The following is a 111506-nucleotide window of genomic DNA, read 5'->3' as shown; positions in this document are numbered from 1 at the left end:
CTCGGCGCTTTGCTGCACCGGGTCGAAGCCGCCGTCCTGGCTGAAGCCGGCGCAGCCGGCCAGCAGCAGCGCGGCGCAGAGCAGTACGGCGGGTTTAATGATGGTCATGGCCACCTCCCTCGACGGGCTCGGCGCCCTGCTCGGCCGGCTGCTCCCAGCCTTCCATGCTGTAGGTACGCCAGCCGCCGATACGGCCGACCAGGTCGTTGGCCGCGCGCCAGTCCTGCAACGGCTCGTCGGCCTGGGCACGATAGTCTTGCAGAGGGGAACGGTAATCCTGCGCCGGCACAGCGGCGTTGGCGTCCAGCGGATCGGGCTGGGCCGCCATCAGGATGCCGGGCAGCGCCAGGGCAGCGATGCCCAGCAGCCTTCCGGCAAGGGAATGCAAAGTCATGATGTGTTCTCGCGTACGGCGGCCAGGCGGCCGCGTGAGCTACAGGCGCCGCAGGACGGCGCTACCTAAGGGGCTCAGGCGAGAGAAAGACGCGGGGGGCGTTCGGGCGTGTCGGCCACGCCGACGATAAGGCGGTCGGGCCAGGCTGTAGCCGGCTCGACGGTTTGCAGGGCAGAGTCGTTCAGAAACGGCTGGCTGGGCGCGGCGACACCGACGCAGAAGGCGCACAGGGTGCAGAGGCTGCCATCGCTGGGAGCATTGCTGCTGGCCACCGGGGCGGCGTCCTGATGCGCGCCATGTGCGCTGTCGGCCGCCATGTCGTGGTGCATGCCGTGCTCGACCTGCTGAGTCGAGCTCATCTGCAGAGCGCCGCTGCGATGCACCTGCTCGCACAACTGCATGCCGAGCGTCGCCATGGCCTGTGCCGGCAGGGCCAGCATCAGTATCCAGATCAGGGCGGTACGCAGGGATTTGCGCATAGGGGTCGCGAGGCCAGAGTCAGAGGGCGATGAGGCGGATTATCCGCGCGCTGGCCGCTTTGTCCAGCCCTACAGTGTCAGGTGACCGGCATACAGGCCATAGCCGGCCAGCACGGCGGTCAGCAATACGGCGGCGAAGATCGGCCATTCGTAGCGCGTGAACAGCACCTTCCCCTGCGCGCACTTGGCCTGGCGAAACAGCAACGCGCCCGACGCGCAGAGCAACGCCGACAGCATCAGGTACTTGACCCCGCCGGCATACAGCAGCCAGATCGCGTAGCCCACTGCCAGCAGGCCGATGGCCAGATCCTTGCGGCGCAGCCCGGCCAGGTCTTCATAGGTTTCGCTGCACAGCGCCAGCAACAGTGCATAGACCGCCGACCACAGGTAGGGCACCAGAATCATCGACGATGCCAGATAGATGAGCGACAAGTAGGTGCCCTGGGAAAACAGGGTGATCAGCAGGAACAGCTGGATCATACCGTTGGCCAGCCACAGCGCGTTGACCGGCACCTGATGGGCGCTTTCCCGGCGCAGGAAGGCCGGCATGGTGCCGTCCTTGGCACAGACGAAAAGGATTTCGGCGCACAGCAGCGCCCACTGCAACAGCGCACCGAGCAGCGACACCGCCAGGCCGACAATGACGATAAACAGCAGGATCGGCACCAGCTTGGCCACGGTGGTGATCAGGTTGATCAGCGCCGCCTCCTTGATACCGCGCAGCACCAGGACATGCACGCACCACAGCACCCCCGAGGCGCAGACGATGGCCAGTGGCGTGTTGCCCTGGCCGAAGGCCGGGACGAAATCCCCCTGGGTCGAGAACAGCAAGACGAAGTAGCCGACATTGCCCAGCCAGGCGCTGATCCAGTAACCCCAGGCCGAGGAAAAATCCATGTAATCGCCGAGTCCCGCCTTGGCGTAGACGTACACCCCGCCATCGAGCTGTGGCTTACGATTGGCCAGGTTCTGAAACACGAAGGCCAGCGCCAGCATGCCCACCGCGGTAATACCCCAGCCGATCAGCACGGCGCCGACGTCGGCCCGCGCGGCGATGTTCTACGGCAGCGAGAAGATCCCGCCACCGACCATCGAGCCCACCACCAGCGCGGTCAGCGACCCCAGGCCCAGCTTGCGGCTTCCTTGCGACATGGCGGCGCCCTCTTGCGGTTACCGCCAAACTCTAGTCGAGGCCGGCCGCCCTGCCAGCCTCGAAGGCACTCAACCCAGCATGGTCACATGACGTGGATGACTGGCGACGCGATCAAGCCAGGCGCGCACCGCTGGAAAGGCTTCGAGACTGAAGCCGCCCTCATGAGCCACGTGCGTGTAGGCATACAGGGCGATGTCGGCGATGGAGTAATGCTCGCCAACCAGATAGGGCGTGCGTTCGAGCTGCTTCTCCATCACCTTCAGGGCCTTGTAGCCGAGCTTCAGGCAGCGCGCGTGCTCCTCGCGGCGTTCCTCAGGCATGCCCTGGTAGAGCTGGATGAAACGCGCCACCGCAACGTAGGGCTCGTGACTGTACTGCTCGAAGAACTGCCACTGCAGCACCTGGGTGCGCAAGCGCGGCTCGGTCGGCAGAAACTCGCTGCCATCGGCGAGGAGGTTGAGGATGGCGTTGGACTCCCACAGACAGGTACCGTCTTCCAGTTCCAGCACCGGGATCTTGCCGTTGGGGTTCTTGGCCAGAAAGGCTTCGCTCTGTGTCTCGCCCTTGAGGATATCAATGGGAATCCACTGGTACTCCTTGTCCTGCAGATGCAGCATCAGCTTGACCTTGTAGCAGTTACCCGAGCGGTAATCGCCGTAGACCATGAACATTGCGTTGCCCTCCCCGTATTTCCTTCTTTTACCTGTAGGAGCCGGCTTGCCGGCGATCCGTCTTAGCAAGCGCATTGCCAGCAAGCCGGCTCCTACGCTACAAGCTTCTACTTCGCCTGTGCCTCTTGAATTACCGTCGCCAACCGGCGCAGCCCCTCGCTCAGGCGCTCCGGCGCCACGTGGCTGAAATTCAGTCGCAGGTGGCCTGGGTTGGCGTCCGGATCGATGAAGAACGGCTCGCCCGGCATAAAGGCGACGTTCTGCGCCAGCGCCGCGTCGAGCAGCGTGCGGGTGTCGAGCGGCTGCTTGAGGGTCAGCCAGAAGAACAGGCCACCCTGAGGGATTTCCCACTCGGCCAGGTCGGCGAAGTGCTCCAGCAGCGCGGCCTGCATGGCGTCGCGGCGAATGCGGTAGAAATCGCGCAGCTCGGCCAGGTGGCCGCGGTACTGCTCGCTGCCCAGCCACTGCAGCGCCTGCCACTGACCGATGCGGTTAGTGTGCAGGTCAGCCGACTGCTTCAGACGCAGCAGGTGCGGATACAGGTCCTTGGTGGCGATCAGGTAGCCGACACGCAGGCCCGGCAGTAGCGTCTTGGAAACGGTACCGGTGTAGATCCAGCTGGCCTGCTTGAGGCGGCTGACGATGGGCGTGGCGCTACCGGCATCGAACACCAGCTCGCGGTACGGCTCGTCCTCGATCAGGGTCACGCCGAACTCGTCGAGCAGGGCCGCCACGGCTTCACGCTTGGCTTCGCTGTAACGGGTGCCGGACGGGTTCTGGAAGGTCGGGATCAGGTAGGCGAAAGCCGGCTTGTGATTCTCCAGACGCTGACGCAGAGCCGCCAGTTCGGGGCCGTCGGCCTCCTGCGGTACGCTGATGCAGTCGGCACCGAACAGTTGAAAGGCCTGCAGGGCAGCCAGGTAAGTCGGCGCTTCGAGCAGCACTTCGGCGCCCGGATCGATGAACAGCTTGGAGGCCAGGTCCAGTGTCTGCTGCGAGCCGCTGACGATCAGCACCTGGCTGGCATCGCAAGGCACGCCCAACGCCCGTGCTTCGGCGGCGATGGCTTCACGCAAGGCTGGCTCGCCTTCGCTCATGCCGTACTGACCCATGCTCGCCGGCATCTCGGCCCAGTCCACCTTTGGCAGCATCGGTTCGGCCGGCAGACCGCCAGCGAACGACATCACTTCCGAACGCTGCGCCGCGGCAAGAATTTCACGAATCAGGGAGCTTTTCAGGCGGGCGATGCGTTCGGAGAAGGCCATGGAATGTCCTGGGGTGCAAAAGTTATTGGAATTAAGTCAAACTGCTTGACCGAAACTACGCCTCCAACCAGAGATACGTCAATATGACTGACCTAAAAAATTTCTCCGAGAAATTTTTGACGTCGCCCGCCGAGGGCACGCAGGCCGGCCGTCACGGCGCGCAGCTGATCAAGAACAGCACAGCTCAGCAGGCCGCCATGGAGGCTTTCTTCTTCGGCTATCAGGCTTTCACCGCCAAGCCGGACGAAATGCTGGCCAAGCGCGGGTTGTCACGCGTGCACCACCGCATTCTGTTCTTCATCGCCAAGTACCCGGGCCTGAACATGACCGAGCTGCTGGGTTACCTGGGGGTGAGCAAACAGGCGCTGAACATGCCGTTGCGCCAGTTGATCGAGATGGACCTGGTGCAGAGCGAAGCTGCCGCGGACGACAAGCGCAAGCGTGTGCTGGGTTTCACCGCCGAGGGCGCCAAGCTGGAACAGGCCCTGCGCCGCGAGCAGGCGCGCCTGCTGCAACGCGTGTTCGGCGAGATGGGTGAAGAGGCCGTGCAAGGCTGGCTGGCCGTCAATCACGCCCTGGCACGCAGCCGCCAGGAACGCACCTGAGCATCGTCGTCACGCCCCCGTAGCTCGCGAACCCCTTTGTTCGCGAGCAGAGCTCGCTCCTACCGATTCAGCCTGCCTTTCCACTCCCCCACACCACCGGTCATACCACGCCAACGCGTGATTGCACCCTGACACGACCTCTGCAATCATATGCGAATCATTATCACCTTAACTTAGATCTCGCGAGGTGCGCGTGTCGGTTCAGGATTCCAGCAACCAACAGCTGGTCGGTCTGCTTTATCGCGATCACCGTGATTGGCTGTTCGGCTGGCTGCGCAAAAGCCTGAATTGCGCGCAGCGCGCCGAAGACCTGAGCCAGGACACCTTCGTCCGCCTGCTCGGTCGCGCTGACCTGCATAGCCCACGCGAACCCAGAGCCCTGCTCACCACCATCGCCAAGGGATTGCTTGTCGACCAGTTCCGCCGCAACGCGCTGGAGCGCGCCTACCTGGAAGCGCTCGCGCAAGCTCCAGAAGCAGTGCAGCCCAGCCCGGAAGAACAAACCCTGGCATTGGAGCAACTGGCCGAGATTGACCGCCTGCTCGGCCAGCTGTCGAGCAAGGCACGCGCGGCGTTTCTCTATAACCGCCTGGATGGCCTAGGCCACGCCGAGATCGCCGAGCGGCTTGGTGTGTCGCCGTCCCGCGTGCGCCAGTACCTCGCCCAGGGCCTGCGCCAGTGCTACGTCGCGCTTTACGGAGCGCCGCAATGAGCCATGTCTCGGCTCGCGTGCTCGATGAGGCCATCGCCTGGCAGCTGTGTCTGGACTCTGGCGAAGCCAGCGAGCAGCAACGCCATGACTTCGCCGACTGGCTGGCCGCTCACCCGGAGCATGGCCTGGTCTGGCAACGCCTGGGCGGCATCGACCAGCAGCTTTCTGCCGCCAGCGCGCCGATGGCGCGACGCGCCCTGTTGCAGAGCAGCGTCAGCCGTCGCCGCAGCCTGCGCCGCCTTGGTGGTAGCGCCCTGGGTCTGCTGCTGGCCACGGGCGTAACGCTGGTATTGCTGGCCCAGCAGCGCCCGCTGGGCGATTACCTCGCCGACTACCATACCGCCAGTGGAGAGCAGCGCGACCTGCTGCTCGCCGACCGCAGCCAGGTACGCCTCAACAGCCGCAGTGCGCTGGATATCGAATTCGACGACAACGAACGGCGCCTGCACCTGCGCAGCGGCGAAATTCTGGTTCAGACCGCCAAGGGCGATACCCGCCCGTTCATCGTCGAGACGGAGCAGGGACGACTACGTGCGTTGGGGACGCGCTTTTTGGTCCGGCGCGAAGGGACTGCGACCGAATTGATCGTGCTGCAGTCGGCAGTCGCCGCCAGGCCGCTGGCCAGTTCACAGGAACGCATTATCCACAGCGGCGAACAGGTGCGCATGGACAGCCAGCACCTCAGCGCAAGCCACCCTGCCCCCATCGGCGCCGACGCCTGGAGCCGCGGCATGCTGGTGGCGGACAACCTGCCCCTGCAGCGCCTGATCGATCAGCTCGGCGAATACCGCAGCGGTTACCTGAGCCTCGATCCGAGCCTGGCCGATCTGCGCATCAGCGGCAGCTTCCCATTGCACGACAGCGACAAGGCACTGGCCGCTGTCGCACTGAGCCTGCCGGCGCGCACCGAGCAACTGAGCCCCTGGTGGACCCGCGTGCTACCGGCGGAAAAATAATTTTCCCCGCCCCTGTCACTTTTCCTTCCTGCTTCGGCAAAAGGGCATTGAGATACATTAACTCTTAGGAGACGTTCGCAATGTCCTTCCGCCCTGCCCCGTTCCGCCACACGCTGCTGGCCCTGACCATTGCCTTTGCCGGCCATACCGGGCTGGCCCACGCTGAGGTTTACCAACTGCCCGCCGGCCCTCTGGCGACCACGCTCAACCAGATCGCCAGCCAGGCCGGCGTGACCCTGAGCATCGACCCGGCCCTGACCGCGGGCAAGAACTCGGCACCGGTCAACGGCGACTACGAAGCCATCGAAGCCCTCAATCAGGCGCTGCGTGGCACCGGCCTGCAGCTGCAAGGCGGCAACGGCGGCGCCTACAGCCTGGCCCCTGCGGCAGAAGCAGCGATGGCACTGCCGGATGTGACCGTGACCGCCAGCGAACAGGCCGCCGAGACCGCCTGGGGCCCAACCCGTGGTTACCTGGCCAACCGCACCGCGACCGGCACCAAGACCGACACGCCGCTGCTGGAAACCCCACGCTCGATCTCCGTCGCCACCCGCGAGCAGATGCAGGACCGCAAGGTGCAGAACCTCGATGACGCCGTGCGCTATATGCCGGGTGTCATCGCCAGCAGCTACGGCAGCGACAGCCGCGCCGACTGGATGAAGATCCGCGGTTTCGAACCGATCCAGATGCTCGACGGCCTGCCACTGCCCAAGGGCAGCTACGCCATGCCCAAACTGGAAACCTGGAACTTGGAGCGCGTCGCCGTGCTGCGCGGCCCGGCCTCGGCAGTGTATGGCCAGACCCCGCCCGGCGGCCTGGTGGATGCCGTCAGCCGCCGTCCGCAGGCCGAAAGCAGCCATGAAGTGCAGGTGCAAGTCGGTAACTACAACCACAAGCAGATCAGCTTCGACAGCACCGGCAGGATCGACGATGAAGGTCGCTTTCTCTACCGTTTCAGCGGTACCGGGCGTGACAGTGGCACCGTTATCGAGCATATGGACGACCAGCGTTTCAACCTGGCACCCAGCCTGACCTGGAATATTGCCGACGACAGCAAACTGACCTTCCTCGGCCAGTTCAACCGTGACGATACCGGCGGCACCAGCCAGTTCCTGCCACTGCAAGGCACCAAATTGAGCCCCCCAGCCGGCAAGGTCGACTACAACAAGAACCTTGGCGACCCTGACTGGGAGTTCTACGACAAGACCTTCTATGCACTGGGTTATGCCTTCGAGCACCGCATCAACGATACCTGGCAGTTCAATCAGAATCTGCGCTACAGCAAGCTAGAACTGGATAACCAGATCATCACGGCCGGTGGTACAGCATTCTCTGTAGCGCCCGACGGCACAGTTGATCGTGGCGCTAATATCTATGATGAAAACATCAGCCACTTCGCCGTGGACAACAACTTCCAGGCCGATTTCAACACCGGTGCAATCGGGCACACCCTGCTGCTGGGCCTCGACTACCTACGAGTGAATACTGATTACCGCTGGCAGTTCGGTGGTTCCTACCTTTATGACAATAACTGGAACATCATTGGAATCAACGTTCCTCCGAGCAACATTAACAACCCACGCTACGGCCAAGACTTCAGTGGCGTTACCTATAGCGATCTCCAGAACTACAGCCAGAAACGCAGAAACACCGGCCTCTATCTGCAAGACCAGATGGCACTCGACGCCTGGCGCCTGACCCTGGGCGGCCGATGGGACCGTCTGGACACCGATTCGGTGTTCCACAACGCCAACGATGCCAAGGACAGCCGTCGCGACAGCCAGTTCAGCGGCAATGCGGCGCTGAGCTACGTGTTCGACTCCGGTTTCACGCCCTATGTGTCCTACGCTGAATCCTTCCAGGCCGAAGCGGGCGGCAACGGCGGCGCGGCGTTCAAACCCAGCACCGGCAAGCAGTACGAACTGGGTATCAAGTATCAACCGCCGGGTAGCGACATGCTGTTCACCGCCGCTGTCTATGACCTCACGCGGCAGAACATCGTGACCACCAACATCGCCGGCGCCACCGAGCCGGTCAGCGAGGTAGAAGTCCGCGGCCTGGAGCTGGAAGCCACCGGCAATATCACCGAGAACCTCAGCCTGACCGCCTCCTACAGCTACACCAACAGCAAGATGACCGAGGTCGGTGACACGCGCGACAAGAACCGCGCCCTGCCACTGATCCCCGAGCATCAGGCGTCGATCTGGGCCGACTATGACTGGAGTCAGGGTGTGCTGGCGGGCTTCGGCGTCGGCTTTGGCGCCCGCTTCGTCGGTTCCACCGACAACATCTCTGTCGGTAGCATGGGCTTCGTACGTGATCCTTCCGACGGCCACAGCAGCGCCTATACCGTCTACGACGCGGCAGTGCGCTACGATCTTGGCCAGATCGACGCCAGCCTGCGTGGCGCCAGCGTATCGCTCAACGCCAACAACCTGTTCGACAAGGAATACCTGGCCACCTGCGATGGTTTCTACTGCTACGCCGGCGACCCACGCCGAGTCACGGCCAGCCTCGACTACAAATGGTGACCACCCGAAGGGCTAATGCCTGTCAGTCAATCGTAGAAAAATGACTGTGTAGGAGCCAGCTTGCTGGCGATCAAGCGTCTCGGCGAGCACCAGCCTCACAGAGGCAAAGCATCGCCGGCAAGCCGGCTCCTACAGGTCTGTAGCGCTGCCCGCGCGGTGATGACCAGGCGGCTCTTGCCGTTTGGACGCAGTCACTGCGCAACCCCCTGCAACTCGGCAGCGCCCTTGAAGAACACCAGCATCAGCGCCACGCCGGCCCCAAGCAACGGCAGCAACGCCACCAGCATCAACAGCACGCTGGCCAGCATCAGTCCGCCGACGATATCGAGCCAGGCCATCACTTTCAGCGCCGGATAGGGACTTTGCAGCTTGAGCAACCGTATCCCCAGCCAGGTGGTGCATATGCCCATAAGACACAACAGCGCCACATAGCCGATGGTCTGCCAGTCCAATCCGGCGAACAGTTGGTCACCGAAAAGCATGTCCACTGCCTCCAGCAGCAGCGTCACCGCAAGCAGCAACCAGATCGGTACGCTGAGGTTGCGCGCAAAAAAACGGGCTTCGGCAAAGGCTTTGAAGCGCAGCAGCAGGTAGCAGCCGAGTAACGCCAGCGCCAGGCTAAGCCAACCGGTGTAGGTAAACAGCAGTTCAGCTTCATCCGCCTCCAGCAGGCCCCCGGCAAATGCAAGCCCGACCACCAGCGCGTTGGCTACCACCGAGACCAGCGCCAGCCAGCCCAGCACCTGCAGTTGCCTGGCGCTCCAACCTGGCAACGACTGTACGCCCGCGCTGTCGAGCAACTCCACCTGCGGCGCACTGTAGGGATTGTCTGGTTGCATCACCTTTATCCTTGTTCGGCAAAAAGCCGAGGCTAACCATCCAGGCAGCGCTTGGCCAGACTGTACGGTTCAACCCAGCGGTGGCTGTACCGCGACGCCACGGCAGCCGCGCAATAGGCTTTGCCAGTCACCGGAGAACGATCATGTCCACCGAACTGCTGCTCGCCTTCATCGCCTTCGCTTTCGTCACCTCGGTGACGCCCGGCCCCAACAATATGATGTTGCTCGCCTCCGGGGTGAACTTCGGCGTGCGCCGCAGCATTCCGCACATGCTCGGCATCAGCCTGGGCTTCATGCTGCTGGTGGCTGCCGTGGGCCTGGGCCTAGGCCAGGTGTTCCAACGTCTGCCGGTGCTGCATGACGTACTGCGCTATGTCGGCGCCGCGTATCTGCTTTATCTCGCGTGGAAGATCGCCCAGTCCGGCGCGCCGCAAAGCCGTGAGAATCCCGAGGCCAAGCCGTTTACCTTTCTCCAGGCGGCTGCTTTCCAGTGGGTAAACCCCAAGGCGTGGATCATGGCCATCGGCGCTATCACTACCTATACGCCGCAGGATGGCTTCTTCAGCAACGTGCTGTTGATCGCCGCCCTTTTTGCCCTGGTCAACTGCCCCAGCGTGGGATTGTGGACCGTCGCCGGCAGTATGCTGCGCAAGTGGTTGGACAACCCGCGCGCGCTGCGCGCCTTCAATATCGGCATGGCGCTGCTGCTGGTCGCCTCGCTCTACCCCATCATCGTCGACACTGGAATGTTCTGATGCAAGACGCCGCCCCCACTCGTCTGCGCCCACTGGCGGACACCTCCACCTCGGCCGTGGTCGCCGGCTTCATCGCCATGCTCACCGGCTACACCAGCTCGCTGGTGCTGATGTTCCAGGCCGGCCAGGCCGCCGGCCTGAGCAGCGGGCAGATTTCCTCGTGGATCTGGGCGCTGTCGATCGGCATGGCGCTGTGCTGCATCGTGCTCTCGCTGCGTTATCGCGCGCCGGTGATGATCGCCTGGTCCACCCCTGGCGCTGCGCTGCTGATCACCAGTCTGCCGCAGGTCTCCTATGGCGAGGCTATTGGCGCCTACATCCTGGCCTCAGGGCTGATCGTGCTGATCGGCCTGACCGGCACCTTCGACCGTCTGATACGGCGCATCCCCGCCTCCATCGCCGCCGCGCTGCTGGCCGGTGTGCTGTTCAAGATCGGCCTGGAAATATGCGTGGCAGCCGAGCAACAGCCCTTTCTGGTGATCGCCATGCTGCTTGCCTACCTGCTCGGCAAGCGCCTGTGGCCGCGTTACTCGGTGCTGTCTGCGCTGATCGTCGGCAGCGTGCTGGCAGCGGTCTTAGGCCTGCTGGACTTCAGCGATTTCCAGTTGCAACTGGCCACGCCTGAATGGACCACACCTAGCTTCTCGCTGGCCGCCGCCATCAGCATCGGCATCCCACTGTTCATCGTCGCCATGGCCTCGCAGAACCTGACGGGCATGGCGGTGCTGCGCGCCAATGGCTATGACGTACCAGCCTCGCCGCTGCTGACCAGTACCGGCCTGGTGTCGATCCTGATGGCGCCGTTCGGCAGTCACGGCATTCACATGGCCGCCATCAGCGCCGCCATCTGCGCCGGGCCGGAAGCCCATGAAGACCCGCGCAAGCGCTACACGGCGGCGGTCTGGTGCGGAGTGTTCTACGCCATCGCCGGCATCTTCGGCGCCACCCTGGCCTCGCTGTTCGCGGCGCTGCCAGCGGCGTTGATCCTGTCCATCGCCGCACTGGCCTTGTTCGCCTCGATCATCGGCGGCCTGACCCAGGCCATGAGCGAACCCAATGAACGCGAAGCAGCGCTGATCACCTTCCTGGTCACCGCCTCGGGCATGACCCTGGCCGGCGTAGGCTCGGCGTTCTGGGGCATCGTCGCCGGCCTGCTGACCCTGGCCGTGCTGAACTGGGGCAAGCGCTAACTCCGATGCAATCCGGGCTACGAGCGGCAGGGTGCACCGTGCGCACCACTGGATAACAGCGTGTTCAAGCGGTGCGCATGGCGCACCCTACTGTTCAGCCACCGTTTCGTGAGCCAGCTCGGCGCCGTGCATACGGTTGACCCACAACCCGAACAGCGCTGCGGTGATGAACATGATCAGACTGTAGATGGCTGCCGGAATGGCCATGGTCGGGTTGTTCAGCAGCGCCGGGCTCAGCGCCAGGGCGATGGCCAGGGTGCCGTTGTGGATGCCGATCTCCATGGCGATGGCGATGGCCTGACGCAGATTGAGCTTGAGCAGCCTGGGCACGCAGTAGCCCACCGCCATGCTCAGCAGGTTGAAGGCCAGCGCCGCGCCGCCCACCGCAGGCGCGTAATCGACAAAGGTGCGCCAGTCCTTGGCCACCGCCAGCAGGATGATCAGCAGCAGGAACAGCGCCGAGATGATCTTAACCGGCTTCTGCATGCGCTCGGCAAAGCCCGGAAAACGACTGCGCAGCCACATGCCGATGGCCACCGGACCAAGAACGATCGCGAATACCTGCACCACCTTGGCGAACTGCAGCGGGATAGCCTGATCGGCGGACATGAAGTAGGCCAGCGACAGGTTGACGATCAGCGGCATGGTCAGAATCGCGATCACCGAATTGACCGCGGTGAGGGTGATGTTCAACGCCACGTCGCCATGGGCCAGGTGGCTGTAGAGGTTGGCCGTAGTTCCGCCCGGCGAGGCTGCCAGCAGCATCAGGCCTACGGCCAGCGCCGGCGCCAGGCCGAACGCTTTGGCCAGGAAGAAGCACGCCAGCGGCAGCAACAGCAGTTGGCAAGCCAGACCGATCAATACCGGTTTGGGAAATTTGGCCACGCGGGCGAAATCGCCCAGGCTCAGTGACAGGCCAAGCCCGAGCATGATGATGCCCAGCGCAGCGGGAAGGAAAAACGTCAGCAAGGGATCGGCGGTCATTATTGTTATCGCTCCAGTTGAACCTGGCAGGATTGTGCTGAGTCAGGGCCACTGCTGGCAGTGGCCCTGCGAGCCAACCTTAGCCAACGTGCAGACGACCGGGCTAGGGTCTGTTGCCGTTTCGCGCACGGCCGCGACGGAGCCAGTTTTTGCGTGGGGCTAGGCGCGAGACGCGAAGTTTGGTCGCCCAAATGAGCCGTCGAGTAACGACGTACCACGCAAAAACTGGCCCGTCCCTTCGGGTTGCGCGGCAAATTGCGCCATGCGTCGTTGCGGGATTTGGCAAGGGAACGACCATTACCTGCATCCCGCGCCTCGCGTGGCGCAATTTGGCGCAGCAACGCGGCTCGCGTCGAAACGGCAACAGACCCTAGAGCCTTTATATTGCTGTGGCCCCGCCATCCACGGCCAATGCCTGACCCGTGGTGAATGCCGCGTGGTCGCTGCACAGATAGAGCACGGCAGCCGCGATCTCCTCGACCTTGCCGATGCGCCCGACCGGGTGCATGGCGGCGGCGAACTCCGCCTTCTTCGGATCCGCCTCATAGGCGCGGCGGAACATGTCGGTGTCGATCACCGCCGGGCAAACCGCGTTTACCCGCACCTTCTTCTTGGCGTACTCGATCGCCGCCGATTTGGTCAGGCCGATCACCGCATGCTTGGAGGCAGCGTAGATGCTCATCTTCGGTGCGGCACCCAGCCCGGCCACCGAGGCGGTGTTGACGATGGCACCACCGCCCTGGGCCAGCAGCAAGGGGATCTGGTGCTTCATACACAGCCACACACCCTTGACGTTGACGCCCATGATGGCGTCGAACTCGGCTTCGCTACCGTCGGCCAACTTGCCCTGTTCGATCTCGATACCGGCGTTGTTGAAGGCATAGTCCAGGCGGCCGTACTGCGCCACGGTGGCGTCCATCAGCGCCTTGACTTCGGCATCGCGGGTCACGTCGCAACGCACGAAGCAGGCCTCGCCGCCGGCCGCACGAATCAGCTCGACAGTGCCCTCGCCACCGGCCACGTCGACATCGGAAACCACCACCTTGAGCCCTTCGGCAGCGAAGGCCTGGGCGGTGGCACGGCCAATACCGGCTGCAGCACCGGTGACCAGGGCGACCTGGCCGGAGAACGTCATGCTCATGTCTGCTTCCTCGCAGCGATTCTTGTTGAATTGGCGAGGAGTCTAGCCAGGCGGCCGCGCGCAGAGCAGTACTATCAGACTCTGGAGTGCTGGGTCATGCAGGGCGCTGATGACGACTCCACCAGCGCGGTGCCGCGATCAGCGGGTAGCCCGGATGAAATCCGGGACAGATCGGACGGCATGCCAGACCGCCCCGGATTTCATCCGGGCTACAGGGCTCAGGCGCGCAGCTCGGCTACTACGGCAGCCAGCGCCTGCGCCGGATCGGCAGCCTGGCTGATCGGGCGGCCGATCACCAGATAATCGGAGCCGGCCTCCAGTGCCTGGCGTGGGGTGAGAATGCGCTTCTGGTCATCGGCACTGCTGCCGGCGGGACGAATACCCGGGGTCACCAGTTGCAGGCGCGGCTGCGCGACCTTCAGCGCCTGCGCTTCCTGCGCCGAGCAGACCAGGCCATCGAGCCCGGCATCGGCAGCCAGACCGGCCAGGCGCAGTACCTGCTCCTGTGGCGGTACGTCCAGGCCGATGCCGGCCAGATCCTGCTGCTCCATGCTGGTCAGCACCGTTACGCCGATCAGCAGCGGCTTGGCGCCTGCCAGCTTGTCCAGCTCGTTACGACAGGCCGCCATCATGCCCAGGCCGCCAGAGCAATGCACATTGACCATCCACACGCCCAGTTCCGCAGCGGCCTTGACCGCCATCGCCGTGGTGTTGGGGATGTCGTGGAATTTCAGATCGAGGAACAGCTCGAAACCCTTGGCCCGCAACGCCTCGACCACTTGTGGGCCGCTACGGGTGAACAGCTCCTTGCCGACCTTGACCCGACACAGCGCCGGATCGAGCTGATCGGCCAGCGCCAGAGCAGCATCACGGCAGGGAAAGTCGAGGGCGACGATGATCGGGGTTTGGCAGACAGGCATGGCGGGTCTCGAACAGGATAAAAACGCCGCGCATTGTAGCGCAAAGCATCCTGGCACTGGTCGCGGTTAAAACTCCTCCCACAGGCAGATCGGTAGCCCGAATAAAATCGGTCTAGCGGCCATTCAGCTGCCAATCACCTACTGCCATCGGAAATTCGGCATCCGTATTGCGGTTGCCATCATGTAACAGGCATCGCGCGACTGCGCGCCAGAGCGGTGCACCCACACTGCCACTGCACCTATTTCATTCGTCCGATCCGGTATCCAGGTGCAGACGGTTGGTCAGCGGTCAGGCCTCTGGCATGAGCACTGCACGGTAAGCACATCCTCTCTGCAACGGGTTGCAGCCATGCCCTACCAAACCACCATCGGCAGCCTGTTCTACCGCTTCGCCGACCTCAAGACGCTGTTGGCCAAGGCCAGCCCGGCGCGCTCCGGCGATTATCTGGCAGGGCTGGCCGCCGCTACCTACGGAGAGCGCATGGCGGCCAAGCTGGCCCTGGTCGAGGTGCCGCTCAAACGCTTTCTCGACGAGGCACTGATTCCCTACGAACAGGATGAAGTCACCCGCCTGATCATCGACCGCCACGATGCCACTGCATTTGCCCCGATCAACCACCTCACGGTTGGCGACCTGCGCGACTGGCTGCTGCTGGAGAAGACCGACAGCGCGCGCCTGGCGGCCGTAGCCGCCGGGCTGACGCCGGAGATGGTTGCCGCCGTGAGCAAGCTGATGCGCAATCAGGACCTGATCTGGTGGCGCGCAAATGCCAGGTGATCAGCCGCTTTCGCAACACCCTGGGCCTGCCCGGCCACCTGGTCGTGCGCCTGCAGCCCAATCACCCCACCGACGACGTGCGCGGCATCGCCGCCAGCATGCTCGACGGCCTGCTGTATGGATCCGGCGACGCCACGGTCGGTATCAACCCGGCCAGCGATTCGCTGCCGACGCTGATGCGCCTGTGGCAGATGATGGGCGGCGGCAACACTTCGAAATCCCCCTGCAGAGCTGCGTGCTCCCCCACGTCACCACGCAGATCCAGGCCATCGAGGCCGGCGCGCCGATCGACCTGGTGTTCCACTCCATCGCCGGCACCGAAGCCACCAACGCCGGCTTCGGCGTATCCCTGGCAATCCTTCGCGAAGCCCACGAAGCCACGCTGTCGCTCGGTCGCGGCACCCTCGGCGATAAAACCGGCCAGGGCAGCGCGCTGTCGGCCGTGGCCACCACCTGCTCAAGCAACTGCCGCACATATCGGGAGCCGCGTGATGGCCAATGATCTGATTCAGCAAAATCCCTGGGACGAACTGCCCGCACATACCTCGGCACGCATAGCGCTCGGCCGCGTCGGCTGCAGCCTGCCCACCCGCGAGGTGCTCAAGTTCGGCCTGGCCCATGCCCAGGCGCGCGATGCCGTGCATCGTCCGCTGGACTTCGGCGAACTCAAGCATCAGTTGCATACGGCAGGCTTTCGCACCCTGAAAGTACGCAGCAACGCCGACGACCGGCAAACCTACCTGCTGCGCCCGGATCACGGCCGACACCTGCACGGCGACTGCCGTGTGCAGCTGCAACACGAACTGCCCGCACCGGAAATCGCCATCGTGCTGGCCGATGGCTTGTCGGCCGTCGCCGTGCAGCGCCATGCCCTGCCGCTGTTGCAAGCTTTTCGCGAACGCTTTGACACCGACTGGGCCAACACCCCGGTGGTGCTTGCCGAACAGGGCCGCGTGGCGATTGGCGACGGCATCGGCGAAGCGCTGCGTGCACGCCTGGTGATCGTGATGATCGGCGAGCGCCCTGGTCTGACCTCGTCGGACAGCCTCGGCCTGTATCTGACCTACGCACCGCGGGTGGGCTGCCGGGACAGCGCGCGCAACTGCATCTCCAACGTACGTCCCGAGGGGCTGCCTTACCAGCTGGCAGCACACAGACTCGACTACCTGGCGCGCCAGGCGCTGCGCCTGCAACTGAGTGGCGTGCAGCTCAAGGACGACAGCAACCTGCAGCCGGTGGCGCTACAGGCCGACTGACAAGACCCGGCACGCGGGTTATGGTGATAACTCTATTGCCCCATGAGGAGTCATCATGCCCTGGTACGTCTGGCTGCTACTGGTTCTGGTGTTTGGCTCAGTGATCGGTAGCCTGCTGGTGCTGCGCAGCAGTGCCAAGAAAATGCCCCTGAGCGAAGATCAGCTCGAACGCATGCGTAAACGCGCCATCGAGCAGGAAGCCAAGGACGCGCGCGAGCGTCAGCGCTAAACGCACTCGTCCTGTCAGGTAACGCCAAGACTGCCCGCAACGCAGCCTGCTAGACTGCGCGCCTTCTCCAGGAGAGGTGCCATGCCCCTGCATCTGCGCTTGCTGCTCCCCGCTCTGATCCTGGCCCTGGGCACCGGCCTGGGTTTCATCCAACCCGTCGGCCTGCTGCTGGGCGGCGTATTCGTCATCGTCCTGCTGGCCGGACGATCGCATCTGCCAAGCTGGCTATGGCTACCTCTGATTCTGCTTGGCGCAATCGCCCTGGCGGCGCACCTCCTACCCGGTTTCAGCCCTTGGCAACTGTGGCAGCCACGTCTCATCAGTGCTGATGCGGCGCCCTATGGCCTGCGCCTGTCCTGGGACAAACTGCTGCTGGGCAGCGCCCTGCTCGCCTGGTGGCTGGGGCAGCCACGCAGACCCGTGCTTTCGCTGAAAAATGCCTGGCTGACGTGCATCGCCACCCTGCTGCTGGTGCCGCTGCTGGCCATGGCACTGGGCCTGGTCGCCTGGCAACCCAAATGGCCGCAGGGTCTGCTGTTGTGGCTGGCGGTCAATCTCTGCGTGGCGGTGCTGGCGGAGGAATTGCTCTTTCGCGGCCTGCTACAGACCGCCCTGATCAAGCGCCTGGGCATCTGGCCCGGCTTGCTGTTGACGGCCGGCTTGTTCGGCGCGGCCCATCTGCCTTTCAGCGCGCTATTTGCCGTGGTGGCGACCTGCGCTGGCCTCGGTTATGGCCTGGCCTTTCACTACAGCGGCCGCCTGAGCCTGGCCATCGCGCTGCACACAGCGGTCAATCTGCTGCATATTCTGTTGCTGAGCTATCCGTTACGTCTTGCATGACGGCAATGCGGTAAGGCGAGAAGATGCGCTGCAACTCGCCCTTCTCCCGCAACTGCTCGAGCAAGGCAGCGAAGCGTTCGGGAGTTATCGGCGCGCCGGCACGAATCATCGCATGATGACGATAGATCTGATCGACACGCTCGGAGATCAGTAACTGGCGTGCATAATCGCGATTGCGCTCAAGGAAGTCATAGAGATTGGAGCGAGAGACCAATGCGACATCGGCGCGCCCGCGTATCACCATCAGCAGGTTGCTGTCGTGGGAGTGACCGAGGTTGGCATTGAAGGTGCTGGTCAGGAACTCCGGATCGCTGTTGAACTGGGCAAATCCGTAGTGATAACCGCGATAAAGCGCCAGGCGCTTGCCTTCGAGCTGTTCGAAGTAACTCTGGTCGCGCAGCGCCTCGTTCCTGGCGACGAACAACTCAGCATCTTCCAGCCTCATATCGACAGCTTCAGCGTCGATGTCCTGCCATCCCCATTGCGGATTCTCGAAAATCGCCATGTCGATACGCCCGCGCTGCAGGTCACTGAAACGACGCACGATGGCGGTGGGCAACATGGTGAAGTGGTATTCGCTCTGCTCTCGGTTGAGCGCTTCGAGCAGTTGCGGTAGCAAGCCACTCGAGTCGTGCAGGTTGGACTTGATCACATAGGGGGGGAAGTGCGCGCCACCGACCTTGACCACGTCGGCCGCATAGAGAGAATCCACTAGCAAGAGACACAAGGCACCCAAACATCCATGAACCCTGCACCGCGCATGCCGCATCTCGAGTCCCCAAAAAATTCCTTCTCTCAGTGTGCTGCACACTACTCCAGTCTCTCCTGACCGACCAGATGGATTTTCACCGCACTGACACTTTGTTGCCCAATGTCAGACGATAGCGCCCAAGTAGCTTCGATAGTTCTCCACTGGCCTGCAGCCGGTTCAACAACTCGGCAACTTCAGCCGGGCTCAGCGGCCCCTTGGGCCGCAGCAGCACCTGATGGTGACAGAGTTGATCCAGCCGATCGGAAACCAGCAACTCGGGCAGCATTTCCGGATGCCGATCCAGAAACAGCTCCAGGTACGAGCGCGTCACCACGGCGATATCGACGCGCCGCGCCAGCAGCATGCGCAGGTTGCTATCGTGGGAATAGGTCAACAGCGCATTGAACGCGCGTGCGAGATAATCAGGGTCGGCATCGAAACTGGCAAAACCATAGTGATAGCCGTTGTAGAGCGCCATGCGCTTGTCGTTGAAATCCTCGAAATAGTCTTGCCCACGCCCCGGCTCCGCCGCGGCGACATAGACTTCCGCATCATCGATATCCAGCCCCAAGACCAGGTATGACGTGCCCTGCCAACCCCAGCGAGTGGACTCGAAGAACATCAGATCGAAGCGTCCGCTCTCGAGGTCGCGGTAACGGCGGGTTGCCGAGGTCGGCACCAGAACGAAACGGTATTGCTGCTGCGCCGCATTGAGCGCGCGCAACAACTCGGGCACCAAACCTTGCGGATAAGGTGATTCGGGTTTGTCCAGGTATGGCGGGAAGTGATAACCACCGACACGCACCTCCTGCAGGGCAAGGGCAGCAGGTACATGCAACAGCGCAAGACAGCACAACAGGCAAAAGGCTAGTGCGCGCAAACTCGACCTCTCGTCACGGATCACAATGCGGGAACACCCCAGCGTCCGTGTTCGAGCCGAAAACCGGCAGTTGCTCCTATCCTAGCCGAATTCGCTCAGGCTTCCTTACACACCAATGACAACGCTTCTTCGGCCAGCTGATCCAGCGTCATTGGTCCCTGCGAGCGGAACCAGGTATTGGTCCAGCTCAGCGCACCGGTGAGAAAACGCCGCTGAATGAACGGGTCGCCCTTGAAGTATCCGGCCTCGCGCGCCTCGCCCAGTACCGCCAGCCAGATCTGCTCGTAGGTATCACGCAAGGCCAGTACCTGCGCCTGGCCCTCCTCCGAAAGGGAACGCCACTCGTACACCAATACCGCCATGGCCTCGCCGGTACCGCCCATGATCGACTGCAACTCGCAGCGGATCAGCGCCAGCAGCCTCTCGCGGGTGCCCTGCGCCTCGGCCAGTGCAGCGCGCATCAGGGCGGTGTTGTAGACGATGGTTTCCTCCATCACCGAACGCAGGATCTCTTCCTTGCTCTTGAAGTGGTGAAAGATGCTGCCGGACTGAATACCGATGGCAGCAGCCAGATCGCGCACCGTCGTGCGCTCGTAACCCTTGCTGCGGAACAGGTGGGCAGCCATCTGCAGCAGCTTGCCGCGGGCACTGTCCGGATCGGTCACCTGGCCGCTATCGACCAGTTCCTGCATCACGGCCTGGGCTCTGTGTTCGTCCACGCTGACTTCTCCCCTGATTACCCTGCTCGGCGATTGTTCTGATTAATTCTTCATGCTGCCGGCAAGTGCTTGTCTTGCTTGATGAAATGTATGCGGCGCCAGCTGACCAAGCAAGCGCTTGGGCGCATTCTTGGCCGAATTGTCGTCTTTCGTCACTTTTCAACCAAGCGCTTGCTTGGTAGTGTGAGCTCACCTTCTCAAATGTGTGACGGGCCAATTCCAATGACCAAAACCGTACGCATCGGCTGCGCCTCCGCTTTCTGGGGCGACACCTCCACCGCTGCCGCTCAACTGGTTCGCGGCGCCGAACTGGATTACCTGGTGTTCGACTACCTGGCCGAGATCACCATGTCGATCATGGCCGGCGCGCGCATGAAGAAGCCGGATGACGGCTACGCCCGTGACTTCGTCGAAATACTCACGCCGCTGCTCGGCGAACTGGCAGCGAAGAAAACCCGCGTCATCAGCAATGCCGGCGGAGTCAATCCGATGGCCTGTGCTGCGGCCCTGAGCGCCGCCTGCGAGCAGGCCGGGGTGAACCTGAAGATCGCCGTGCTGCACGGCGACAACCTGCAACCCAAGCTCGGCGAGCTGGTCAAGGCCGGCACTCGCGAGATGTTCACGGGCGCCGCGCTGCCGCCCTTCTGCGTGTCGGTCAACGCCTACCTCGGCGCACCGGGCATCGTCGCCGCTCTGGAACAGGGCGCCGACATTGTCATCACTGGCCGCGTGGTCGACAGCGCGGTGGTCAGCGCCGCCCTGGTGCACGAATTCGGCTGGGCCTGGAGCGACTACGACAAGCTGGCCCAGGCCGCGCTGGCCGGGCACATCATCGAGTGCGGCGCGCAGTGCACCGGTGGCAATTTCACCGACTGGCGCGACGTGCCGGACTACGAGCACATCGGCTTTCCCATCGTCGAAGTCGAGGACGATGGCCGTTTCGTCGTGACCAAGCCGGATGGTTCCGGCGGCTTGGTCACGCCTTTTACCGTTGGCGAGCAGATGCTCTACGAGATCGGCGATCCGCGCGCCTACCTGCTGCCGGATGTGGTCTGCGATTTCACCCAGGTCGCGCTGAGCCAGGTCGGCGACAACCGCGTGCAGGTGCAGGGCGCACGCGGCCTGCCGCCCACCGGGCAATACAAGGTCAGCGCCACCCACCCGGACGGTTTTCGCTGCACCGCCAGCTGCGTGCTCGCCGGTATCGATGCCGTGGCCAAGGCCGAGCGGGTCAGCCAGGCGATCATCAACAAGACCGAAGAGATGTTCGCCGAACGTGGCTGGGGCCGTTACCAGGAGGTCAGCGTCGAGCTGCTGGGTAGCGAGGCCACCTATGGTGCCCACGCTCGGCGCCAGGACAGCCGCGAGCTGGTGATGAAGATCGCCGTGCGTCATGCCAAGAAGGAGGCGCTGATCCTCTTCTCCCGCGAGATCGCCCAGGCTGCCACCGGCATGGCGCCGGGCCTGACCGGCATCGTCGGCGGCCGCCCCACCGTCTACCCGGTGATCCGCCTGTTCAGCTTCCTGGTGGACAAAAGTGCCTGCACCCTGAGCGTCGAAATCGACGGCGAACGCCAGCCGGTCGCCCTGCCCCAGGTCGATGCCTTCGACCCCGGGCGACTGCACGCACCGGCCGCCCTGCCCGTACCGATGGGTGAAGCCGACACTGCCGTGCCGCTGATCCGCCTGGCCGTGGCGCGCTCCGGCGACAAGGGCAATCACAGCAACATCGGCGTGATGGCGCGAAAACCCGAATACCTGGCGTGGATAGCCGCGACGCTGACGCCCGAAGCCGTGGCCAAGTGGATGGCGCATACCCTGGACGCCGAGCACGGCCGCGTCAGCCGCTGGTACCTGCCGGGCAGCCACAGCCTCAACTTCCTGCTGGAAAACGCGCTGGGCGGTGGCGGCGTGGCCAGCCTGCGCATCGACCCGCAAGGCAAGGCCTTCGCCCAGCAGTTGCTGGAATTCCCGGTGCCGGTGCCCAAGGCGCTGGCCGACAGCCTGTAGGAGCGGGCTTGCTCGCGATCAACAACGCAAAAGCATCGCCAGCAAGCTGGCCCCTACATAAACCGATGCAGGTGCAACAAGGAAAACAACAATGGCATACGACTCGGTATTCAAACCTGGCCTGTTCGCTGACCAGACCATCCTGGTCACCGGCGGTGGCAGTGGCATTGGCCGCTGCGTGGCCCACGAGCTGGCCCATCTGGGCGCCCATGTGGTGCTGGTCGGGCGCAAGCAGGAAAAGCTGGAGAAGACCTGCGCCGAGATCACCGAGGACGGCGGCAGCGCCAGCTTCCAGGTTTGCGACATCCGTGACGAAGAAGCCGTGAAGGCCATGGTCGGCGCAGTGGTCAAGGAACGCGGGTGCATCCACCAGCTTGTGAACAATGCTGGCGGCCAGTTCCCCGCGCCGCTGATTGGCATCAACCAGAAAGGCTTCGAGACCGTGGTGCGCACCAATCTGGTGGGCGGCTTTCTGGTGGCCAAGGAAGTCTTCCTGCAGAGCATGAGCAAGCACGGCGGCAGCATCGTCAACATGCTCGCCGATATGTGGGGCGGCATGCCTGGCATGGGCCATTCGGGGGCGGCGCGGGCCGGCATGGAGAACTTCACCAAGACCGCCGCCTACGAGTGGGGCCACGCCGGTGTGCGGGTCAACGCCGTGGCGCCGGGCTGGATCGCCTCCAGCGGCATGGACACCTACCCCGAGTCGATGAAGAACATGATCCGCAACCTCAAGGATCACGTGCCGCTGCAGCGCATCGGCAGCGAGTCCGAGGTGGCCGCGGCCATCGTCTTCCTGCTCAGCCCTGGCGCCAACTTCATCAGCGGCAACACCATCCGTATCGACGGTGCCGCCAGCCAGGGCACCCGCGCCTGGACGCTGGGCAAGGCGAAATACAGCGATTCCTACAACGGTTTCCACCGGGCCTACCTGCCCGACGTACTGAAAGATCAGGAGTAAGGCGATGCCCGTGATCCAATCGGAAATCGATGTCCATGGCGAAGCCTTCGCGCAGAACCGTGAAGCCATGCTGGCAGCCATCGCGACCTTCCGCGACGTCGAACAAAAGGTGCTCGACAAGGCCCAGGAAGCCAAGGCCAAGTTCGAGAAGCGCGGCCAATTGCTGCCGCGCGAACGCATCAACCTGCTGCTCGATGCCGGCGCGCCCTTTCTAGAGCTGTCCTCGCTGGCCGGCTACAAGCTGCACGACGACAAGGACGGCAGCCAGGCCGGCGGTGGCCTGATCGCCGGTATCGGCTACATCGCTGGCGTGCGCTGCCTGGTGATCGCCAACAACAGCGCGATCAAGGGCGGCACCATCTCCCCCACTGGCCTGAAAAAATCGCTGCGCCTGCAGCAGATCGCCTTCGAGAACAAGCTGCCGGTGGTGACCCTGGCCGAGAGCGGCGGCGCCAACCTCAACTACGCCGCCGACATCTTCGTCGAGGGCGCGCGCGGCTTCGCCAACCAGGCGCGCATGTCCGCCATGGGCCTGCCGCAGGTCACCGTGGTGCATGGCTCCAGCACTGCTGGCGGAGCTTACCAGCCGGGCCTGTCGGACTACGTGGTGGTGGTGCGCGGCAAGGCCAAGATGTTCCTCGCCGGCCCGCCCCTGCTCAAGGCCGCCACCGGCGAGATCGCCACCGACGAGCAACTCGGCGGCGCCGAGATGCACGCCCAGGTCGCCGGCACCGCCGAGTACCTGGCCGAGAACGACGCCGACGGCGTACGCCTGGCGCGCGAGATCCTTGGCATGCTGCCGTGGAACCAACAACTGCCCGCTCGTGAGAAACGTACCTGGCGCGAACCGCTGTACCCGGCTGAGGAGCTGCTCGGCCTAGTGCCGGTCGACGCCAAGAAGCCCTACGACGTACGCGAGATCATCGCGCGCATCGCCGATGGCTCGGAGTTCCTCGACTTCAAGAACGAGTTCGACAGCCAGACCGTGTGCGGCCACCTGCAGATCGAAGGCCAGGCCTGCGGTTTCATCGGCAACAACGGCCCGATCACCCCGCAGGGCGCGGCCAAGGCGGCGCAGTTCATCCAGCTGTGTGAGCAGAGCAACACGCCGATCCTGTTCTTCCACAACACCACTGGTTTCATGGTCGGCACGGAGTCCGAGCAGAACGGCGTGATCAAGCATGGCTCGAAGATGATCCAGGCCGTGGCCAACGCCACCGTGCCCAAGCTCACCATCGTCGTCGGCGGCTCCTACGGCGCCGGCAACTACGCCATGTGCGGCCGTGGCCTCGACCCACGCTTCATCTTCGCCTGGCCCAACAGCCGCACCGCCGTGATGGGCGGCGCCCAGGCCGGCAAGGTGCTGCGCATTGTCACCGAGGACAAGCACGCCAAGGAAGGCAAGGAAGCCGATCCGAAAATGCTCGACATGCTGGAAACCGTGACCGCACAGAAGCTCGACAGCCAGTCCACCGCGCTGTACGGCACCGCCAGCCTGTGGGATGACGGCCTGATCGACCCGCGCGACACCCGCAAACTGCTGGGCTTCTTGCTGGACATCTGCGCCGAAGCCAACCTGCGACCGTTGAAGAAAAGCAGCTTCGGCGTCGCGAGATTTTAAACGTAGGGCGGGTGAAACCCGCCAAGCATGTGGCGGGTTTCACCCGCCCTACAGACCCATTCGATACGGAGCACAACAACAATGATCTTCACTCAAGAGCACGAAGAACTCCGCCGTACCGTCCGCAACTTCGTCGACAAGGAAATCAATCCGCATGTCGATGAATGGGAAAAGGAAGGCCGCTTCCCGATCCACGACATCTTCAAGAAGGCTGGCGAGCTGGGTCTGCTGGGCATCTCCAAACCGGAGAAATTCGGCGGTATGGGCCTGGACTACAGCTACTCCATCGTCGCCGCCGAAGAGTTCGGCACCATCCATTGCGGCGGCATCCCGATGTCCATCGGCGTGCAGACCGACATGTGCACCCCGGCCTTAGTGCGCTTCGGCTCCGATGAACTGCGCGAAGAATTCCTGCGCCCGGCCATCACCGGCGAGATGGTCGGCTGCATCGGCGTCTCCGAAGTCGGCGCCGGCTCCGACGTGGCGGGCCTGAAGACCACTGCGCGCAAGGACGGCGACGACTACGTGATCAACGGCAGCAAGATGTGGATCACCAACTCGCCGTCGGCCGACTTCATCTGCCTGCTGGCCAACACCAGCGACGACAAGCCGCACGTCAACAAATCGCTGATCGTGGTGCCGATGAAGACGCCCGGCATCACCGTAAGCCCGCACCTGGACAAGCTCGGTATGCGCAGCTCCGAGACCGCCCAGGTGTTCTTCGACAACGTGCGTGTGCCGCAGCGCTATCGCATCGGCCAAGAAGGCGCCGGTTTCATGATGCAGATGCTGCAGTTCCAGGAAGAGCGCCTGTTCGGCGCGGCCAACATGATCAAGGGTCTGGAACACTGCGTCGACACCACCATCGACTACTGCAAGCAGCGCCACACCTTCGGCCAACCGCTGATCGACAACCAGGTCATCCACTTCCGCATGGCCGAGCTGCAGACCGAGATCGAAGCCCTGCGCGCGCTGGTCTACCAGGCCACCGAGCAGTACGTGAAAGGTCGCGACGTGACCAAGCTGGCGTCGATGGCCAAGCTCAAGGCCGGCCGCCTGGGCCGCGAAGTGTCCGACAGCTGCCTGCAGTACTGGGGTGGCATGGGCTTCATGTGGGACAACCCTGTGTCGCGCGCCTACCGGGACGTACGCCTGGTGAGCATCGGCGGCGGCGCCGACGAAATCATGCTCGGCATCATCTGCAAGCTGATGGGCATCCTGCCAGGGAAAAAGAAAGGCTGACCTCCACTCATACCGTTGCGGCGGGTTTCACCCGCCCTACACCGAGGCTATGCGATGAATGATCTGCCCCACTGCGAAACCCTGCAGCTGAACTCCGTCGGTGGCGTGCTGCACGTCACCCTCAACCGCCCGGACAGCCGCAACGCCATGAGCCTGGCGATGGTCGGCGAACTGCGCGCCACCCTGCAAGCCGTGCGCCATGATCCGAACGTGCGCGCCCTGGTTCTGCGCGGTGCCGCTGGCCACTTCTGCGCCGGCGGCGATATCAAGGACATGGCCGGCGCCCGCGCCAAGGGAGGCGACGCCTACCGTGAGCTGAACCGCGCCTTCGGTGCGTTGCTGGAAGAGGCCCAGGCCGCGCCGCAAGTGCTGGTGGCCGTGCTGGAAGGTGCCGTGCTGGGCGGCGGCTTCGGCCTGGCCTGCGTGTCTGACGTGGCCATCGCTGCCAGCGGCGCCAAGTTCGGTCTGCCGGAAACCACGCTGGGCATCCTCCCGGCGCAGGTCGCCCCCTTCGTCGTGCACCGCATCGGCCTGACCCAGGCGCGCCGCCTGGCCCTGACCGCCGCCCGCTTCGACGGTGCCGAGGCCCTGCGCCTGGGCCTGGTGCATTACTGCGAGGACGATGAAGCTGCCCTGCAGCAGCGTCTGGAGGAAACCCTGGAACAGATTCGCCAATGCGCACCACAGGCCAATGCCCAGACCAAGGCCCTGCTGCTGGCCAGCGAAAGCGAAGCGCTCGGCCCGTTGCTCGACCGCGCAGCCGAACAGTTCGCCGCCGCCGTGACCGGCGCCGAAGGCGTCGAGGGCACCATGGCCTTCGTGCAGAAGCGCAAGCCGAAGTGGGCGCAGTAACCACACCAGCAACGGTAGGAGCGAGCTTGCTCGCGATCAGCTCGAACCAGGATCGCCAGCAAGCTGGCTCCTACAACAAAATCGACAGACCGTAGCCCAATGCAATCCGGAAACGCTCGCCAAAATGATTCCCCGGATTGCATCCGGCTATGCACAGCAGGAGCACAAAGATGCCCGCATTCAACAAGATCCTGATCGCCAACCGCGGCGAGATCGCCTGCCGGGTAATGCGCACCGCCATCGAACTCGGCTATCGCACCGTGGCGGTGTACTCCGAGGCTGATAGCGATGCCCGCCATGTACAGATCGCCGACGAAGCCGTATGCATCGGCCCGGCGCAGGTCAACCAGTCCTACCTGCGTATCGAGGCCATCATCGAGGCCGCGCGCAAGACCGGCGCCGACGCCATCCACCCCGGCTATGGCTTCCTCTCCGAGAACGCCGATTTCGCCCGCGCCTGTGAGGCCGCCGGCATCGTGTTCATCGGCCCGACCGTGGAAGCCATCCACCTGATGGGCAGCAAGCGCCTGTCGAAGATCGCCATGCTCGAAGCTGGTGTGCCCTGCATTCCCGGCTACGAAGGCGCGGCCCAGGACGACGAGACTCTGGTGCGTGAAGCCCAGCGCATCGGCTACCCGCTGATGATCAAGGCCAGCGCCGGTGGCGGCGGCCGTGGCATGCGCCTGGTGCATGAATCATGCGAGCTTCTGGGGCAGATCCGCACCGCCCGCTCGGAGGCACAGAACGCCTTCGGCTCCGGCGAGCTGATTCTCGAACGCGCGGTGATCCGCCCACGCCACGTGGAAATCCAGGTCTTCGGCGACCAGCACGGCACTATCGTCTATCTCGGCGAGCGTGACTGTTCGGTGCAGCGCCGCCACCAGAAGGTAGTCGAGGAGGCGCCCTGCCCGGTCATGACGCCGGAGCTGCGCAAGGCCATGGGTGAAGCGGCGGTCAAGGCTGCCGCCTCGGTCAACTACGTCGGCGCCGGCACCGTGGAATTTTTGCTCGATGCCAGCGGCGAATTCTTCTTCCTGGAAATGAACACCCGCCTGCAGGTCGAGCACCCGGTTACCGAGCTGATCACCGGCCAGGATCTGGTGGCCTGGCAGATTCGCGTCGCCGAAGGCCAGCCCCTGCCGCTGCAGCAGGACGACATTCGCCTCACCGGCCACGCCATGGAAGTGCGCCTGTACGCCGAGGACTCGGCCGCCGGCTTCCTGCCGCAAACCGGTCAGGTTCTGCGCTGGGAGCCCGAACTGCTGGCCGGTGTGCGCATCGACCACGGCCTGGTCGAAGGCCAGGCTGTAACCCCCTTCTACGACCCGATGCTGGCCAAGGTCATCACCTACGGCGAAACCCGCGACGAAGCCCGGCGCAAGCTGGTGCGTGCGGTCGAGCAGTGCGTGCTGCTGGGCGTCAACGGTAACCAGCGCTTCCTCGCCAACCTGCTCAAGAATCCGGAGTTCGCGGCCGGCAATGCCACCACGGCGTTCATCGCCGAGCATTTCGCGGATGACCCCAGCCTGCACCCACACACCGCCAGCCTGGCCGAACTGGCCATGGCCGCCGCCCTGCTCTACCAGATCTCGGCCGACGCCCGTGCACACCAGCCCGGCCTGTCCGGCTGGCGCAGCGCCGGCAGCGCGCCCTGGCGTTTCGTCCTCAAGCAGGGCGAACACAAGCACAGCGTGGAGCTGGACGTGCTCTCCAGCGGCCCGCAAGCGCAGCTTCGCGTACGCCGGGGCGAGGAACAACTGTCCCTGCGCCTGCTGGCCAGCGACGGTCGCTGGCTGACCCTGGAATTGGACGGCGTGCGCCGTCGCCAGGCCTACCACATCGAAGGCGAGCACCTCTGGCTGTATGGTGAGCACGGCAACCTGGAATTGGTTGACGTCACTCACGAGCCGGCTGGCGGGCAGAACGCCGCCAGCAGTGGCGCGGTGAAGGCACCGATGGATGGCGCCATCGTCGACGTACTGGTCGCCGAGGGCGCCAGCGTGAGCAAGGGGCAACTGCTGGTGGTGCTGGAGGCGATGAAGATGGAGCATCCGCTCAAGGCTGGCGTCGATGGCATCGTCCGCCGCGTCGGCGTAAGTCAGGGCGATCAGGTGAAGAATCGCCAGTTGCTGGTGGAAATCGAAGCCGCCGAAGTTTGACCACATCACCGTGGGAGGGGCTTTAGCCGCGATGAACAACGCTCGCGGCTAAAGCGGATCGCCGCCCGGCCCTTCCCACGTCCCATACCAACAAGAAGGAGCACGCCCATGTCACTTTCCGGCAAGACCCTGTTCATCACCGGCGCCAGTCGTGGCATCGGCCGCGAAATCGCCCTCAAGGCCGCCGCCGATGGCGCCAACATCGTCATCGCGGCCAAGAGCGCCGAGCCGCACCCGAAACTCGAAGGCACCATCTTCAGCGTCGCCGCCGAGGTAGAAGCCGCCGGCGGCAAGGCGCTGGCCCTGCAGCTGGACGTGCGCGACGAACAGGCTGTGGCAACCGCCATGGCCCAGGCCGCCGAGCATTTCGGCGGCATCGATGCCCTGGTCAACAACGCCGGCGCAATCAAGCTGGTGGGCGTGGAGAAGCTTGAACCCAAGCGCTTCGACCTGATGTACCAGATCAACACCCGTGCGGTGATGGTCTGTAGCCAGGCGGCACTGCCCTATCTGAAGAAGAGCGCCGGCGGACATATCCTCAACCTCTCCCCGCCGCTGAACCTCGACGCCAAGTGGTTCGCCCAGCACGGCCCCTACACCGTCACCAAGTACGGCATGAGCATGCTTACCCTGGGCATGAGCGAGGAGTTCAAGAAGTACGGCATCAGCGTCAACTCGCTGTGGCCGAAGACCATGATCGCCACCGCCGCCATCGAATTCGAGCTGGGCAGCCGCGACGCCTTCAAGCGGGCACGCACCCCGGCGATCATGGCCGATGCGGCGCATGCGATCCTGAGTAGCGAAGGCCGCAGCCTCACCGGGCGCCTGCTGATCGACGAGGACATCCTGCGCGAACAGGGCGTCAGCGATTTCGAGCAGTACCGTTTCGATCCCGCTGGCGGCAGCCTGGTACCCGACCTGTTCGTTGATTGAAGCCTGGGATGCGTTGGCTTCGTAGCCCAATGAAATCCGGATCAAGAGCTGCGGGCAAGCGTACGAAGCTCTTCCTCAGCCCGCACCAAGATAAGCCGTGATCGCCCCGACAGCCGTCTGGAGATGCTGCTGATGGCTGAAGCCGGATGCCTTCAATGGCTTTAAGTCATGATCGGCAGCCTGCAGCCAGTGCAACTCGATGGCCGCTGACAGCTCGTAACCCGCGACGGTTTCCTTATTGCCCAATGTATCGCGCTCCCCCTGGATGATCAGCGTCGGCGTACGCAGCTCGGCGAGATGGGCCACTCGCGGTTTTTCCGGCTTGCCGGCGGCATAGAAGGGATAGCCCAGACAAATCAGCGCTGAGGCGCCGAACTCGTCAGCCAGCAGACTGGCCATACGCCCGCCCATGGATTTCCCGCCGACGGACAGCGGCCCTGAGACTCGTTGGCGCACCTGCGCATGCACTTCGCGCCATTGCTGCAGTAGTTGCGCCTGCGGATTGGGCGGGCGCTTGCGCCCATCCACCCGTCGCTGCGCCATATAGGCGAACTCGAAGCGCACCACACGCACGCCGCGTGCCGCCAAACCCTGAGCCATGGTCTGCATGAACGGACTGTCCATCGGCGCGCCGGCCCCGTGCGCGAGGATCAGCGTGCTCGATGCCGCCTGCGGCGGTTCGTCCCACAGCCAGGGTAGTCCCTGCTCACATTGACCGGCGTCAATAAACCCAGATGGCCCTTTGCTCATGCTTGCCTCGCGTCGATATCCGTGGTGTCCGTGGCTTGCTCATGCCTGCGTCTACCACAGTTATCGGCCGCTCTGCCATAACCGTGGATGGAAGCCCAGACATGAACACAACAACCCGCTGCGCCTATAACTACAGGGTGGTTCGCCAGTTCGCCATTATGACGGTGGTTTGGGGCATCGTCGGCATGGGACTCGGCGTATTCATCGCTGCCCAGCTGGCCTGGCCCGAACTTAACTTCAACCTGCCGTGGACCAGCTTCGGCCGTCTGCGCCCGCTGCATACCAATGCGGTGATCTTCGCTTTCGGTGGCTGCGCCCTGTTCGCCACCAGTTACTACGCGGTGCAACGCACCAGTCAGACCACGCTGTTCGCTCCGAAGCTGGCGGCCTTCACCTTCTGGGGCTGGCAAGCGGTCATCGTGCTCGCGGTGATCACCCTGCCGATGGGCTACACCAGCAGCAAAGAATACGCCGAGCTTGAGTGGCCAATCGATATCCTCCTGGGCATCGTCTGGATTACCTATGCCGTGGTGTTCTTCGGCACAGTCGCCAAGCGCAAGACCAAGCACATCTATGTGGGCAACTGGTTCTTCGGTGCGTTCATCCTCGTGACCGCCATGCTGCACATCGTCAACAGCGCCGCCATGCCGGTGAGCCTGTTCAAGTCGTACTCGGCTTATGCCGGCGCGACCGACGCGATGATCCAGTGGTGGTACGGCCACAACGCCGTGGGCTTCTTCCTGACCACCGGCTTCCTGGGCATGATGTACTACTTCGTACCCAAGCAGGCCGAGCGTCCGATCTACTCGTATCGCCTGTCCATCGTGCACTTCTGGGCGCTAATCACACTGTACATCTGGGCCGGTCCGCACCACTTGCACTACACGGCCCTGCCGGACTGGGCGCAGTCCCTGGGCATGGTCATGTCGGTGATCCTGCTGGCACCAAGCTGGGGCGGTATGATCAACGGCATGATGAGCCTGTCCGGTGCCTGGCATAAGCTGCGTACCGACCCGATCCTGCGGTTCCTGGTCGTGTCGCTGGCGTTCTACGGCATGTCCACCTTCGAAGGTCCGATGATGGCCATCAAGACGGTCAATGCGCTGTCCCACTACACCGACTGGACCATCGGCCACGTACACGCCGGCGCTCTGGGTTGGGTAGCGATGATCTCCATCGGCTCGCTGTATCACCTGATTCCCAAGGTGTTCGGCCGTGAGCAGATGCACAGCATCGCGCTGATCAACACCCACTTCTGGCTGGCCACCATCGGCACCGTGCTGTACATCGCCTCGATGTGGGTCAACGGCATCACCCAGGGCCTGATGTGGCGTGCAGTCAACGAAGACGGTACCCTCACCTACTCCTTCGTCGAGTCGCTGGAAGCCAGCCATGTCGGATTCGTGGTACGGGTGATCGGTGGTGCAATCTTCTTCGCCGGCATGCTGCTGATGGCCTGGAACGTCTGGCTGACCGTACGTAGCGCGAAATCCACCGAGATGGAAGCCGCTGCGCAGTTCTCGGTAGAAGGAGCCCACTGATGAAACACGAAATTCTCGAGAAGAACATCGGCCTGATGGCCCTGGTGATGATCCTGGCGGTCAGCATCGGCGGCCTGACGCAGATCGTCCCGCTGTTCTTCCAGGACGTCACCAACGAGCCGGTCGATGGCCTCAAGCCCTACACCGCGCTGCAACTGGAAGGCCGCGACATTTACATCCGCGAGGGCTGCGTCGGCTGCCATTCGCAGATGATCCGCCCGTTCCGCGCCGAGACCGAGCGCTACGGCCACTACTCCGTCGCCGGCGAAAGCGTCTGGGATCACCCCTTCCTGTGGGGCTCCAAGCGCACCGGCCCGGACCTGGCCCGCGTCGGCGGTCGCTACTCGGACGAGTGGCATCGCGCCCACCTGTACAACCCGCGCAACGTCGTGCCGGAGTCGATCATGCCCGCCTACCCCTGGCTGGTCGAACAGAGCCTCGATGGCAAGGACACGGCCAAGAAGATGAGCGCCTTGCGCACATTGGGCGTGCCCTACAGCGAAGAAGACATCGCCGGCGCCAGCGACGCGGTCAAGGGCAAGAGCGAGATGGATGCTCTGGTCGCCTACCTGCAGGTGCTTGGCACCGCCGTGAAGAACAAGAGGTGAGCGCCATGTTCGAGCTTATCGATATCGGCACCCTGCGCGGTCTGGGCAGCGCACTGGTTCTGATCGCCTTCACCGCCGTTACCCTCTGGGCTTATAGCGGCAAGCGCCGCGACGCCTTCGTCGAGGCCGCCAACCTGCCCTTCGCCGATGAGTCCAAGCCCGCCGTTTCGAGGACCCAAGCATGACCACCTTCTGGAGTTGGTACATCACCCTGCTGACCGTTGGTTCGCTGGTTGCGCTGTTCTGGCTGATTTTCGCCACCCGCAAGGGCGAAGTTCACAAGAACCCCACCGAGCAGACCATGGGCCACTCTTTCGATGGCATCGAGGAGTACGACAACCCGCTGCCCAAGTGGTGGTTCATGTTGTTCGTCGGCACCCTGGTGTTTTCCGTGGCTTACCTGCTGCTGTATCCGGGCCTGGGTAACTTCAAGGGACTGCTGCCGGGCTATGAGGATGGCTGGACCCAGGTCAACCAGTGGCAGCGCGAAATGGATCGCGCCGATGAGCTGTACGGCCCGATTTTCGCCAAATATGCCGCCATGCCCATCGAGGAAGTGGCCAAGGACGAGCGCGCGCTGAAAATGGGCGGTCGCCTGTTCGCCTCCAACTGCTCGGTGTGCCATGGCTCGGATGCCAAGGGCAGCTACGGCTTCCCCAACCTGACGGACAACAGCTGGCGCTGGGGCGGTGAGCCGGAAACCATCAAAGCCTCCATCATGCATGGCCGCATGGGCGTAATGCCGGCACAAGGCCCGATGATCGGCGAAGATGGCGTGCGTAACGTCGCGGCCTATGTGCTCACCGAACTGGGTGGTCGTGAGCTGCCCGAGGGCACGGAAGCGGACATCGCCGCCGGCAAGCAGATCTTCTCCACCCTCTGCGCCGCCTGCCATACCCCTGCCGGCACCGGCATGCCGATGATGGGCGCACCGGATCTGACTCAACCCAGCGCGTTCATCTACGGCAGCAGCTTCGCCCAACTGCAACAGACCATTCGCTATGGTCGCAGCGGCAACATGCCGGCTCAGGGTGATTTTCTCGGTAACGACAAGGCTCACCTGCTGGCCGCTTACGTGCTCAAGCTGAGCCAGGGCGAAGACAAGTAATCCACGGCTTTACCGGCGACCGCAGCAAGGTCGCCGGCTCCCTCCTTATATAAGTGTGCGACCCAATGTCGCACCTACCGACCAATAGCCCTGCAACCTCCTTGATCTGGGCTAAGCTGCTTTTCAGTCGCCACCTGCCACAACTCCAAGGCGATCCATTCTTAGCGCTGCGCAAAATGATTGCGCCAAAAGCACACAGAGCCGCTCCCCGGGTCGACTCGAACGCCCCGTGAAACGCTCTGAAACCCGGTTCGCGTCGGTATGTTGCGTTGCAATGGCTACCTGCTTTCTCCATACTTGCCGCCGATTTTTGCCCCATAAAACTCCATTAACCGTGGAACCCCTAGCATGAGCACAGCAATCAGTCAGACTGCTTATAACTATAAGGTGGTCCGCCAGTTCGCCATTATGACGGTGATCTGGGGGGTCATTGGGATGGGTCTAGGCGTGTTCATCGCCGCACAACTCGTGTGGCCGGAACTAAACCTTGGCCTGCCGTGGACCAGCTTCGGCCGTCTGCGTCCGCTTCATACCAACGCGGTGATCTTCGCCTTCGGCGGATGCGCACTGTTCGCGACCTCGTACTACGTGGTCCAGCGCACCTGTCAAACGCGCCTGATTTCCGACGGTCTGGCTGCCTTCACCTTCTGGGGCTGGCAAGCGGTCATCGTGCTCGCGGTGATCACCCTGCCGATGGGCTACACCAGCAGCAAAGAATACGCCGAGCTTGAGTGGCCAATCGATATCCTCCTGGGCATCGTCTGGATTACCTATGCCGTGGTGTTCTTCGGCACAGTCGCCAAGCGCAAGACCAAGCACATCTATGTGGGCAACTGGTTCTTCGGTGCGTTCATCCTCGTGACCGCCATGCTGCACATCGTCAACAGCGCCGCCATGCCGGTGAGCCTGTTCAAGTCGTACTCGGCTTATGCCGGCGCGACCGACGCGATGATCCAGTGGTGGTACGGCCACAACGCCGTGGGCTTCTTCCTGACCACCGGCTTCCTGGGCATGATGTACTACTTCGTACCCAAGCAGGCCGAGCGTCCGATCTACTCGTATCGCCTGTCCATCGTGCACTTCTGGGCGCTAATCACACTGTACATCTGGGCCGGTCCGCACCACTTGCACTACACGGCCCTGCCGGACTGGGCGCAGTCCCTGGGCATGGTCATGTCGGTGATCCTGCTGGCACCAAGCTGGGGCGGTATGATCAACGGCATGATGAGCCTGTCCGGTGCCTGGCATAAGCTGCGTACCGACCCGATCCTGCGGTTCCTGGTCGTGTCCCTGGCGTTCTACGGCATGTCCACCTTCGAAGGTCCGATGATGGCCATCAAGACGGTCAATGCGCTGTCCCACTACACCGACTGGACCATCGGCCACGTACACGCCGGCGCTCTGGGTTGGGTAGCGATGATCTCCATCGGCTCGCTGTATCACCTGATTCCCAAGGTGTTCGGCCGTGAGCAGATGCACAGCATCGCGCTGATCAACACCCACTTCTGGCTGGCCACCATCGGCACCGTGCTGTACATCGCCTCGATGTGGGTCAACGGCATCACCCAGGGCCTGATGTGGCGTGCAGTCAACGAAGACGGTACCCTCACCTACTCCTTCGTCGAGTCGCTGGAAGCCAGCCATGCAGGCTATGTCGTACGCATGATCGGCGGCGCCTTCTTCGTCGCCGGCATGCTGCTGATGGCCTACAACACCTACCGCACCGTGCGTGCCGCCAAGCCGGCTGAATACGAAGCGGCTGCGCAGATTCCCGCCGGAGTAGCTCACTGATGAAACACGAAATCATCGAGAAGAATATCGGCCTGATGGCACTGCTGATGGTGATTGCCGTCAGCATCGGTGGCCTGACCCAGATCGTCCCGCTGTTCTTCCAGGACGTCACCAACGAGCCGGTGGAAGGCCTCAAGCCCTACACCGCGATGCAACTGGAAGGTCGCGATATCTACATCCGTGAAGGCTGCGTTGGCTGCCATTCGCAGATGATCCGTCCGTTCCGCGCCGAGACCGAGCGATACGGTCACTATTCGGTTGCCGGTGAGAGCGTCTGGGATCACCCCTTCCTGTGGGGCTCCAAGCGTACCGGCCCGGACCTGGCCCGCGTCGGCGGCCGTTACTCGGACGAGTGGCATCGCGCCCACCTGTACAACCCGCGCAACGTCGTGCCCGAGTCGAAGATGCCCGCCTACCCGTGGCTGGTGGAGAACAAGCTCGACGGTCGCGACACTGCCAAAAAGATGGAAGTCCTGCGTGGCTTAGGCGTCCCGTACACCGACGAGGATATCGCCGGCGCTCGCGATGCCGTGAAAGGCAACACCGAAATGGACGCGCTGATCGCGTACCTGCAGGTTCTCGGCACTTCCATCAAGAACAAACGGTAAGACGCTATGGACATCGAGATGATTCGCGGCATCGGCACGGCGGTGGTGTTCATCGCCTTCATCGGCGTAGTGCTCTGGGCATACAGCAGCAAGCGCAAGTCCAGCTTCGACGAAGCTGCCAACCTGCCCTTCGCCGACGATCCCAAGCCCGAGTCCAAGCGCGATCAGGACTCTTCCAGGAGCAATAACCAATGACCACGTTCTGGAGTTGGTACGTAACCATTCTGTCTCTGGGCACCATCTTCGCCCTGACCTGGCTGATCTTCGGCACCCGCAAGGGCCAGCGCCAGGAGACTACCGAGGAAACCGTCGGGCACAGCTTCGACGGCATCGAGGAGTATGACAACCCGCTGCCGAAGTGGTGGTTCATGCTGTTCGTCGCCACCATCGTCTTCGCCCTCGGCTACCTCGCCCTGTATCCGGGCCTGGGTAACTTCAAAGGTCTGCTGCCGGGCTACGACTACGTCGACAGCAAGAAGCAAACGCCTTTCACTGCTGGCGTGCAGATCGCTGACGGCTCCATGCGCTACTCTGGCTGGACCGGCGTGCACCAGTGGGAGAAGGAAATGGCGCGTGCCGATGAGCAATACGGCCCGCTGTTCGCCAAGTACGCTGCCATGCCGATCGAGGAAGTGGCCAAGGATGAGCAGGCCCTGAAAATGGGTGGCCGCCTGTTCGCTTCCAACTGCTCGGTTTGCCACGGTTCCGATGCCAAGGGCAGCTACGGCTTCCCCAACCTGACCGACAACGAATGGCGCTGGGGTGGCGAGCCGGAAGACATCAAGACCTCGATCCTCAAGGGCCGTCAGGGCGCGATGCCGGCTCAAGGCCCGGCCATCGGCGAAGACGGTGTACGCAACGTCGCCGCCTACGTGCTCACCGAACTGGCCGGTCGTGAACTGCCGGAAGGCGTAGAAGCGGATATCGAAGCGGGCCAGAAGGTTTTCGCCGGCACCTGCTTCGCCTGCCACGGTGCAGACGGCAAGGGCATGGCCGCCATGGGTGCGCCGAACCTGACTAACCCGGCTGCGTTCATCTACGGCAGCAGCTACGCGCAGCTGCAGCAGACCATTCGTTACGGTCGTCACGGCAACATGCCAGCCCAAGAAGAGTTCCTCGGCAACGACAAGGTGCACTTGCTGGCAGCCTACGTGTACAGCCTGTCGCATCAGACTCAAGAGCAGTAAGCGCACAACGACACTTTTGACAAGGGTCAATGAACGCCCGGGTCGCGACTGCTGGTCGCACCCGGGCGTTGTCTTTCAGGCGTACCATATAGCGACCGTGAATTGACCCTGACCGGCACGCATCGGCCCGGGCTGCCACCCACCGCTTTGGTATGCATTGATGAGCGAACAGATACCCGTCCAGGACGTCACCCCTCCTTCCTCTGCCAAGAATGCCGGCGTCGATCTCTACGCCAGCCGCGAGAAGATCTACACTCGAGCGTTCACTGGCCTGTATCGTAATCTGCGACTCGCTGGCGGCGCCCTGCTCTTCCTGCTGTTCTTCGGCACCGTCTGGCTGAACTGGGAAGGCCGCCAGGCGGTGTGGTGGAATCTGCCGGAGCGCAAGTTCCACATCTTCGGCGCCACCTACTGGCCGCAGGACTTCATGCTGCTGTCCTGGCTGCTGATCATCTGCGCCTTCGGCCTGTTCTTCATCACCGTGTTCGCCGGGCGTGTCTGGTGCGGCTACACCTGCCCGCAAAGCGTATTCACCTGGGTCTTCATGTGGGCGGAGAAGGTCACCGAGGGTGACCGCAACCAGCGCATGAAGCTGGACAAGCAGCCCATGAGCGGCGCGAAACTCGGGCGCAAGGCGGCCAAGCACGGTATCTGGGTTGGCGTCTCGCTGCTCACAGCGATCACCTTCGTCGGCTATTTCACGCCCATACGCGAGCTGGTAATCGAGATCTTCACCGGCCAGGCCAGTGGCTGGGCCTATTTCTGGATCGGCTTCTTCACCCTCGCCACCTACGGCAACGCCGGTTACCTGCGCGAGCAGGTGTGTATCTACATGTGCCCCTACGCACGCTTCCAGAGCGTGATGTTCGACCAGGACACCCTGATCGTCTCCTACGACCCACGTCGTGGCGAGTTGCGTGGTCCGCGCAAGAAGGACGCCGATTACAAGGCCCAGGGCCTAGGTGATTGCATCGACTGCAAAATGTGCGTGCAGGTCTGCCCGACCGGCATCGATATCCGCGACGGCCTGCAGATCGAGTGCATCGGCTGCGCCGCCTGCATCGACGCCTGTGACGACATCATGGACAGGATGAACTATCCCAAGGGGCTGATCAGCTACACCACTGAACACAACCTGTCCGGCCAGAAGACCCGTCTGCTGCGCCCGCGCCTGATCGGGTACGCTGTCGCGCTGGTCGCCATGATCGGCCTGTTCGCCTGGGCCGTGGCCAATCGCCCGCTGGTGGAGCTGGATGTACTCAAGGACCGCGTGCTGTTCCGTGAGAACGAGCGCGGTCATATCGAGAACGTCTACACCCTGAAGATCATGAACAAGGCGCAGCGCGACATGACCTACGTGATCACTGCCGACGGCCTCGACGGCCTGGTCTACGAAGGCAAGCGCGAAGTGCGGGCCCTGGCTGGCGAGGTGTATTCCTTCCCGGTCGAGCTGTCCATCGCGCCGGAAAAGCTACCGTCGAGCACCAACAACATCGTCTTCCACGTACAATCCGCGGATGACCCCAGCATCAAGAACGACGCCGACAGCCGCTTCATCGGCCCAAGCCTCCACTAACAACGGAAAACGCATGAGCGAACACACCCCATCGCCAGTCAAACCCTGGTACAAGCAGTTCTGGCCCTGGTTCATCCTGTTCCTGCTGGGCTACTCGGTAGTGCATGGCCTGACCCTGCTGACCATCGCCACGAAGAATCCGCCAGGGCTGATCTCCGACGACTATTACGATGTCGGCAAGGGCATCAACCAGTCGCTGGAGCGCGAAAAATTGGCCGAGCGCCTGCAACTGCATGGCAAGCTGGTGCTGGACAACACCACCGGCGTCGCCACCCTGTCGCTGGAGGGCAACAGCAGACCGCAGCAGATCGTGCTCAACCTGATCTCGCCGACCCAGCCGGAGCGTGACCGCCGGGTGATCCTGCAACCCACTGCTGACGGTCACTACCGTGGGCAGATGGTCGATGAAGTCAGCGGTCGCCGCTTCGTCGAATTGCTCGGCCAGGAAGGCAGCCAGAACTGGCGCCTGTTCGAGGAAGAAACCATCGCCGATGGCCAGACCATCATGATCGGTGACAATCCCTCCTACTGACCCTGCCGATGCCCGCCCCTACTCCCTGCTATCACTGTGGCCTGCCGGTGCCCGCCGGCAGCCAGTTCCGTGCCGACGTGCTCGGCCAGACCCGCGAAATGTGCTGCCCCGGCTGTCAGGCCGTGGCCGAAGCCATCGTTGCCGGTGGCCTGGAGCATTACTACAGCCATCGCAGCGAGAACGCGGCCAACCCGCAGGCACTGCCCGCCGCCCTGCCGGATGAACTGGCGCTGTATGACCGTAGCGATGTGCAGCAGCCCTTCGTCCAGCACGAAGGCGAACTGAGCGAAACCCAATTGCTGATCGAAGGCATCAGTTGCGCGGCCTGCGGCTGGCTGATCGAGAAGCACCTGCGCGGCGTGCCGGGCGTGGCCGAAGCGCACCTGAACCTGTCCAACCATCGCCTGCAGGTGCGCTGGCAGGACAGCCAGATCGCCCTGAGCAAGCTGCTCGCCGAACTGCGCCGCATCGGTTACGCCGCCCACCCCTGGCGCGCCGACGAGGCGGCAGAGCGCATGGCCGCGGAAAACCGCCGGCGCATGCGCGAGCTGGGCGTGGCCGGGTTGTTGTGGATGCAGGTGATGATGGCGACCATGGCCACCTGGCCGGAATTCAACATCGACCTGTCGCCGGAGCTGGACAAGATCCTGCGCTGGACCAGCCTGTTCCTCACCACGCCTATCGTCTTCTACTGCTGCGGGCAGTTCTTCCGCGGTGCTCTGCGCGACCTGCGTACCCGCCATCTGACCATGGATGTCTCGGTCTCGCTGGCCATCGGCGGTGCCTACGTGGCCGGCATCTGGTCGACCATCACCGGCCAGGGCGAACTGTATTTCGACGCCGTGGGCATGTTCGCGCTGTTCCTGCTCGCCGGCCGCTACCTGGAGCGCCGCGCCCGAGAACGCACGGCCGCCGCCACCGCACAAATGGTCAAACTGCTCCCAGCCTCCTGCCTGCGCCTGGACGCCGACGGTCAGAGCCAGCGCATTCTGCTGCGCGAACTGCAGGTCGGCGAACAGGTGCTGGTGCAGCCCGGCTCGCTGATTCCCGCTGACGGGCGCATCCTTGCCGGCCAGTCCAGCGTCGATGAGTCACTGCTGACGGGTGAATACCTGCCTCAGGCACGCGGCATCGGCGACGGCGTCACTGCCGGCACGCTGAATGTCGAAGGCCCGCTGACCGTCGAGGTGCAGGCGCTGGGCGATGCCACGCGCCTGTCGGCCATCGTCCGCCTGCTGGAACGCGCGCAGAGTGAAAAACCGCGCCTGGCAGAGATCGCCGACCGCGTCTCGCAATGGTTTCTGTTGTTCATCCTCGTGGCTGCTGCCGTGGTCGGCTACGCCTGGTGGGAGATCGACTCCAGCCGCGCTTTCTGGGTCGTGCTCGCCCTGCTCGTGGCCACCTGCCCCTGCGCCCTGGCCCTGGCCACCCCGACTGCGCTGACCACCGCCACCGGCACCCTGCATAAACTGGGCATGCTACTGACCCGCGGCCATGTGCTCGAAGGCCTGAACCAGATCGACACCCTGGTGCTGGACAAGACCGGTACGCTGACCGAAGGCCGCCTGACGCTCAAGGCCATCCATCCGCTGCGCGATCTCGACCAGGGCGATTGCCTGGCGCTGGCCGCCGCACTGGAAAACCGTTCGGAACACCCCATCGCCCGTGCGTTCAGCCAAGCACCTCGCGCAGCGCAGTCTGTCGACAGCCATCCCGGGCAAGGCCTGCAGGGCCTGGTCGATGGCCGCCTGCTGCGCATCGGCGAGGCCAGCTTCGTTTGCGCCCTGAGCGGCCAGGCCGTACCAGCGATTGCCAGCGAGCACGGCCAATGGCTGCTGCTGGGCGACGAACAGGGGCCACTGGCCTGGTTCGTCCTCGACGACCGCCTGCGTGAAGACGCGCCGGACCTGATCGCCGCCGCCCGCAGCCGTGGCTGGCATATCCATCTGCTGTCTGGCGACAGCTCGCCGATGGTGGCCGAAGTAGCCCGTCAACTGGGCATCGAAGATGCCCGTGGCGGCCTGACTCCGGATGCCAAACTGGTGGTACTCAAACAGCTGCACAGCGAAGGCCGCCGCGTGCTGATGCTTGGCGATGGCGTCAACGACGTACCGGTGCTGGCGGCTGCCGATATCAGCGTGGCCATGGGCTCGGCCTCCGACCTGGCGAAAACCAGCGCCGACGCCGTGTTGCTGTCGAACCGCCTGAGCAGCCTGGTCGATGGCCTGAAGCTGGCCAAGCGCACGCGCCGTATCATCATCGAGAACCTGGCCTGGGCGACGCTGTACAATGGCCTGGTACTGCCCTTCGCCGCCCTGGGCTGGATCACGCCGATCTGGGCGGCCGTGGGCATGTCGCTCAGCTCGCTGTTGGTGGTGCTCAACGCCCTGCGCCTGAGCCACACCCCAAACATGTAGGAGCGAGCTCTGCTCGCGAACCGCTTCTTCGCTCGCGATGCTCGCTCCTCCCCAGACGCCTCCATGGAGACCGCATGTCCGCCCTCTACATCCTGATCCCCGTCGCCATCGGCCTGGTCGGTTTCGCCATCTGGCTGTTCTTCTGGGCGGTGGACAGCGGCCAGTACGACGACCTCGACGGGCCGGCACACAGCATTCTGTTCGACGACGAAGACCCATTGCACAAGGCTGGCGTCGAACAGGTCGAAGAGCAGAACAGGCAGGACAAGCCCGATGCCTGAACTGGCGCCACTGCTGGTATCGGCGCTGGTTCTCGGCCTGCTCGGCGGCGGCCATTGCCTGGGCATGTGCGGCGGCCTGATGGGCGCCCTGACCCTGGCGATTCCCCCCGAACAACGCAGCAGACGCCTGCAACTGCTATTGGCCTACAACCTCGGGCGCATCCTCAGCTACGCGCTGGCAGGCTTGCTCCTTGGGCTGGCCGGCTGGGTCGTGGCCGGCAGCCAGGCCGAGGTCATCATGCGCACGCTGGCGGCGCTGCTGCTGATCGCCATGGGTCTTTATCTCGCCGGCTGGTGGAGCGGCCTGACGCGCATCGAAGCACTGGGCCGTGGCCTGTGGCGACACATTCAACCCCTGACACGCCGCTTCATGCCGGTCACAAGCATCCCCAAGGCAGTGGTGCTGGGTAGTCTCTGGGGCTGGCTGCCGTGTGGCCTGGTTTACAGCACCCTGCTGTGGGCCTCCAGCCAGGGCAATGCCGTCAACAGTGCCCTGCTGATGCTGGCCTTTGGCCTGGGCACCTGGCCGGTGCTGCTGGCCACCGGTCTGGCGGCAGAACGCATCACCGCGCTACTGCGCAAACGCGGCGTGCGCATGGCGGGTGGCCTGCTGGTCATCCTGTTCGGCATCTGGACCCTGCCCGGCCCACACCAGCACTGGCTGATGGGGCACTGAGGCGTAGCCGGATGTAATCCGGGAGCAAGGTACCCAGCATCCCCGGATTTCATTGGGCTACGCCGCGACAACACCTCCAGTGCTCAACGTGCCCTTGATTCAGGTCAAGGCTGCCACCTACGTGCATCCCTAGACTGGCCACACAGCCTGTCCAGGATTATTCCCCATGCTCAAAGCCATCCAGTGGGACGCCGACCTGATCCGCCGCTACGATCTCGCCGGCCCGCGCTACACCTCCTACCCGACTGCCGTGCAGTTTCACGACGATATCGGCCCGTTCGACCTGCTGCACGCTCTGCGCGACAGCCGCAAGGCCGGACGCCCGTTGTCGCTGTACGTGCACGTGCCGTTCTGCGCGCACATCTGCTACTACTGCGCCTGCAATAAAGTCATCACCAAGGATCGTGGCCGCGCCTTGCCTTATCTGGAAAAGCTCGAGCGGGAAATCGAGATCATCAGCCGCTACATCGATCGCAACCAGCCAATCGAGCAACTGCATTTCGGTGGCGGCACGCCAACCTTCCTCAGCCATGACGAGCTGCGCCGCCTGATGCAGCACCTGCGCCAGCACTTCAACCTGCTGGATGACGATTCCGGCGATTACAGCATCGAGATCGATCCGCGCGAGGCCGACTGGTCGACCATGGGCCTGCTGCGCGAACTGGGCTTCAACCGTGTCAGCCTGGGCGTGCAGGATCTCGATCCCGAGGTGCAACGCGCGGTCAACCGCCTGCAAACCCTGGAGGAAACCCGCGCCATCGTCGAGGCAGCGCGCACCCTGCAGTTTCGCTCGGTAAACATCGACCTGATCTACGGCCTGCCCAAGCAAACGCCTGAGCGCTTCGCCCGCACCGTGGCCGAAATCATCGCCCTGCAGCCGGATCGTCTGTCGCTGTTCAACTACGCGCACCTGCCCGAACGCTTCATGCCGCAACGGCGCATCAGCGCCGATGACCTGCCCAGCCCGGCGGACAAGCTGGCCATGCTGCAGGCCAGCATCGAGCAGCTGACCCGCGCCGGCTATCGCTACATCGGCATGGATCACTTCGCCCTGCCCGACGATGAACTGGCCATCGCTCAGGAAGAAGGCACGCTGCAACGCAACTTCCAGGGCTACACCACCCACGGCCACTGCGACCTGATCGGCCTGGGCGTATCCGCCATCAGCCAGATCGGCGATCTGTACAGCCAGAACGACAGCGATATCACCAGTTATCAGCAGACCCTGGGCAACGGCCAACTGGCAACTCGTCGAGGCCTGCATTGCAATGCCGACGACCGCCTGCGTCGCGCCGTGATTCAGCAACTGATCTGCCATTTCGAACTGCGCTTCGCCGACATCGAGCAAACGCATGGCGTGGTGTTCCGTGATTATTTCTGCGCCCTATGGCCCGAACTGGAGCAACTCGCGGCTGACGGCCTGATCAGTCTCGACGCTCAGGGTATTGAAGTGCGTCCGGCCGGGCGCCTACTGGTGCGTTCGCTGTGCATGCTGTTCGATCGCTATCTCAACGATCAGGTGCGCCAGCGTTTTTCTCGGGTGATCTGAACACGAGCAGCCTGCGCCAGTGACGGAACGCCGTCACTGGCTGGCATATCACCCCATCGCCAGCGTGGCGGCGCTCTGCATCTGCTCATTCGACAGGCCGTTCTCACGCATGAGCTTGATCAGGTTGGCATTGGCCGCAGTCAATGCGCTGTTGAGCGACGCCAGCTCGGTCTGCAGCCCTTCCAACTGCTGACGCTTGCCCTCGGCGTCAAGCCTCTGGTCGCTCATGACGGCCTCGATCTGCGCCTGCTTCTCGACGATCTGCGCACGCAACTCGCGGATCATCTTGAGCAGATCCCTGATCGCCTGAGGCAGGTCGCTATCGTCGATATCTTGATGCTTCTCAGACCTGGTCGACATGCCCTTGCCCAGCTCGGACAGGCTCACGCGCAATCCTTCGCGACTCTCCTGCGCAGTTCGTTCAGCCGTGCTGAACTGTCGTTGAACACCCTGAGCCAGATTGTTCAGTGAACCCAGCGAAGCGATGCGCATTACCTTGCTCCCTGCCTTGATCTATCATGTCAGGGTCACATCGGCAGACCGGGATCAAACTTGGGCAAGCAGTCAGGCTTGCATAGCTGGTCGCAAACCCGCCCCTGCTGTACCCTAAGCGCCATTGCGTATCTATAAGGAGGTTGAACGATGTCCGAGAGCATCAAGCTGCACAAGCAGCATCAAGCCCATTGCAAGGATTGCAGCCTGGCCAGCCTGTGCCTGCCGCTCTCGCTGAACATGGAAGACATGGACGCCCTCGACGACATCGTCAAGCGTGGTCGGCCGCTGAAAAAAGGCGAATTCCTGTTCCGTCAGGGTGACTCCTTCGGCTCCGTATTCGCCGTACGCTCCGGTGCGCTGAAGACCTTCAGCCTGAGCGATGGCGGTGAGGAGCAGATAACCGGCTTCCACCTGCCCAGCGAGCTGGTCGGCCTGTCAGGGGTCGACGGCGAGCGCTACCCGGTATCGGCACAGGCGCTGGAAACCACCTCGGCCTGCGAGATTCCCTTCGAGCGCCTCGACGACCTGGCCCTGCAGCTGCCGCAACTGCGGCGCCAGCTGATGCGCATCATGAGTCGTGAAATACGTGACGATCAGCAGATGATGCTGTTGCTGTCGAAGAAGACCGCGGACGAACGTATCGCCACCTTCCTGGTCAACCTCTCCGCCCGCTTCCGCGCCCGTGGTTTCTCGGCCAACCAGTTCCGCCTGGCCATGTCGCGTAACGAAATTGGTAACTATTTGGGCCTTGCGGTGGAGACGGTGTCTCGCGTATTTACCCGCTTCCAACAGAACAAGCTGCTCGAAGCCGAAGGCAAGGAAGTGCACATTCTCGACCCGATCGAACTGTGTGCTCTGGCCGGCGGCAATCTCGACGTTTGAGTTCGCACGAGTTCGCGGGCTCAACGCATTAGGACCCCACGATGATCTTTGACGAATTCAGCATCAAGACCCTGATCCGCCCGGTACCGGACTTCCCCAAGCCGGGCGTCATCTTTCGCGACATCACCCCGCTGTTCCAGTCGCCGCGCGCCCTGCGCATGGTCGCCGACAGCTTCATCCAGCGTTACGTGGAGGCCGAATTCAGTCACATCGGCGCCATGGACGCACGCGGTTTCCTGATCGGCTCGATCATCGCCTACGAATTGAACAAGCCCCTGGTGCTGTTTCGCAAGCAGGGCAAACTGCCGGCTGACGTGCTCAGCGAGGGCTACCAGACCGAATATGGCGAAGCCTTCCTCGAAGTGCACAGCGACAGTCTCTGCGAAGGCGATTCGGTGCTGATCTTCGATGACCTGATCGCTACCGGCGGCACCCTGATCGCCGCAGCCAACCTGGTGCGACGCATGCGCGCCACGGTGTTCGAGGCCGCCGCGATCATCGACCTGCCTGAGCTGGGTGGTTCGCAGAAACTGCAGGATGCCAATATCCCGGTTTACACCCTGACTGCCTTCGCGCTAGACGACCGCTGAGTGCCTCCAGCCCGGCAGTCGTCCGGGCTATCGCATAGACCTCCACTGAAAACCGCCATGCCTGAACTCGACCCGAACCAATCCCATGCCAACTGGCGCCTGCACCTAGCCCAGATCATGGACGGCAAAGCCGTACAGCGCCTGGTCACCGTGCTGATTCTGCTCAACGCCGCCATTCTCGGCCTGCTGACCTTCAAGGAAACCGTAGACCAGTGGGGCTGGCTGCTGCTGCCACTGGATGCCGCGATCCTCGCCTGCTTCGTCGCCGAACTGGCGCTGCGCTTCGCTGCCCGCGGTGTTGCGCTGCTGCGTGACCCTTGGACCATATTCGACTGCATCGTCGTCGGCATCGCCTTGGTACCAGCGAGCGGCCCCTTCGCCGTGCTGCGCGCCCTGCGCGTACTCCGTGTGCTACGCCTGGTGTCGATCAACCCGAGCATGCGCAAGGTGGTCCAAGCGCTGCTCTCATCACTGCCAGGCATGGGCAGCATCATCATGTTGATGGGACTGATCCTCTACGTATCCGCGGTCATGGCCACGCAACTGTTCGGCGAACGCTTTCCCGAGTGGTTCGGCAGCCTGACCACCAGCCTCTATTCGCTGTTCCAGATGATGACCCTGGACAGTTGGTCGAGTGGCACCGTGAGGCCGATCATGGAGGTGTATCCGCTGGCCTGGCTGTTCTTCATCCCGTACTTGCTGATTGCCACCTTTATGATGCTCAACCTGTTCATCGCAGTGATCGTCAATTCCATGCAGGATGCTCAGCCCCCCAGCGCCGAAGAGCAGGAACAGAGCCGGCGCGATCAGGCCATACTCGACGAACTCAAGGCACTGCGCACGGAAATCGCCGAATTGCGGCGAAACTCCTGAGATAAACGTTACTACAGCGGAACAACCCTGTTACTCAGTCGCAGCTCCATCCCCGTCTCCAACCTCGTCACCCGCCTTAAGTTGGCGGCGCTCAGCGCCCGCACGCCCGATAGTCACGTATGCGCTCCATAGACCCCATCTTCAACTGACCTCTCCGTATCCCGGATGCTGGGCTCCCTATTTTCCCGTGGAGTTCCGTCATGATGCGTCCCGACGCCAAAGTGCAGAAGGTCTATCTCTACCCAAAGCCCGTCGACTTCCGCAAATCCATCAACGGACTGGCCGCGCTGGTCGAGCTGGACATCAAGGTGGAGGTGTTCAACCCGGTGCTGTTCGTGTTCCTCAATCGCACGCGCAGCCAGGTCAAGATTCTTTACTGGGAGCGCAATGGCTTCTGCCTGTGGCTCAAGCGACTGGAAGCCGAGCGTTTCAAGACCAACCCCGATGCCGGTGACGAGGCCATTGAGCTGACGGTCGACGAGCTGAACTGGCTGCTCGACGGTATCGACCTGTGGCGTAACCGTCCGCATCAGGTTCTGACGCCGCGTTACGTGGCCTGAGCCGGTATAATCCGGCGCCATGAAATTTGGCGCCGACAATCTTCCCGACGATCCCGTCCTGCTCAAGGCTCTGATTCTGCAGTTGCAGGAAGAGAACGCCTTGCTGCGCCACAAGCTGTTCTCGCCCAAGTCCGAGCGCAGCCCTGAAGATGCCGACTCGCCGCAGTTGGCCATGTTCAACGAGGTCGAAGAGCTGATCGAAGCGGCCGCTGCGCCAAGCGAAGCCGAAGCCGAAGCCGAAGCCGAAGCCGAAGAAGTCGTTGCGCCGGTCAAGCGCCGTGGCAAACGCAAGCCGCTGCCGGCCAACCTGCCGCGTGTGGAGGTCATCCATGAGCTACCCGAGCATGAGCGCACCTGCGCCTGCGGTGCCTGCAAGCAGGTGATCGGCGAGGAGACCAGCGAGCAGCTGGAGATCATCCCGATGCAGGTGCGGGTCATCCGCCACATCCGCAAGACCTATGCCTGCAAGGCCTGTGAAACCGCGCCGGTCACCGCCGACAAGCCGGCCCAACTGATCGAGAAGAGCCTGGCCAGCCCCAGCGTGCTGGCGATGCTGCTGACCACCAAGTACGCCGACGGCATCGAGCGTGACCTGAAGGACGCTGACCATAACGAACGCCTCGACGTCCGCCAGCAACGCAGCCAGCCCCTGATCGACCAACTCAAGGCCTGGCTGGACAAAACCCAACCGCAGGTCGCTGGGCAGACGGCCCTGGGCAAGGCGGTAAACTACTTGGCCAGAAACTGGAGCAGGCTGGTGCGCTACATCGAAGGCGGGCATCTACCGATCGACAACAACCGCGCCGAGAACGCCATCCGTCCCTTCGTCATCGGCCGCAAGAACTGGCTGTTCAGCGACACGCCCAAGGGTGCCACGGCCAGCGCGCAGATCTACAGCCTGATCGAAACTGCCAAAGCCAACGGGCAAGAGCCTTACGCCTGGTTGCGCCACATCCTTGAACGCCTGCCGACCGCCAGTAGCGTCGAGGATTACGAAGCTGCTACGCATCGCGTACAACAGGCGATTGCCCTTTGACTTCTATATATTTATCCTGCGCACTTCCAATAGGAGTGCTCAGATATGGACTGTCACCTACACACCACCTCGTTGAAACAGCTATTTGTCCTGCTCGGTTTCGCCCTTCTGGCAGGCGGCTGCAGCAGCACCTCTCAGCAGAGCGCCCGTTTCTGCGATGACAGCGGCTGTTCCGAACGCCCCCTCTCCTCCGTCTCGGCCGACTATCTGAACAAACCGGCCGTGGTCAAAAGTGAAGAAATCCTCAAGCTCGAAGAGGCTGCCGCCAGCGAACCCAAGGCCGCATACGATCTGTCCCTGCGTTACTTTCGAGGCGACGGCGTGCAGCGCAACAGTTATCAGGCTTTGCAATGGATGCGCAAGGCAGGCCATGGTGGTCTACTGGAGGCCCAGAAGGCACTGGGCGGCTATTACCTGAGCGGTTTTGAGGAAATGGGCAGCGATCCCCAAGAAGCTGAGAAATGGCTGTCGATGGCAGCAGCGCAAGGCGACCAGGAATCTGCCGCGCGTCTGGCCGAAGCCACGGAAGCGAAGAAGTCAGAAGCCGACGACTACCGCTGGCGCAAGCACTGGCGTGAGTACTACCGCGGATACTGGTATCGAGGCTATTCGTACTTCGGCTACTGGCGACAGGGCTATTGGTACTACTACTGACAACCCTCAACAATAAGTAAGAAAGCTCGGCCAGGGAAGGCAAGGGTGATCCCTGCTGTATCTAGCTAAGCGAATGATCATCCGACACGACAACATATGGAGAAGTGCATTTCATGAACAAGGCTCGCATCCCATCCAAGCCTCTCAAACTGTTCAGCCTGTGCCTGCTGGGCGCGACTTTGTCCGCCTGTGCTGGCGGCGGCATGATCAGTACCGGCAACCAGTCCACTGCCATGTCCGGATCCGCCGGTGGTAGCACCAGCGTCGGCGCCAACCCGGAACTGGAGCGCTGCGATCGCACTCTGGGAACCATCGCCATCGATGACGGGCGTAATTCCGACTGGTATGGCCAGTTCGGCAGCGCAACCCAAGTCACCAGCATCGAACCACTCCTGCGCCTGGCAGTACAGCAATCCAACTGCTTTGTGATCACCTCCATCGGCAACCAGCAGCTAGACAGCCGTCTGAGCAAGATAACCGACCAGCAGCGCAATTCCGGCGAATACCGTGCGGCTCCAACCAGCAAAAGGGCCAGCGCGTTGCCGCTGATTACTTCCTGGAACCCAAGATCATCATCGATAACGATTCGGTAGGCGGCGTCGGCTCAGCCATCGGTGGCCTGCTGGGCAACAGCGCCGTGGCGGGCCTGGCGGGCGCCTTGCAATCGAAGGCATCGGTAGTAACCCTGTCGCTGTTTGACATTCGCTCCTCGGTACAGATTTCCACCTCCGAAGGCAACGCCACCGCTACCAATTATGGTGCAGCCCTGGGCGCCCTCACCAGCAGCGGCGTGGCCGGCGGCCTGGGTGGTTTCTCCCGCACCCCGGAAGGCAAAGCCACCGTGGCAGCGTTCAACGACGCTTGGAACAAGATGATCGTCTCCCTGAAAAACTACAAGGCACAGGAAGTTGAAGGTGGCCTGGGTACCGGTGGCGTCTTGAAGGTCAACTGACCTACATACACCTCCACCAACAAAAACGCCCCGCACAAGCAGTTGTGCGGGGCGTTTTTGTTTGTAAACCGCTTGGGACTATAGATTTCTAGCGCTTGCGACCGAAACCGGGGCGCTGACCATCGCCGGCGGGCGGGCGCTTGCCGGGTGTTACCGGGCGCGGCTTGCGTGCCGGACGCTCGGACAACTCGACGGCCGGACGCGGCTGACGCTTCTTCACATCGCTCGGGCGCTCCGCTACCGGCGTGCCGCGACCGTTTTCACGACGCTCACCACTGTCTTTGCGCGGACCACGCGGCGCGCGCTGCTCGCCATCTTCACGGCGCGGCGCACGGCTCGGGCGGGCATTTTCGGCGCCCGCCTGATCCTTCGCCGGACGCAGCACACGCTTGCCGCGCACCTCGACCGGTTTGGCCGACTTGCGCTGCAGACGGTCGAGCTTCTCGCGGGTCTTTTCCTTCATCGCCGGCAGCGCCTGCGGGGTCAGGCCGACTTCGGCGCTGAGGATGTCCACCTCGCGCTGGTCCATTTCGCGCCAGCGGCCCATGGTCAACTCGGAAGTGAGGAACACCGGACCAAAGCGCACGCGCTTCAGGCGGCTGACCACCAGGCCCTGGGACTCCCACAGGCGACGCACTTCGCGGTTACGCCCTTCCATCACCACGCAGTGGTACCAGTGGTTGAAGCCTTCGCCACCGGGCGCTTCCTTGATGTCGGTGAACTTGGCCGGACCATCCTCGAGCATCACGCCATTCTTGAGGTTCTCCAGCATTTCCTCGGTGACTTCGCCACGCACACGCACCGCGTATTCGCGGTCCATCTGATAGGACGGGTGCATCAGACGGTTGGCCAGTTCACCGTCAGTGGTGAACAGCAACAGGCCAGTGGTGTTGATATCGAGACGACCGATGTTGATCCAGCGGCCTTCTTTGGGGCGCGGCAGACGATCGAATACGGTGGGACGGCCTTCCGGATCATCACGGGTACAGATCTCGCCATCCGGCTTGTTGTAGATCAGCACGCGGCGTACCGAGCCGGTGATTTCTTCGCGCTTGAGCAAACGGCCATCAAGAGCGATGGCGTCATTGGCATCGACACGCTGCCCCAGGATCGCAGCAGCGCCATTGACCTTGACCCGACCTTCGGCGATCCAGGTCTCGATTTCGCGGCGCGAGGCCAGCCCGAGGCGGGCCAGGACTTTCTGCAGTTTTTCGCCTGCAGGACGCGGTTGTTCGTGCTCAGTCATCTTGGGCACCTCCCGGTGTAGTAAAGGATGATCGAAGGGCGCGCATCATACGCGCTGTAGAGCCCATAGGGTAGACGATGCTGCGGCATTCGCCTGGTAGAAGCAGGAGCACAGCACCGGATCGTAGGAGCCCCGCCCCGGGGCGAAGCTTTTGCGCACAAGCCTTGTACTATCGGCGCCCCCGCCATTCGCCGCGAGGCGCGGCTCCTACACCGGATATGCGGTCAATATTTACGCCTTCCGGTGGCCTCCAGCGCCAGCAAGCGCATATCGGCCTCGGCCAGCAGCGCCAGGCGCTCACCCTTGCCCAGGCGTTTCCAGCCTTTGATTTCCTCACGGCTGCGGCCGCAGCCCAGGCAGATATCCTTTTCGAATTCACAGACCTTGATGCACGGACTCTTGCTCATTGGATCGCCTAAACCAGAAAGGATCGGATGGGCGCAAGAATAAAGGCCGAGGGACAAACAGCGAGATTGAAGTATTCGATAAAGGGCTTAAGCGATATCAATGCAACGGCTGATCGCCGTCCAGGTCGGCCAGATCATCTTCGACCGCTTCATCCTCTTCGTCTTCTACCAGACGCAGGTCATCGAAATCAGTCTTGAGCCCTTGCTCCATGTCGTCCAGCTCGGCCAGCAAGCTACGGAAGCTGGTTTCCTCGCGAGGCTCGGCGGCTTCACCGTCGTCCTGCAAGACCAGATCGGCACGCGCCTGCAGCCCTGCCGGCACCTCGGCATCGTCGTCCAGCGCCAGCTCGGGCTCCGACTCCAACTCGCGCAAAGCGGCGAGCGGCGGCAGTTCGTCGAGGCTTTTCAGGTTGAAGTGGTCGAGAAAGCCCTTGGTGGTGGCGAACATCGCCGGGCGCCCCGGCACGTCGCGATAGCCCACCACGCGAATCCACTCGCGTTCGAGCAGGGTCTTGGTGATGTTGCTGTTGACCGCCACGCCGCGCACGTCCTCGATCTCGCCACGGGTGATGGGCTGGCGGTAGGCGATCAGCGCCAAGGTTTCCAGCAGCGCACGGGAGTAACGCTGCGGGCGCTCTTCCCAGAGCCGGCCCACCCAGGGCGCGAAGCGCTCACGCACCTGCAGGCGATACCCCGAGGCCACCTCCTTCAGCTCGAAGGCGCGGCCTTCGCAAGACTGCCGGAGGATCTCCAGCGCCGCCTTGAACTGCTCAGGCTCGGGCCGCTCGCCCTCCTCGAACAGCTCGAAGAGGCGCTCGAGCGACTGCGCCTTGCCGGAAGCCAGCAGAAAGGCTTCGAGCAACTGGGCCAGGTCTTTGGGGTCGTTCAGGTTCATTCGGCACGGGCTCGGACATGGATAACGGCGAAGGGCTCATTCTGCACCAGCTCAACCAGGGATTCCTTGATCAATTCGAGCACTGCCATGAAGGTCACCACCACACCAAGTCGCCCTTCCTCGGCGCTGAACAGCTCGACGAACGGTACAAACGCCCCATCCTTGAGACGCTCCAGCACTTCGCTCATGCGCTCGCGGGTCGACAGCGCCTCGCGGGTAACCTGGTGGCTTTCGAACATGTCGGCGCGGCGCAGCACCTCGGCCATCGACAGCAACACCTCTTCCAGGCTGACGTCCGGCAGCAGCTTGCGCGCGCGGGCTTCGGGAGCATCCAGTTTCGGTACGGTCACGTCGCGGCCAACGCGCGGCAGTTCGTCGATCCCCTCGGCAGCGGCCTTGAAGCGCTCGTATTCCTGCAGGCGACGAATCAGCTCGGCACGCGGATCGTCTTCTTCCTCCTCGGCCTCGGTGGAGCGCGGCAGCAGCATGCGCGATTTGATCTCGGCCAGCATGGCGGCCATCACCAGGTATTCGGCAGCCAGCTCCAGACGTACCGAATGCATGAGTTCAACGTAGCCCATGTACTGCTTGGTGATCTCGGCAACGGGGATGTCGAGGATGTCGATGTTCTGTTTGCGAATCAGATACAGCAGCAGGTCCAGCGGACCTTCGAAGGCTTCGAGGAAAACCTCCAGGGCATCCGGGGGAATGTACAGGTCCAGCGGCAATTCGGTGACCGCCTCACCATAAACCAGGGCGAACGGCAGCTCCTGCTGGGCGCCGGCCTGGCTGTCCGGGGTTGGCGTGGCGGGCTCACTCATCGACTGGCGCTCCTTCAGCGGTAATTCAGGCCCATGGCCATGCGTACTTCGGCCAGGGTTTCGCGCGCTTCGTCACGCGCGCGTTCGGCGCCTTCGGCGAGGATGCTGCGCACCAGGTCGGGGCTGTCCTCGTAATCGATGGCGCGCTGCTGCAGTGGCGCCAGCTCGGCTTGCAGGGCTGAGCACAGTGCGTTTTTGCAGTCGAGGCAACCAATCGAGGCGCTGCGACAGCCCTCGATCACCCAGTGCAACTGCTCGTCGCTGGAATACAGCTGGTGCAGCGGCCAGACCGCGCAACGCTGCGGCTCACCCGGATCGTCACGGTGTACCCGTGCCCGATCGGTGGGCATACGCCGCAGTTTTTCCTCGAGCTCGGCATCGCTATCGCGCAGGAATATGGCATTACCGCTGGATTTGGCCATCTTCTGTCCATCCAGGCCAGGCACCCGCGAAAACTCGGCAAGAATCGGCTGCGGCTCGCTCAAAATCACCTTGCCGCCACCTTCCAGATAGCCGTAAAGGCGTTCCTGATCGCCGAGGGTGAGGCTGGTCAGCTCCTTGAGCAAAGCCCGCGCCGTCTCCAGCGCCTGGACGTCACCCTGCTCCTGATAGGCCTTGCGCAGGTTGCTGTAGAGCTTGCCGAGCTTCTTGCCCAGCTTGCCGATGGCCGCTTCAGCCTTCAGCTCGAAATCCGGCTCGCTGCCATACAGGTGGTTGAAGCGGCGCGCCACGTCGCGGGCAAATTCGATGTGCGGCAACTGATCCGCACCGACCGGCACCTGGCCGGCGCGATAGAGCAGGATGTCCGCCGCCTGCAGCAGCGGGTAGCCAAGAAACCCGTAGGTGGAAAGATCCTTGCCGCTCTGTCGCTCCTGCTGCTCCTTGTAGGACGGCACGCGCTCGAGCCAGCTGAGCGGACAGATCATCGACAACAACAGGTGCAGCTCGGCATGCTCCGGCACCTGCGACTGCACGAACAGTGTCGCCGAGCTGGGACTGACGCCAGCGGCCAGCCAATCCACCGCCATGTCCATGACATGCTGGGAAAGCTGGCCGGCATCGGCATATTCGGTGGTCAGCGCATGCCAGTCGACGATGCAGAAGAAGCAGTCGTACTCGTGCTGCAACCTGACCCAGTTCTTCAGCACGCCATGGTAATGCCCGAGGTGCAGACGACCGCTCGGACGCATCCCTGACAGCACCCGACGCTCGGAGTCGTTAAGGCTCAAACCGTTCCATCCAAAGTCCAGACGAGGCCAGGGAGTATAGGGTAGCTGCGCCCCCGGCGGAAAATCCGCCGTCAGAGATCGCTGAACGGCGTCGGATCACCGCAACCGACGCGCAGCACTTGCGGGCTATCGTCGGCGAGACTGACCACGGTGGACGCTTCCAGCCCGCCAAAACCGCCGTCGATGATCAGGTCAACATGGTGTTCAAGAATCTGCCGCATTTCGTAAGGGTCGGACATCGGCAGTTCATCGCCCGGCATGATCAGGCTGACGCTCATCAGCGGCTCGCCCAACTGCTCCAGCAGCGCCAGGGCAATCGGATGGCTGGGCACGCGAATGCCAATGGTGCGGCGCTTGGGATGCAGCAGCATGCGCGGCACTTCACGGGTGGCATTGAGGATGAAGGTGTAAGGGCCGGGCGTGTGATTTTTCAGCAGGCGAAAGGCAGCGGTGTCGACCTTGGCAAACAGCCCGATCTGCGACAGATCGCGGCAAACCAGGGTGAAGTTGTGCTTGTCATCGAGCTGACGCAGGCGACGAATGCGCTCTACCGCATTCTTGTCACCGATCATGCAGCCCAGCGCATAGGAGGAGTCGGTCGGATAGACAACCACGCCGCCGCCACGAATGATTTCCACGGCCTGTTTTATCAGGCGTGCCTGCGGGTTTTCCGGGTGGACCTGGAAAAATTGACTCACACTTGCTCCCAGCTCATAAAGTGACAGCGGATGGCTGTGCATGCTCGAAACGCTCCCAGAGCGCAGTCAGATCGTCGGGCAGCGGCCGGTACATACCCAGCTCGGACCAGTCGCCGGGCGCATGAAAATCACTGCCGACGCTGGCCATCAAACCAAACTCACGGGCCAGAATCGCCAGGCCGCCGACCTGCTCGGCCGGCTGCATGCCGTTGACCACTTCCAGCGCGTGGCCACCGGCTGCCGCGAAGTCGGCAACCAGACGGCGACGCTTACTGCGCGTGAAATCGTATTGCCACGGATGCGCCAGGCTGATCCAGGCCCCGGCCGCGCGCAAAGTGGCAACGGTTTCTTCCAGCATAGGCCAATGCTGCTTGACGTCACCCAATTTGCCCGAACCCAACCACTTGCGAAACGCCTCGGCACGGTCGCGCACATGGCCGGCGCGCACGAGAAATTCGGCGAAATGTGGCCGGGCCGGCGCATTGCCGCTATCGCCCAGTTCCTGCTGAACGGCCCGCGCGCCCTCCAGAGCGCCTGGCATACCTTTGGCCGCGAGGCGTCGGTCGATCTCTTGCGCACGCTGCCAGCGCCCATGGTGCAAGGCATCGATGGCAGCACACAGCGCCGGCGCCTCGCGCTCGAAGGCATAGCCCAACACGTGGATGGTCGCTCCACCCCAGGTGCAGGACAGCTCGATGCCATTGATCAGTTGCATATCCAGAGCCGTCGCTGTGCGACGTGCTTCATCCAGCCCTTCCAGGGTGTCGTGATCGGTCAGTGCCAGCAGCCTAACGCCACGCTCATGCGCCCGGGTCACCAGGACGGCGGGGGCCAGGGCGCCATCGGAGGCGGTGCTGTGGCAGTGCAGATCGACAATCATGGCGGCGCTTTCGTTGAGATTGATGTTTGTTATTATGCCCCACATCCGCGCCAAGGCTGTTGCCATATGGCGAAAATGCTTCATCCCTCCCCGCTTCGACCCTAAATAAGGACTGAAATGCTCTACGCCATCATCGCCACCGACATCGAAAACTCCCTGGAAAATCGCCTGGCTACCCGCCCCGCTCACCTCGCCCGCCTGGAACAGTTGAAGCAGGAAGGTCGCCTGCTGCTGGCCGGGCCACACCCGGCCATCGACAGCAATGATCCAGGCCCGGCTGGTTTCAACGGCAGCCTGGTGGTTGCCGAGTTCGACTCCCTTGAAGCTGCCCAACAATGGGCTGATGCCGACCCGTACCGCACAGCCGGCGTGTATGCCAACGTTTTGGTCAAACCCTTCAAGAAAGTGCTGCCCTGACGAAGTGCCACCCACACTGCTTTCGCACACAAGGAATCGCGATGCGCCCGATCCCGCTGTCCCTGCTGGTCACCGTGATGCTGACCTGTGCTTCGGTACAGGCAGAAGAACAACCCGCTCAGCCTTCCGCCCCAGCAGCTGCGGTCGACAGCCAGGTGTTGGAACAGCGCCTGGCGCAGAGTGAGCAACTGCGCAATGAGCTGGAAGCGAGCAGCGCCGTGCAACTGCAGCGCCTGCGCCTGCAGCTCAAGGAAAGCCAGGCGCAGGCTCAACCCCGGCTGCTCAGCGAGGAACAGACCTGGTTCGCCCTCGGCGCAGCCCTGAGCCTGATCTCGATGCTATTCGGCGCCCTGTTGCGTGGCTCTCGCAAGACCCGTCGCGAGTGGATCAACTAAGCCATGAACCGATTGCTGCTGATCGATGATGATCAGGAACTCTGCGAGCTGCTTAGCCGTTGGCTGACCCAGGAAGGCTTTCAGGTCACCGCCTGCCACGAAGCCGCTGGCGCCCGTCAGGCACTTGCCGCACAAGCCCCCGAGGCTGTGGTGCTGGACGTGATGCTGCCGGACGGCAGCGGCCTTGAGTTGCTCAAGCAGCTACGGGGCGAGCATCCGGACCTGCCAGTGCTGATGCTCTCCGCCCGCGGCGAACCGCTGGACCGCATCCTTGGCCTGGAGTTGGGCGCCGATGACTACCTGGCCAAGCCCTGTGACCCTCGCGAGCTGACCGCACGCCTGCGCGCTGTGCTGCGCCGCACCGTGCCCGCACCGGCCAGCAGCCAGCTGGAGCTGGGCGACCTCCGCTTCAGCCCCAATCGCGGGGTGGTCAGCATTGGCGAGCATGACGTTCCGCTGACACTTTCCGAAAGCCGCCTGCTGGAAGCCCTGCTGCGCCAACCAGGTGAGCCGGTGGACAAACAGGCATTGGCGCAACTGGCCCTGGGCCGCAAATTGACCCTGTATGACCGTAGCCTGGACATGCACGTCAGCAACCTGCGCAAGAAGCTCGGCCCGCACCCGGATGGCCGCCCACGCATTCTCGCCCTGCGCAGCCGCGGCTATTACTACGCGCAGTGAGTACGCCCTGGCGCAGCGTAAATAACCCGCAACATCGCCTTTACCCAAGCTTTACCCACAGCTGACTGCCCTTGACCTTGACCGCCGCATAATGAGCCCATCCGGTACTTACCGGCCTCGGAACCTGTTTACGACCTGCTGCGCGTCGGCCCTGCTGCGTTGAAAACAGACTCGGAATGCTCATGTACAACAGTACACTCCGCTTCCTCGTCTGTTTTCGCCTTGCATGACTCTGGCTCGCTAGATCGTAAAACAGGTTCTCAAGACAAGGAGAATCACCATGCGCAAGACCCTCACCGCCCTGCTGCTCGCTGCCACCCTGCCGACCCTGGCCTTCGCCATGCCCATGCACGACGGCGGCCCTCGCCACCATGATCGCGGCCACAGCATGTTCAAGGAGCTGAACCTGAGCAAGGAGCAGCGCCAGGAGTTTCGCAAACTGATGGGCGAGCAGATGAAAACCCATCGCGACATCACCAAGCGCTACCTGGACAAGCTGCCGGAAGCCGAAAAGCAGGCCATGAAGAAGGAGCTGGACAAGGCTCGCGCCGACCAGCACAAGGCCCTGCGTGACCTGCTCAACCCCGAGCAGCAGAAAGCCTTCGACGAGCACCAGAAGAAAATGGAAGCTCGCCGCGCAGAAATGGCCGAATTCAAGGCCTGGAAGGCCGAGAAGGACAGCAAGACCAACTGATCGACGCCCCCTAGACCCGCCGCCGCGCTCCCTGAGCCCGGCGGCTTTTGCATGAGGAATCACCGTGCGTTCACTGTTCTGGCGCATTCTGGCGACCTTCTGGCTGGGCATCGCCCTGGTGGCCGGTCTGTCGCTGCTGCTTGGCCGCGCCCTGAATCAGGACGCCTGGATTCTAAGCCTGCACCCGGGCCTTGACGATCTCGATAGCAAGTGGGTCAAGCGCTATGAACAGCAAGGGCCAGCAGCCGCCCAGGATTTTCTCGAACAGCGCAAGCGCAAGTACCGTATCGACACCCAGGTGCTTGGCGAGAGCGGCCAGCAACTGGTCAAAGGCACCTTTCCGTCCCGTGCTGCCGCCTTCGAGGCGCGTCACGGTGACGACCGTCGCTTGCCATGGCGGCGCCTGACCGCCGAATACACCAGCCCGGAAAGCGGCGAAAGCTACCTGTTCATCTACCGTATTCCACACCCGGAACTGGCAGCCTGGCACCGCGGCAGCCTGTTCTGGCCACTCAGCGCCATCGCCATTGCCCTGGTGGTGCTAACGCTGTTCAGCCTGATGCTGACGCTGTCGATCACCCGCCCGCTGGATCGCCTGCGCGGCGCCGTGCATGACCTCGGCCAGACCGCCTACCAACAGAACAGCCTGGCTCGTCTGGCCACGCGCCGCGACGAGCTGGGCCTACTGGCCAAGGACTTCAACCGCATGGGCGAGCGTCTGCAAGGCTTGATCGGCAGCCAGCGCCAGTTGCTGCGCGATGTCTCCCACGAACTGCGCTCGCCCCTGGCGCGCCTGCGTATTGCACTGGCATTGGCGGAGCGCGCCGATGCCGCGGAGCGAGAAAGGCTCTGGCCCCGTCTGAGTCAGGAGTGTGATCGACTGGAAGCGCTGATCAGCGAAATTCTCGCCCTGGCCCGTCTGGACGCGGATCCGGGCGCCGCACAGCCCGTCGATCTGGCCGCCCTGCTCGGCAACCTGCAGGAAGACGCGCGCCTGACCGCCCCGCAACAACAGCTGCAGATCGATCTCGACCCGCGCGCACGCCTGGAAGGCTGGCCAGACATGCTGGAGCGCGCGCTGGACAATCTGCTACGCAATGCCTTGCGCTTCAGCCCAGCGGATCAACCTGTCCTCATCAGCGTGCAAAGCCAGGGGCAAAACGTAACGCTGAGCGTGCGCGACCATGGCCCTGGAGTTGCCAGCGAATACCTGGAGCAATTGGGTAAACCGTTCTTCCGCGCGCCAGGCCAGAGCGGCTCCGGCCACGGCCTCGGCTTGGCTATCGCGCGGCGGGCGGCGCAACGTCATGGCGGTGAACTGCTGTTGAGCAACCATCCGCAAGGCGGCTTCATCGCCACGCTCAGCCTGCCGGCCAGGCAGCAGGCAGGCTGAAGCGCGTTTCGCTCAGCCCTCCCAGGCGCTGACGAAAGCCTCAACGCGGACCTCCGGGGCGCGGCGCAGCTCACGCTCCGGCGTACCAAGGTAGAGGTAGGCGATGATCTGCTCGTCCGCCGCCAGGCCCAGCCCCTTGGCCACATGGGCGTTATAGGCCATGTCGCCGGTACGCCAGACCGCACCGATACCCTGAGCATGGGCGGCCAGCAGCATGCCATGCGCGGCACAGCCGGCTGCTATCACCTGCTCGGAAGCGGGTACCTTGGGGTGAGCCTGAACCCGGGCGATCACCACCACCAGCAATGGCGCGCGCAGCGGCATGCCACGCGCCTTGTTCAGCGCTTCCGGCGCAGCATGCGCATCGGCGACCAGCAAGGCCTCGGCGAACAGCTCGCCCATACGCTCACGCGCTTGCCCCTCGACCGTCAGAAAACGCCACGGACGTAGCTGACCATGATCAGGCGCACGCAGGGCTGCGCGAAACAGCATCTCGCGCTGCACGGCATCCGGGCCCGGTTCGACCAGGCGAGGAACGGAAACACGGTTGAGCAGAGCGTCGAGAGCCTCCATCGGCCACCTCCAAAAACAAAGATGGCGCATTCTCAATGCTGCAAGCTGCAGGCTGCAAGCTCAGCGGTATGCGGGGACGGCGCATCAGCCTGTAGGCACTGCGCCTCGCGGCGAATCGCAAGAACACCGCAAAGCCAAAAGCTTCGCCCCGGGGGCGGGGCTCCTACACAAACCTCGCAGGCGCCGACCTACCCTGTAGGAGCCGCGTCTCGCGGCGAATCGCAAGAACATCGCAAAGCCAAAAGCTTCGCCCCGGGGCGGGGCTCCTACACAAACCCCGCAGGCGCCGACCTACCCTGTAGGAGCCGCGCCTCGCGGCGAATCGCAAGAACACCGCAAAGCCAAAAGCTTCGCCCCGGGGGCGGGGCTCCCACAAAGGCGCTTCGGGTATCCTGCCAAATAAGCATCAGGCAATGTCCAGCTTCACCTGCGGCTTGAGATACCGTCAGGCTACCCGGTCGGGCGATATCACCGGTTGCACCGGCGGAGTGAGCGGCGGCAGACCGTAAGCCCTGCGCGCCTCGTCGCAACGCGGGTTGTGCTCACCGTTCGCCCATGACGCTTCGAACTCGCGGCAGCTACTCGAGCGCTGTTCGTACATGGTGCAACGCACACCACAACCGACGTCGCCCAACAGTTGCGTACAACGTGCCGGTTTGCTCTCCGTGCCACGCATGGCGACGTAATGGGGGCTGATCTGGATGACCTGCTCGTCCGGAACGCTACCGCCCGCGGATTGGCACTCGCCCCAGAAGAAGGACACACGAAAAAACGCGCAGCAGGCGCCGCACGTAAGGCAGGGATTAGCTTCGGACATTTGAGGAGAGCTCGGAAACCGACGGACGTCGGCAACTGGCAGCTATTCTATGCTCGGCGATGCGCTTGTAAAGCCCCCACCGTTGCGGTTTACAGCCGTCCGTGCGCAGGTAGAATGGCGCATTTTCCAACCCGCCAGAGCCCTCTAAATGGCCTTGCCGACGCTGCGCATCATCGGTTTCATCATCGGCATATTCCTGATTACCCTGGCGATCAGCATGGCCATCCCGATGCTGACCCTGCTGATCTTCGAGCAGCCTGAAGATCTCAATGCCTTTCTCTGGTCCAGCCTGATCACCCTGATCGCCGGGCTCGCCCTGATGATTCCCGGCCGGCCGCAGAACGCTCAGTTACGCCCGCGTGACATGTACCTGCTGACGACCGGGAGCTGGACCGTGGTTTGCTGCTTTGCCGCGCTGCCGATGATGCTGATCGCCCATATCAGCTACACCGACGCCATCTTCGAAACCATGTCCGGCATTACCACTACGGGCTCCACCGTGCTGACCGGGCTGGATGACATGTCGCCCGGTATTCTGATCTGGCGCTCGATGCTGCACTGGCTCGGCGGCATCGGCTTCATCGGCATGGCCGTCGCCATTTTGCCGCTGCTGCGCGTGGGTGGCATGCGCCTGTTCCAGACCGAATCCTCGGACTGGGGCGAGAAGGTAATGCCACGCTCGCACATGGCCGCCAAGTATCTGTTGGTGATTTATCTGGCCCTGACGCTGCTGGGTTTCCTGGCCTTCTGGGCGGCAGGCATGAGCCCTTTCGACGCCATCAACCACTCCATGGCAGCGATCTCCACCGGCGGATTCTCCACCTCGGACGTGTCCCTGGCGCACTGGCCAGAACCGGCCGTGCATTGGACGGCGGTGGTCCTGATGCTGCTCGGCGGCATGCCGTTCATGCTTTACGTCGCCTTTATTCGCGGCAATCGCAACGCCCTGTTCAAAGACCATCAGGTTCGCGGCTTCATCGGTTTTCTGCTGCTGACCTGGCTGGTATTCGGCACCTGGTTGTGGATCAACTCGGACTACGCCTGGCTCGACGCCTTTCGCATCGTCGCGGTAAACGTCACCTCTGTGGTCACCACCACCGGCTTCGCCCTCGGCGACTACACCACCTGGGGCAGCTTCGCCGTGCTGCTGTTCTTCTACCTGACCTTCGTCGGCGGCTGCTCGGGCTCCACCGCAGGCGGCCTGAAGATCTTCCGCTTCCAGGTCGCCTACGTGCTGCTCAAGGCCAACCTGATGCAGCTGGTGCACCCCCGCGCGGTGATCAAGCAGCAGTACAACAATCACAACCTGGATGAAGAGATCGTCCGCTCGCTGATCACCTTCTCCTTCTTCTTCACCATCACCATCGGTGTGCTGGCCCTGGCCCTGACCCTGGTCGGCCTGGACTGGGTCACCGCGCTGACCGGCGCCGCCACCGCGGTGTGCAACGTCGGCCCAGGGCTTGGCCCGATCATCGGCCCGGCCGGCAACTTCGCCAGCCTGCCGGATTCAGCCAAGTGGCTGCTCAGTGCTGGCATGCTGCTCGGCCGCCTGGAAATTCTGACCGTACTGGTGCTGGTCACCCGTAGTTTCTGGAAACACTGACCGATGCCCCTAGCCAGCCTGCGCATCCTCGCCTTCATCAACGGCATCTTCCTCGTCACCCTGGCGCTGGGCATGCTGGTGCCGGTGATCACCCTGTTGATCTTCGAGCAGACGCAGGGCATCAATGCCTTTCTCTGGTCGAGCCTGATCACCGCGCTCACCGGCATCGCCATGATCGCCCAGGGCAGGCCCCAACAAACGCAACTGCGCCCCCGCGACATGTACATGCTGACGGTGTCGAGCTGGGTGATGGTGTCGATCTTCGCCGCCTTGCCGTTCATCTTCGCCGAACGGGCGAGCATCACCGACGCGTACTTCGAGAGCATGTCCGGCATCACCGCTACCGGCGCCACCGTATTCAGCGGCCTCGACGACATGTCGCCGGGTACGCTGATCTGGCGTTCGCTGCTGCACTGGCTGGGCGGCATCGGCTTCATCGGCATGGCCGTGGCGATCCTGCCGATCCTGCGCATCGGGGGCATGCGCCTGTTCCAGACCGAGTCGTCGGACCGCTCGGAAAAGGTCATGCCGCGCTCGCACATGGTCGCCAAGTACATGGTGCTGGCCTACGTCGGCCTGAGCACACTCGCGGTGCTGGCGTTCTGGTGGGCGGGTATGGGCCTGTTCGATGCGATCAACCACGCCATGTCGGCGATCGCCACCGGTGGTTTCTCCACGTCCGACTCTTCACTGGGCAAATGGCAGGAACCGGCGATTCACTGGGTCGCCATCGTGGTGATGGTGCTCGGCAGTCTGCCGTTCGTGCTCTATGTCAGCACCCTGCGCGGCAACTACCGCGCACTGTTTCGCGACGCGCAGGTGCGTGGATTCCTGCTGTTGCTGGTGGGCAGCTGGTTCGTGCTGGCGGGCTGGAAATGGCTCACCACCGACCTGTACTGGCTCGATGCGCTACGCCTGGTGGCGGTGAACATCACCTCGATCATGACCACCACCGGCTTTGCCGTGGGCGATTACCACCTGTGGGGCCCGTTCGCCAGCATGATGTTTTTCTACCTGGGTTTCGTCGGAGGCTGCTCCGGCTCCACCGCCGGCGGCCTGAAGATATTCCGCTTCCAGGTCGCCTACATCCTGCTCAAGGCCAACCTCAGGCAGCTCATTCACCCCCGGGCGGTGATCAAGCAGCATTACAACCGCCACCGCCTGGACGAAGACATCGTTCGCTCGATCCTGGCCTTCGCCTTCTTCTACACCATCACCATCGCCACGCTGGCCCTGGCAGTAGCGATGTGCGGCGTGGACTGGATCACTGCCCTGACCGGCGCTGCGGCGATGGTCTCAGGCGTTGGCCCAGGCATGGGCGAGATGGTCGGCCCGGCCGGCAACTACGCCACCATCCCCGATACGGCCAAGTGGCTACTGAGCCTGGGTATGCTGCTCGGGCGCCTGGAAATCCTCACGGTGCTGGTGCTGTTGTTCCCCGCCTTCTGGCGCCATTGAGTGGTCGATGGACCTTAACCAGCCAGCCCACGACGACTGCGATACTCACCGGGCGTTTCTCCGAACCAGCGGCGAAACGCCCTGAAGAAGTTGCTCGGGTCGGCAAAGCCCAGCAGATAGGCAACCTCCAGCAACGTCAGGTCGACCTGGCCAAGATACTGCTCGGCCAGCTCTCGGCGCGTGTCGTCGAGCAACTGCTGATAGCTGGTGCCCTCCTCCTGCAGGCGTCGCTGCAAGGTGCGCTGCGACAGATGCAGCGCCTGCGCCACCACCTCGCGGCGTGGCTCGCCCTGCGGCAACAGGCGGCATAGCACCTGGCGCGCCTGATGGGTGACGCGGCTGCTGCAGAAACGTGCCAGGTACTCGCCAGCAAAACGATCATGCAGTTGTGCCAGCGCCTCATTGGCACTGGGCAGCGGCGCCTCCAGATCAGCACGTTCGAAGATCAGCCCATAGTGCTCGGCGTTGAACTTGAGCGGCGCCTGGAACACCTGCTGATAAGGCGCCAGGTCGGCGGGTGGCGGACCTTGCAGGCGAATCTCGCGCGGGCGAATGGGCTTGCCGGTCATCCAGCGGCAAAAGGCCAGGCAGTATGCCAGCGACGCCTCGGCGCTCTGCCGGGCCGGCGGCAGGCGGTCGCCATGAATGGCCAGAGTCAGCGCATAGCCGTCGGGTTGCGGCAAAAAATTCAGGTCCGCGCCTTCACCGATGATGCGCTGGTAGCGCACCAGACGGGTGAAGCCATCACGCAGGTTGCGACTGGACATCAGTGCATAACCCACCACATGGAAGGACGCCGGGCGCACCACCTGCGCCATGTTCAGGCCGATCGCCGGATTGCCCGACAGCGCCACGGCGCGCTGCCACAGACGGGTCATGCCGTCCTGCGGGAAGCGCGCATCGGGGTCGTTCAGCGCGGCGTAATCCATGCCCAGTTCGGTGAACAGGCTGGTGCAGTCTACGCCGCCCAGCTCCAGCGCCTGCACGATGGCCAAGGCCCAGCTGGAGGATGTGGTTCTTTCGCTCATCGTCTTGTTCTTGTGATCAATCAGCAATGCCATGGTTGGCGGCGCAAGGATACTAGACTGGCACCTTAAGTCAGTGGCCCACGGAGACAGCAGGTCTAGACTCGTAGGTGACAATAACAGGAGGTGCGCCATGACCGCCCAGACCACCGAACGCTACCAGAGCTTCGCCGAGTTCTACCCCTATTACCTGCAGGAACACAGTAACCCCGTGTGCCGCCGACTGCACTATGCCGGCAGCCTGCTGGTGCTGGCGATCCTCGCCTACGCCCTGTTCAGCCAACAATGGCTGTGGCTGCTGGCCATGCCGCTGGCCGGTTATGGCTTCGCCTGGGTCGGCCACTTCGTCTTCGAAAAGAACCGCCCGGCCACCTTCGACTATCCGCTGTACAGCCTGATGGGCGATTGGGTGATGCTCAAGGATGCCTTTACCGGCCGTATCCGTTTCTAAGAACCTGGCTGCTCACACTAGGGTCTGTTGCCGTTTCGACGCGAGCCGCGTTGCTGCGCCAAATTGCGCCACGCGAGGCGCGGGATGCAGGTAATGGTCGTTCCCTTGCCAAATCCCGCAACGACGCATAGCGCAATTTGCCGCGCAACCCGAAGGGACGGGCCAGTTTTTGCGTGGTACGTTGTTACTCGACGGCTCATTTGGGCGACCAAACTTCGCCTCTCGCGCCTAGCCCCACGCAAAAACTGGCTCCGTCGCGGCCGTGCGCGAAACGGCAACAGAGCCTAGGCAGCTACAACCACCCGGACATTGCCACAGCCATCCTCAAGCCTTTCGTCAGTGCCGAGAATCACTGGATGGTCGAGAAGCATGGCATTTTCCAGGGCTATTACTTCTTCCACCACCTGGGCATGGATCGCCACCTGCGCGAGCAATTCAAGGATCACCCGCAATACCAGGCGACCATCGAGTTCTGCGCCAAATACGATGCGGCCGCCTTCGACCCGGACTATGAAAGCCTGCCATTGAGCTTCTTCGAGCCCATGCTGCAGCGCGTATTCGCCCGACCGAAGAACTCCATCTATCTGGCTGCAATGGACAATACCAGCGCCTGACCGCTGGCCACTGTTGCGCCACCGCTCGGCGGCCATGCTTGGCTGGCCTCCACCCCCTTGGTTATGATCCCCGCCCAGCGAGCCTCAGGCTCAGGTCTTGCAGACCAGCCAGGCGTCCAGCAGAGACGCCAGAAATCCAGCAGGGACAGTTCCAGCAGATGAAGCCAGCAACCATCAGCCGTGCCAACGGGCTACCGACGCCGCCGTTGCGCGAATACTATTCGCGCGTACTGGCCTATATCGCCACGGCCGCCAGCATCGCCGCCGGCACCTATGTCGGGCACTTCGCCTACGACATTCTGTGGATGGTGCCCTACGCCCTGCTCTACCCTCATCTGGCGCACAATCTCAGCCGCCGTTTCAAGCGCGACTATCCGCAGCAGACCGACCTCGCCCTGCTGTTCTTCGATGCCCTGCACGCCGGCGCGGCCTGCGTGCTGCTCGGCTTCTCTGCCGTGCCCAGCCTGATGTTCCTGCTGATTCTCTGTTTCAGTGCCCTGGTCGTCGGCGGCATGCGCTATCTCGGCCTGGGCCTGCTGGTGGCCGCCAGCGGCATGGCGCTGTGCGCCGCGCTGGTTGGGATTCATCCCAATACCGACACGCCGACGCTGGTGGCGCTGGTCAGCATCCTCTTCGCCACCCTGTACATCTGCATCACTGCCTACTTCGTCAACCAGCAGGGCCTGCGCCTGGCTCAGGTACGCAGCGAGATCAAGCGTGAACAGGAAAAGGCCGCGCGCCTGGCGCGCAACCTGGCCAAGTACCTGTCACCACAGGTCTGGGAATCGATCTTCACCGGCAAGAAGAGCGTGCGCCTGGAGACTCAGCGCAAGAAGCTCACGGTGTTCTTCTCCGATATCAAGGGGTTTACCGAGCTGTCGGAAGAGCTGGAAGCCGAAGCGCTGACCGACCTGCTCAACACCTACCTCAATGAAATGTCGAAGATCACCCTGAAATACGGCGGCACCATCGACAAGTTCATCGGTGACTGCGTCATGGTGTTTTTCGGCGACCCGAGTAGCAACGGCGCCAAGAAGGATGCGGTCGCGGCGGTTTCCATGGCCATCGCCATGCGCAAACACATGAAGGTGCTACGCCAGCAGTGGCGCGCCCAGGGCATCACCAAGCCACTGGAAATTCGCATGGGCCTCAATACTGGCTACTGCACGGTGGGCAACTTCGGCGCCGACACGCGTATGGACTACACCATCATCGGCCGCGACGTGAACCTTGCCAGCCGCCTGGAAAGCGCCGCCGAATCCGGCGAAATCCTGATCTCCCACGAGACTTATTCGCTGGTCAAGGACGTGATCATGTGCCGCGACAAGGGCCAGATCGCCGTCAAGGGTTTCACCCGCCCGGTGCAGATCTACCAGGTGGTGGACTTCCGCCGCGACCTGGGCGCCACCTCCAGCTACGTCGAGCACGAACTGCCGGGCTTCTCCATGTACCTGGACACCAATGGCATTCAGAACTTCGACAAGGAACGGGTGATCCAGGCGCTCAACCAGGCGGCCGAAAAGCTGCGCGACAAGGTCATTCTGTAAGATCGGAACGCCGGCCGCTCGTAGCGCAGCGAACAGTCCGCCGTTCTTTGGCGCAGTACAAATCCAACGGCGCACTGCTTCCAAGCGGCCGGTGTCCCGGTACGCCCTACCGGCAATACGCCCTACGCCTCCAGTGCCTCGGTCAACACTGGCTCGCCATCGATCAGCGGCTGCAATGCCAGAAACTCCAGCGCCGACGCGCGCCAGGACTGCGCTGCCGCCAATTCCGCGCAACGCTTACGATCCAGCTCCAGCGCGCCCAGGCAGGCGGCATGCAGATCCTCGGCCATCACTCCACTGACGCCCTGCTGCAGCACATCCAGCGGCCCGGCCACGGGAAACGCAGCCACGGGTGTACCGCAAGCCAAGGCCTCCAGCATCACCAGCCCATAGGTATCGGTACGCGAAGGGAAAACCAGCACCGAGGCATCCTGATAAGCCTCGGCCAACGCCTGGCCATGGCGGTAGCCGAGAAAGCGCACCAGCGGATACTGTTGTTGCAACGTCTCACGCTGTGGACCGTCACCAACCACACGTTTCTCCCCCGTCAGGTCCAGATCGAGAAAGGCCTGCAGGTTCTTTTCCGGAGCGATGCGTCCGACGTAGAGAAACACCGGTTGCACAGGTCGTGGACGCGTCTCGTCCGGCCGAAACAGCCGGGTATCCACCCCTTTGCACCACAGTTGCAGCCGTTGCAGAGCCCAGTTGGCGAACTCCTGGCGCAGCCGCTCGGTGGTCACCAGCACGGCGTGACTGGGGCGATGGAAAGCGCGTAGAAAGGCATAGCCCCAACGCGGCGCAATCCAAGGCCAGCGGGCGCTGACGTACTCCGGAAAACGCGTATGGATCGCCGTGGAAAACGCCAGCCCACGCTTGACCAGCCAACGCCGCGCTGCCCAACCCAGCGGCCCCTCGGTAGCGAGGTGCACGCAGTCAGGACGAAAGTTGCGAATCGCCGCACCGACGCGCCACAGATCCCACACCAGCGGAATCTCAGGGTAGGTCGGACAAGGCACGGCGCGGAAATCGGCGGGCGATAGCAGCTTGACCTGATGCCCCAGCCCACGCAGTTCGCCGACCAGCGCGGCCAGGCTGGTGACCACACCATTGACCTGAGGCGCCCAGGCGTCGGAGACGATCAGTATCCTCATGCGCCGGTCTCGAGGGCGACAGCCTGCTCCTCGCTGGCCAGTTGCGCCTCGGCCAGACGATAGAGCTCGATCTGCCCATCCCAGTGCTCGATCAGCGCCGTGCAGGATTCCACCCAGTCGCCGCAGTTCATGTACTCGACACCACTGACCTGACGGATTTCGGCGTGGTGGATGTGACCACAGACCACGCCCTGCAGGCCGCGCTTGACGCACTCGTGAGCGATGGCCTCCTCGAAGTCGCTGATGAAGTTCACCGCAGTCTTGACCTTGTGCTTGAGGTAAGCCGACAGCGACCAGTAGCCGTAGCCCCAGCGGCTGCGCCAGTGATTGAGCCAGCGGTTGAGGGTCAGGGTGAATTCGTAGGCCGAGTCGCCGAGAAAGGCCAGCCAGCGGTGATAACGGGTAATCACATCGAACTGATCGCCATGGATCACCAGCAATTGCCGGCCATCGGCCGTGACGTGCACGGCCTCGTCGACCAGTTGGATATTGCCCAGCAGCAGGCTGGAGTAACGACGCAGAAACTCGTCATGGTTGCCGGTGACGTAGATCACTTCGGTGCCGTGCTTGCTCATGGTCAGCAGACGGCGGATGACGTTGGTGTGCGCCTGTGGCCAGTAGATGCCGCCGCGCAGTTTCCAGCCGTCGATGATGTCGCCCACCAGGTAGATACGGTCGGCGTGGTAGCGCTTGAGAAAGGCTGCCAGGTGCTCGGCCTGGCAATCGCGGGTGCCGAGGTGTACATCGGAGATCCACAGGGTACGGACACGTTGCTTGCGGCTGGGCTTGGCGAGCTGGACGCTGGTCATGGGCGACCTCCGGCTGGGTTTAGACGAGCTTGAGGGGTCGCGGTGAAAGGCTTGTGACGGGAAAAAGACGGTCCCATGACGCAGCAGCGCCCCGGCCCAGGCGTTACACTGCGGCGGTTGCCGAGGAAACCGCCATGCTCCCGATCCTGTCCCTGCGTCATTACAGCCACGAAGTGCTCAGCCATAGCCACGACCACGCGCAACTGGTGTTCGGCCTGGCGGGCGAGCTGCAATTCGAAGTCGATGGCCAGGGCAGCCAGGTGCTGCGCCATCACCTGGCCGTAGTGCCGGCCGAAGCGCGCCATACCTGCGGCAGCCCACGCGGCAGCCAGTGCCTGGTGCTGGATCTGCCGGCCAACGACTGGCTGGAGCGCCAGCTTGGCCACCATGCGAGCGACATCCAGCGTCTGTTGGACAAACCCAACGCACTGCAACTCGATCCCTCGCAGGGGCAGCTACTCAACTGGCTGGCCAGCAGCCCGATCAATGATCCAATCATCGCGGGCCAAGGTGCGGCCTTGCTACTCGGCAGCCTGGCCTGCAGCCGCCAGCATGCCGAGACGACCGGCTTGCCGCTGACAGCCCTGGATCGCTATATCGAACAGCACGCAGCGCATCCGCTGCAGGTGGCAGATCTGGCACGCCTGGCCGGTCTGTCGGTGGCGCGTTTCCATGCGCGTTTCCTCGCCGAGACCGGGCGCACGCCGATGGAACATATTCGCCAACGGCGCCTGCAACTCGCCGAACAGCTGTTGCGTGGCAGCGACCTGGCGGTTGGAGAAATCGCCGCACAGGTCGGCTACAGCTCGCAAAGCGCCTTCACCGCTGCCCTCTATCGCCATCTCGGCATGACCCCGCGACAGTTGCGCCGCACGCGCTAGCAGCCCCAGCGGCGCACCGCTCTCGTAGGGTGGGTTAGCCGCCTGTCACGCTGGTTGGCTACCCCGCCGAAACCGGTGTGGCGTAACCCACCATCGTCGCCAATCGTTACATCGTCTGGTGGGTTACGCGGCGCGTCACGATGGAAGTGTCTGATCGTTCGAAGGTTAGCGCCGCTAACCCACCCTACGTGCTCCTGCCACCTTCAGACCTGATTGAGAGTCCGACGACAAAACTCGTAGTTCCTGCGACAGACAGCCCTTCGCGAGGCGCCTAGACTGCGCGTCAGTAACCAGGAGTACCCCATGCAAACCATCGAATGGCAGGATTTCGAGAAAGTGGAGCTGCGCGTCGGCACCATTCGCTGCGCTCGTCCCAATGAAAAGGCAGTGAAGCCGGCCTACGTGCTGGAAGTCGATCTCGGCGAACTGGGCGTCAAGACCTCCAGCGCGCAAATCACCGCGCATTACAGCTGTGGCGAGCTGATTGGTCGCCAGGTGCTGTGCGTGTGCAATTTCGCCCCCAAGCGCATCGCCGGGGTGCGCTCGGAAGTGCTGGTCACCGGTGTCTATGACAACGACAACCGTGTCGTCCTCGCCGGGTTCGACCAGCCATTGCCCAACGGTGCGCGCCTGGCATGACGGAACGTAACGCCCTGCTGGCGATTCACCTGGGTGCCCTGCTGTTCGGCCTGTCGGGCATTTTCGGCAAACTGGCGGCGACCACGCCGAACATGATCGCCGGCGGCCGCGCGTTCTTCGCGGTACTCGCCCTGGGCCTGGCCGCGCTGCTCTGGCGCAGCCGCAACGCGGTTCGCCCGAGCTTGCGGCAGATGACTCTGCTGGCACTCGGCGGCCTGCTGCTGGGCACGCACTGGGTCACCTTCTTCGAAGCGGTGAAGGTCTCCGGCGTGGCCATCGCCACGCTCGGCTTCGCCAGCTTCCCGGCCTTCACCGTACTGCTGGAGGGCCTGCTGTTTCGCGAGCGCACCCGCCCCGGCGAGTTCGCCATGGTCGGCGTGGTATGCGTGGGGCTGATCCTGGTCACGCCCGAGTTCAGCCTGAACAGTGACGCCACAGTCGGATTGCTGTGGGCAGTGTTGTCGGGCTTTCTGTTCGCCCTGCTGTCGCTGCTCAATCGCGCCAGCACCCGCGGCCTCGACCCGGTACAGGCAGCGCTGCACCAGAACGTCGCCGTGTTCATCTGCTTCCTGCCGCTGGCCTGGCCGCTGCTGCCCAGCGTGCGCCCGGTGGACTGGCTGTGGCTGGCCATGCTCGGCATCTTCTGCACCGGCCTGGCACACAGCCTGTTCGTCGCCAGCCTGCGCGTGCTCAAGGCGCGCACCACAGCAGTGATCTTCGCCCTGGAACCGGTCTACGGGATTCTGTTCGCCTGGTGGCTGTTCAGCGAGCAGCCGACGCTGCGCATGCTGGCCGGAGGCATGCTGATCGTCAGCGCTATCTTCGTTTCGGCGCGGATGGCGCGTTGAACCGAGCGGTACGTACGGCGCACCCTACCGGTCGTTGTGACCCAGATCGCGACCTGGATCGATCAGATCACGCACCCGCTGCTTGAGCACCTTGGCCTCGGGGAAACCACCATCGGCCTTGCGTTCCCAGATCTGTTGGCCATCGCAGAGGATGCGGAACACGCCGCCGGTGCCCGGCTCCAGGCTGACCCGGCCGAGCTCGTCGGCAAAGGTGCTCAGCAGTTCCTGAGCCAGCCACGCGGCGCGCAGCAGCCACTGACACTGGGTGCAATAGGTGATGACGATTTCGGGCTTCTGATCGGGCATGGCGGGGGCTCTACTGTGGGGCTTGATGCCTATAATACCGGTCTTTGTCTCTGCTCCTGCCGGAATCCATCATGCGCCGCCTGCTCCTTTCGCTGCTTTGCCTGTTCGCTCTGTCCAGCCTGCCTGTCATCGCCGCCGAACGTGTCGGCCTGGTGCTGTCAGGCGGCGCCGCCCGTGGCCTGGCGCACATTGGTGTGCTCAAGGCGCTGGAGGAACAAGGTATTCGCATCGACGCCATCGCCGGCACCAGCATGGGCGCCATCGTCGGTGGGCTGTACGCGGCCGGCTATTCGGTGGCGGAGCTTGAACGTCTGGCGCTGGAGCTGGATTGGCAACAGGCGCTGTCCGACTCACCGCCACGCGAGGACATCCCCTTTCGCCGCAAGCAGGACGACCGTGATTTTCTGATCAAGCAGAAACTCAGCTTTCGCGACGACGGCAGCCTTGGCCTGCCGCTGGGCGTGATCCAGGGCCAGAACCTGGCGCTGCTGCTGGAAAGTCTGCTGGTACATCGCAGCGCCACCCGCGATTTCGATCATCTGCCGATCCCTTATCGCGCCGTGGCCACCGATGTGGTCACGGGTGAACAGGTGATCATGAGCAGCGGCCACCTGCCGCAGGTGATGCGCGCCAGCATGTCGATCCCGGCGGTGTTCGCCCCGGTGGAAGTGGACGGTCGCCTGCTGGTCGACGGCGGCATGGTCAACAACGTGCCCATCGACGTGGCGCGACAGATGGGCGTCGATCACGTCATCGTCGTCGACCTGGGTATGCCACTGAAACCGGCCAAGGACCTGCTCACCGTGGTCGACGTGATGAATCAGTCGATCAACCTGATGATGCGCAAGAACTCCGAGGCCCAACTCGAAACGCTGGAGGCGGACGACGTATTGATCCTGCCCCCTCTGGCCGGCTTCGGCGTCGCCGACTTCAATCGTGGCGAACAGATGATGGACGCCGGTTATCGCGCCACGCAGATTCAGGCAGAGCGTTTGGCTCGCTTGCGCACCGGCAGTGCCGGCAACCCGGCGCTGGCCATGGCGCGCTCGCGCGAACAGCGCACACCGGTGATTCGCGAAATCCACGTGGAGAACGACTCGAAAGTCGGCGACGCGGTGATTCGCCGGCACATTCGCCAACCGCTCGGCGAGCCACTGGACATGGATCGCCTGCAAAAAGACATGGGCACGCTGTATGGCCTGGACTACTTCGAGCGCGTGCAATACCGGGTAGAGCCGCTGGACGAGCGCGGTAGCGCCCTGGTGATCGATGCCCGCGGCAAGCGCACCGGCACCGATTACCTGCGCCTGGGCCTGAATCTGTCGGATGACATGCGCGGCGACAGCCCCTTCAATATCGGCGCCAGTTACCGCATCAATGGCATCAACGAGCTCGGCGCCGAATGGCTGACTCGCTTGCAGTTAGGTGACCGCCAGGAGCTCTACAGCGAGTTCTATCAGCCGCTGGACGCCGGCTCACGTTACTTCGTCGCGCCCTACCTGTTCGGCGAGGCGCAGAACGTCGAAGCGATTCTGGACAACGACCCGATCGCCGAATACCGCCTGGAACGCTACGGCTACGGTCTCAATCTCGGCCGACAGATTGCCAACAATGGCGAGATTCGCTTCGGCATCGCTCAGGCCTGGGGCGAGGCGGATGTCCGCGTAGGCGAGCGCGACCTGCCCAGCTTCAGCTTCAGCGAGGGCTACTACGAACTGCTGTACTCCTTCGACACCCTGGACAACCTCGACTTCCCGCGCACCGGCGAGGATATCGGCCTGATGCTGCGCAAGTACGACCGCGACCTGGGCTCGGACGAGGCATATCGCCAATGGCAACTGAAGCTGGACAAGGCCTACAGCCACGGCCCCAATACCTGGCTGTTCGGCGGTCGCTACGGGCGTACCCTGGATGAAGCGGAGGTGGTCACCTCGGGTTTCATTCTCGGTGGTGCCCAGGAGCTGTCGGGCTTTCGTCAGGACTCGCTGAGCGGCCAGAACATGGCCCTGGCACGGATGATCTACTACCGGCGCATGACACAAACCTCGATGCTGCCGCTGAACTTCCCGCTGTACCTGGGCCTGTCGCTGGAGCGCGGCCGTGCCTGGAACAACGACAACGCCTTCGACAGCGGCTATATCAACGCAGCCAGCATCTTCCTCGGCCTGGACACCCCGCTGGGCCCGCTGAACTTCAGCTATGGCTTCAACGACGAGCGGGAGAAGGCGCTGTATCTCAATCTGGGCAAGAGTTTCTGAAACGACGAGGCCGCGACATATGCGCGGCCTCGTCAGGTGCAGCAGCAGAGGCGCTCAGGCGATTTCCGCCAGCAACTGGCGCGCGGCCTTCCTCTGCTCGTCATCGCCGTTATCGATCACCTCGTTGAGGATGTCGCAGGCGGTGGCGATATCGCCCTGTTTGATATAGGCCAGCGCCTGGTTAAGCTGGGCCATGTGCTCCGGATTGCCCGCCAGGTGGTCGATGTCGCCCTGCAGCGCAGCGGTGGCATCGGCATCACCGGCGAAAGCGTCGATGAAGTTGTCATCCAGCGCCGGCACCTCATCACTGAGCACCATTTCCATCTCACTGAAGGCGCTCAACTGCTCGTCTTCATGATGCAGTTCGAACACCTCCGGGAGCTCCTGCAGATTGCTGGCGAACGACGGATCGAACTCCGGTTCTGCAGCAGCCTTGGGTTTGGCCTTGGCGGCAGCAGGGAAAGGGCTGACCAGATCCCAATCGGCATCCAGCGACAGGTCGTCGAGGTTGAGCTGAAAATCAGGTTCGGCCGCAGGCTGCTGCTCAGCGATAACCTCGGTCGGTACCTGCTGAGTCACCCGCAGATCAGGATGCCGCGCCTTCAAGGCATCGATGCGTGCGGCGTCGAACGCTTCGGCGCGCAGCACGGCCTCCTCACGCGCGAAGCCCGCCCCGTCGCCCAGCAGCGCCAGAACTTCCAATAGACGGAAGCGCAGATCGCTGCGCTGCGGGTCCTGAGCCAGCGCCTTGCTCAGCTCACCACGGGCCTCGCTGAAGCGACCGTAGGCGATGTAGACATTGGCAGCCTCGAGTGGGTCGACCGGCCCTTGAGCACGCACCGGAGCCGGCGCCGGTACTGCCTTGACCACCGGAGCTGCGCCAACCGCCGCGAGTAGCGGACGAGGCGGTTGCTGCGGTGGCTGCCCCTTGGGTTGTACCTGCACCACCGGCCTGGTTTTCTCGCCACGCCGCCGCACGGCCCAGAAAAGCGCACCGAGCAACAGCAGAAGCCCTATACCACCGGCCAACAGGGTCGACCACCAGCCGCGCTCTGCTGCCGCGGGCTCCTCGACACTGACCGGCGCGGCGGCAATGGGCTGGGCGGCCGGCTCGGCGGGCGTGCGCGCAGCCAGCTCAGCCAACTGAGCATCCTTCTGCGCCAATTGCTCCTGCAACTGCTGCAGTTGCAATTGCAGTTGCGCCAAGCCTTGTTGCAGTTGCAGATTTTCCGCCGCCTGGTTGGCCAGCTCCAGATCGACCTGGCGCTGCCTCTCGGCCAGCAGCTCCAGGCTTTCGCTTTGCTGCGGTGCTGGCTCCAGGGCAGCCAGAGGCGCGCTAACGGGCCCTTCGGCAGTGTTTTCAGCGAGCACGGGTGAGGCCTCGGCAGCGACCGGAGCAGCGCTCGGCGGGGCAGCCTCCGCACGGGCGGCATCCGGCAACAGCAGCTCGGCGCCAGCCTGTAGACGACTTGGATCGCCGCCAGCGAAGGCATTCGGGTTGAGGGCAAGAATGCCCTCCATCAGCGCCTGCTGAGACAGCGTACTGCCCTGCTCACGCAAACGCGCGGCGATGGACCAGAGACTGTCGCCACGGCTGACCTGATGACGGTGCCCAGCAGATGCACGCGGCGGCGTGACCGCTCTGACCGACGAGGCCGGTGCTGCGGTGCGGTTAGAGGGTTGCGATACGGCAGCAGCGCTTGGTGCGGTTACAGCGGAATAAGCCGAAGAACCAGGTGGATCGAGCAGAACCGTATATTCACGTAGTAACTGGCCATTGGGACGCGCCACTTCGACGATGAAGTTCAGGTATGGCTCACGCACCGGACGGTTCGACACCACGCGGATCACACTACGTGATCCCTGCAGAAGCGGCGTGAAACGCAGATCATTGAGAAAGTAGAAGCGCTCCACCCCCGAACGACTGAACACCTCGGCTGGTGCCAGACCGACACGCAGATCCTGCGCGCCCAGATCACCCACTTCCAGCAGCTCGATCTCGGCCTCGAAAGGCTGATTCAGCGCAGAATGCAGCGTGATTTCACCCAAACCAAGCGCCGGAGCCATTCCCGAATAGAGGGCGGATCCCGACGCCAGACCCAACATTAATTGACGCACCCGAGCCATGCGACCTCCAGGGTTATTCGGCTCGAACGCCACCTCCTCGACTTCCTGTCTGAGCATCCCTTGGCCGGGAGGCTGGCGCCCTTGATAGTTCGAGAACGGGCGACAAGGTCCTTGTCGAGGCCGTCTCGAATTGCATTATGGCTACTAATTCACAAAGTAGCGGCTTGGCGGCCAGTTTGCCGATGAAAGCACGGTGCCATCAAGTTGAATCAGTCAAAAATTAGGCAAATAAAAAATACGATCAAAAAATGATCGGATTTTTGACAGTGCAGGCGGTTCACTTCATCAGGTTGCCGAGCACTCGAGCGTGCACCTGCTGACAGCGACGCAGATCCTCCTCGTCGATACCGGCGAAGACTTCATGGCGCAGCTGGGTGGAAATCGCTTCGATCTTCTCGATCAGAGGCTGCGCATCCGGCTGCAGCGCGATCTTCTTGGCACGGCGGTCTTCGGGTACTGCCACGCGAGTAACCAGCCCCTGACTTTCGAGACTGTCGAGTAGACGCGCCAGCGTCGGCCCCTCTACGCCGACGCTTTGCGCCAATTCACGCTGGGTCGGCATTTCGCTGAAGCGCGCCAGGTGCAGCAGCACCAGCCAGCGAGCCTGGGACAGGCCCAGCCCTACCAGGCGTCTATCGAGTTCGGAACGCCAGGCACGGGATAGCTGGGCAACCTGCATGGCAAAGCGATGTTGATCGGGGTAAGACATGGGCAAGCGGACTCATACAAAGGTCAAAAACTAATTATTAGCCAGCTAGCCATAACCCGATGCGCAGGGCAAGCGCGGATTGCGCCATGAGCGTTGCAGAATGCGACCGGCTCGTTGCGCCCCGACTGCAACTCAGGCCGCCACCCTGTTACGTCCGAAAGCCTTGGCCTCGTATAGCGCTCGGTCGGCCTGCTCGTAGAGCTGACTCAATTCAGGCTGGCTATCGGGGCTCAGGCAGGCAACGCCGATGGACATGGTCAGTACATCGGCGCTGTCGGAACCACGATGGGCGATGCCCGCCTCCTCCAGCGAATGGCGCAGGGCCTCGGCGCGTTGCCTGGCTTCATCGGCGCTGATGTCGAACAACAGCAGCGCGAACTCCTCCCCGCCAAGCCGTACGCCCATATCCAGTGGTCGCCGCGCGGCCTGCTCGATCAGTGAGCCGACACGCTGCAAAGCCGCGTCGCCAGCCTGGTGACCGTAGCAGTCGTTGTACGCCTTGAAATGGTCGATATCGCAGAGCAGCAACGCAATCGATATGCCCTCACGCTGCGCCTGGCGCCACAGGCGCTCGAACTGCCGATTGAAGCTACGACGGTTATGCAGCCCGGTCAGGCTGTCGTGGTAGGCAAGCAGCTGCATCAGATGGCTGATCAGAAAATGCTCGCGTGATTTGTATTCCAGGAGGTAGCAACCGACAGCGCCGATAAGATTGCCGAAGACCAGGAACAACAGGTTGTTGATCAACCTCGGAGCAGGCAGCCCTGCGGCCAATTCCGCCAGCACATAGGCGAGCAAAATCACCAGGGAACAGGCAAGAGCCTCGCTCAAGCGCAGGCCGACCAGGAAGTACGCCGCCATGCTCACCAGCAACAGTCCTTCGTAGGGGTAGCCGGGGTCGGCGCGATGGGCAATACCGACAATCATCGCTGCGCCCACGCCGAGCACTAGGATGCAGGTCATGCTCAGCGGTAGCAGAAGATGGCTGTGGCGACGCCGCAGGATCAGGGTCGCGCAAACCAGCAGGATGACCAGCGCCACCAGGCGCACTGCGATCACCCAGCCCAGGTGCGATGCAGGCACCACCAACATGTCCAACACCGTCAGGGCCAGCCAGATGACCGTGGCGACGCACAGCGCGATACGTTTGAGTTCGAAGCCGTCCTCAAGCATGTGCGCACGATATTCACGCTCGAGAGCGCGGGAAAAACGCAACCGCCGAAACCCCAGGCTCAACTGCTCGGCATAAGGGCTCGGACGAACCTCGTCGTACCAGGCGTGATAGTCAGGCACCCTCACCTCGTTATCTGGCGGCCTGCCCACACCTTAGCCCTGCGATCGAAATGCCGCCAGAATCAGGCTGCCAAGTTTCACCGAGGACACTTAGATCTCGAACTCGGCCTGCAGCGCCGCACGCACGCAGTAGAGCACCGCTTCGTCGACCCGCCCGGCGAACAGCGAGGCAATCTCGCTGACCGCCGGTAATTCGCCCTCGCCATCGAGGAAGGTCTCCTGAATCTCGCCCAACAGTTCCTCAGGAAGATCCAGCGCCTGCTCCAGGGTCAGTTGCTGCTGGGCGATTGCCTCGGCTAGCAGGCTGTAGACGTTCTTCTCGGTGCAACCCAACTGGCCGGCGATTTGCGTCGGGGTCATACCGGCGCGAGCCAGGCTGACCAGCTCATGACGCAGATCGGCCACCGGCGGTGGCGTGTCATCCGCGCCGCTGCCATTGAGTACTTCCAGGAAGGCCTGGCCGTAGCGTTCCAGCTTGCGCGCACCGACGCCGCTGACCTCGGCCATTTCACTCAGCGAGCTGGGCTGGCTGCGCAACATTTCCAGCAACGTGGCATCAGGGAAGATCACGTACGGCGGTACGCTGTGCTCTTCGGCCAACTTACGACGCAGACTGCGTAGCGCCTCCCACATATCCCGCTCATGGCCGCGCACCAGTTGGCTGGCGGCGCTACTGGAGGCCTTGGCCGCCTGCGCCGGCTTGGGCTCACGACGCAGTTGCAGGCTGACCTCACCACGCAGCAGCGGCCGGCAGGACTCAGTCAGGCGCAAACCGCCGAAACCGTCCAGATCGACATCGGCCAGGCCGCGGGCGACCAACTGGCGGAACAGGGTTCGCCACTCGACCTCGGAAAAGCCCTTGCCGACGCCGAACACCGCCAGGTGCTGATGGCCGGCGGCGCGAATCTTCTCGTTGTCTCGGCCGAGCAGAATGTCAACCAGATGGCCGACACCATAGCGCTGGCCGCTGCGATAGACCGCCGACAGCGCCTGGCGCGCCGGCTCGGTGGCATCCCAGGTCTCGACGCCGTCGATGCAGTTATCGCAATGCCCGCAGGGCTGAGCCAGTTCCTCGTCGAAATAGCCCAGCAACGCCTGGCGGCGGCAGCGTGTCTCCTCGCACAGGGCGAGCATGGCGTCGAGCTTGTGCTGCTCGATGCGCTTGTGGCGCTCGTCACCTTCGGAATTGTTGAGCATCTGCTTGAGGAAGATCACATCCTGCAGGCCGTAAGCCATCCAGGCATCGGCCGGCAAGCCGTCACGGCCGGCGCGACCGGTCTCCTGGTAGTAGGCCTCCAGCGACTTGGGCAGATCCATGTGGCAGACGAAGCGCACGTTGGGCTTGTCGATGCCCATGCCGAAGGCGATGGTCGCCACCATGATCAGGCCTTCCTCATTGAGAAAGCGCTTCTGGTGATAGGCGCGCAACTCGCTGGGCAGGCCGGCGTGATAAGGCAGCGCCGGAAAGCCCTGGCTGCTGAGAAAGTCGGCGACCTCCTCGACCTTCTTGCGCGACAGGCAGTAGACGATACCGGCATCACCCTTGCGCGCGGCGAGAAAACCCAGCAGCTGCTTGCGCGGCTGATCCTTGGGCTGGATGCGGTAGAAGATGTTCGGCCGGTCGAAGCTCGACAGAAAGCGCTCGGCGTTGTCCAGGTGCAGACGCTGGACGATTTCCTCGCGGGTACGTTTGTCCGCGGTGGCGGTCAGGGCGATACGCGGTACATTGGGAAACAGCTCAGCAAGCTGACCGAGCTGCAGGTACTCAGGCCGGAAATCATGCCCCCACTGCGACACGCAGTGCGCTTCATCGATGGCAAACAGGGCGATATCCAGGCCCTGCAGGAAGCTCAGCATGCGCGGCTGCACCAGGCGCTCGGGCGCCAGGTAGAGCATCTTGATCTGCCCGCGACGTATACGGTCGGCGATCTCGCGCTGCTCGTCAGGGCTCAAAGTGGAATTCAGCGCCACAGCTGCCACACCCAACTCGTCGAGGGTGGCCACCTGATCGTCCATCAGCGCGATCAACGGTGAAACCACCACCGCCAGGCCCTCGCGCATCAGTGCCGGCACCTGGAAGCATAGCGACTTGCCGCCACCGGTAGGCATCAACACCAAGGCGTCGCCGCCGCCGGCCACACGCTCGATGATCGCGGCCTGGTTGCCGCGAAAGGCGTCGTAGCCGAAAACGTCTTTGAGAATGCGCATGGCGTGGTCGAGCATGAAGGCCTCCAAATCTGGCCGCGCATTATGCCGCAGGATGGCAGGCAACAGGGCGCCTACCCGTCCGAAGCCGCTGAGTCGCCGCTTTCAGAGCGCGCCGCGCTGGCGCTGGGGCGGCGGTTGACTAGAATCCACCCTCGTGTGCGACACGTTGAACGTGTCGTGCTTGGTTTGGTTAATGCGCCTAGGCACCTTAATCCCTTGCTATCAGGGGGGGTTGAAGCCCGAAAAAGCATTCAACAAACCGGCTCAGCCTGGTTAATCCACACCCTGGAAACGCATCGTTTTGGCGGGGATGGATAACAAAAGCTGTATCTGTTCACACCCTAAAATGGGTCAATGAGCGGTTACAGAAACAGGATAGTAACGTTCAGCCATCATCGAATTGCTACTAAAAATGTCTGACCCGAGGGTGAATTTGCCCTCCGGGCAGAACTCATCCGCGCACGTCTGGCAGTGAGCCAATTCAGCGTCGTGAAACGTTGGGGGGATGTTGAACCAAGCACGGAGCGAAAAGCTCCGAATCGCATTGCTCAACTTCGCTGGCATAGGAAGCACCGAGCCTGGCATGTACCTGCCAGTTCATTAGATCGGCATGCGTCAGGGGCCAACCCTGGGGTGTGAAGCCGGATTAACCTTATTCCAGTTCCCGAACGCTTCGGGGAGATCTCTCCAGGGGCATCCCGTGCGCATGCGGTACAGCATGCCCTCCACGGTCATTCGTCGATCACGCTTGTTGTAGATGGCCTTGCGCAGCAGAATTTCCCGCAGCTTCGACCAATGCCCATCACTGAGCAATAATCGGGGCATTGTAAACTCGTATCGATGTTGGGTCAGAGCTTCAACGATACGTATTTTCTCATATATATCAACTTATTAGCGCAAAACGGCAACAGCCCCTAGGCTTCGCTGACTTTCCGGAGGCGCGCCATGCAGTCACCCATTCACACCGCCACAACTCTCGACACCCCCCTTGCCGAACTGAGCCATGAAATGGCGCGCCTAGTCGATCGCTTCGCCCCCGAGGACGGCTTGCACCTCACAGCGATTCCTGGCCTGAAGCTGGCACGCGCCACGACACCCAGCCTGCCGATGCAGACAGTCTACGACCCCTGCCTGTGCATCATCGCCCAGGGCCGTAAAGAGATACGTCTGGGTGACGAACTCTACGTCTATGATCCGTTGAATTATCTGGTGGCGTCGGTGGTGCTGCCGGTAACCGGCCGGGTTATCGAGGCCAGCCCGGATCACCCCTATCTGAGCATCGCTCTGGAGATTGATCCCGCGCTGATCAGCAGCCTGCTCACCGAAATGCCAGCGATTCCGGCCCCGGACGCGGCTTCCCAGCGGGCGCTGTTTCTCGATCGCCTCGACCCACGCTTGCTGGATGCGGTGATCCGCCTGCTGCGCCTGCTGGAAACCCCATCCGACATCGCCATGCTGGCGCCATTGGCATTGCGCGAGATTTTCTACCGCATGCTGCTCAGCCCGCAGGGCCATCGCCTGCATGAAGTGGTGATCGCCGACAGCCAAAGCCAGCGCATCTCCCGCGCCATCGAGTGGCTGCGCAAGAATTTCGATCAGCCGCTGCGGATCGAGGAACTGGCCCGCGAGGTGAACCTGAGCCCCTCGACCCTGCACCATAGATTCAAGACGGTCACAGCGTTCAGCCCGCTGCAGTACCAGAAGCAGCTACGCCTGCAGGAGGCTCGCCGACTGATGCTGTGCGACAACCTCGAAGCGGCAGCGGCCAGCTACCGCGTCGGCTACGAAAGCCCATCGCAGTTCAGCCGCGAGTACAGCCGTCTGTTCGGCGATCCGCCGCAACGCGATATCGCCCGCCTGCGCCAGGCCGCGCAGAATCAGGTCGCTTCCTGATAACCGCGCAGGACCATGCCCCCGTGGGAGGCGCTTCAGCGGCGAGCTTTTCCGCCCTTTTTGGGGATGATCGCGGCTAAAGCCCCACCCACTGCGCGTCCGGCTACAGCCCCATCTGCTTGGCGATGATCTCGTTCATGATCTCGCGCGTACCGCCGCCAATGGAGAGGATTCGATTGTCGCGGTATAGGCGCTCGACCAGGGTTTCGCGCATGTAACCCATGCCACCCATGATCTGCACCGCATCGTAGGTCAGGCGATCAGCAATATCGGTGGCGAAGTTCTTGGCCATGGAAATCTCCTTGATCACGCTCCTGCCGGCGGCCATTTGAGCGGCCTGGCAGTAGGTGAACTCGCGGGAAACCTCCAGTTGCGTGGCCATCTCGGCCAGGCGGTGCTTGAGCACCTGGAACTTGCCCACCGGCTTGCCGAACGCCTGGCGCTCGCGCGCCCATTTCAGCGACTCCTGCAGGGCCAGTTGTGCGGTCATGTTGGCCATGATCGCCAGGCTCAGGCGCTCGCTCTGGAAGTTGGCCATGATGCAGGCGAAACCGGCATTCTCCACGCCGATCAGGTTCTCCACCGGCACCTTGCAGTCGTCAAAGAACAGTTCGGCGGTATCCGACGCCCACCAACCCATCTTCTTCAGCTTGCGACCGACGCTGAAACCCGGCGTGCCCTTCTCCACCAGCAGCAGGCTGACGCCACCGAAGCCCTCACCGCCGGTGCGCACCGCCACCGTGTAGTAATCGGCACGCACGCCGCTGGTGATGAAGGTCTTGCTGCCATTGACGCGGTAGTGATCGCCATCGCGCACAGCGCGGGTCTTGAGATTGGCCACGTCGGAGCCACCGGTGGGCTCGGTCACCGCCAGCGCCATGATCTTCTCGCCGGCCAGTACCTGCGGCACCACGCGCTCACGCACGACGGGCTTGGCCCATTTGACGATGGGTGGCAGGCCGATATCCAGCGAACCGAGCCCGGCCACCAGGCCGCCGGAGCCACTGCGCATCAGTTCCTCGCTGGCCGCCACTTTGGCGAACACGTCTCCCTCGTGACTGCCGCCGAACTGCTCTGGGTAGCCGATACCGAGAATGCCCGCAGCGCCGGCCTTGAGGTACAGCTCACGAGGAAACTCCTCTGCCTCTTCCCACTCGTCGATATACGGCAGGATTTCACGCTCGACGAAACGCCGGACGGAATCACGAACCAATTGGTGGGACTCATCGAAATACGACAGAGAGGCGGCCATGCGGGTACTCCCGTTATCATTTTGGCTACCCTAACCTAGCGCTTGCTTGGTTTTCAAGCGAGCGTTTCATTTCTGCTCGCGCAACGCCTTTCTCACCCGCTCGCCCATCTCGTAGGCTGGCCCTTCCACTGACTGGAAATTGCGTGTGTAACGCTGGGCGAAGCCATCGGTGCCCCACTCGCGGTATTGCTGCACATGCCACAATTCATGCGCCCACAGCGCCGCATCCTGCTCAGCGGCAGCGGCGTTGCGAAACACCACCACATCGACCAGCGTCACGGCCTGCACATCGGGGTTCTGCAGCATGACGGTGGCGGCGTCCATCTCGTCGGTGATGCCCACGCGAAAGCGCACTTCATCAAGCAACGCATCGTCGTAGAACGGCGCGAGCTGGGCACGAATCATCAGAGGGATAGGTTCGGTGCCGGCTCGCAGTGCTGCCTGGCGAGATTGCAGCAACCAGGCTTCGAGACGCGCCGCCGCCATATTCAGGCCATTTTCACGCACCCGTACCGGATCGGGCACGCACAAGCAGGAAGCGCCCAGACACACCTGTACCTGCCCGTTCGGACATTGAGCCTGTGCGGCCAGAGGCGCCCCGAGCAGGAGCAGCAGAGCAATACGGCGCAGAGTGTCGGTGGTCACTGGCACTCCGAATCGAGAGGGTTTGACTGCTTACAGGCTGATCGGGCGCCGACCTGCCAAGGCATGCGCCAGGGTGCCGCCGTCGACCAGTTCCAGTTCGCCACCGAGCGGCATGCCATGGGCGATGCGCGAGGCGATCAGGCCTTTGCCGGCGAGGATCTGAGCGATGTAGTGCGCCGTGGCCTCGCCTTCCACCGTCGGGTTGGTGGCCAGGATCACTTCGCTGAAAGCACCGGCATCGATACGCTCCAGCAGCGCCGGAATACCGATGGCCTCTGGCCCCAGACCATCGAGCGGTGACAGATGCCCCTTGAGCACGAAGTAACGGCCGCGAAAACCAGTCTGTTCCACTGCGTGCACATCCATTGGACCTTCGACCACACACAGCAGGCTGTCGTCGCGGCGCTCGTCCAGGCACAGCTGGCAGATCTCGTCCTCGCTCAGGCTGCGGCAGCGCTTGCAGTGCCCCACGCCTTCCATCGCCGCATTCAGTGCCTGCGCCAGACGCAGACCGCCACTGCGATCGCGCTCGAGCAACTGCAACGCCATGCGCTGCGCGGTCTTCTGCCCAACACCGGGCAGGATGCGCAGAGAGTCGATCAACTGGCGAATCAGGGGGCTGAAGCTCATGGCGTTCCTGCAAGGGTGAGCGGGGAAAGATCTGGTGGGCTAAAGCCCACCCTACGGATTTGCAACGAGCAGATTCCCGGATTGCATCTCATTGGGCTACGAGCCGGCCCAGTCGACACGGCAAGAGTGGCGATCAGGCAGCGTGCAGGGCAAGTTCGCCGGCAACGCCGCCATGTGCGTCGACTGGACGGCACGAAGCCTGTCAGAAGGGCATTTTGAAGCCGGGGGGAAGCTGCATCCCTGCGGTCATGCCAGACATTTTTTCCTGGCTGTTCTGCTCAACCTTGCGCACGGCATCGTTGACCGCTGCAGCAATCAGGTCTTCCAGCACTTCCTTGTCTTCCTGCATCAGGCTGTCGTCCAGGGTGATGCGCTTGACGTCGTGACGACCGGTCATCACCACGCTGACCAGGCCGGCGCCGGACTGGCCGGTAACTTCAGCGTTGGCCAGTTCTTCCTGCATCTTCTGCATTTTTTCCTGCATTTGCTGAGCCTGCTTCATCAGGCCTGCCATGCCACCTTTCATCATGTCGGTATCCTCGGTGTTCGGGGTTAAACAAGTCGTTGAAACGACCGGTTAGCTGGGAGTATCGATAGGTTCGATGCTGTCGTCGCGCACCTTGGCGGAGAACTGTTGAATCATCTGCTGCACCAGTGGATCGGCATGGATCGACGCTTCAGCGCTGCGCTGGCGCTCGGCACGACGACGGGCTGCCGCCTGTGCCGGAGTTTCCTGCTCGGGCTTGCACAGCTCGATGCGCAGTCTGATGCTACGACCCTGCTGCTGGTTCAGCGCCTCATTAAGACGGCGCTGCTGGGTCGGGTTGAACAGCGCACTGTGCGCCGGGTCCAGGTGCAACAGCCAGTCATCGCCGTTGGCTTCGATGAGCGTACAGTTGGCCGCAATGCTGCCGGTCATGCCACCCAAACCCAACTGGGGGAACAACGACAACCATTCCGCCGCCAGACCGGTAGCCGGCTGGGCGGCCGGCAGGGGTTCTTCGATCGTCGGCATAACGGCTTCAGGCTGGCCAAAGTCGTAGTCGAGCGTTTCGGCATCCATTTCGACATAGTCGTAGTCACCGGGTGGCGGCTCGTCATCATTGCCGTCCGTATCGGCCATGGGCTGCACGATTTCGCTCGCCATGGGTGCAACCACAGGCGCTGCGGCTGACTCAGCCGCCACAACGGGTGCGGCCACAGCTGGCTCGGTAATGGCAACAGGCTGAGCGGGCACCACAACATTGTCGGATACCTCGGCCGTGTCCCATGGCACATCGACGACTGCTGCCGCCTCAGGAGCGGCAGGCTCGGGCTCAGGCTCGGGCTCAGGCTCGGGCTCGGGCTCGGGCTCGGGCTCGGGCTCGGGCTCGGGCTCGGGCTCGGGCTCGGGCTCGGGCTCGGGTGACAGGCTGGCGGCTGGCGCCACAGGGATGTCAACCACAGGCGCCGGTTCGGCTACGGCTGGCTCTGAGAGCGCAGCGGCGACGGACAGGCTGGACTCGACGAGAGCTGGAGCGGCGGATAGCGGCACCTCCGCACTTGCCGGCACAGAAACCATGGGAGCCGACATAGCGCTGCCGGCCACTGGGCTTTGTTGGGGGTCAGCAGTGGCCTGGCTGATCCCCAAGGGCTTTAGCGTGACCTTGGGCGCATCGTCGGCGCCCGCCGGGCGGAAAGCCAGCATGCGCAGCAGCACCATTTCGAAACCACCGCGCGGATCCGGCGCCAGCGGCAGGTCGCGGCGGCCGATCAGCCCCATCTGATAATAAAACTGCACATCTTCAGCCGGCAGCGCCTGGGCCAACTGTAGTACGCGCTCACGGTCGCCCTGGCCATTGTCCACGGCTTCTGGCAGCGCCTGAGCGATGGCCACGCGATGCAACACGTTGAGCATTTCCGCCAGCACGCCATTCCAGTCCGGCCCCTGCTCGGCGAGATGCCGCACCGCCTCGATCAGCGCCCGCGCATCGCCTTCGATCAGGGCATGCAACACGCCGTAAACCTGACCATGATCGAGCGTGCCGAGCATGGCGCGCACATCAGCCGCCAGCACCTTGCCTTCACCAAAGGCGATGGCTTGGTCGGTCAGGCTCATGGCGTCGCGCATCGAACCGTCGGCCGCACGGCCGAGCAGCCACAGGGCGTCATTCTCGAACGGCACGTTCTCGGCAGTCAGCACATGGGTCAGGTGCTCGACCACCCGCTCCGGCGGCATGTTCTTCAGCGAGAACTGCAGGCAGCGCGACAGCACGGTGACCGGCAACTTCTGCGGATCGGTAGTCGCGAGGAGGAATTTGACGTGGGGCGGCGGCTCTTCCAGGGTCTTCAACAGGGCGTTGAAGGAGCTGGTGGAGAGCATGTGCACTTCGTCGATCAGGTAGACCTTGAAGCGTCCGCGACTCGGGGAGTACTGCACGTTATCGAGCAGTTCACGGGTGTCTTCGACCTTGGTGCGGCTGGCGGCATCCACTTCAATGAGGTCGACGAAACGCCCCTCATCGATCTCCCGGCACACCGAGCAGGTGCCGCAGGGCGTGGAACTGATGCCGGTTTCACAGTTCAGGCACTTGGCGATGATCCGCGCGATGGTGGTCTTGCCCACCCCGCGCGTGCCGGTAAACAGATAGGCGTGGTGCAGACGCTGGCTGTCCAGGGCATTGATCAGGGCTTTGAGCACATGGGTCTGGCCGACCATTTCGCGGAACGAGCGCGGACGCCATTTACGTGCAAGAACCTGATAACTCATGGAAAACCGTCATATGAGGAAAGCAAAAGTGGGCTAATGCTAGCGGAGCAACCAGCAAATTGCATCCGCCAACCGATACCCGCAGACGTCACAGAGGTGATCTGCAAATAGCGCTGTTCAATTCTTGAACAACGGCGTATAGTTCGAATTGTTCGTACCACGCTGCAAGTCAAAAAGGCCTTCGCGCCCCCTCGCTGGTTTCCCGGTTCAACGTCTAGCGCTGTTTCGCGCTACCGCCCTACCCGATCCCATCCGCTGACTGATCAGGCCGACTCGCCACTTACTGGCGCAGATCCTCCGCCTGCCTCCGACGTACCGACCACGCCTAAGAACCGTAACATTGGAACTTTATCGTGCTAACCAAGCTCCGATGGTTCGACATGCTATGGCCGCTTTTCGGCCAACCACATGGAGCTACACCACGCGCAACGAAGCGCACATGCTTTAAGGAAGTACCTAAGAATGAATGCTCAACATCAAATTCAGAAAGCCATCAGCACCCTGACTCACGCCTTCGCGCCGTTCGACTGCCGCATCCAGGCAACGCGCAAGGGCAGCTTCAGCTTCACCCTGGTCGACAAGACCGGTATCGCCCAGTACAGCCAGCGTCTTTACCCAGGCCAGTACAGCGACGAATCGCTGCAACAGGTGATCGAGCGTACCCGCCAGTCGCTCACTGCCTGAACTAAGTCATCATCCTGAGGTCGAAGGAGATCAACCATCAGGATGGAGTAGGACATGGAACTCACCAACCAACAGCTCGTCGATCACCTGTTCAATCCGTTGCGTGTCAGCTTCAGCTCACCGCGCCCGGACGGCAGCATCATCCTCGCCCTGCTCGACGAGAGCGACAGCACTGTCTACAGCCGCGTCCTGGCCAAGCCACAGATCAACGACCAGAATGCCTTCGCCCAAAGCCTGGAAGAAATCCGCCTGGAACTGGCTGTACGCGCCGGCAATATCCCAGCCGATCTGCGCAAGATGCTCAAGGAACAGGACAGCGTGTTGAATTACCGCATCGCCTGAACCTGCAAACAGCCGAAAGCCCGTGCCCAAAGCGCGGGCTTTTTATTGCGCACAGCAAAAACCGCCAGATGGGCGCTGAAGATATTGATATAGAAGGGTGCAAGGGCTTGGAAACTGGAGGTGGACCCTGCCAGCCACACCCCGGCACACAATGTTCCCGCTGTGGCTGCTCCCTTCCGGGATGCCCAGGTTAACGGGTAATCGTTGCGAGAGGCTTGGAGACCCCGCCATTCCTGACTTCTAGCGCTTTCTGCTCGTCGCACGACTATCAATCGGAGATCACATTCTATAGCGAGGCCTTTAGCCTTTGGGAGCGCTTTGGATCACCGTTTCGGATCACTTCTGGATCCCTTTAGGATCACCTGGCCACACCCCAACCGGCTTTTTTTTGACAAAAATGCGAGCCCCTATCCATCGAGCCGTCCCACTCGATTCCCCCAGTACCCACCTCTCCTCGCCTGAAAAACGGGGCACCCGCCCACCTAATGACTTGACTCAGCCGACACCCAAAATCCGGCTCGTCTCAGTAACGAGGAGGAACCACGCACTATGGAAAAACTGCAGGTATTCACACCAATCGCGATCCTCGCTGGATCTGTCTTGATAGCCCTCAAACGTCGCAGCCAGCGTAATAGACTTCAATGGTCACGCTTTGATCGTCTCGCAGACATCTACATACCGAAGCCCAGAAATGCACATCCTTATCCCGAGGATCGCTTCGCGTTACATACCCGAGGCAGGAGCCGTATGCGGTAGTTCCGCACGCACGGATCTGTGCGGGGGGCGGCAGGTAACTGCCGTCCCTGCCGCGACCCGACGAACCAGCGAAAAAGCAGGTTGTAGCCCAGTTGCTCCATGAGCATGCGCTCGCTGCGCAGCGAGTAGAACAGCTACAGCAATTGCGCCCGCATCAGCTTCTCCGGGGCAACCGAGGTGCGGCCGGTGTCGGCATACAAGGTGTCGAACAGAGCACTCATCCGTTGCAGGGCGGTGTTGGCCAGCTTGCGGATGGCGCGCAGGGGATGATTCACCGGCACGAAGTCATCGAGCTTGGCGACAGTGAACAGGGACTCCTGGGTGATATCGGCCCCAGGCATGGAAATCGAGGGCTCCGGCAGATTGGAGCCGATATCGTAAACCACACGTCGCAAAACCAGACAGGACGTGGGCGAATTTCAACAAGCTGCTAGCGGTCACATTACGGTCATCCGTCGGCGTTAAATTGGCCTAGGCCAATGCCACGGATGATCCCATGCCCTCCCCCTGCACCGCCCTGATCTTTCAACTGTCCGGCTGCCTGGTCGACTTCGGCGCTCGCACGCTACCTGTCGCGCTGCAGCGACTGCATCCCGAGCGCACAACCGCGAACCTGGCCGGTACCCCGCAACAGGCGCTGGATGCATGGTTAGGCAAGTCGGCAACCAGCACACAACTGCAGACGCTGCAACAGGCGCTGAGCGAGGTGGCCGGAGAGCATGCCGAACTGACCCCGGGTGCAGCACAATTGCTGCAAACCCTGCATGCGAACGGCACGCCCTGCGCCTGGCTGGATGACCTGCCAGCCGACGCCAGCCTGCGCCTGGCCGAAGCGCTGCCCACGCCCATCGAAGCGGTGCTGGCGCGTCAGACCAGGCCGTGGCCAGCGCCGGACAGTTGCTGGCAGGCATTGAGCCAGCTGGACGTCGAGCGCCTGGATGGCTGTGTTGTCGTCAGCGGTAATCCGCTATTGCTGCAAGCCGGGCTCAATGCCGGCTGCTGGACCATCGGCCTGGCGGCCTGCGGGGCACTGTGCGGCTACGCCCTGGCCGACTGGCAGGCACTGGGCGCGAGCGATCAGGAACACCTGCGCGCCGAGGCCACGCTGCAGCTCTATCGTCTGGGCGTGCACTCGGTGGTCGATCATCTGGGAGAAATCGAGGCCAGCCTGGACGATATCGGCGTGCGCCGGAGCAAGGGCGAAAAGCCCTGAGCCTTTGACTCTGATCAGGCAAAGCCGGCCCGCTTGGGTTAACCTTCAGGTACGGGTTGAAAACTTCCAGCGCCGCTGGGGGTCAATGCCTAAGCTGATTCGATAAGGAGAACTCTATGCCAGCAAGCGACCTGCAGCAGCAACTGGAAGCCCTCCAGCAACACCTGGCCCAGGACACGCCGCTCAGCGAGGAAGAACGCGCATCGCTTTACCTGCTGACCCAGGAAATCGAAGTCCAATTGGCGCGTGAAGCCGCCTCAGCGCCTGACGCCACGCTGATCGATGGCGTCAATCTGGCGGTGGAACGTTTCGAGGCCAGCCACCCTACCCTCGCCGGCACCCTGCGCAACATCATGCAGAGCCTGGCCAATATGGGCATCTGAATGCCCTGCCCCCGGCTCAGGCCCGGCGTTTCAAGCAAAATGTCGACGCTTGGCCAATGCCACTTAGCCAAGCGTCGATGCATCGAACGTGTAGGAGCGGCGCCCCGCCGCGAACCTGAGCGGGGCTGACGCGAAAAGCTTCGCCCCGGGGCGGGGTTCCTACAAAGGCCGCATTGGCAGCATTGTCTAAGCGGCATTTTTCATGGGTTACTGGCGCGCCAGGCGGCCATTTTCCGGCGTGAGCGCCTCGGTGCTGCGATACGGATTGATGTCCAGCCCACCACGGCGCACGTAGCGCGCATAGACAGTCAGCGCCTGCGGCTGCAGCAGGCGTTGCAGATCGAGGAAGATGCGTTCGACGCACTGCTCGTGAAAATCCGCGTGCTGACGGAAGCTCACCAGATAGGCCAGCAGGCTGGCATGATCCAGCGCGGCACCGCGATACTCGACGACCAGGCTGCCCCAATCCGGCTGACCGGTAACCGGGCAGTTGGATTTGAGCAGATGACTGTGCAGGCTCTCCTCCACCACGCGATCGGCGTCGCAGCGCAGCAGCTCGGGTTGCGGGTGGTCGTACTGGCTGACGCTGATATCCAGTTCGTCTATGCACTGACCCGGCAGCGTCGCCACGCCTTCTTCAGCAACCTCAGTCAGCGAGCGCAAACGCACCGCCACTGGCTTGCCGGCCACCGTCGACAGATCGTGCACCAGCGTCGCTTGCAACTCATCCCAACTGGCGAAAGCCGACTGGTTCAGGGAATTGAGGTACAGCTTGAAGGACTTCGACTCGATGATGTTCGGCGAGTCTGCGGGGATGGCGAACTCACCGATGGCTACCACCGGTTTGCCGGACGGCAGCAGCCAGGACAACTCGTAGCAGTTCCAGTAATCCACACCCTGATACGGTAGGTTGGCGCCTTCGAGGCCCAGCTCTGCCCACTTGGTGGTGCGCGAGATGGGGAACAGCAGCTCTGGACTGTATTCGGCGATGTACTGGCTGGACTTGCCCAGCGGGGAATGTTCGGCGGGGTGCTGCATGGCGCGCAATCCAGGGTGGCGAAAAACCGCGCAAGTTTAACGGGTTGAGCGCCGCGTCGCACCCGCGAAGCACTACGCCAAGCACTTGTAGGAGCGAGCTCTGCTCGCGAATCGCCTTACAGCCAGCAGCTTCGCGAGCAGAGCTCGTTCCAACAAAAATAGTAGCCCAGTGAACTGTGAGAGGCTGCAAAAGCTCGCCGCTAAAGCGCCTCCTACAGGATTCAGACCGCCACCGGCTCCTCCTCTATCTTGAGCAGTGGCGCCCAGCGCCTCAGCAGCAGGTACAGCGTCGGAATCACGTAGAGGGTGAAGAAGGTGCCGACCAGCAACCCGCCGACGATCACCAGGCCGATCTGCTGGCGGCTTTCCGCGCCGGCTCCGCTGGCGATGGCCAGCGGCAGCGAACCCAGCACCATGGCGCCGGTGGTCATCAGGATCGGCCGCAGGCGCTGCACCGAGGCCTCGATCACCGCCTCGCGCAGGGCCTTGCCCTCGCGCAGCAGGTGGTTGGCGAACTCGACGATAAGGATGCCGTGCTTGGTGATCAGGCCAATCAGGGTCACCAGGCCGATTTGCGAGTAGATATTCCAGGTGCCGCCGAACAGCTTCAACGCCAGCAAGGCCCCGGCCATCGACAAGGGCACACTGAACAGAATGATCAGCGGGTCACTGAAACTCTCGAACTGCGCCGCCAGCACCAGGAAAATGAAGGCCAGGGCCAGGGCGAAGATCAGCAGGATGCCCGAACTGGATTCCTTGAAATCACGCGACGTGCCGGTGTAGTCGTACTGCGTCTCCGGCGGGAACACCTCGCGCGCCACGCTTTCCAGGTGATTGAGCGCCTCGCCCAGGGTGTAACCCGTACCGACGTTGGCGCTGATAGTCACAGCACGCAGCTGGTTGAAATGATTGAGCTCGCGCGGCGCCACGGTCTCACGCACCTCGATCAGGTTAGACAGCTGCACCATGCCGCCGTCACGGTCACGCACATAGACGCGATCCAGATCCTGCGGGTTGCTGCGGTCGACGTCCTGCAACTGCACCAGCACGTCATACTGCTCGCCATTCTGCTTGAAGCGGGTCACCTGACGGCTGCCGAACAGACTTTCCAGGCTGCGGCCGATCACCGACACATCGGTGCCGACCGCCACCGCCTGCTCACGGTTGACGGTGATCTTGAGCTGCGGCGAGTTGAGTTTGAGGTCGCTGTCCAGCCCCTCCAGGCCCGGATAATCACGCATGTGCTCCATCAGTTGATCGACGTAACCCTGCAGTTCGGCGTACTCCATGGACGAGCGCACGACGAAGTTGATCGGCTGGTTACGCGCACTCTGCCCCAGCGGCGGGCGGTTGACCGGAGTGACGCGCATACCGGCGATATCCTGCAACTGCGGCAGCAACTCGTTGCGAATCTCGAACTGGTTACGCGAACGATCGCCCCAGTCCTCCAGCTTCATGAAGGAAATGCCCTGGGCCACGGTCGGAAAACCCGCAATGACCAGATAGCGATTGGTCTCGGGAATGCTCGCGTAAGCGGCCTCGACCTCACGGGCGTAGCGCGCCGTGTAATCGATGGTGGCACCGTCCGGGCCATTGAACACGCCGACGATGGTGCCGGTGTCCTCGGTTGGCGCCAGCTCGGAGCGCAGGCCGCCGAACAGCCAGGCACACAGCACGAAAGCCCCCAGCAGTACAGCGAGCACCAGCGGCCAGGCGCGCAGGGCGCGATCCAGGCTGTGCTTGTAGCTGTAGGTCAGGCCGTTGAGGAAACCTTCGATCAGGTTGTACACGCGACCATGGCGCTGCTCGTGCGAGTGAGGTTTGAGCATCACCGCGCACATCATCGGCGTCAGCGTCAGGGCAACGAAGCCGGAGACCAGTACCGAGCCAGCCAGAGTCCAGGCGAACTCGGTGAACAGCTTGCCGGTAGTCCCCTGCATGAAGCCGATGGGGGCGAACACGGCAGCCAGGGTCAGGGTCATGGCGATCACCGCGAAGGCGATCTCGCGGCTGCCCTTGAAGGCCGCCTGCATGGGTTTCATCCCGGCCTCGATATGGCGATGGATGTTTTCCAGCATGACGATGGCGTCGTCCACCACCAGACCGATGGCCAGCACCATGGCCAGCAGGGTCAGGGTGTTGATGGTGAAGCCCATCAGCGACATCAGGGCGAAGGCGCCGATCAACGAGACCGGAATGGTCACCAACGGGATCAGCGTCGCGCGCAACGAGCGCAGGAAGATGAAGATGATCAGAATGACCAGCGCCACGGCTTCCCAGATGGTGGTGAAGACGTTGTCGATGGATTCGCGGATGAACTGCGAGTTGTCGTTGGCCACGGTCATGTTCATGCCGTCGGGCAACAAGGCCTGAACGTCATCCCAGGCCGCCTCGAGCCCGTCGGAGATATCCAGCGGGTTGGCCGTGGCCTGTTTGACCAGGCCCAGGGTTACAGCCGGCAGACCGTTGAAGCGCACCACGGTGCGCTCGTCGCGCGGCCCCACTTCGGCGCGGCCAACATCGGACAGGCGCAGCAGATAGCCTTGCGAATCATCGAGAATCAGCTCGTTGAACTGCTCCGGCGTGCGCATATCGGTTTCCGACAGCACGCTGAACTCGCGCTCGCGCGACTCGATGCGCCCGGCCGGGATTTCCACGTTCTGCCGGCGCAGGGCATCTTCCACGTCCTGCACGGTGAGGTTGTGTGCGGCGAGCTTCTCCGGATCGAGCCAGATACGCATGGAGAAGGTTCGGGCGCCACGCACCTGCACTTCGGAGACGCCGGGAATGGTCTGCAGGCGATCCTTGATCACCCGTTCCAGCAGGTCGGTGATCTCCATGGCGCTGTGCTGCTGGCTGTGGAAGGCGATCCACACCACCGGCTGGGCATCGGCCTCGACCTTCTGCACGATGGGCTCATCGACCTCGTCCGGCAGCAGGCTGCGCACCCGCCCGAGACGGTCACGCACATCGTTAGCCGCCTCGTCGGCGCTGCGCCCGAGGCGAAACTGCGCGGTGATCTGGGTGTTTTCCGCACGGCTGATGGAGGTGACGAAATCCAGCCCTTCGATACCCGACAGCACATCTTCCACCGGCTGCGCTACCTGCGACTCCATGATCTCCGGGCTGGCCCCCGGATAGGTGACCTGCACGGTGACGATGGGCACGTCGATATTGGGGTATTCACGCACATTGAGGCACTCGTAAGCCATCAGCCCCAGCAGCACCACGATCAGCGACAGAACAGTGGCGAATACCGGCCGGCGAATGCAGACGTCGGAAAGTGTCACGGCTGGCGCTCCCCGCTCTTGGTGCGTACGGCCAGCCCTTCGCGCACACGCTGCCAACCGGCACTGATGATGGTTTCGTCGCCCTGCAGGCCTTCACGCACCTCGACCAGGCCGTCGAATCGCTTGCCCAGCGTCACCTCACGGCGCTCGACCTGGCCATCGACCACCAGGTTGACCAGCAACTTGTCGCCCTGCGGCATCACCGCCTCTTCCGGGATAACCAGCGCATTGGGCCGCTCTTCGAGAATCACCGAAACGCGGACGAACTGTCCGGGACGCAGGCGGCGGTCATCGTTGCCGATATGCGCGCGGATCGCCTGGCTGCGCCCGGCCTCGTCGAGGCGCGGGTTGATGGCGTAGATCTCGCCACGAAAGCGTTCGCCCGGGTAGGTATCGAGGGTGATTTCCACGGTCTGGCCGAGGCGCACCTGGGCCACGGCCTTCTGCGGAATACGGAAGTCGACCTTGAGCGGGTCAAGCACCTCCAGGTTGACGATGTTCTGCCCGGCACTGAGGTAGTCACCGACGCTGGCCTGGCGCAGGCCGAGCGTGCCGTCATGAGGCGCCTTGATCTGGGTCTTGTCGAGCCGCGCCTGGGCCAGGGACTGACTGGCACGCGCGGCCTGCAGCTGGCTCTGCGCCTCGTCCAGCGCCTGGGCGTTGCTCGCACCACGCTGAAACAGCATCTGCGCACGCTGGTGGTTTTTCTCGGCCAGATCAAGATTGGCCCGCGCCTGGGCGAATTCGGCGCGGGCAATCGCATCATCGAGGCTGATCAGCAGGTCGCCAGCGGTCACCGCCTGGCCCTCGCGAAAATGCAGGGTGGCCAGGCGCCCTTCCACTTCCGGGCGAATCATCACCGACTCGTCGGAGCGTAGCGAACCGAAGGTGATCAGCTCGTCACGCACCTCCATTTGCCGTACCGGCACGATCTCGACCATTGGCCCTTCGGCAGCCAGCGCAGGTGTCGTGAACAAGCCCAGACACAGCCATGGAAGAGCACGCAACAGCACGGTCATGATCAGCCCCTTTTTCTTGGTAGAGGCGGAGTCTAACCGGCTGCTGCATTACTGACAGGGACGCAAGTTATTTCGCTATGTTTTTTCGGTCGTCGCCACATTCTGTAGGAGCGGCTTTAGCCGCGAGCACTCAAGCGCAGCCCGGATGAAATCCGGGGAGCACAGCAGCCATCCCCCGGATTGCATGCGTGCTACACATTAACGTTTAGGCGCGGTGGCGCCGCGAGAATCGCGGATAAATCCTACATGAGCGGCAAACGTCACTGACGCATGCCACGACCGCTGACCAGCAGACGGATGCACAGGGTATAGAGCACAGCGGTGGCCAGCAGCATGAAGCCGACTGCCACGCCGATACGGATGTCGGACACCCCGAGAATGCCGTAACGGAAGGCGTTGACCATGTGCAGGATCGGGTTGCCCAGCGACACCGTCTGCCAGAACGGCGGCAACAGGGTGATGGAGTAGAACACCCCGCCCAGGTAGGTCAGCGGCGTCAGCACGAAGGTCGGGATGATCGAAATGTCGTCGAAGTTGCGCGCATACACCGCGTTGACGAAGCCACCAAGGGAGAAGATGGTCGCCGTCAGCAGCACCACCAGCACGGTAACGCCCAGGTGATGCACCTGCAGGTGGGTGAAGAACAACGACAGCAGGGTGACGATGAAGCCCACCGCCAGCCCGCGCAGCACGCCACCGACGACGAAACCGATGAGGATGGTATGCGGTGACACCGGCGACACCAGCAACTCCTCGACGTTGCGCTGGAACTTGCTGCCGAAGAAGCTCGACACCACGTTGCCGTAGCTATTGGTGATCACCGACATCATGATCAGCCCCGGCACGATGTACTCCATGTAGCTGAAGCCCCCCATGTCGCCGATCTGCCGGCCAATCAGGTTACCGAAGATGACGAAGTACAACACCATGGTAATTGCCGGCGGCAGCAGCGTCTGCGGCCAGATACGCAGGAAACGGCGCACCTCACGGTGAACGATGGTGCGCAGGGCCACCAGATTAGCGGCGAACTCGCTGTTAAGGTACTGAGAAGTCATTGCGCCACCTTGGCCAGGTTCTTTTCCACCAGAGAGACGAACAGCTCCTCCAGGCGATTGCTCTTGTTACGCAGGCTGAGTACCTCGACCTGCTGCTGCGCCAGCTGCTGGAACAGTGCATTGAGGCCCTGGCTCTTCTCCACCTGCACCTCCAGGGTGTGGTGGTCGACCAAGCGCACCGGATAACCGCTCAGGTTAGGCGCCTCGCTATAGGAATCCTTGAGGTCGAGCAGGAAGGTCTCGACATGCAGCTTCTTCAACAGATCCTTCATGCTGCTCAGCTCGACGATACGGCCGTGGTCGATGATGCCGATGTTGCGACAGAGCTGCTCGGCCTCTTCCAGGTAGTGGGTGGTCAGAATGATGGTGGTGCCCTGCTTGTTCAGCTCGGTGAGGAAGCTCCACATCGAACGGCGCAGCTCGATGTCCACCCCGGCAGTGGGCTCGTCGAGGATCAGCAGGCGCGGCTGGTGCACCAGAGCGCGGGCGATCATCAGGCGGCGCTTCATGCCACCGGACAGCTCGCGTGAAGCCACGTCGCGCTTGTCCCACAGGCCGAGTTCGGTCAGGTACTGCTCGGCGCGCTCCTTGGCGATCGAGCGCGGAATACCGTAGTAGCCGGCCTGGGTGACGACGATGTCGAACACCTTCTCGAACTGGTTGAAGTTGAACTCCTGCGGCACCACGCCCAGGCAGCGCTTGAGCGCATAAGGCTCGCGGTCGAGGTCATGGCCGAACACGCTGACCGTGCCGCCACTCTTGTTCACCAGCGTGGAGAGCACACCGATGGTGGTGGATTTGCCGGCACCGTTGGGGCCGAGCAAGGCGAAGAAATCCCCTTCGGCGACGTCCAGATCGATGCCGTGCAGGGCCTGGAAGCCGTTTCCGTAGGTCTTGGTCAACTGGCGAATGGTCAGGGCGGAGCTCATGAAGATGGGGTTTCCCGCGCGAGAGTGAGGTGGTTATAGATGAGGGCGGACACCGGCGATTGCAACCTGGTGTTTCATCCGCTCCTCACTGGCATGCACCCTACCGACCCTGGCGCGCAGAGAAAAGGCCATCCTGGCGATCTTGATTATCGACTCAGTCGATAACACTGGCCTCGCGCTGCATATCACCACCGAGCTGCAGCGCCCCGGACTCGAACAGATGCGGGTAGCAGCCGCGCAGGTGATCAAAGAATAGTTGCTCGGGCAGATCCTCGAACTGACCGTGGTCATGCAGGTACTCCATGTAGCGCTCGCCCTTGTCGTTATAGGGATGAAAGACGCTGTCATGCACGCCGTCGAACTCCAGCGGCGCCACCTTGAACACCCGGCATAGCGCCTCGTTGAACGCCGGCGTGGCCTTGACCCAGCGCCCGTCCAGATACAGTTCGGTGTAGCCATGCATGGCGAACACCTCGCTGCGCAGCAGTTCCAGCAGGCGCGGCGTGGACAGGTGATTGCGCACATCGGCCAAACCGATACGCGCGGGAATCCCACAATGCCGGGCACAGGCAGCGAGCAGATTAGCCTTGGGCACGCAGTAGGACTCACCGGCCGCCAATGCATGACTGGCCTTCAATGTCTGCGCATCGAGGCTGAAGGCATAGGGGTTGTAGCGAACCTCGTCACGCACCGCCAGATACAGGGCCACGGCCTGACTGGTCGGTTCTCGTGACGCACCACGCCAACGTTCGGCGAACTCGACTACCGCGCGATGGTCACTGTCAATGAAGCGGACGGGACGTAGACAGTTCTGCATGGCGAGGGCTCCTGAAGTTTGCTTCAGTCTAATCCCGTCAATTGCGCCACCTTGACGACGATCCGGCCAAGCTCACCGCCCCTGCCGCCATTTATGGCCCGCCATCCCTGGCTGCCACCCTGCGGGTCGGCGCTACGCGACGTTAAAAATGGCTCCCGGCCATTTTTTATGGCTATGCTCGGGGCGTCGCCCGCTCGAATCATGGAGGAATGCACATGCTCGCCATCTGGTTGTTGGTTCTGCTGCTCGGGGTCGCCTACCTGGCCCATAGCCGTACCGCCGCCCTACCCGCCCTCGGCATCACCGCAGCCTATCTGGTGGCCATGGCGCTGTTCAGCCCGGTACCGGGCTGGTTGCAACTGCTGCTGTGGATTGTCACCGGCGCCGTCGCCTCGTTCATCCTGCTCGGCGATCTGCGCCGGCAACTGTTCACCAGCCCGCTGTTCGCCTGGTTCCAGCGCGTACTGCCGCCGATGTCGGCGACCGAGCGCGACGCTATCGAAGCCGGCACGGTGTGGTGGGATGGCGAGCTGTTCAGCGGCAAACCCGACTGGGACAAGCTGCTGGCCTACCCCAAAGCCAAGCTGAGCGAAGAGGAACAGGCGTTCATCGACGGCCCCACCGAAGAACTCTGCGCGATGATCAGCGACTGGCAGGTCGGCCAGCAGATGGATCTGCCGGAGAAAGCCTGGGAGCACATCAAGCAGCATGGCTTCTTCGCCCTGATCATTCCCAAGGAGTACGGCGGCAAGGGCTTCTCTGCCTACGCCCACTCGCAGGTGGCGATGAAGCTGGCGACCCGCAGCGGCGACCTGGCCTCCACCGTGATGGTGCCCAACTCCCTCGGCCCGGCCGAACTGCTACTGCATTACGGCACCGATGAGCAGCGCCAGCACTACCTGCCGCGCCTGGCGCGCGGCGATGACATTCCCTGCTTCGCCCTCACCGGCCCGCTGGCCGGCTCCGACGCCGGCGCCATACCGGACACCGGGATCATCTGCAAAGGGCAGTACAACGGCAAGGAAGTGATCGGCCTGCGCCTGAACTGGGAAAAGCGCTACATCACCCTCGGCCCGGTGGCCACCCTGCTCGGCCTGGCCTTCAAGGCCTACGACCCGGATCACCTGCTCGGCGACAAGGAAGACCTCGGCATCAGCCTGGCGCTGATCCCCACCGACACCCCCGGCGTGGAAATCGGCCGCCGCCACCTGCCACTGGGCGCTGCCTTCATGAACGGGCCGAACTCGGGCAAGGACGTGTTCATTCCACTCGACTACTTGATCGGCGGCCAGGAGTACCTGGGCAAGGGCTGGATGATGCTGATGAACTGCCTGTCGGTCGGCCGCTCCATCTCCCTGCCCGCAGTCGGCACCGGCGCGGCCAAGTTCACCAGTCTCGCCACCGGCCAGTACGCCCAGTTGCGTGAGCAGTTCAACGTGCCGTTGGCCGCTTTCGAGGGCATCCAGGAGGCCCTGGCGCGCATCGGCGGCAACGCCTGGCTGATGGACAGCGCGCGCATCCTCACTGCCAACGCCGTCGACCTGGGCGAGAAACCCTCGGTGCTGTCGGCGATCCTCAAGTACCATCTCACCGAACGCGGTCGCGAGTGCATCGGCCACGCCATGGACGTGCACGGCGGCAAGGGCATCATCATGGGCCCGAACAACTACCTGGCCCGCTCCTGGCAGGGAGCACCGATTTTCATCACCGTCGAGGGCGCCAACATCCTCTCGCGCAACCTGATGATCTTCGGCCAGGGCGCCATCCGCTGCCATCCCTACGTGCTCAAGGAAATGGCCCTGGCCGACCGCGAGGACAAGGATCAGGCACTGTCCGAGTTCGACACACTGCTGATGAGCCATATCGGTTTCGCCGTCGGCAACGCCGCCAGCAGCTTCCTCTTGGGGCTGACCCTGAACCGCCTGGGCCAGGTACCCGGCGACGATCTCAGCCAGCCCTACTACCGCGCCCTCAATCGTCTGGCAGCAGCCTTCGCCCTGTGCGCCGACAGCAGCATGATGCTGCTCGGCGGCGACCTGAAACGCCGCGAGCGCCTGTCCGCCCGCCTCGGCGATGTGCTCAGCCACCTCTACCTGGGTTCGGCCGCACTCAAGCGCTACCACGACCTGGACTACCCGGAAGCGATTCGTCCGCTGCTGCGCTGGGCCATGGAGGAAAACCTCTACCACGCCGAACAAGCGCTGGATGACCTGCTGAGCAACTTCCCCAACCGCCTGTTCGGCTGCCTGCTCAAAGTACTGGTGTTCCCTCTGGGCCGCCGCCACCAGGGCCCGAGCGACGCACTGGACGCCGAAGTGGCGGCAATCATCGGCCGCCAAGCCGGCGATCCTGCTCTGGAGTCGGTGCTGGAAGGTTGCTACCGCCCGCAGGCCGATCAGGATTCGGTGGGCGCCCTGCAGCATGCGCTGAACCTGGTGCAGGCCAGCCAGGACGCTCGCAAGCGCCTGCATCAGGCGCTCAAGGACGGCAGCCTGCAACCAGCGCCGGGCCAGGACACCATCGAAGCGGCGATCGCTGCCGGCATCCTCGACGGCGAACAGGGCCAGCGCCTGCAAGCGGCCGAGGCGGCTCGGCGTCGAGTGATTGACGTCGACGACTTCGCCAAGGAAGAGCTCACGCTGGAGAGCGGCAAGGTACGCTGACTCGAGCCGCCTGTGGGAGGGGCTTTAGCCGCGAGCTTCATGCGTCGCGACTACGACTGCAGGGATGCAGGAGGTAGAGCGAAGCAGGATGCCCGAGCCGAAAGCTCCTCCCAGGAAAGCCAGCCATGCAGGACAGCGGGCGCCAGGAACTCTATACTCCTGCGCCCGTTTTACCCTTCAGGAACCTGCACCATGGCCAGCCATATCGAACACCACCTCGCCCTGCTCAATCACCTGCGCGGCATCCTCGTCGCCCTGGGCGAAGCCGAACAGGTGCTCGACGACAGCCACGCCCTGTTCCTCGAGCGCTACGACGAACTGCTCGCCGAATTGCCGCGCGACCCGGTTTCCAGCCAATACCTGGGCCAGGATCTGATCAGCCAGGTGTTCCACCGCTACCCACAGATCGCCCACCTGGTACCCCGTGATCTGCTGTGGTTCTTCGGTGGCGACTGCCTGCACTTCATGCCCGACGAAGAAATCACCCTGTACCAGGCCCTCGACGAGCGCCGTTTCGAAGCCGAAGAGAACGACGAGCCCTTCGACTGGAACCTGGAAAAACAGCTGCTGGCCCTGCCCACTGACGGCGCCAAGCACTGATCCACCGCTAACACCTATTGGTCAGAATGTCGCAGATGACGGCGGTGACAGCCGTCATCTTTTATGCATAAATACCCCAACCAGTATTTATGAGGTTCGACCATGCGCCCATTTCTACTCGCTACCCTGCTCGTTAGCACCGCCGCACAAGCAACCGCCCCCTGGCAAGACGAGGCGGCGGCGCAGATCCCACCATTCGCCGAGCACTTGCTGGGTACGGTACGCCAGGCCATCACCGATGGCGGGCCAACTGCAGCAGTACAGGCCTGCCAGGCATTGGCGCCACAGATCGCCAGCGAGCACAGCCAGCAAGCGTGGCAACTGGGCCGCACATCGCTCAAGGTACGCAACCCGGACAACACCCCCGATGCCTGGGAGCGCAGCGTGCTGGAACGTTTTGCGGAAGCCGCGATAGCCGGAACGCCGGTCAAGGAATTACGCTACAGCGAAGAGGTCGACGGCGAATATCGCTACATGCAGGCCATTGCCGTAGGCGAGCCTTGCATGGCCTGTCACGGCACCGCGATCAAAGCAGAGGTACAAGAGGCCATTGATCAGTACTATCCGCATGATCAGGCCCGCGGCTATCAGATCGGCGAACTGCGTGGCGCCTTTACCCTGACTCGCCCCCTCGCACAGGAAACGCCATGACCGAGACTACCGACCTGCATTTACGCATGCTCGAACAGCAGCAAGCGATGCTCAAGCGCCTGGCCCGTGTCGAAGGCCAGATCCGTGGCATCCAGGCGATGATCAAGCGTGGCGAGGATTGCGCCGCCATCGCCCAGCAGTTCTCGGCAGCTCGTAGCGCCCTGGACAAATCCTACCGACTGATGCTCACCTGCCTGATCGAAGAAGCCATGCTCGACCCCGAGCAGGATACCGAGGCCTCACTGCAGCGAGTGCGCGAGATTTTCACCAAGTACACCTGACACACGCCCCCTCTGGCGCGCCGCTCGCGCGCGCCTGCCTCTGCCAGTGCCCGGCACCTCAAAAAACGCACAAACCGGTTATGGCCGACCTGAACAAGGTTGCGACATCTTATTACTTAACAATCTATGCATAGAACCAAAACACAGTTAAGCTAAATCTTAATTAAATACTCCCATGGGTATATGAGAGGAGCCTGACCATGCGCCCGGATGTCGTCGAATTCTTCGATCCTGTCACCTACACCTACAGCTACGTGATCATCGATCCTGCCACGCAACACTGCGCCATCGTCGACTCGGTGCTGGACTACGACCCGGCCTCCGGGCGCACCTCACACGCCAGCGCAGACCGCATCATCGCCTTCGTCAAGGAGCGCGATCTGCACGTTGAGTGGTTGCTGGAAACCCATGTGCACGCCGACCACCTGTCCGCCGCGCCTTACCTCAAGCGCGAACTGGGCGGCAAGCTGGCCATCGGTGAGCACATCACCGTAGTGCAGAACACTTTCGGCAAGCTGTTCAACGCCGGCACCGAGTTCGCCACCGATGGCAGCCAGTTCGACCGGCTGCTCCACGATGGCGATACCTTCCATATTGGCGAGCTGCACGGTAGAGCCATCCACACTCCTGGCCATACCCCGGCCTGTATGACCTACCTGATCGGTGACGCTGGTTTCGTTGGCGACACTCTGTTCATGCCCGACTACGGCACTGCGCGCTGCGACTTCCCCGGCGGCGACGCGCACATCCTCTACCAGTCGATCCAGCGACTCTTCACCCTGCCCGACGAAACCCGCCTGTTCATGTGCCATGACTACAAAGCGCCGGGGCGCGAGGATTTTCGCTTCCAGACCACCATCGCCGAAGAACGTGCGCACAACGTCCACGTTCATCAGGGCATCGCCGAAGCCGACTTCGTCGCCATGCGCCGCCAGCGCGACGCCACCCTGGACATGCCCACCCTGATTCTGCCGTCGGTGCAGGTCAACATGCGTGCAGGGCAACTGCCACCGGCCGAAGCCAATGGCACCCGCTACCTGAAAATCCCTTTGGATGTGCTGTAGAGCGGCAGGAAAAGAAATGAAACTGAGCCACTGGCTGCCCTGCCTGGACTGGGGCAGACGCTACGACCGAGGCAGCGCAACGCAGGATGGACTCGCCGCACTGATCGTCACCCTGATGCTGATTCCGCAGAGCCTGGCCTATGCCATGCTCGCGGGTCTGCCACCGGTGACCGGCCTCTACGCCAGCATCCTGCCGCTGCTGGCCTACGCCCTGTTCGGCTCCAGCCGCACTCTGGCGGTTGGTCCGGTGGCCGTGGTTTCACTGATGACCGCCGCCACCCTGGCGCCACTGTTTCCGGCCGGTAGCGCCGAATACGTCGGCGCCGCCATGCTCCTGGCCCTGCTCTCGGGACTGCTGCTGGCAGCCATGGCCATGCTGCGCCTGGGCTTTATCGCCAACTTTCTCAGCCATCCGGTGGTGTCCGGCTTTATCAGCGCCTCGGGCATTCTCATCGCTGTCGGCCAGCTCAAGCACCTGCTCGGCGTCTCGGCGTCCGGCGAAAATCTGCCGCAGTTGCTGCCACAACTGATCCAGGCGCTACCTGGCACACACGGACCGACGCTGCTGATCGGCGTGCTCAGCCTGGCATGGCTGTGGTGGGCCAGAAGCCGACTGAAGCAACTACTGCAAGGCCTTGGCCTGTCGCCGCAACTGGCCAGTAACCTGGCCAAGGCCGGGCCGGTACTGGCGATCATCGTCGCCATTGCCGCTGTCGCACTGCTGCAACTGGAGCAAGCCGGGGTCAAGGTGGTTGGCCTGGTGCCGCAAGGGCTGCCAGGGCTGACGCTGCCGACAATGGATCTCGACCTGGCCATACAACTGCTGCCAGCGGCGCTGCTGATCAGCCTGGTGGGCTTCGTCGAATCGGTCTCGGTCGGCCAGACCCTGGCGGCCAAACGCCGCCAGCGCATCCAGCCGGACAACGAGCTGCTCGGCCTTGGCGCGGCGAACATCGCCGCATCCTTCAGTGGCGGCTTCCCCGTCACCGGCGGTTTCGCCCGCTCGGTGGTCAATTACGATGCCGGCGCCCGCACGCCCATGGCCGGCGTATTCACCGCCCTCGGTATCGGCCTCAGCGTGATGCTGCTGACGCCTCTGCTGCACGACCTGCCACAAGCCGTGCTGGCGGCGACCATCATCGTCGCTGTGCTCAGCCTGGTCGACCTCAAGTCGCTGCAGCACACCTGGCGTTATTCGCGCCAGGACGGCGCCGCGCAGATTGCCACCCTCCTCGGTGTGCTGCTGATCGGCGTCGAGGCCGGTATCCTGCTTGGCGTCGGCCTGTCGCTGCTGCTGTTTCTCTGGCGCACCAGCCAGCCACATATCGCCGTGGTCGGCCAGGTACCGGGTAGCGAGCATTTTCGCAACGTCGAACGCTTCGCCGTGATCGAGAGACCCAGCGTGTTGTCGCTGCGTGTCGACGAGAGCCTGTATTTCCCCAATGCCCGCTATCTGGAAGACCGCATCGGCGAGCTGATCGCCAGTCGGCCGCAGGTACGTCACCTGGTGCTGATGTGCTCGGGAGTCAACCTGATAGACGCCAGCGCCCTGGATTCGCTGCACGCCATCGTCGAGCGCCTGCATACCGCCGGTGTGCAACTGCACCTGTCCGAGGTCAAGGGGCCAGTAATGGATCAGCTACGCCGCTCCGACTTCCTGGAGCGCTTCGGCGGCCAGGTATTCATCAGTCAGTTCGAGGCGCTCAAGCAGCTCGCCCCCGCGCCTCCATCGCCAACTTCTCAGCCACTTTCCATGCAAGGAAATACTCATGAAAAGCGCTCATGATCTGGTCCTCGCCGCCAAGACTCGCATCACTGAAGTCGATCTGTCGCAGGCCGAAGCAGCCATCCGCGATGCCGACCTGCTGATCGACGTGCGCGAGGCGGATGAATACAGCGCCGCACACATTCCCGGCGCCATCAACATTCCACGCGGTCTGCTGGAGTTCAAGCTGAGCAACGATGCGCAACTGGCCGAGCGCACGCTCAAGCTGGTTCTCTATTGCAAGAACAGCGGTCGCTCGGCGCTGGCTGCCGACGCGCTGCGGGAGATGGGCTATCGCAATGTGCTGTCTCTGGCCGGCGGTATCGAGGCCTGGCAAGCGGCCGGTCGAGAACTGCTGACGCCCACCCTGCCGGCGTTCGACTGAGTGATTGGCGGCTGCCACTGCAGGCATTGATCCGCTAATCGACATTCTCCTGACCTGCATCAATCTCCATCGCTACATACCCCCACGAGTACTCTGTAACATTAGGACACATCCACTCTGCCGGTGCGGCCTCACCGCCCGCACCGGCACACGCGGAGCATCGAGATGCCCGATCGCGAACCTTCCTCCCCCTGGCGCATTCCGCTAGTACGCGAAATCGCCGTGATCCTGCTGATCAAGCTGACCCTGCTGCTGAGTATCAAGGCCATCTGGTTCAACGAACCGACAGTCCCCGAGGACGGCCAGCAGCGCGTCGAGCATCACCTGTTTGGTCAGCCTGCCCCACTTTCTATACACACCGAGGAGACACCGAGATGATCTCGGAATCAGTCGTCGACCTTTCACGCCTGCAGTTCGCCATGACAGCGATGTATCACTTCATCTTCGTCCCCCTGACCCTGGGCCTGGCCTTCCTGCTGGCGATCATGGAGTCGGTCTACGTGATGACCGGCAAACAGGTCTACAAGGACATGGTCAAGTTCTGGGGCAAGCTGTTCGGCATCAACTTCGCCTTGGGCGTCACCACCGGGCTGACCATGGAGTTCCAGTTCGGCACCAACTGGGCCTACTACAGCCACTATGTCGGTGACATCTTCGGTGCGCCGCTGGCCATCGAAGGACTGATGGCCTTCTTCCTCGAATCCACCTTCATCGGCCTGTTCTTCTTCGGCTGGGACCGCCTAAGCAAGCTGCAGCACCTGACCGTGACCTGGCTGGTGGCAATTGGCTCGAACCTTTCGGCGCTGTGGATCCTCATCGCCAATGGCTGGATGCAGAACCCGGTAGGTGCCGAGTTTAACTTCGAGACCATGCGCATGGAACTGACCGATTTCGGTGCCCTGCTGTTCAACCCGGTGGCGCAGGTCAAGTTCGTGCATACCGTGGCGGCGGGCTATGTCACCGGTTCGATCTTCGTCCTGGCCATCTCCAGCTATTACCTGCTGAAGAAACGCGATCAGGGTTTCGCCCGTCGCTCCTTCACCATCGCCTCGGCCTTCGGTCTGGCCTCGATTCTCTCGGTGATCGTCCTCGGTGACGAGTCCGGCTACGAGATCGGCGACGTGCAGAAGACCAAGCTGGCGGCCATCGAGGCCGAGTGGGAAACCCACCCAGCACCGGCGGGCTTCACCCTGTTCGGCCTGCCCAACCAGGACGAGCAGCGCACCGACTACGCGGTGAAGATCCCCTACGCCCTGGGGCTGATAGCCACCCGCTCGCTGGATAAGAAGGTAAAGGGCATCAAGGACCTGCTCATCGAGCACGAGGCGCGCATCCGCACCGGCATGACCGCCTACGGGCTGCTGGAGCGCCTGCGTAACGGCGACAAGTCGGCCGAAACCATTGCTGCCTTCAACGAAGTGAAGAATGACCTGGGCTATGGCCTGCTGCTGAAGAAATACACCACCAATGTGGTCGATGCCAGCGAGGCACAGATCAAGCAGGCCGCGCTGGACACCATTCCCAACGTGTTCAGCCTGTTCTGGAGCTTCCGCATCATGGTCGCCAGCGGCTTCCTTATGCTGGCGCTGTTCGCCTGCGCCTTCTGGGCCTCGGCGAAGAAGAACGAAGAAAGCAAACCCTGGCTGCTCAAGTGGGCGCTGTGGAGCCTGCCACTGCCCTGGATCGCCGCACAGACCGGCTGGTACGTGGCTGAACATGGCCGCCAGCCCTGGTCGATTGGTGAGGTGCTGCCGACCCATCTTTCCGCCTCCAGCCTGTCGTCCGGTGACGTCTGGGGCTCGCTGATCGCGCTGATCGCCTTCTACAGCCTGCTGCTGGTGGTGGAGATGTACCTGATGATCAAGTTCGCCCGCCTTGGCCCATCGAGCCTGCACAGCGGACGCTACCACTTCGAGCAACAGCAGCCGGCCCACGCCTGAGGACTTCGTCATGTTCGACTACGAAACCCTGAAACTCGTCTGGTGGGTGCTGATCGGCGTGCTGCTGATCGGTTTCGCTCTCACCGATGGCTTCGACATGGGCGCCATGGCGCTGATGCCTTTCGTCGGCAAGACCGACAACGAGCGCCGCGTCGCCATCAACACCATCGCCCCGCACTGGGACGGCAACCAGGTGTGGTTCATCACCGCTGGCGGCGCGCTGTTCGCCGCCTGGCCGATGGTCTACGCGGTGGCCTTCTCCGGGCTGTACTGGGCCATGTTACTGGTGCTGTTCGCCCTTTTCTGCCGCCCGGTGGGCTTCGACTACCGCAGCAAACTGGAAAACACCCGCTGGCGCAGCGCCTGGGACTGGGCCCTGTTCGTTGGCGGCGCGGTACCGGCGCTGGTTTTCGGCGTGGCCTTCGGCAACCTGTTCCTCGGCCTGCCGTTCCAGCTCGATGACATGATGCGCTCGAGCTACCACGGCTCCTTCTTCGCCCTGCTCAACCCCTTCGCCCTGCTCTGCGGCGTGGTCAGCCTGAGCATGCTCTGCGCCCACGGCGGCGCCTGGCTGATGATGCGCACCGAAGGTGACCTGGCCGCACGCTCGCGCACGGCCACTTACCTCAGTGCGCTGGTATTCCTGATCGGTTTCCTGCTGGCCGGCAGTTGGCTGGCACTGGGTATCAAGGGCATGAGTCTGGCGGGTGCGTTCGATGCTGGCGCGGCACTGAACCCGCTGCACAAGCAGGTGCTCGCCGACAATGCCGGCTGGCTCGGCAATTACAGTCGCTACCCACTGACAATGGGCGCCCCCGTGCTTGGTGTGGTCGGCGCACTGCTGGCGATTCTCGCCAGCACCTGGCGTCTCGCCGGCCTGACCTTCATCGGCAGTAGCCTGATGATCGTCGGCACCATCTGCACCGCCGGCTTCGCCCTATTCCCCTTCGTCTTCCCGTCGAGCCTTGATGCGGCCTCCAGCCTGACGGTGTGGGACGCGGTATCGAGCCAAAAGACCCTCGGCATCATGTTCGTGGTCGCCTGCATCTTCGTACCGATCATCCTCATCTACACCCTCTGGGGCTACGTGAAGATGTGGGGCAAGCTCAACGACCGCAGCATCGAAGCCAACCCCCACAGCCTGTATTGAGGAGAAACGCGATGTGGTACTTCACCTGGATTCTTGGCGTGCTGCTGGCCTGCAGCTTCGGCATCATCAACGCACTATGGCTGGAAACCACGCAGGATCTCGATAGCAATGGCGAACATGAGTGATATCGCCCTGAGCGAGCGTACGCCCTTGCGCGCGCTCTCCTGGCTGCTGGCTACACCGCTGGCGCTGCTGCTGTTGATCCACCCCGGCGCCATGCTCGACAGCCAGGGCCGCTACAGCCATTCGTTACTGATGCTGGTGATGTGGGGCGTATCCAACGCCTTCATCCACGGCGTCGGCTTCGCCCCGCGCCACTGGCTGTGGCGCGCCATATTCTCACCCTGGTTGGGCTGGGGATTGTGCGGGCTGGGCTATACCCTGCTGTATCTGGCACGAACGGCCTGAACGCAAACGACAGAATCGGGTAGGAGGCGGGGTCACCCCCGCCGTCCTCCCACACCACCGTACGTACGGCTCCGTATACGGCGGTTCCTGCCTACTGACAAACAGCATCAGTGAGCTTGGTTCCGTTGATGTGTCGCCTGCGGTAGCTAAGCGCCCAGACCGGCCCTCGGAGTTTCCGACTCCTACCTCCTGATGGTCTCGACCACCGCTGTTCACGGCGTTTCTGCTTTACGCTCCAACAGAGAGCACACCTGACTATCCACTCATGGCAGGTTCAGCCCTTCATCGCTCCGGTTTCCAGCAACTACTACGGCCTCTGCTGACTTCTGTTCGCCCATC

Annotated in this window: 110 protein-coding genes, 1 other RNA gene and 5 pseudogenes (1 of these 116 running past the window's edge); 70 read left to right on the top strand and 46 right to left on the bottom strand. The window is 62.9% G+C overall.

Annotated features, from left to right (window positions below; all coding sequences use genetic code 11):
• From PSOLE_RS09605 to PSOLE_RS09580, 6 genes and pseudogenes are all read right to left on the bottom strand, one after another.
• On the bottom strand, positions 1-108 hold the 5' portion of the coding sequence (locus PSOLE_RS09605; RefSeq protein WP_074859542.1) for a TolC family protein. The gene continues 1293 nt to the left of window position 1, outside the view; 108 of the gene's 1401 nt are visible here — the first part of the coding sequence; its start codon is at positions 106-108; the stop codon falls past the left edge of the window.
• A complete protein-coding gene (locus PSOLE_RS09600) occupies positions 95-394 on the bottom strand; it encodes a hypothetical protein (RefSeq protein WP_003243744.1) in 300 nt (99 codons plus the stop codon). The genes PSOLE_RS09605 and PSOLE_RS09600 overlap by 14 nt, the downstream gene beginning before the upstream one ends.
• 74 nt (positions 395-468) lie before the next feature.
• Positions 469-873 (bottom strand): hypothetical protein, encoded by a 405-nt coding sequence (locus PSOLE_RS09595; RefSeq protein WP_074859545.1) that lies wholly within the window; start codon positions 871-873, stop codon positions 469-471.
• A gap of 69 nt (positions 874-942) precedes the next feature.
• A pseudogene (locus PSOLE_RS09590) lies at positions 943-2025 on the bottom strand (amino acid permease).
• Between the two features lie 69 nt (positions 2026-2094).
• Positions 2095-2697: a glutathione S-transferase family protein gene (locus tag PSOLE_RS09585; protein WP_003461047.1), complete on the bottom strand. Its 603-nt coding sequence runs from the start codon at positions 2695-2697 to the stop codon at positions 2095-2097.
• A 107-nt stretch (positions 2698-2804) separates the two neighbouring features.
• Positions 2805-3962, bottom strand: a complete 1158-nt coding sequence (locus PSOLE_RS09580; protein WP_074859548.1) for an aminotransferase-like domain-containing protein — start codon at positions 3960-3962, stop codon at positions 2805-2807.
• A gap of 83 nt (positions 3963-4045) precedes the next feature.
• Here PSOLE_RS09580 and PSOLE_RS09575 point away from each other — a divergent pair, with 83 nt between their 5' ends.
• The 4 genes from PSOLE_RS09575 to PSOLE_RS09560 all read left to right on the top strand — a co-directional run bounded on the left by PSOLE_RS09575 (position 4046) and on the right by PSOLE_RS09560 (position 8766).
• Complete coding sequence (locus tag PSOLE_RS09575; RefSeq protein ID WP_003461043.1) at positions 4046-4567, top strand: MarR family winged helix-turn-helix transcriptional regulator; 522 nt, start codon at positions 4046-4048, stop codon at positions 4565-4567.
• A 187-nt stretch (positions 4568-4754) separates the two neighbouring features.
• Positions 4755-5279, top strand: a complete 525-nt coding sequence (locus PSOLE_RS09570; protein WP_003461041.1) for an RNA polymerase sigma factor — start codon at positions 4755-4757, stop codon at positions 5277-5279.
• Positions 5276-6235, top strand: coding sequence for a FecR domain-containing protein (locus tag PSOLE_RS09565; RefSeq protein WP_074859551.1), 960 nt, complete (start codon positions 5276-5278; stop codon positions 6233-6235). The genes PSOLE_RS09570 and PSOLE_RS09565 overlap by 4 nt, the downstream gene beginning before the upstream one ends.
• Positions 6236-6315: 80 nt before the next feature.
• Positions 6316-8766, top strand: coding sequence for a TonB-dependent siderophore receptor (locus PSOLE_RS09560; RefSeq protein ID WP_074859554.1), 2451 nt, complete (start codon positions 6316-6318; stop codon positions 8764-8766).
• A 191-nt stretch (positions 8767-8957) separates the two neighbouring features.
• Here the strand turns inward: PSOLE_RS09560 and PSOLE_RS09555 are convergent, their stop codons facing one another.
• Positions 8958-9605, bottom strand: a complete 648-nt coding sequence (locus PSOLE_RS09555) for a hypothetical protein (protein ID WP_003461036.1) — start codon at positions 9603-9605, stop codon at positions 8958-8960.
• A 143-nt stretch (positions 9606-9748) separates the two neighbouring features.
• Between PSOLE_RS09555 and PSOLE_RS09550 the strand changes: the two genes are divergently transcribed.
• Positions 9749-10360, top strand: coding sequence for a LysE family translocator (locus tag PSOLE_RS09550; RefSeq protein WP_039964706.1), 612 nt, complete (start codon positions 9749-9751; stop codon positions 10358-10360).
• Positions 10360-11550 (top strand): benzoate/H(+) symporter BenE family transporter, encoded by a 1191-nt coding sequence (locus tag PSOLE_RS09545; protein WP_074859557.1) that lies wholly within the window; start codon positions 10360-10362, stop codon positions 11548-11550. The genes PSOLE_RS09550 and PSOLE_RS09545 overlap by 1 nt, the downstream gene beginning before the upstream one ends.
• A gap of 87 nt (positions 11551-11637) precedes the next feature.
• On the opposite strand, the gene PSOLE_RS09540 is transcribed toward PSOLE_RS09545, so the two are convergent.
• The 3 genes from PSOLE_RS09540 to pyrF form a co-directional block, all read right to left on the bottom strand.
• Positions 11638-12534, bottom strand: coding sequence for a bile acid:sodium symporter family protein (locus tag PSOLE_RS09540; RefSeq protein WP_074859559.1), 897 nt, complete (start codon positions 12532-12534; stop codon positions 11638-11640).
• Positions 12535-12913: 379 nt separating this feature from the next.
• Complete coding sequence (locus tag PSOLE_RS09535; RefSeq protein WP_074859562.1) at positions 12914-13675, bottom strand: SDR family oxidoreductase; 762 nt, start codon at positions 13673-13675, stop codon at positions 12914-12916.
• A gap of 218 nt (positions 13676-13893) precedes the next feature.
• Positions 13894-14595 carry an orotidine-5'-phosphate decarboxylase gene (pyrF, locus tag PSOLE_RS09530; RefSeq protein ID WP_074859565.1) on the bottom strand — a complete coding sequence of 234 codons (702 nt, stop codon included), beginning with the start codon at positions 14593-14595 and terminating at the stop codon, positions 13894-13896.
• A 349-nt stretch (positions 14596-14944) separates the two neighbouring features.
• On the opposite strand from pyrF, the pseudogene eutB reads away from it, so the two are divergent.
• From eutB to PSOLE_RS09510, 4 genes and pseudogenes are all read left to right on the top strand, one after another.
• Positions 14945-15821: pseudogene (gene eutB, locus PSOLE_RS09525) on the top strand (ethanolamine ammonia-lyase subunit EutB); the annotation flags it as partial.
• A gap of 43 nt (positions 15822-15864) precedes the next feature.
• A complete protein-coding gene (gene eutC, locus PSOLE_RS09520) occupies positions 15865-16629 on the top strand; it encodes an ethanolamine ammonia-lyase subunit EutC (RefSeq protein ID WP_074859569.1) in 765 nt (254 codons plus the stop codon).
• 55 nt (positions 16630-16684) lie between these two features.
• Positions 16685-16858, top strand: coding sequence for a DUF2897 family protein (locus PSOLE_RS09515; protein WP_003461005.1), 174 nt, complete (start codon positions 16685-16687; stop codon positions 16856-16858).
• An 81-nt stretch (positions 16859-16939) separates the two neighbouring features.
• On the top strand, positions 16940-17698 hold the full coding sequence (locus tag PSOLE_RS09510) for a CPBP family intramembrane glutamic endopeptidase (RefSeq protein ID WP_003461004.1): 759 nt from the start codon (positions 16940-16942) through the stop codon (positions 17696-17698).
• Here the strand turns inward: PSOLE_RS09510 and PSOLE_RS09505 are convergent.
• The 3 genes from PSOLE_RS09505 to PSOLE_RS09495 all read right to left on the bottom strand — a co-directional run bounded on the left by PSOLE_RS09505 (position 17649) and on the right by PSOLE_RS09495 (position 20048).
• A complete protein-coding gene (locus PSOLE_RS09505; protein ID WP_003461003.1) occupies positions 17649-18467 on the bottom strand; it encodes a substrate-binding periplasmic protein in 819 nt (272 codons plus the stop codon). The genes PSOLE_RS09510 and PSOLE_RS09505 overlap by 50 nt on opposite strands.
• Before the next feature lie 76 nt (positions 18468-18543).
• Positions 18544-19329, bottom strand: a complete 786-nt coding sequence (locus PSOLE_RS09500; protein WP_039964703.1) for a substrate-binding periplasmic protein — start codon at positions 19327-19329, stop codon at positions 18544-18546.
• Positions 19330-19424: 95 nt separating this feature from the next.
• On the bottom strand, positions 19425-20048 hold the full coding sequence (locus PSOLE_RS09495) for a TetR/AcrR family transcriptional regulator (protein WP_003461000.1): 624 nt from the start codon (positions 20046-20048) through the stop codon (positions 19425-19427).
• A 222-nt stretch (positions 20049-20270) separates the two neighbouring features.
• Between PSOLE_RS09495 and PSOLE_RS09490 the strand changes: the two genes are divergently transcribed.
• From PSOLE_RS09490 to PSOLE_RS09460, 7 genes are all read left to right on the top strand, one after another.
• Positions 20271-22058, top strand: a complete 1788-nt coding sequence (locus PSOLE_RS09490) for an acyclic terpene utilization AtuA family protein (RefSeq protein ID WP_074859572.1) — start codon at positions 20271-20273, stop codon at positions 22056-22058.
• Positions 22059-22149: 91 nt separating this feature from the next.
• A complete protein-coding gene (locus PSOLE_RS09485) occupies positions 22150-23019 on the top strand; it encodes an SDR family oxidoreductase (protein WP_074859575.1) in 870 nt (289 codons plus the stop codon).
• A gap of 4 nt (positions 23020-23023) precedes the next feature.
• Positions 23024-24640 carry a geranyl-CoA carboxylase subunit beta gene (atuC, locus tag PSOLE_RS09480; RefSeq protein WP_074859577.1) on the top strand — a complete coding sequence of 539 codons (1617 nt, stop codon included), beginning with the start codon at positions 23024-23026 and terminating at the stop codon, positions 24638-24640.
• An 81-nt stretch (positions 24641-24721) separates the two neighbouring features.
• Positions 24722-25882 (top strand): citronellyl-CoA dehydrogenase, encoded by a 1161-nt coding sequence (gene atuD / locus PSOLE_RS09475; RefSeq protein ID WP_074859580.1) that lies wholly within the window; start codon positions 24722-24724, stop codon positions 25880-25882.
• A 54-nt stretch (positions 25883-25936) separates the two neighbouring features.
• Positions 25937-26734 (top strand): isohexenylglutaconyl-CoA hydratase, encoded by a 798-nt coding sequence (gene atuE / locus PSOLE_RS09470; RefSeq protein ID WP_074859583.1) that lies wholly within the window; start codon positions 25937-25939, stop codon positions 26732-26734.
• A gap of 170 nt (positions 26735-26904) precedes the next feature.
• Positions 26905-28893: an acetyl/propionyl/methylcrotonyl-CoA carboxylase subunit alpha gene (locus tag PSOLE_RS09465; RefSeq protein ID WP_074859586.1), complete on the top strand. Its 1989-nt coding sequence runs from the start codon at positions 26905-26907 to the stop codon at positions 28891-28893.
• A 108-nt stretch (positions 28894-29001) separates the two neighbouring features.
• Complete coding sequence (locus PSOLE_RS09460) at positions 29002-29826, top strand: SDR family oxidoreductase (protein ID WP_003460993.1); 825 nt, start codon at positions 29002-29004, stop codon at positions 29824-29826.
• A 75-nt stretch (positions 29827-29901) separates the two neighbouring features.
• On the opposite strand, the gene PSOLE_RS09455 is transcribed toward PSOLE_RS09460, so the two are convergent.
• Positions 29902-30576 carry an alpha/beta family hydrolase gene (locus PSOLE_RS09455; protein ID WP_088339311.1) on the bottom strand — a complete coding sequence of 225 codons (675 nt, stop codon included), beginning with the start codon at positions 30574-30576 and terminating at the stop codon, positions 29902-29904.
• Between the two features lie 101 nt (positions 30577-30677).
• On the opposite strand from PSOLE_RS09455, the gene ccoN (PSOLE_RS09450) reads away from it, so the two are divergent.
• The 14 genes from ccoN (PSOLE_RS09450) to hemN all read left to right on the top strand — a co-directional run bounded on the left by ccoN (PSOLE_RS09450) (position 30678) and on the right by hemN (position 44450).
• The gene (ccoN, locus tag PSOLE_RS09450) at positions 30678-32117 is read left to right on the top strand and encodes a cytochrome-c oxidase, cbb3-type subunit I (protein ID WP_084343988.1); all 1440 of its coding nucleotides are present in this window, start codon (positions 30678-30680) and stop codon (positions 32115-32117) included.
• Complete coding sequence (gene ccoO / locus PSOLE_RS09445) at positions 32117-32725, top strand: cytochrome-c oxidase, cbb3-type subunit II (protein WP_003460990.1); 609 nt, start codon at positions 32117-32119, stop codon at positions 32723-32725. Before ccoN (PSOLE_RS09450) ends, ccoO (PSOLE_RS09445) begins: the two co-directional genes overlap by 1 nt.
• A gap of 5 nt (positions 32726-32730) precedes the next feature.
• Complete coding sequence (locus PSOLE_RS09440) at positions 32731-32910, top strand: CcoQ/FixQ family Cbb3-type cytochrome c oxidase assembly chaperone (protein WP_003460989.1); 180 nt, start codon at positions 32731-32733, stop codon at positions 32908-32910.
• Positions 32907-33833: a cytochrome-c oxidase, cbb3-type subunit III gene (gene ccoP, locus PSOLE_RS09435; protein WP_003460988.1), complete on the top strand. Its 927-nt coding sequence runs from the start codon at positions 32907-32909 to the stop codon at positions 33831-33833. Before PSOLE_RS09440 ends, ccoP (PSOLE_RS09435) begins: the two co-directional genes overlap by 4 nt.
• Before the next feature lie 348 nt (positions 33834-34181).
• Positions 34182-35624: a cytochrome-c oxidase, cbb3-type subunit I gene (gene ccoN, locus PSOLE_RS09430; RefSeq protein WP_084341153.1), complete on the top strand. Its 1443-nt coding sequence runs from the start codon at positions 34182-34184 to the stop codon at positions 35622-35624.
• Entirely contained in the window at positions 35624-36232 is a 609-nt protein-coding gene (ccoO, locus tag PSOLE_RS09425; RefSeq protein WP_074861254.1) for a cytochrome-c oxidase, cbb3-type subunit II, read from the top strand. Before ccoN (PSOLE_RS09430) ends, ccoO (PSOLE_RS09425) begins: the two co-directional genes overlap by 1 nt.
• A 6-nt stretch (positions 36233-36238) precedes the next feature.
• Positions 36239-36427 carry a CcoQ/FixQ family Cbb3-type cytochrome c oxidase assembly chaperone gene (locus tag PSOLE_RS09420; RefSeq protein ID WP_074861256.1) on the top strand — a complete coding sequence of 63 codons (189 nt, stop codon included), beginning with the start codon at positions 36239-36241 and terminating at the stop codon, positions 36425-36427.
• On the top strand, positions 36424-37419 hold the full coding sequence (gene ccoP, locus PSOLE_RS09415; protein WP_074861257.1) for a cytochrome-c oxidase, cbb3-type subunit III: 996 nt from the start codon (positions 36424-36426) through the stop codon (positions 37417-37419). Before PSOLE_RS09420 ends, ccoP (PSOLE_RS09415) begins: the two co-directional genes overlap by 4 nt.
• Positions 37420-37579: 160 nt before the next feature.
• Positions 37580-38995, top strand: coding sequence for a cytochrome c oxidase accessory protein CcoG (ccoG, locus tag PSOLE_RS09410; protein ID WP_074861260.1), 1416 nt, complete (start codon positions 37580-37582; stop codon positions 38993-38995).
• Between the two features lie 13 nt (positions 38996-39008).
• Positions 39009-39527, top strand: a complete 519-nt coding sequence (locus PSOLE_RS09405; protein ID WP_074861262.1) for a FixH family protein — start codon at positions 39009-39011, stop codon at positions 39525-39527.
• Positions 39528-39535: 8 nt separating this feature from the next.
• On the top strand, positions 39536-41944 hold the full coding sequence (locus PSOLE_RS09400; RefSeq protein ID WP_074861264.1) for a heavy metal translocating P-type ATPase: 2409 nt from the start codon (positions 39536-39538) through the stop codon (positions 41942-41944).
• A 74-nt stretch (positions 41945-42018) separates the two neighbouring features.
• The gene (ccoS, locus tag PSOLE_RS09395; protein WP_003460980.1) at positions 42019-42225 is read left to right on the top strand and encodes a cbb3-type cytochrome oxidase assembly protein CcoS; all 207 of its coding nucleotides are present in this window, start codon (positions 42019-42021) and stop codon (positions 42223-42225) included.
• Positions 42218-42901, top strand: coding sequence for a sulfite exporter TauE/SafE family protein (locus PSOLE_RS09390; RefSeq protein ID WP_003460979.1), 684 nt, complete (start codon positions 42218-42220; stop codon positions 42899-42901). The genes ccoS and PSOLE_RS09390 overlap by 8 nt, the downstream gene beginning before the upstream one ends.
• A gap of 166 nt (positions 42902-43067) precedes the next feature.
• Positions 43068-44450 carry an oxygen-independent coproporphyrinogen III oxidase gene (gene hemN / locus PSOLE_RS09385; protein ID WP_074861266.1) on the top strand — a complete coding sequence of 461 codons (1383 nt, stop codon included), beginning with the start codon at positions 43068-43070 and terminating at the stop codon, positions 44448-44450.
• 48 nt (positions 44451-44498) lie between these two features.
• On the opposite strand, the gene PSOLE_RS09380 is transcribed toward hemN, so the two are convergent.
• Entirely contained in the window at positions 44499-44942 is a 444-nt protein-coding gene (locus PSOLE_RS09380; protein ID WP_003460977.1) for a hypothetical protein, read from the bottom strand.
• A 150-nt stretch (positions 44943-45092) separates the two neighbouring features.
• Here PSOLE_RS09380 and fnr point away from each other — a divergent pair, with 150 nt between their 5' ends.
• From fnr to PSOLE_RS24625, 8 genes are all read left to right on the top strand, one after another.
• A complete protein-coding gene (gene fnr, locus PSOLE_RS09375) occupies positions 45093-45827 on the top strand; it encodes a fumarate/nitrate reduction transcriptional regulator Fnr (protein WP_074861268.1) in 735 nt (244 codons plus the stop codon).
• Positions 45828-45868: 41 nt separating this feature from the next.
• Positions 45869-46417 (top strand): adenine phosphoribosyltransferase, encoded by a 549-nt coding sequence (locus tag PSOLE_RS09370; RefSeq protein WP_074861271.1) that lies wholly within the window; start codon positions 45869-45871, stop codon positions 46415-46417.
• A 57-nt stretch (positions 46418-46474) separates the two neighbouring features.
• On the top strand, positions 46475-47290 hold the full coding sequence (locus PSOLE_RS09365; protein WP_074861273.1) for an ion transporter: 816 nt from the start codon (positions 46475-46477) through the stop codon (positions 47288-47290).
• A 200-nt stretch (positions 47291-47490) separates the two neighbouring features.
• Positions 47491-47850 carry an IS66 family insertion sequence element accessory protein TnpB gene (tnpB, locus tag PSOLE_RS09360; protein ID WP_244597265.1) on the top strand — a complete coding sequence of 120 codons (360 nt, stop codon included), beginning with the start codon at positions 47491-47493 and terminating at the stop codon, positions 47848-47850.
• 19 nt (positions 47851-47869) lie between these two features.
• On the top strand, positions 47870-48886 hold the full coding sequence (locus PSOLE_RS09355; RefSeq protein ID WP_088339310.1) for an IS66 family transposase: 1017 nt from the start codon (positions 47870-47872) through the stop codon (positions 48884-48886).
• A gap of 45 nt (positions 48887-48931) precedes the next feature.
• Positions 48932-49540: a tetratricopeptide repeat protein gene (locus PSOLE_RS09350; protein ID WP_074859657.1), complete on the top strand. Its 609-nt coding sequence runs from the start codon at positions 48932-48934 to the stop codon at positions 49538-49540.
• A 113-nt stretch (positions 49541-49653) separates the two neighbouring features.
• On the top strand, positions 49654-50133 hold the full coding sequence (locus PSOLE_RS24630) for a hypothetical protein (RefSeq protein WP_003460970.1): 480 nt from the start codon (positions 49654-49656) through the stop codon (positions 50131-50133).
• Positions 50134-50198: 65 nt separating this feature from the next.
• Positions 50199-50492, top strand: a complete 294-nt coding sequence (locus PSOLE_RS24625) for a hypothetical protein (protein WP_242408720.1) — start codon at positions 50199-50201, stop codon at positions 50490-50492.
• Between the two features lie 88 nt (positions 50493-50580).
• Here PSOLE_RS24625 and rluB read toward each other — a convergent pair whose 3' ends face one another.
• The 7 genes from rluB to PSOLE_RS09310 form a co-directional block, all read right to left on the bottom strand.
• Positions 50581-51738: a 23S rRNA pseudouridine(2605) synthase RluB gene (gene rluB, locus PSOLE_RS09340; protein ID WP_074859653.1), complete on the bottom strand. Its 1158-nt coding sequence runs from the start codon at positions 51736-51738 to the stop codon at positions 50581-50583.
• Positions 51739-51962: 224 nt separating this feature from the next.
• Entirely contained in the window at positions 51963-52145 is a 183-nt protein-coding gene (locus tag PSOLE_RS09335; protein ID WP_003460967.1) for a DUF1289 domain-containing protein, read from the bottom strand.
• Between the two features lie 97 nt (positions 52146-52242).
• Entirely contained in the window at positions 52243-53040 is a 798-nt protein-coding gene (gene scpB / locus PSOLE_RS09330; protein WP_074859650.1) for an SMC-Scp complex subunit ScpB, read from the bottom strand.
• Entirely contained in the window at positions 53037-53861 is an 825-nt protein-coding gene (locus tag PSOLE_RS09325; protein WP_074859647.1) for a segregation and condensation protein A, read from the bottom strand. Before PSOLE_RS09325 ends, scpB begins: the two co-directional genes overlap by 4 nt.
• Before the next feature lie 14 nt (positions 53862-53875).
• A complete protein-coding gene (locus PSOLE_RS09320; protein ID WP_074859644.1) occupies positions 53876-55090 on the bottom strand; it encodes a tryptophan--tRNA ligase in 1215 nt (404 codons plus the stop codon).
• A 71-nt stretch (positions 55091-55161) separates the two neighbouring features.
• Complete coding sequence (locus tag PSOLE_RS09315; protein WP_083393748.1) at positions 55162-55788, bottom strand: L-threonylcarbamoyladenylate synthase; 627 nt, start codon at positions 55786-55788, stop codon at positions 55162-55164.
• Between the two features lie 13 nt (positions 55789-55801).
• Complete coding sequence (locus tag PSOLE_RS09310) at positions 55802-56668, bottom strand: PHP domain-containing protein (protein ID WP_039964696.1); 867 nt, start codon at positions 56666-56668, stop codon at positions 55802-55804.
• A gap of 117 nt (positions 56669-56785) precedes the next feature.
• On the opposite strand from PSOLE_RS09310, the gene PSOLE_RS09305 reads away from it, so the two are divergent.
• From PSOLE_RS09305 to PSOLE_RS09285, 5 genes are all read left to right on the top strand, one after another.
• The gene (locus PSOLE_RS09305) at positions 56786-57085 is read left to right on the top strand and encodes a YciI family protein (protein WP_074859638.1); all 300 of its coding nucleotides are present in this window, start codon (positions 56786-56788) and stop codon (positions 57083-57085) included.
• 41 nt (positions 57086-57126) lie between these two features.
• The gene (locus PSOLE_RS09300) at positions 57127-57480 is read left to right on the top strand and encodes a translation initiation factor 2 (IF-2, GTPase) (protein ID WP_074859635.1); all 354 of its coding nucleotides are present in this window, start codon (positions 57127-57129) and stop codon (positions 57478-57480) included.
• A 3-nt stretch (positions 57481-57483) separates the two neighbouring features.
• Positions 57484-58161, top strand: coding sequence for a response regulator transcription factor (locus tag PSOLE_RS09295; protein WP_003460958.1), 678 nt, complete (start codon positions 57484-57486; stop codon positions 58159-58161).
• A 280-nt stretch (positions 58162-58441) separates the two neighbouring features.
• A complete protein-coding gene (locus PSOLE_RS09290; RefSeq protein WP_074859632.1) occupies positions 58442-58855 on the top strand; it encodes a periplasmic heavy metal sensor in 414 nt (137 codons plus the stop codon).
• A gap of 64 nt (positions 58856-58919) precedes the next feature.
• Positions 58920-60248: a sensor histidine kinase gene (locus PSOLE_RS09285; RefSeq protein ID WP_074859629.1), complete on the top strand. Its 1329-nt coding sequence runs from the start codon at positions 58920-58922 to the stop codon at positions 60246-60248.
• Between the two features lie 12 nt (positions 60249-60260).
• Here PSOLE_RS09285 and PSOLE_RS09280 read toward each other — a convergent pair whose 3' ends face one another.
• Complete coding sequence (locus tag PSOLE_RS09280) at positions 60261-60821, bottom strand: nitroreductase family protein (protein ID WP_003460955.1); 561 nt, start codon at positions 60819-60821, stop codon at positions 60261-60263.
• Positions 60822-61266: 445 nt separating this feature from the next.
• Positions 61267-61638, bottom strand: coding sequence for a YkgJ family cysteine cluster protein (locus tag PSOLE_RS09275; protein WP_003460954.1), 372 nt, complete (start codon positions 61636-61638; stop codon positions 61267-61269).
• 148 nt (positions 61639-61786) lie between these two features.
• On the opposite strand from PSOLE_RS09275, the gene PSOLE_RS09270 reads away from it, so the two are divergent.
• Complete coding sequence (locus PSOLE_RS09270) at positions 61787-63241, top strand: TrkH family potassium uptake protein (protein WP_003460953.1); 1455 nt, start codon at positions 61787-61789, stop codon at positions 63239-63241.
• A gap of 3 nt (positions 63242-63244) precedes the next feature.
• Positions 63245-64699, top strand: a complete 1455-nt coding sequence (locus tag PSOLE_RS09265) for a TrkH family potassium uptake protein (RefSeq protein ID WP_074859626.1) — start codon at positions 63245-63247, stop codon at positions 64697-64699.
• 14 nt (positions 64700-64713) lie between these two features.
• On the opposite strand, the gene PSOLE_RS09260 is transcribed toward PSOLE_RS09265, so the two are convergent.
• Complete coding sequence (locus PSOLE_RS09260) at positions 64714-65727, bottom strand: AraC family transcriptional regulator (protein ID WP_074859660.1); 1014 nt, start codon at positions 65725-65727, stop codon at positions 64714-64716.
• A gap of 130 nt (positions 65728-65857) precedes the next feature.
• On the opposite strand from PSOLE_RS09260, the gene PSOLE_RS09255 reads away from it, so the two are divergent.
• From PSOLE_RS09255 to PSOLE_RS09245, 3 genes and pseudogenes are all read left to right on the top strand, one after another.
• Positions 65858-66175: an Mpo1-like protein gene (locus PSOLE_RS09255; protein ID WP_003460950.1), complete on the top strand. Its 318-nt coding sequence runs from the start codon at positions 65858-65860 to the stop codon at positions 66173-66175.
• Between the two features lie 281 nt (positions 66176-66456).
• Positions 66457-66789: pseudogene (locus tag PSOLE_RS09250) on the top strand (phosphohydrolase); the annotation flags it as partial.
• 158 nt (positions 66790-66947) lie between these two features.
• Positions 66948-68336: an adenylate/guanylate cyclase domain-containing protein gene (locus tag PSOLE_RS09245; RefSeq protein WP_003460948.1), complete on the top strand. Its 1389-nt coding sequence runs from the start codon at positions 66948-66950 to the stop codon at positions 68334-68336.
• 122 nt (positions 68337-68458) lie between these two features.
• On the opposite strand, the gene PSOLE_RS09240 is transcribed toward PSOLE_RS09245, so the two are convergent.
• Entirely contained in the window at positions 68459-69487 is a 1029-nt protein-coding gene (locus PSOLE_RS09240) for a glycosyltransferase family 4 protein (RefSeq protein WP_003460947.1), read from the bottom strand.
• The gene (locus tag PSOLE_RS09235) at positions 69484-70296 is read right to left on the bottom strand and encodes a UDP-2,3-diacylglucosamine diphosphatase (protein WP_074859623.1); all 813 of its coding nucleotides are present in this window, start codon (positions 70294-70296) and stop codon (positions 69484-69486) included. The genes PSOLE_RS09240 and PSOLE_RS09235 overlap by 4 nt, the downstream gene beginning before the upstream one ends.
• Before the next feature lie 134 nt (positions 70297-70430).
• On the opposite strand from PSOLE_RS09235, the gene PSOLE_RS09230 reads away from it, so the two are divergent.
• The 3 genes from PSOLE_RS09230 to PSOLE_RS09220 all read left to right on the top strand — a co-directional run bounded on the left by PSOLE_RS09230 (position 70431) and on the right by PSOLE_RS09220 (position 72664).
• Positions 70431-71177 (top strand): helix-turn-helix transcriptional regulator, encoded by a 747-nt coding sequence (locus tag PSOLE_RS09230; protein WP_039964695.1) that lies wholly within the window; start codon positions 70431-70433, stop codon positions 71175-71177.
• 303 nt (positions 71178-71480) lie between these two features.
• On the top strand, positions 71481-71816 hold the full coding sequence (locus PSOLE_RS09225) for a tRNA-binding protein (protein ID WP_074859620.1): 336 nt from the start codon (positions 71481-71483) through the stop codon (positions 71814-71816).
• Entirely contained in the window at positions 71813-72664 is an 852-nt protein-coding gene (locus PSOLE_RS09220; protein WP_074859617.1) for a DMT family transporter, read from the top strand. Before PSOLE_RS09225 ends, PSOLE_RS09220 begins: the two co-directional genes overlap by 4 nt.
• 24 nt (positions 72665-72688) lie before the next feature.
• On the opposite strand, the gene PSOLE_RS09215 is transcribed toward PSOLE_RS09220, so the two are convergent.
• Positions 72689-72970, bottom strand: coding sequence for a SelT/SelW/SelH family protein (locus PSOLE_RS09215; protein ID WP_003460942.1), 282 nt, complete (start codon positions 72968-72970; stop codon positions 72689-72691).
• A 71-nt stretch (positions 72971-73041) separates the two neighbouring features.
• Here PSOLE_RS09215 and PSOLE_RS09210 point away from each other — a divergent pair, with 71 nt between their 5' ends.
• Positions 73042-75228 (top strand): patatin-like phospholipase family protein, encoded by a 2187-nt coding sequence (locus PSOLE_RS09210; protein ID WP_074859612.1) that lies wholly within the window; start codon positions 73042-73044, stop codon positions 75226-75228.
• Positions 75229-75282: 54 nt separating this feature from the next.
• On the opposite strand, the gene PSOLE_RS09205 is transcribed toward PSOLE_RS09210, so the two are convergent.
• The 5 genes and pseudogenes from PSOLE_RS09205 to PSOLE_RS09185 form a co-directional block, all read right to left on the bottom strand.
• The gene (locus tag PSOLE_RS09205; protein WP_455737534.1) at positions 75283-77277 is read right to left on the bottom strand and encodes a FimV/HubP family polar landmark protein; all 1995 of its coding nucleotides are present in this window, start codon (positions 77275-77277) and stop codon (positions 75283-75285) included.
• Positions 77278-77632: 355 nt separating this feature from the next.
• Positions 77633-78064 carry a MarR family transcriptional regulator gene (locus PSOLE_RS09200; RefSeq protein WP_003460939.1) on the bottom strand — a complete coding sequence of 144 codons (432 nt, stop codon included), beginning with the start codon at positions 78062-78064 and terminating at the stop codon, positions 77633-77635.
• 132 nt (positions 78065-78196) lie between these two features.
• The gene (locus tag PSOLE_RS09195) at positions 78197-79357 is read right to left on the bottom strand and encodes a GGDEF domain-containing protein (protein ID WP_039964693.1); all 1161 of its coding nucleotides are present in this window, start codon (positions 79355-79357) and stop codon (positions 78197-78199) included.
• Between the two features lie 90 nt (positions 79358-79447).
• Positions 79448-81580: a DNA helicase RecQ gene (gene recQ, locus PSOLE_RS09190; protein ID WP_074859606.1), complete on the bottom strand. Its 2133-nt coding sequence runs from the start codon at positions 81578-81580 to the stop codon at positions 79448-79450.
• Positions 81581-82213: 633 nt separating this feature from the next.
• A pseudogene (locus PSOLE_RS09185) lies at positions 82214-82390 on the bottom strand (transposase); the annotation flags it as partial.
• Between the two features lie 120 nt (positions 82391-82510).
• On the opposite strand from PSOLE_RS09185, the gene PSOLE_RS09180 reads away from it, so the two are divergent.
• Complete coding sequence (locus PSOLE_RS09180) at positions 82511-83458, top strand: AraC family transcriptional regulator (protein ID WP_074859604.1); 948 nt, start codon at positions 82511-82513, stop codon at positions 83456-83458.
• A gap of 103 nt (positions 83459-83561) precedes the next feature.
• Here PSOLE_RS09180 and PSOLE_RS09175 read toward each other — a convergent pair whose 3' ends face one another.
• The 5 genes from PSOLE_RS09175 to dnaX all read right to left on the bottom strand — a co-directional run bounded on the left by PSOLE_RS09175 (position 83562) and on the right by dnaX (position 88734).
• Positions 83562-84710, bottom strand: a complete 1149-nt coding sequence (locus PSOLE_RS09175) for an acyl-CoA dehydrogenase family protein (RefSeq protein ID WP_003460934.1) — start codon at positions 84708-84710, stop codon at positions 83562-83564.
• Positions 84711-84776: 66 nt separating this feature from the next.
• Positions 84777-85355 (bottom strand): eCIS core domain-containing protein, encoded by a 579-nt coding sequence (locus PSOLE_RS09170; RefSeq protein WP_003460933.1) that lies wholly within the window; start codon positions 85353-85355, stop codon positions 84777-84779.
• A gap of 30 nt (positions 85356-85385) precedes the next feature.
• The gene (recR, locus tag PSOLE_RS09165; RefSeq protein ID WP_003460932.1) at positions 85386-85985 is read right to left on the bottom strand and encodes a recombination mediator RecR; all 600 of its coding nucleotides are present in this window, start codon (positions 85983-85985) and stop codon (positions 85386-85388) included.
• Between the two features lie 202 nt (positions 85986-86187).
• Positions 86188-86514 (bottom strand): YbaB/EbfC family nucleoid-associated protein, encoded by a 327-nt coding sequence (locus tag PSOLE_RS09160; RefSeq protein ID WP_003460931.1) that lies wholly within the window; start codon positions 86512-86514, stop codon positions 86188-86190.
• Between the two features lie 48 nt (positions 86515-86562).
• The gene (gene dnaX / locus PSOLE_RS09155) at positions 86563-88734 is read right to left on the bottom strand and encodes a DNA polymerase III subunit gamma/tau (RefSeq protein WP_074859601.1); all 2172 of its coding nucleotides are present in this window, start codon (positions 88732-88734) and stop codon (positions 86563-86565) included.
• A 462-nt stretch (positions 88735-89196) separates the two neighbouring features.
• Between dnaX and PSOLE_RS09150 the strand changes: the two genes are divergently transcribed.
• On the top strand, positions 89197-89418 hold the full coding sequence (locus tag PSOLE_RS09150; protein WP_003460929.1) for a hypothetical protein: 222 nt from the start codon (positions 89197-89199) through the stop codon (positions 89416-89418).
• Positions 89419-89472: 54 nt separating this feature from the next.
• Positions 89473-89760, top strand: coding sequence for a DUF3509 domain-containing protein (locus tag PSOLE_RS09145; protein WP_003460928.1), 288 nt, complete (start codon positions 89473-89475; stop codon positions 89758-89760).
• Between the two features lie 125 nt (positions 89761-89885).
• Here the strand turns inward: PSOLE_RS09145 and ffs are convergent.
• Both ffs and PSOLE_RS09135 read right to left on the bottom strand, forming a co-directional pair.
• Positions 89886-89981: signal recognition particle sRNA small type (gene ffs / locus PSOLE_RS09140), an RNA gene on the bottom strand.
• Between the two features lie 591 nt (positions 89982-90572).
• Positions 90573-90857, bottom strand: a pseudogene (locus PSOLE_RS09135) (transposase); the annotation flags it as partial.
• Between the two features lie 155 nt (positions 90858-91012).
• Between PSOLE_RS09135 and PSOLE_RS09130 the strand changes: the two are divergent.
• Positions 91013-91729: a hypothetical protein gene (locus PSOLE_RS09130; RefSeq protein ID WP_003460926.1), complete on the top strand. Its 717-nt coding sequence runs from the start codon at positions 91013-91015 to the stop codon at positions 91727-91729.
• Positions 91730-91845: 116 nt separating this feature from the next.
• On the top strand, positions 91846-92112 hold the full coding sequence (locus tag PSOLE_RS09125; protein ID WP_003460925.1) for a DUF4404 family protein: 267 nt from the start codon (positions 91846-91848) through the stop codon (positions 92110-92112).
• Positions 92113-92319: 207 nt separating this feature from the next.
• On the opposite strand, the gene queF is transcribed toward PSOLE_RS09125, so the two are convergent.
• The 6 genes from queF to PSOLE_RS09095 form a co-directional block, all read right to left on the bottom strand.
• Positions 92320-93150 (bottom strand): NADPH-dependent 7-cyano-7-deazaguanine reductase QueF, encoded by an 831-nt coding sequence (gene queF, locus PSOLE_RS09120; RefSeq protein WP_074860887.1) that lies wholly within the window; start codon positions 93148-93150, stop codon positions 92320-92322.
• Between the two features lie 221 nt (positions 93151-93371).
• A complete protein-coding gene (locus PSOLE_RS09115; RefSeq protein ID WP_074860884.1) occupies positions 93372-96440 on the bottom strand; it encodes an efflux RND transporter permease subunit in 3069 nt (1022 codons plus the stop codon).
• Positions 96437-97459: an efflux RND transporter periplasmic adaptor subunit gene (locus PSOLE_RS09110; RefSeq protein ID WP_003460922.1), complete on the bottom strand. Its 1023-nt coding sequence runs from the start codon at positions 97457-97459 to the stop codon at positions 96437-96439. Before PSOLE_RS09110 ends, PSOLE_RS09115 begins: the two co-directional genes overlap by 4 nt.
• Before the next feature lie 260 nt (positions 97460-97719).
• Positions 97720-98514: an ABC transporter permease gene (locus PSOLE_RS09105; protein WP_074860880.1), complete on the bottom strand. Its 795-nt coding sequence runs from the start codon at positions 98512-98514 to the stop codon at positions 97720-97722.
• Positions 98511-99443, bottom strand: a complete 933-nt coding sequence (locus PSOLE_RS09100) for an ABC transporter ATP-binding protein (RefSeq protein ID WP_003460920.1) — start codon at positions 99441-99443, stop codon at positions 98511-98513. The genes PSOLE_RS09105 and PSOLE_RS09100 overlap by 4 nt, the downstream gene beginning before the upstream one ends.
• A 154-nt stretch (positions 99444-99597) precedes the next feature.
• Positions 99598-100260 carry a transglutaminase-like domain-containing protein gene (locus tag PSOLE_RS09095; protein WP_074860877.1) on the bottom strand — a complete coding sequence of 221 codons (663 nt, stop codon included), beginning with the start codon at positions 100258-100260 and terminating at the stop codon, positions 99598-99600.
• A 215-nt stretch (positions 100261-100475) separates the two neighbouring features.
• Here PSOLE_RS09095 and PSOLE_RS09090 point away from each other — a divergent pair, with 215 nt between their 5' ends.
• From PSOLE_RS09090 to PSOLE_RS09035, 12 genes are all read left to right on the top strand, one after another.
• Positions 100476-102923, top strand: coding sequence for an acyl-CoA dehydrogenase (locus PSOLE_RS09090; RefSeq protein ID WP_074860874.1), 2448 nt, complete (start codon positions 100476-100478; stop codon positions 102921-102923).
• A gap of 192 nt (positions 102924-103115) precedes the next feature.
• On the top strand, positions 103116-103523 hold the full coding sequence (locus PSOLE_RS09085; RefSeq protein ID WP_003460917.1) for a PA2817 family protein: 408 nt from the start codon (positions 103116-103118) through the stop codon (positions 103521-103523).
• 102 nt (positions 103524-103625) lie between these two features.
• The gene (locus PSOLE_RS09080; protein ID WP_003460914.1) at positions 103626-104174 is read left to right on the top strand and encodes a Tll0287-like domain-containing protein; all 549 of its coding nucleotides are present in this window, start codon (positions 103626-103628) and stop codon (positions 104172-104174) included.
• A complete protein-coding gene (locus PSOLE_RS09075) occupies positions 104171-104455 on the top strand; it encodes a metal-sensing transcriptional repressor (RefSeq protein WP_003460913.1) in 285 nt (94 codons plus the stop codon). The genes PSOLE_RS09080 and PSOLE_RS09075 overlap by 4 nt, the downstream gene beginning before the upstream one ends.
• A 200-nt stretch (positions 104456-104655) precedes the next feature.
• Positions 104656-105519, top strand: a complete 864-nt coding sequence (locus PSOLE_RS09070; protein ID WP_074860871.1) for an MBL fold metallo-hydrolase — start codon at positions 104656-104658, stop codon at positions 105517-105519.
• A gap of 16 nt (positions 105520-105535) precedes the next feature.
• A complete protein-coding gene (locus PSOLE_RS09065; RefSeq protein WP_003460911.1) occupies positions 105536-107305 on the top strand; it encodes a SulP family inorganic anion transporter in 1770 nt (589 codons plus the stop codon).
• Positions 107289-107669, top strand: a complete 381-nt coding sequence (locus PSOLE_RS09060; protein ID WP_003460910.1) for a rhodanese-like domain-containing protein — start codon at positions 107289-107291, stop codon at positions 107667-107669. Before PSOLE_RS09065 ends, PSOLE_RS09060 begins: the two co-directional genes overlap by 17 nt.
• 165 nt (positions 107670-107834) lie before the next feature.
• Positions 107835-108047 (top strand): cytochrome oxidase putative small subunit CydP, encoded by a 213-nt coding sequence (gene cydP, locus PSOLE_RS09055; protein WP_003460908.1) that lies wholly within the window; start codon positions 107835-107837, stop codon positions 108045-108047.
• Positions 108044-109609: a cytochrome ubiquinol oxidase subunit I gene (locus tag PSOLE_RS09050; protein ID WP_003460907.1), complete on the top strand. Its 1566-nt coding sequence runs from the start codon at positions 108044-108046 to the stop codon at positions 109607-109609. The genes cydP and PSOLE_RS09050 overlap by 4 nt, the downstream gene beginning before the upstream one ends.
• Positions 109610-109619: 10 nt before the next feature.
• Positions 109620-110759: a cytochrome d ubiquinol oxidase subunit II gene (gene cydB, locus PSOLE_RS09045; RefSeq protein WP_003460906.1), complete on the top strand. Its 1140-nt coding sequence runs from the start codon at positions 109620-109622 to the stop codon at positions 110757-110759.
• A gap of 11 nt (positions 110760-110770) precedes the next feature.
• Positions 110771-110884 (top strand): cytochrome bd-I oxidase subunit CydX, encoded by a 114-nt coding sequence (gene cydX, locus PSOLE_RS09040; protein WP_003460905.1) that lies wholly within the window; start codon positions 110771-110773, stop codon positions 110882-110884.
• Positions 110868-111167, top strand: a complete 300-nt coding sequence (locus tag PSOLE_RS09035; protein ID WP_003460904.1) for a cyd operon YbgE family protein — start codon at positions 110868-110870, stop codon at positions 111165-111167. Before cydX ends, PSOLE_RS09035 begins: the two co-directional genes overlap by 17 nt.
• Positions 111168-111506: the final 339 nt, after the last annotated feature.

Origin of the sequence: Pseudomonas oleovorans subsp. oleovorans (assembly GCF_002197815.1) — a bacterium.
Classification (GTDB): domain Bacteria; phylum Pseudomonadota; class Gammaproteobacteria; order Pseudomonadales; family Pseudomonadaceae; genus Aquipseudomonas; species Aquipseudomonas oleovorans.
The sequence above is the reverse complement of the archived record's forward strand: the minus strand, read 5'-3'. Positions and strand labels throughout refer to the sequence as shown.

What these genes read in the sequence shown, in the direction of transcription:
- PSOLE_RS09510 (WP_003461004.1), top strand. Translation starts at nt 16,940, where the DNA reads ATGCCCCTGCATCTGCGCTTGCTGCTCCCCGCTCTGATCCTGGCCCTG.
- PSOLE_RS09540 (WP_074859559.1), bottom strand. Translation starts at nt 12,534, where the DNA reads ATGACCGCCGATCCCTTGCTGACGTTTTTCCTTCCCGCTGCGCTGGGC.
- atuE (WP_074859583.1), top strand. Translation starts at nt 25,937, where the DNA reads ATGAATGATCTGCCCCACTGCGAAACCCTGCAGCTGAACTCCGTCGGT.
- PSOLE_RS09455 (WP_088339311.1), bottom strand. Translation starts at nt 30,576, where the DNA reads ATGAGCAAAGGGCCATCTGGGTTTATTGACGCCGGTCAATGTGAGCAG.
- ccoN (WP_084341153.1), top strand. Translation starts at nt 34,182, where the DNA reads ATGAGCACAGCAATCAGTCAGACTGCTTATAACTATAAGGTGGTCCGC.
- PSOLE_RS09260 (WP_074859660.1), bottom strand. Translation starts at nt 65,727, where the DNA reads ATGAGCGAAAGAACCACATCCTCCAGCTGGGCCTTGGCCATCGTGCAG.
- PSOLE_RS09150 (WP_003460929.1), top strand. Translation starts at nt 89,197, where the DNA reads ATGAATGCTCAACATCAAATTCAGAAAGCCATCAGCACCCTGACTCAC.
- PSOLE_RS09485 (WP_074859575.1), top strand. Translation starts at nt 22,150, where the DNA reads ATGGCATACGACTCGGTATTCAAACCTGGCCTGTTCGCTGACCAGACC.
- PSOLE_RS09105 (WP_074860880.1), bottom strand. Translation starts at nt 98,514, where the DNA reads ATGACTTCTCAGTACCTTAACAGCGAGTTCGCCGCTAATCTGGTGGCC.
- PSOLE_RS09460 (WP_003460993.1), top strand. Translation starts at nt 29,002, where the DNA reads ATGTCACTTTCCGGCAAGACCCTGTTCATCACCGGCGCCAGTCGTGGC.
- PSOLE_RS09600 (WP_003243744.1), bottom strand. Translation starts at nt 394, where the DNA reads ATGACTTTGCATTCCCTTGCCGGAAGGCTGCTGGGCATCGCTGCCCTG.
- PSOLE_RS09515 (WP_003461005.1), top strand. Translation starts at nt 16,685, where the DNA reads ATGCCCTGGTACGTCTGGCTGCTACTGGTTCTGGTGTTTGGCTCAGTG.
- PSOLE_RS09295 (WP_003460958.1), top strand. Translation starts at nt 57,484, where the DNA reads ATGAACCGATTGCTGCTGATCGATGATGATCAGGAACTCTGCGAGCTG.
- PSOLE_RS09255 (WP_003460950.1), top strand. Translation starts at nt 65,858, where the DNA reads ATGACCGCCCAGACCACCGAACGCTACCAGAGCTTCGCCGAGTTCTAC.
- PSOLE_RS09265 (WP_074859626.1), top strand. Translation starts at nt 63,245, where the DNA reads ATGCCCCTAGCCAGCCTGCGCATCCTCGCCTTCATCAACGGCATCTTC.
- PSOLE_RS09440 (WP_003460989.1), top strand. Translation starts at nt 32,731, where the DNA reads ATGTTCGAGCTTATCGATATCGGCACCCTGCGCGGTCTGGGCAGCGCA.
- PSOLE_RS09230 (WP_039964695.1), top strand. Translation starts at nt 70,431, where the DNA reads ATGCTCCCGATCCTGTCCCTGCGTCATTACAGCCACGAAGTGCTCAGC.
- ccoP (WP_003460988.1), top strand. Translation starts at nt 32,907, where the DNA reads ATGACCACCTTCTGGAGTTGGTACATCACCCTGCTGACCGTTGGTTCG.
- PSOLE_RS09560 (WP_074859554.1), top strand. Translation starts at nt 6,316, where the DNA reads ATGTCCTTCCGCCCTGCCCCGTTCCGCCACACGCTGCTGGCCCTGACC.
- PSOLE_RS09090 (WP_074860874.1), top strand. Translation starts at nt 100,476, where the DNA reads ATGCTCGCCATCTGGTTGTTGGTTCTGCTGCTCGGGGTCGCCTACCTG.
- PSOLE_RS09490 (WP_074859572.1), top strand. Translation starts at nt 20,271, where the DNA reads ATGACCAAAACCGTACGCATCGGCTGCGCCTCCGCTTTCTGGGGCGAC.
- PSOLE_RS09110 (WP_003460922.1), bottom strand. Translation starts at nt 97,459, where the DNA reads ATGACCGTGCTGTTGCGTGCTCTTCCATGGCTGTGTCTGGGCTTGTTC.
- rluB (WP_074859653.1), bottom strand. Translation starts at nt 51,738, where the DNA reads ATGACTGAGCACGAACAACCGCGTCCTGCAGGCGAAAAACTGCAGAAA.
- cydP (WP_003460908.1), top strand. Translation starts at nt 107,835, where the DNA reads ATGCCCGATCGCGAACCTTCCTCCCCCTGGCGCATTCCGCTAGTACGC.
- PSOLE_RS09160 (WP_003460931.1), bottom strand. Translation starts at nt 86,514, where the DNA reads ATGATGAAAGGTGGCATGGCAGGCCTGATGAAGCAGGCTCAGCAAATG.
- PSOLE_RS09585 (WP_003461047.1), bottom strand. Translation starts at nt 2,697, where the DNA reads ATGTTCATGGTCTACGGCGATTACCGCTCGGGTAACTGCTACAAGGTC.
- PSOLE_RS09225 (WP_074859620.1), top strand. Translation starts at nt 71,481, where the DNA reads ATGCAAACCATCGAATGGCAGGATTTCGAGAAAGTGGAGCTGCGCGTC.
- PSOLE_RS09325 (WP_074859647.1), bottom strand. Translation starts at nt 53,861, where the DNA reads ATGAGTGAGCCCGCCACGCCAACCCCGGACAGCCAGGCCGGCGCCCAG.
- cydX (WP_003460905.1), top strand. Translation starts at nt 110,771, where the DNA reads ATGTGGTACTTCACCTGGATTCTTGGCGTGCTGCTGGCCTGCAGCTTC.
- dnaX (WP_074859601.1), bottom strand. Translation starts at nt 88,734, where the DNA reads ATGAGTTATCAGGTTCTTGCACGTAAATGGCGTCCGCGCTCGTTCCGC.
- PSOLE_RS09370 (WP_074861271.1), top strand. Translation starts at nt 45,869, where the DNA reads ATGATCTTTGACGAATTCAGCATCAAGACCCTGATCCGCCCGGTACCG.
- PSOLE_RS09270 (WP_003460953.1), top strand. Translation starts at nt 61,787, where the DNA reads ATGGCCTTGCCGACGCTGCGCATCATCGGTTTCATCATCGGCATATTC.
- PSOLE_RS09390 (WP_003460979.1), top strand. Translation starts at nt 42,218, where the DNA reads ATGCCTGAACTGGCGCCACTGCTGGTATCGGCGCTGGTTCTCGGCCTG.
- PSOLE_RS09365 (WP_074861273.1), top strand. Translation starts at nt 46,475, where the DNA reads ATGCCTGAACTCGACCCGAACCAATCCCATGCCAACTGGCGCCTGCAC.
- PSOLE_RS09465 (WP_074859586.1), top strand. Translation starts at nt 26,905, where the DNA reads ATGCCCGCATTCAACAAGATCCTGATCGCCAACCGCGGCGAGATCGCC.
- PSOLE_RS09125 (WP_003460925.1), top strand. Translation starts at nt 91,846, where the DNA reads ATGCCAGCAAGCGACCTGCAGCAGCAACTGGAAGCCCTCCAGCAACAC.
- PSOLE_RS09275 (WP_003460954.1), bottom strand. Translation starts at nt 61,638, where the DNA reads ATGTCCGAAGCTAATCCCTGCCTTACGTGCGGCGCCTGCTGCGCGTTT.
- recQ (WP_074859606.1), bottom strand. Translation starts at nt 81,580, where the DNA reads ATGCTCGACCACGCCATGCGCATTCTCAAAGACGTTTTCGGCTACGAC.
- PSOLE_RS09305 (WP_074859638.1), top strand. Translation starts at nt 56,786, where the DNA reads ATGCTCTACGCCATCATCGCCACCGACATCGAAAACTCCCTGGAAAAT.
- PSOLE_RS09200 (WP_003460939.1), bottom strand. Translation starts at nt 78,064, where the DNA reads ATGTCTTACCCCGATCAACATCGCTTTGCCATGCAGGTTGCCCAGCTA.
- PSOLE_RS09215 (WP_003460942.1), bottom strand. Translation starts at nt 72,970, where the DNA reads ATGCCCGATCAGAAGCCCGAAATCGTCATCACCTATTGCACCCAGTGT.
- fnr (WP_074861268.1), top strand. Translation starts at nt 45,093, where the DNA reads ATGTCCGAGAGCATCAAGCTGCACAAGCAGCATCAAGCCCATTGCAAG.
- queF (WP_074860887.1), bottom strand. Translation starts at nt 93,150, where the DNA reads ATGCAGCACCCCGCCGAACATTCCCCGCTGGGCAAGTCCAGCCAGTAC.
- PSOLE_RS09400 (WP_074861264.1), top strand. Translation starts at nt 39,536, where the DNA reads ATGCCCGCCCCTACTCCCTGCTATCACTGTGGCCTGCCGGTGCCCGCC.
- PSOLE_RS09210 (WP_074859612.1), top strand. Translation starts at nt 73,042, where the DNA reads ATGCGCCGCCTGCTCCTTTCGCTGCTTTGCCTGTTCGCTCTGTCCAGC.
- PSOLE_RS09300 (WP_074859635.1), top strand. Translation starts at nt 57,127, where the DNA reads ATGCGCCCGATCCCGCTGTCCCTGCTGGTCACCGTGATGCTGACCTGT.
- PSOLE_RS09505 (WP_003461003.1), bottom strand. Translation starts at nt 18,467, where the DNA reads ATGCGGCATGCGCGGTGCAGGGTTCATGGATGTTTGGGTGCCTTGTGT.
- PSOLE_RS09065 (WP_003460911.1), top strand. Translation starts at nt 105,536, where the DNA reads ATGAAACTGAGCCACTGGCTGCCCTGCCTGGACTGGGGCAGACGCTAC.
- PSOLE_RS09080 (WP_003460914.1), top strand. Translation starts at nt 103,626, where the DNA reads ATGCGCCCATTTCTACTCGCTACCCTGCTCGTTAGCACCGCCGCACAA.
- PSOLE_RS09130 (WP_003460926.1), top strand. Translation starts at nt 91,013, where the DNA reads ATGCCCTCCCCCTGCACCGCCCTGATCTTTCAACTGTCCGGCTGCCTG.
- PSOLE_RS09050 (WP_003460907.1), top strand. Translation starts at nt 108,044, where the DNA reads ATGATCTCGGAATCAGTCGTCGACCTTTCACGCCTGCAGTTCGCCATG.
- PSOLE_RS09595 (WP_074859545.1), bottom strand. Translation starts at nt 873, where the DNA reads ATGCGCAAATCCCTGCGTACCGCCCTGATCTGGATACTGATGCTGGCC.
- PSOLE_RS09070 (WP_074860871.1), top strand. Translation starts at nt 104,656, where the DNA reads ATGCGCCCGGATGTCGTCGAATTCTTCGATCCTGTCACCTACACCTAC.
- PSOLE_RS09175 (WP_003460934.1), bottom strand. Translation starts at nt 84,710, where the DNA reads ATGGCCGCCTCTCTGTCGTATTTCGATGAGTCCCACCAATTGGTTCGT.
- ccoG (WP_074861260.1), top strand. Translation starts at nt 37,580, where the DNA reads ATGAGCGAACAGATACCCGTCCAGGACGTCACCCCTCCTTCCTCTGCC.
- PSOLE_RS09220 (WP_074859617.1), top strand. Translation starts at nt 71,813, where the DNA reads ATGACGGAACGTAACGCCCTGCTGGCGATTCACCTGGGTGCCCTGCTG.
- PSOLE_RS09290 (WP_074859632.1), top strand. Translation starts at nt 58,442, where the DNA reads ATGCGCAAGACCCTCACCGCCCTGCTGCTCGCTGCCACCCTGCCGACC.
- cydB (WP_003460906.1), top strand. Translation starts at nt 109,620, where the DNA reads ATGTTCGACTACGAAACCCTGAAACTCGTCTGGTGGGTGCTGATCGGC.
- PSOLE_RS09575 (WP_003461043.1), top strand. Translation starts at nt 4,046, where the DNA reads ATGACTGACCTAAAAAATTTCTCCGAGAAATTTTTGACGTCGCCCGCC.
- PSOLE_RS09145 (WP_003460928.1), top strand. Translation starts at nt 89,473, where the DNA reads ATGGAACTCACCAACCAACAGCTCGTCGATCACCTGTTCAATCCGTTG.
- PSOLE_RS09380 (WP_003460977.1), bottom strand. Translation starts at nt 44,942, where the DNA reads ATGCGCATCGCTTCGCTGGGTTCACTGAACAATCTGGCTCAGGGTGTT.
- PSOLE_RS09095 (WP_074860877.1), bottom strand. Translation starts at nt 100,260, where the DNA reads ATGCAGAACTGTCTACGTCCCGTCCGCTTCATTGACAGTGACCATCGC.
- PSOLE_RS09545 (WP_074859557.1), top strand. Translation starts at nt 10,360, where the DNA reads ATGCAAGACGCCGCCCCCACTCGTCTGCGCCCACTGGCGGACACCTCC.
- ccoO (WP_003460990.1), top strand. Translation starts at nt 32,117, where the DNA reads ATGAAACACGAAATTCTCGAGAAGAACATCGGCCTGATGGCCCTGGTG.
- tnpB (WP_244597265.1), top strand. Translation starts at nt 47,491, where the DNA reads ATGATGCGTCCCGACGCCAAAGTGCAGAAGGTCTATCTCTACCCAAAG.
- ccoS (WP_003460980.1), top strand. Translation starts at nt 42,019, where the DNA reads ATGTCCGCCCTCTACATCCTGATCCCCGTCGCCATCGGCCTGGTCGGT.
- pyrF (WP_074859565.1), bottom strand. Translation starts at nt 14,595, where the DNA reads ATGCCTGTCTGCCAAACCCCGATCATCGTCGCCCTCGACTTTCCCTGC.
- hemN (WP_074861266.1), top strand. Translation starts at nt 43,068, where the DNA reads ATGCTCAAAGCCATCCAGTGGGACGCCGACCTGATCCGCCGCTACGAT.
- recR (WP_003460932.1), bottom strand. Translation starts at nt 85,985, where the DNA reads ATGAGCTTCAGCCCCCTGATTCGCCAGTTGATCGACTCTCTGCGCATC.
- PSOLE_RS09085 (WP_003460917.1), top strand. Translation starts at nt 103,116, where the DNA reads ATGGCCAGCCATATCGAACACCACCTCGCCCTGCTCAATCACCTGCGC.
- ccoN (WP_084343988.1), top strand. Translation starts at nt 30,678, where the DNA reads ATGAACACAACAACCCGCTGCGCCTATAACTACAGGGTGGTTCGCCAG.
- PSOLE_RS09335 (WP_003460967.1), bottom strand. Translation starts at nt 52,145, where the DNA reads ATGAGCAAGAGTCCGTGCATCAAGGTCTGTGAATTCGAAAAGGATATC.
- ccoO (WP_074861254.1), top strand. Translation starts at nt 35,624, where the DNA reads ATGAAACACGAAATCATCGAGAAGAATATCGGCCTGATGGCACTGCTG.
- eutC (WP_074859569.1), top strand. Translation starts at nt 15,865, where the DNA reads ATGGCCAATGATCTGATTCAGCAAAATCCCTGGGACGAACTGCCCGCA.
- PSOLE_RS09355 (WP_088339310.1), top strand. Translation starts at nt 47,870, where the DNA reads ATGAAATTTGGCGCCGACAATCTTCCCGACGATCCCGTCCTGCTCAAG.
- PSOLE_RS09240 (WP_003460947.1), bottom strand. Translation starts at nt 69,487, where the DNA reads ATGAGGATACTGATCGTCTCCGACGCCTGGGCGCCTCAGGTCAATGGT.
- PSOLE_RS09310 (WP_039964696.1), bottom strand. Translation starts at nt 56,668, where the DNA reads ATGATTGTCGATCTGCACTGCCACAGCACCGCCTCCGATGGCGCCCTG.
- PSOLE_RS09535 (WP_074859562.1), bottom strand. Translation starts at nt 13,675, where the DNA reads ATGAGCATGACGTTCTCCGGCCAGGTCGCCCTGGTCACCGGTGCTGCA.
- ccoP (WP_074861257.1), top strand. Translation starts at nt 36,424, where the DNA reads ATGACCACGTTCTGGAGTTGGTACGTAACCATTCTGTCTCTGGGCACC.
- PSOLE_RS09060 (WP_003460910.1), top strand. Translation starts at nt 107,289, where the DNA reads ATGAAAAGCGCTCATGATCTGGTCCTCGCCGCCAAGACTCGCATCACT.
- scpB (WP_074859650.1), bottom strand. Translation starts at nt 53,040, where the DNA reads ATGAACCTGAACGACCCCAAAGACCTGGCCCAGTTGCTCGAAGCCTTT.
- PSOLE_RS09420 (WP_074861256.1), top strand. Translation starts at nt 36,239, where the DNA reads ATGGACATCGAGATGATTCGCGGCATCGGCACGGCGGTGGTGTTCATC.
- PSOLE_RS09405 (WP_074861262.1), top strand. Translation starts at nt 39,009, where the DNA reads ATGAGCGAACACACCCCATCGCCAGTCAAACCCTGGTACAAGCAGTTC.
- PSOLE_RS09565 (WP_074859551.1), top strand. Translation starts at nt 5,276, where the DNA reads ATGAGCCATGTCTCGGCTCGCGTGCTCGATGAGGCCATCGCCTGGCAG.
- PSOLE_RS09350 (WP_074859657.1), top strand. Translation starts at nt 48,932, where the DNA reads ATGGACTGTCACCTACACACCACCTCGTTGAAACAGCTATTTGTCCTG.
- PSOLE_RS09035 (WP_003460904.1), top strand. Translation starts at nt 110,868, where the DNA reads ATGGCGAACATGAGTGATATCGCCCTGAGCGAGCGTACGCCCTTGCGC.
- PSOLE_RS09235 (WP_074859623.1), bottom strand. Translation starts at nt 70,296, where the DNA reads ATGACCAGCGTCCAGCTCGCCAAGCCCAGCCGCAAGCAACGTGTCCGT.
- PSOLE_RS09075 (WP_003460913.1), top strand. Translation starts at nt 104,171, where the DNA reads ATGACCGAGACTACCGACCTGCATTTACGCATGCTCGAACAGCAGCAA.
- PSOLE_RS09100 (WP_003460920.1), bottom strand. Translation starts at nt 99,443, where the DNA reads ATGAGCTCCGCCCTGACCATTCGCCAGTTGACCAAGACCTACGGAAAC.
- PSOLE_RS09550 (WP_039964706.1), top strand. Translation starts at nt 9,749, where the DNA reads ATGTCCACCGAACTGCTGCTCGCCTTCATCGCCTTCGCTTTCGTCACC.
- PSOLE_RS09580 (WP_074859548.1), bottom strand. Translation starts at nt 3,962, where the DNA reads ATGGCCTTCTCCGAACGCATCGCCCGCCTGAAAAGCTCCCTGATTCGT.
- PSOLE_RS09245 (WP_003460948.1), top strand. Translation starts at nt 66,948, where the DNA reads ATGAAGCCAGCAACCATCAGCCGTGCCAACGGGCTACCGACGCCGCCG.
- atuD (WP_074859580.1), top strand. Translation starts at nt 24,722, where the DNA reads ATGATCTTCACTCAAGAGCACGAAGAACTCCGCCGTACCGTCCGCAAC.
- PSOLE_RS09180 (WP_074859604.1), top strand. Translation starts at nt 82,511, where the DNA reads ATGCAGTCACCCATTCACACCGCCACAACTCTCGACACCCCCCTTGCC.
- PSOLE_RS24630 (WP_003460970.1), top strand. Translation starts at nt 49,654, where the DNA reads ATGAACAAGGCTCGCATCCCATCCAAGCCTCTCAAACTGTTCAGCCTG.
- atuC (WP_074859577.1), top strand. Translation starts at nt 23,024, where the DNA reads ATGCCCGTGATCCAATCGGAAATCGATGTCCATGGCGAAGCCTTCGCG.
- PSOLE_RS09555 (WP_003461036.1), bottom strand. Translation starts at nt 9,605, where the DNA reads ATGCAACCAGACAATCCCTACAGTGCGCCGCAGGTGGAGTTGCTCGAC.
- PSOLE_RS09280 (WP_003460955.1), bottom strand. Translation starts at nt 60,821, where the DNA reads ATGGAGGCTCTCGACGCTCTGCTCAACCGTGTTTCCGTTCCTCGCCTG.